This window comes from Erythrobacter sp. 'gip.4 top 5', from assembly GCF_056495765.1.
Genome location: NZ_CP200270.1, coordinates 507,447 through 617,488, shown reverse-complemented (window position 1 = coordinate 617,488; position 110,042 = coordinate 507,447). Strand labels below are relative to the sequence as shown.

The 110,042-nt window shown below is 63.4% G+C and carries 117 protein-coding genes, 1 tRNA gene and 1 pseudogene (2 of these 119 cut by a window edge); 64 read left to right on the top strand and 55 right to left on the bottom strand.

Annotated elements, in window-relative coordinates; genetic code table 11:
• Positions 1–152: the 3' portion of an energy transducer TonB gene (locus ACRANW_RS03035; protein WP_479433088.1), read on the top strand. The gene continues 475 nt to the left of window position 1, outside the view; the window shows 152 of its 627 coding nt (coding positions 476–627); its start codon lies off the left edge, out of view; it ends in the stop codon at positions 150–152.
• A gap of 109 nt (positions 153–261) precedes the next feature.
• Here the strand turns inward: ACRANW_RS03035 and ACRANW_RS03030 are convergent.
• Positions 262–894 (bottom strand): annotated as a pseudogene (locus ACRANW_RS03030) (tyrosine-type recombinase/integrase).
• 510 nt (positions 895–1,404) lie between these two features.
• Here ACRANW_RS03030 and ACRANW_RS03025 point away from each other — a divergent pair.
• From ACRANW_RS03025 to ACRANW_RS03010, 4 genes are read left to right on the top strand one after another with little or no spacing between them, the layout of a single operon-like run.
• Positions 1,405–1,641: a DUF3489 domain-containing protein gene (locus ACRANW_RS03025; RefSeq protein WP_479433087.1), complete on the top strand. Its 237-nt coding sequence runs from the start codon at positions 1,405–1,407 to the stop codon at positions 1,639–1,641.
• A complete protein-coding gene (locus ACRANW_RS03020; RefSeq protein WP_479433086.1) occupies positions 1,638–2,063 on the top strand; it encodes a DUF2924 domain-containing protein in 426 nt (141 codons plus the stop codon). The genes ACRANW_RS03025 and ACRANW_RS03020 overlap by 4 nt, the downstream gene beginning before the upstream one ends.
• Complete coding sequence (locus tag ACRANW_RS03015) at positions 2,056–2,190, top strand: hypothetical protein (protein WP_479433085.1); 135 nt, start codon at positions 2,056–2,058, stop codon at positions 2,188–2,190. The genes ACRANW_RS03020 and ACRANW_RS03015 overlap by 8 nt, the downstream gene beginning before the upstream one ends.
• A 6-nt stretch (positions 2,191–2,196) precedes the next feature.
• Positions 2,197–3,666 carry a recombinase family protein gene (locus ACRANW_RS03010; RefSeq protein ID WP_479433084.1) on the top strand — a complete coding sequence of 490 codons (1,470 nt, stop codon included), beginning with the start codon at positions 2,197–2,199 and terminating at the stop codon, positions 3,664–3,666.
• Positions 3,667–4,273: 607 nt separating this feature from the next.
• Here ACRANW_RS03010 and ACRANW_RS03005 read toward each other — a convergent pair.
• Positions 4,274–4,348, bottom strand: a tRNA-Thr gene (locus ACRANW_RS03005).
• An 87-nt stretch (positions 4,349–4,435) separates the two neighbouring features.
• On the opposite strand from ACRANW_RS03005, the gene ACRANW_RS03000 reads away from it, so the two are divergent.
• The 9 genes from ACRANW_RS03000 (at position 4,436) to ACRANW_RS02960 (ending at position 12,313) form a co-directional block, all read left to right on the top strand.
• Positions 4,436–4,618: a hypothetical protein gene (locus ACRANW_RS03000; RefSeq protein WP_479433083.1), complete on the top strand. Its 183-nt coding sequence runs from the start codon at positions 4,436–4,438 to the stop codon at positions 4,616–4,618.
• Positions 4,619–4,680: 62 nt separating this feature from the next.
• A complete protein-coding gene (gpmA, locus tag ACRANW_RS02995; protein WP_479433082.1) occupies positions 4,681–5,367 on the top strand; it encodes a 2,3-diphosphoglycerate-dependent phosphoglycerate mutase in 687 nt (228 codons plus the stop codon).
• Positions 5,367–5,858 carry a 5-(carboxyamino)imidazole ribonucleotide mutase gene (purE, locus tag ACRANW_RS02990; RefSeq protein WP_479433998.1) on the top strand — a complete coding sequence of 164 codons (492 nt, stop codon included), beginning with the start codon at positions 5,367–5,369 and terminating at the stop codon, positions 5,856–5,858. The genes gpmA and purE overlap by 1 nt, the downstream gene beginning before the upstream one ends.
• Entirely contained in the window at positions 5,858–6,925 is a 1,068-nt protein-coding gene (locus tag ACRANW_RS02985; RefSeq protein ID WP_479433081.1) for a 5-(carboxyamino)imidazole ribonucleotide synthase, read from the top strand. The genes purE and ACRANW_RS02985 overlap by 1 nt, the downstream gene beginning before the upstream one ends.
• A complete protein-coding gene (locus ACRANW_RS02980) occupies positions 6,922–7,422 on the top strand; it encodes a dihydrofolate reductase (RefSeq protein ID WP_479433080.1) in 501 nt (166 codons plus the stop codon). Before ACRANW_RS02985 ends, ACRANW_RS02980 begins: the two co-directional genes overlap by 4 nt.
• Positions 7,422–8,360 carry a bifunctional riboflavin kinase/FAD synthetase gene (locus ACRANW_RS02975; RefSeq protein WP_479433079.1) on the top strand — a complete coding sequence of 313 codons (939 nt, stop codon included), beginning with the start codon at positions 7,422–7,424 and terminating at the stop codon, positions 8,358–8,360. Before ACRANW_RS02980 ends, ACRANW_RS02975 begins: the two co-directional genes overlap by 1 nt.
• Positions 8,357–11,335, top strand: a complete 2,979-nt coding sequence (locus ACRANW_RS02970) for an isoleucine--tRNA ligase (protein WP_479433078.1) — start codon at positions 8,357–8,359, stop codon at positions 11,333–11,335. The genes ACRANW_RS02975 and ACRANW_RS02970 overlap by 4 nt, the downstream gene beginning before the upstream one ends.
• Positions 11,332–11,904, top strand: a complete 573-nt coding sequence (gene lspA / locus ACRANW_RS02965; RefSeq protein WP_479433077.1) for a signal peptidase II — start codon at positions 11,332–11,334, stop codon at positions 11,902–11,904. Before ACRANW_RS02970 ends, lspA begins: the two co-directional genes overlap by 4 nt.
• A complete protein-coding gene (locus tag ACRANW_RS02960; RefSeq protein ID WP_479433076.1) occupies positions 11,897–12,313 on the top strand; it encodes a DUF3035 domain-containing protein in 417 nt (138 codons plus the stop codon). Before lspA ends, ACRANW_RS02960 begins: the two co-directional genes overlap by 8 nt.
• 36 nt (positions 12,314–12,349) lie before the next feature.
• On the opposite strand, the gene ACRANW_RS02955 is transcribed toward ACRANW_RS02960, so the two are convergent.
• Entirely contained in the window at positions 12,350–13,654 is a 1,305-nt protein-coding gene (locus ACRANW_RS02955) for a hemolysin family protein (RefSeq protein WP_479433075.1), read from the bottom strand.
• A 195-nt stretch (positions 13,655–13,849) separates the two neighbouring features.
• On the opposite strand from ACRANW_RS02955, the gene ACRANW_RS02950 reads away from it, so the two are divergent.
• Positions 13,850–14,545 (top strand): YiaD family glycine zipper/OmpA-like lipoprotein, encoded by a 696-nt coding sequence (locus ACRANW_RS02950; RefSeq protein WP_479433074.1) that lies wholly within the window; start codon positions 13,850–13,852, stop codon positions 14,543–14,545.
• A 128-nt stretch (positions 14,546–14,673) separates the two neighbouring features.
• On the opposite strand, the gene ACRANW_RS02945 is transcribed toward ACRANW_RS02950, so the two are convergent.
• A complete protein-coding gene (locus ACRANW_RS02945; RefSeq protein WP_479433073.1) occupies positions 14,674–15,450 on the bottom strand; it encodes a 3'(2'),5'-bisphosphate nucleotidase CysQ in 777 nt (258 codons plus the stop codon).
• Positions 15,451–15,574: 124 nt separating this feature from the next.
• On the opposite strand from ACRANW_RS02945, the gene sucC reads away from it, so the two are divergent.
• The 4 genes from sucC to ACRANW_RS02925 all read left to right on the top strand — a co-directional run bounded on the left by sucC (position 15,575) and on the right by ACRANW_RS02925 (position 19,593).
• On the top strand, positions 15,575–16,774 hold the full coding sequence (gene sucC / locus ACRANW_RS02940) for an ADP-forming succinate--CoA ligase subunit beta (RefSeq protein ID WP_479433072.1): 1,200 nt from the start codon (positions 15,575–15,577) through the stop codon (positions 16,772–16,774).
• 166 nt (positions 16,775–16,940) lie between these two features.
• Entirely contained in the window at positions 16,941–17,687 is a 747-nt protein-coding gene (locus ACRANW_RS02935; RefSeq protein WP_479433071.1) for an electron transfer flavoprotein subunit beta/FixA family protein, read from the top strand.
• A 34-nt stretch (positions 17,688–17,721) separates the two neighbouring features.
• Positions 17,722–18,651 (top strand): electron transfer flavoprotein subunit alpha/FixB family protein, encoded by a 930-nt coding sequence (locus ACRANW_RS02930; RefSeq protein ID WP_479433070.1) that lies wholly within the window; start codon positions 17,722–17,724, stop codon positions 18,649–18,651.
• Between the two features lie 72 nt (positions 18,652–18,723).
• Complete coding sequence (locus ACRANW_RS02925) at positions 18,724–19,593, top strand: energy transducer TonB (RefSeq protein ID WP_479433069.1); 870 nt, start codon at positions 18,724–18,726, stop codon at positions 19,591–19,593.
• 15 nt (positions 19,594–19,608) lie between these two features.
• Here the strand turns inward: ACRANW_RS02925 and ACRANW_RS02920 are convergent, their stop codons facing one another.
• From ACRANW_RS02920 to ACRANW_RS02895, 6 genes are all read right to left on the bottom strand, one after another.
• Positions 19,609–20,916 carry a DUF445 domain-containing protein gene (locus ACRANW_RS02920; protein ID WP_479433068.1) on the bottom strand — a complete coding sequence of 436 codons (1,308 nt, stop codon included), beginning with the start codon at positions 20,914–20,916 and terminating at the stop codon, positions 19,609–19,611.
• 46 nt (positions 20,917–20,962) lie between these two features.
• On the bottom strand, positions 20,963–24,550 hold the full coding sequence (locus ACRANW_RS02915) for an efflux RND transporter permease subunit (protein ID WP_479433067.1): 3,588 nt from the start codon (positions 24,548–24,550) through the stop codon (positions 20,963–20,965).
• A gap of 82 nt (positions 24,551–24,632) precedes the next feature.
• Positions 24,633–25,823 (bottom strand): efflux RND transporter periplasmic adaptor subunit, encoded by a 1,191-nt coding sequence (locus ACRANW_RS02910; protein WP_479433066.1) that lies wholly within the window; start codon positions 25,821–25,823, stop codon positions 24,633–24,635.
• A gap of 205 nt (positions 25,824–26,028) precedes the next feature.
• The gene (locus tag ACRANW_RS02905) at positions 26,029–26,301 is read right to left on the bottom strand and encodes a GlsB/YeaQ/YmgE family stress response membrane protein (RefSeq protein WP_479433065.1); all 273 of its coding nucleotides are present in this window, start codon (positions 26,299–26,301) and stop codon (positions 26,029–26,031) included.
• 154 nt (positions 26,302–26,455) lie between these two features.
• A complete protein-coding gene (sciP, locus tag ACRANW_RS02900) occupies positions 26,456–26,755 on the bottom strand; it encodes a CtrA inhibitor SciP (RefSeq protein ID WP_479433064.1) in 300 nt (99 codons plus the stop codon).
• Positions 26,752–27,246 (bottom strand): hypothetical protein, encoded by a 495-nt coding sequence (locus ACRANW_RS02895; RefSeq protein ID WP_479433063.1) that lies wholly within the window; start codon positions 27,244–27,246, stop codon positions 26,752–26,754. Before ACRANW_RS02895 ends, sciP begins: the two co-directional genes overlap by 4 nt.
• Before the next feature lie 102 nt (positions 27,247–27,348).
• Between ACRANW_RS02895 and mnmA the strand changes: the two genes are divergently transcribed.
• Positions 27,349–28,530 carry a tRNA 2-thiouridine(34) synthase MnmA gene (mnmA, locus tag ACRANW_RS02890; protein WP_479433062.1) on the top strand — a complete coding sequence of 394 codons (1,182 nt, stop codon included), beginning with the start codon at positions 27,349–27,351 and terminating at the stop codon, positions 28,528–28,530.
• Here mnmA and ACRANW_RS02885 read toward each other — a convergent pair.
• Positions 28,527–28,880, bottom strand: a complete 354-nt coding sequence (locus ACRANW_RS02885) for a hypothetical protein (RefSeq protein WP_479433061.1) — start codon at positions 28,878–28,880, stop codon at positions 28,527–28,529. The genes mnmA and ACRANW_RS02885 overlap by 4 nt on opposite strands.
• 48 nt (positions 28,881–28,928) lie before the next feature.
• Here ACRANW_RS02885 and ACRANW_RS02880 point away from each other — a divergent pair, with 48 nt between their 5' ends.
• The gene (locus ACRANW_RS02880; RefSeq protein WP_479433060.1) at positions 28,929–30,086 is read left to right on the top strand and encodes a serine hydrolase domain-containing protein; all 1,158 of its coding nucleotides are present in this window, start codon (positions 28,929–28,931) and stop codon (positions 30,084–30,086) included.
• A gap of 58 nt (positions 30,087–30,144) precedes the next feature.
• Here the strand turns inward: ACRANW_RS02880 and ACRANW_RS02875 are convergent, their stop codons facing one another.
• A complete protein-coding gene (locus ACRANW_RS02875) occupies positions 30,145–30,960 on the bottom strand; it encodes a PhzF family phenazine biosynthesis protein (RefSeq protein ID WP_479433059.1) in 816 nt (271 codons plus the stop codon).
• Between the two features lie 11 nt (positions 30,961–30,971).
• Positions 30,972–31,628: a pyridoxamine 5'-phosphate oxidase gene (gene pdxH / locus ACRANW_RS02870; protein WP_479433058.1), complete on the bottom strand. Its 657-nt coding sequence runs from the start codon at positions 31,626–31,628 to the stop codon at positions 30,972–30,974.
• A gap of 138 nt (positions 31,629–31,766) precedes the next feature.
• Here pdxH and ACRANW_RS02865 point away from each other — a divergent pair, with 138 nt between their 5' ends.
• The 4 genes from ACRANW_RS02865 to ACRANW_RS02850 are packed head-to-tail and all read left to right on the top strand — an operon-like array spanning position 31,767 to position 35,665.
• Complete coding sequence (locus ACRANW_RS02865) at positions 31,767–32,765, top strand: DnaJ C-terminal domain-containing protein (protein WP_479433057.1); 999 nt, start codon at positions 31,767–31,769, stop codon at positions 32,763–32,765.
• A gap of 23 nt (positions 32,766–32,788) precedes the next feature.
• Complete coding sequence (locus tag ACRANW_RS02860; protein ID WP_479433056.1) at positions 32,789–33,784, top strand: YihY/virulence factor BrkB family protein; 996 nt, start codon at positions 32,789–32,791, stop codon at positions 33,782–33,784.
• Positions 33,781–34,602 (top strand): enoyl-ACP reductase FabI, encoded by an 822-nt coding sequence (fabI, locus tag ACRANW_RS02855; protein ID WP_479433055.1) that lies wholly within the window; start codon positions 33,781–33,783, stop codon positions 34,600–34,602. Before ACRANW_RS02860 ends, fabI begins: the two co-directional genes overlap by 4 nt.
• 49 nt (positions 34,603–34,651) lie before the next feature.
• Positions 34,652–35,665 carry an NAD-dependent epimerase/dehydratase family protein gene (locus ACRANW_RS02850; protein WP_479433054.1) on the top strand — a complete coding sequence of 338 codons (1,014 nt, stop codon included), beginning with the start codon at positions 34,652–34,654 and terminating at the stop codon, positions 35,663–35,665.
• 5 nt (positions 35,666–35,670) lie between these two features.
• Here ACRANW_RS02850 and ACRANW_RS02845 read toward each other — a convergent pair whose 3' ends face one another.
• Entirely contained in the window at positions 35,671–36,234 is a 564-nt protein-coding gene (locus ACRANW_RS02845) for a hypothetical protein (RefSeq protein WP_479433053.1), read from the bottom strand.
• 157 nt (positions 36,235–36,391) lie between these two features.
• On the opposite strand from ACRANW_RS02845, the gene ACRANW_RS02840 reads away from it, so the two are divergent.
• Positions 36,392–37,681, top strand: coding sequence for a nucleotide sugar dehydrogenase (locus ACRANW_RS02840; RefSeq protein ID WP_479433052.1), 1,290 nt, complete (start codon positions 36,392–36,394; stop codon positions 37,679–37,681).
• Positions 37,682–37,696: 15 nt separating this feature from the next.
• On the opposite strand, the gene ACRANW_RS02835 is transcribed toward ACRANW_RS02840, so the two are convergent.
• The 8 genes from ACRANW_RS02835 to ACRANW_RS02800 all read right to left on the bottom strand — a co-directional run bounded on the left by ACRANW_RS02835 (position 37,697) and on the right by ACRANW_RS02800 (position 44,603).
• Positions 37,697–38,218, bottom strand: a complete 522-nt coding sequence (locus ACRANW_RS02835) for a demethoxyubiquinone hydroxylase family protein (RefSeq protein ID WP_479433051.1) — start codon at positions 38,216–38,218, stop codon at positions 37,697–37,699.
• 37 nt (positions 38,219–38,255) lie between these two features.
• The gene (locus ACRANW_RS02830) at positions 38,256–38,723 is read right to left on the bottom strand and encodes a disulfide bond formation protein B (protein WP_479433050.1); all 468 of its coding nucleotides are present in this window, start codon (positions 38,721–38,723) and stop codon (positions 38,256–38,258) included.
• An 8-nt stretch (positions 38,724–38,731) separates the two neighbouring features.
• Positions 38,732–40,117, bottom strand: coding sequence for a S41 family peptidase (locus tag ACRANW_RS02825; protein ID WP_479433049.1), 1,386 nt, complete (start codon positions 40,115–40,117; stop codon positions 38,732–38,734).
• A gap of 132 nt (positions 40,118–40,249) precedes the next feature.
• Positions 40,250–41,500: a murein hydrolase activator EnvC family protein gene (locus ACRANW_RS02820; RefSeq protein WP_479433048.1), complete on the bottom strand. Its 1,251-nt coding sequence runs from the start codon at positions 41,498–41,500 to the stop codon at positions 40,250–40,252.
• Positions 41,501–41,507: 7 nt separating this feature from the next.
• Entirely contained in the window at positions 41,508–41,930 is a 423-nt protein-coding gene (locus ACRANW_RS02815; RefSeq protein WP_479433997.1) for a 23S rRNA (pseudouridine(1915)-N(3))-methyltransferase RlmH, read from the bottom strand.
• 139 nt (positions 41,931–42,069) lie between these two features.
• Complete coding sequence (gene rsfS / locus ACRANW_RS02810) at positions 42,070–42,420, bottom strand: ribosome silencing factor (RefSeq protein ID WP_479433996.1); 351 nt, start codon at positions 42,418–42,420, stop codon at positions 42,070–42,072.
• A 171-nt stretch (positions 42,421–42,591) separates the two neighbouring features.
• Positions 42,592–43,272, bottom strand: coding sequence for a nicotinate-nucleotide adenylyltransferase (locus tag ACRANW_RS02805; RefSeq protein WP_479433047.1), 681 nt, complete (start codon positions 43,270–43,272; stop codon positions 42,592–42,594).
• Positions 43,273–43,304: 32 nt separating this feature from the next.
• On the bottom strand, positions 43,305–44,603 hold the full coding sequence (locus ACRANW_RS02800; RefSeq protein ID WP_479433046.1) for a glutamate-5-semialdehyde dehydrogenase: 1,299 nt from the start codon (positions 44,601–44,603) through the stop codon (positions 43,305–43,307).
• Between the two features lie 237 nt (positions 44,604–44,840).
• On the opposite strand from ACRANW_RS02800, the gene ACRANW_RS02795 reads away from it, so the two are divergent.
• Both ACRANW_RS02795 and ACRANW_RS02790 read left to right on the top strand, forming a co-directional pair.
• Positions 44,841–46,025, top strand: coding sequence for a peptidoglycan DD-metalloendopeptidase family protein (locus tag ACRANW_RS02795; protein ID WP_479433045.1), 1,185 nt, complete (start codon positions 44,841–44,843; stop codon positions 46,023–46,025).
• Between the two features lie 13 nt (positions 46,026–46,038).
• On the top strand, positions 46,039–46,404 hold the full coding sequence (locus ACRANW_RS02790) for a bactofilin family protein (RefSeq protein ID WP_479433044.1): 366 nt from the start codon (positions 46,039–46,041) through the stop codon (positions 46,402–46,404).
• Positions 46,405–46,498: 94 nt separating this feature from the next.
• Here the strand turns inward: ACRANW_RS02790 and ACRANW_RS02785 are convergent, their stop codons facing one another.
• The 5 genes from ACRANW_RS02785 to ACRANW_RS02765 all read right to left on the bottom strand — a co-directional run bounded on the left by ACRANW_RS02785 (position 46,499) and on the right by ACRANW_RS02765 (position 52,423).
• Positions 46,499–48,187 carry an AMP-binding protein gene (locus ACRANW_RS02785; RefSeq protein ID WP_479433043.1) on the bottom strand — a complete coding sequence of 563 codons (1,689 nt, stop codon included), beginning with the start codon at positions 48,185–48,187 and terminating at the stop codon, positions 46,499–46,501.
• Between the two features lie 135 nt (positions 48,188–48,322).
• Positions 48,323–49,066 (bottom strand): DUF1013 domain-containing protein, encoded by a 744-nt coding sequence (locus tag ACRANW_RS02780; protein ID WP_479433042.1) that lies wholly within the window; start codon positions 49,064–49,066, stop codon positions 48,323–48,325.
• A gap of 100 nt (positions 49,067–49,166) precedes the next feature.
• Positions 49,167–50,219: a glycosyltransferase family 4 protein gene (locus tag ACRANW_RS02775; RefSeq protein WP_479433995.1), complete on the bottom strand. Its 1,053-nt coding sequence runs from the start codon at positions 50,217–50,219 to the stop codon at positions 49,167–49,169.
• Positions 50,220–50,272: 53 nt separating this feature from the next.
• A complete protein-coding gene (locus ACRANW_RS02770; RefSeq protein ID WP_479433041.1) occupies positions 50,273–51,184 on the bottom strand; it encodes a UDP-2,3-diacylglucosamine diphosphatase in 912 nt (303 codons plus the stop codon).
• 204 nt (positions 51,185–51,388) lie between these two features.
• Positions 51,389–52,423, bottom strand: a complete 1,035-nt coding sequence (locus tag ACRANW_RS02765) for an NAD(P)H-quinone oxidoreductase (protein ID WP_479433040.1) — start codon at positions 52,421–52,423, stop codon at positions 51,389–51,391.
• 117 nt (positions 52,424–52,540) lie between these two features.
• Between ACRANW_RS02765 and ACRANW_RS02760 the strand changes: the two genes are divergently transcribed.
• The 3 genes from ACRANW_RS02760 (at position 52,541) to ACRANW_RS02750 (ending at position 56,317) form a co-directional block, all read left to right on the top strand.
• A complete protein-coding gene (locus ACRANW_RS02760; protein WP_479433039.1) occupies positions 52,541–52,744 on the top strand; it encodes a DUF1192 family protein in 204 nt (67 codons plus the stop codon).
• Between the two features lie 142 nt (positions 52,745–52,886).
• On the top strand, positions 52,887–55,244 hold the full coding sequence (clpA, locus tag ACRANW_RS02755) for an ATP-dependent Clp protease ATP-binding subunit ClpA (protein ID WP_479433038.1): 2,358 nt from the start codon (positions 52,887–52,889) through the stop codon (positions 55,242–55,244).
• A 68-nt stretch (positions 55,245–55,312) separates the two neighbouring features.
• Positions 55,313–56,317, top strand: a complete 1,005-nt coding sequence (locus tag ACRANW_RS02750) for a ligase-associated DNA damage response exonuclease (RefSeq protein ID WP_479433037.1) — start codon at positions 55,313–55,315, stop codon at positions 56,315–56,317.
• Positions 56,318–56,352: 35 nt separating this feature from the next.
• On the opposite strand, the gene ACRANW_RS02745 is transcribed toward ACRANW_RS02750, so the two are convergent.
• Positions 56,353–56,676, bottom strand: a complete 324-nt coding sequence (locus ACRANW_RS02745) for a hypothetical protein (RefSeq protein WP_479433036.1) — start codon at positions 56,674–56,676, stop codon at positions 56,353–56,355.
• A 98-nt stretch (positions 56,677–56,774) separates the two neighbouring features.
• Here ACRANW_RS02745 and ACRANW_RS02740 point away from each other — a divergent pair, with 98 nt between their 5' ends.
• From ACRANW_RS02740 to ACRANW_RS02725, 4 genes are read left to right on the top strand one after another with little or no spacing between them, the layout of a single operon-like run.
• Complete coding sequence (locus tag ACRANW_RS02740; RefSeq protein WP_479433035.1) at positions 56,775–58,388, top strand: cisplatin damage response ATP-dependent DNA ligase; 1,614 nt, start codon at positions 56,775–56,777, stop codon at positions 58,386–58,388.
• 55 nt (positions 58,389–58,443) lie between these two features.
• Positions 58,444–58,959, top strand: coding sequence for a DUF1993 family protein (locus tag ACRANW_RS02735; RefSeq protein ID WP_479433034.1), 516 nt, complete (start codon positions 58,444–58,446; stop codon positions 58,957–58,959).
• A gap of 13 nt (positions 58,960–58,972) precedes the next feature.
• The gene (locus ACRANW_RS02730) at positions 58,973–59,629 is read left to right on the top strand and encodes a YoaK family protein (RefSeq protein WP_479433033.1); all 657 of its coding nucleotides are present in this window, start codon (positions 58,973–58,975) and stop codon (positions 59,627–59,629) included.
• Complete coding sequence (locus ACRANW_RS02725; RefSeq protein ID WP_479433032.1) at positions 59,626–59,925, top strand: (2Fe-2S) ferredoxin domain-containing protein; 300 nt, start codon at positions 59,626–59,628, stop codon at positions 59,923–59,925. The genes ACRANW_RS02730 and ACRANW_RS02725 overlap by 4 nt, the downstream gene beginning before the upstream one ends.
• A 1-nt stretch (position 59,926) precedes the next feature.
• Here the strand turns inward: ACRANW_RS02725 and ACRANW_RS02720 are convergent, their stop codons facing one another.
• From ACRANW_RS02720 to ACRANW_RS02695, 6 genes are read right to left on the bottom strand one after another with little or no spacing between them, the layout of a single operon-like run.
• On the bottom strand, positions 59,927–60,511 hold the full coding sequence (locus tag ACRANW_RS02720; RefSeq protein WP_479433031.1) for a gamma carbonic anhydrase family protein: 585 nt from the start codon (positions 60,509–60,511) through the stop codon (positions 59,927–59,929).
• Positions 60,512–60,525: 14 nt separating this feature from the next.
• Positions 60,526–62,748 carry a spermidine synthase gene (locus ACRANW_RS02715; protein WP_479433030.1) on the bottom strand — a complete coding sequence of 741 codons (2,223 nt, stop codon included), beginning with the start codon at positions 62,746–62,748 and terminating at the stop codon, positions 60,526–60,528.
• Positions 62,745–63,302 carry a GNAT family N-acetyltransferase gene (locus tag ACRANW_RS02710; protein ID WP_479433029.1) on the bottom strand — a complete coding sequence of 186 codons (558 nt, stop codon included), beginning with the start codon at positions 63,300–63,302 and terminating at the stop codon, positions 62,745–62,747. Before ACRANW_RS02710 ends, ACRANW_RS02715 begins: the two co-directional genes overlap by 4 nt.
• Entirely contained in the window at positions 63,299–63,874 is a 576-nt protein-coding gene (locus tag ACRANW_RS02705) for a GNAT family N-acetyltransferase (RefSeq protein ID WP_479433028.1), read from the bottom strand. Before ACRANW_RS02705 ends, ACRANW_RS02710 begins: the two co-directional genes overlap by 4 nt.
• A complete protein-coding gene (gene hemB, locus ACRANW_RS02700) occupies positions 63,867–64,862 on the bottom strand; it encodes a porphobilinogen synthase (RefSeq protein ID WP_479433027.1) in 996 nt (331 codons plus the stop codon). Before hemB ends, ACRANW_RS02705 begins: the two co-directional genes overlap by 8 nt.
• A gap of 57 nt (positions 64,863–64,919) precedes the next feature.
• Complete coding sequence (locus ACRANW_RS02695; RefSeq protein ID WP_479433026.1) at positions 64,920–66,674, bottom strand: peptidoglycan DD-metalloendopeptidase family protein; 1,755 nt, start codon at positions 66,672–66,674, stop codon at positions 64,920–64,922.
• Positions 66,675–67,047: 373 nt separating this feature from the next.
• Here ACRANW_RS02695 and ACRANW_RS02690 point away from each other — a divergent pair, with 373 nt between their 5' ends.
• From ACRANW_RS02690 to ACRANW_RS02660, 7 genes are all read left to right on the top strand, one after another.
• Positions 67,048–69,687 carry a helicase-related protein gene (locus ACRANW_RS02690; protein ID WP_479433994.1) on the top strand — a complete coding sequence of 880 codons (2,640 nt, stop codon included), beginning with the start codon at positions 67,048–67,050 and terminating at the stop codon, positions 69,685–69,687.
• Complete coding sequence (locus ACRANW_RS02685) at positions 69,684–70,049, top strand: S4 domain-containing protein (protein ID WP_479433025.1); 366 nt, start codon at positions 69,684–69,686, stop codon at positions 70,047–70,049. Before ACRANW_RS02690 ends, ACRANW_RS02685 begins: the two co-directional genes overlap by 4 nt.
• A gap of 10 nt (positions 70,050–70,059) precedes the next feature.
• A complete protein-coding gene (gene fdxA, locus ACRANW_RS02680; RefSeq protein WP_479433024.1) occupies positions 70,060–70,398 on the top strand; it encodes a ferredoxin FdxA in 339 nt (112 codons plus the stop codon).
• A gap of 58 nt (positions 70,399–70,456) precedes the next feature.
• Complete coding sequence (locus tag ACRANW_RS02675) at positions 70,457–71,254, top strand: YihY/virulence factor BrkB family protein (protein ID WP_479433023.1); 798 nt, start codon at positions 70,457–70,459, stop codon at positions 71,252–71,254.
• A gap of 222 nt (positions 71,255–71,476) precedes the next feature.
• Positions 71,477–72,010 carry a CarD family transcriptional regulator gene (locus ACRANW_RS02670; RefSeq protein WP_479433022.1) on the top strand — a complete coding sequence of 178 codons (534 nt, stop codon included), beginning with the start codon at positions 71,477–71,479 and terminating at the stop codon, positions 72,008–72,010.
• 123 nt (positions 72,011–72,133) lie between these two features.
• Complete coding sequence (locus ACRANW_RS02665) at positions 72,134–72,937, top strand: head GIN domain-containing protein (RefSeq protein ID WP_479433021.1); 804 nt, start codon at positions 72,134–72,136, stop codon at positions 72,935–72,937.
• Positions 72,938–72,977: 40 nt separating this feature from the next.
• Entirely contained in the window at positions 72,978–73,313 is a 336-nt protein-coding gene (locus ACRANW_RS02660; RefSeq protein ID WP_479433020.1) for a hypothetical protein, read from the top strand.
• Here ACRANW_RS02660 and ACRANW_RS02655 read toward each other — a convergent pair.
• Positions 73,310–74,242 carry an L-threonylcarbamoyladenylate synthase gene (locus ACRANW_RS02655; RefSeq protein WP_479433019.1) on the bottom strand — a complete coding sequence of 311 codons (933 nt, stop codon included), beginning with the start codon at positions 74,240–74,242 and terminating at the stop codon, positions 73,310–73,312. The two genes, ACRANW_RS02660 and ACRANW_RS02655, sit on opposite strands and share 4 nt — an antisense overlap.
• Before the next feature lie 75 nt (positions 74,243–74,317).
• Here ACRANW_RS02655 and ACRANW_RS02650 point away from each other — a divergent pair, with 75 nt between their 5' ends.
• Together ACRANW_RS02650 and ACRANW_RS02645 are read left to right on the top strand one after the other, a co-directional pair.
• A complete protein-coding gene (locus ACRANW_RS02650; protein WP_479433018.1) occupies positions 74,318–76,060 on the top strand; it encodes an acyl-CoA dehydrogenase in 1,743 nt (580 codons plus the stop codon).
• Between the two features lies 1 nt (position 76,061).
• The gene (locus ACRANW_RS02645) at positions 76,062–76,877 is read left to right on the top strand and encodes a DUF815 domain-containing protein (RefSeq protein WP_479433017.1); all 816 of its coding nucleotides are present in this window, start codon (positions 76,062–76,064) and stop codon (positions 76,875–76,877) included.
• Here the strand turns inward: ACRANW_RS02645 and ACRANW_RS02640 are convergent.
• Complete coding sequence (locus ACRANW_RS02640) at positions 76,874–78,352, bottom strand: PQQ-dependent sugar dehydrogenase (protein WP_479433016.1); 1,479 nt, start codon at positions 78,350–78,352, stop codon at positions 76,874–76,876. The two genes, ACRANW_RS02645 and ACRANW_RS02640, sit on opposite strands and share 4 nt — an antisense overlap.
• Positions 78,353–78,456: 104 nt before the next feature.
• Here ACRANW_RS02640 and ACRANW_RS02635 point away from each other — a divergent pair, with 104 nt between their 5' ends.
• Together ACRANW_RS02635 and ACRANW_RS02630 are read left to right on the top strand one after the other, a co-directional pair.
• Positions 78,457–78,957 carry a GAF domain-containing protein gene (locus ACRANW_RS02635; protein WP_479433015.1) on the top strand — a complete coding sequence of 167 codons (501 nt, stop codon included), beginning with the start codon at positions 78,457–78,459 and terminating at the stop codon, positions 78,955–78,957.
• 125 nt (positions 78,958–79,082) lie between these two features.
• A complete protein-coding gene (locus tag ACRANW_RS02630) occupies positions 79,083–79,976 on the top strand; it encodes a hypothetical protein (protein ID WP_479433014.1) in 894 nt (297 codons plus the stop codon).
• A 94-nt stretch (positions 79,977–80,070) separates the two neighbouring features.
• Here the strand turns inward: ACRANW_RS02630 and ACRANW_RS02625 are convergent, their stop codons facing one another.
• The 6 genes from ACRANW_RS02625 to ACRANW_RS02600 form a co-directional block, all read right to left on the bottom strand.
• Positions 80,071–81,036 (bottom strand): ParB/RepB/Spo0J family partition protein, encoded by a 966-nt coding sequence (locus tag ACRANW_RS02625; RefSeq protein WP_479433013.1) that lies wholly within the window; start codon positions 81,034–81,036, stop codon positions 80,071–80,073.
• The gene (locus tag ACRANW_RS02620; protein WP_479433012.1) at positions 81,033–81,809 is read right to left on the bottom strand and encodes a ParA family protein; all 777 of its coding nucleotides are present in this window, start codon (positions 81,807–81,809) and stop codon (positions 81,033–81,035) included. The genes ACRANW_RS02625 and ACRANW_RS02620 overlap by 4 nt, the downstream gene beginning before the upstream one ends.
• Before the next feature lie 81 nt (positions 81,810–81,890).
• A complete protein-coding gene (rsmG, locus tag ACRANW_RS02615) occupies positions 81,891–82,517 on the bottom strand; it encodes a 16S rRNA (guanine(527)-N(7))-methyltransferase RsmG (protein WP_479433011.1) in 627 nt (208 codons plus the stop codon).
• On the bottom strand, positions 82,514–84,376 hold the full coding sequence (gene mnmG / locus ACRANW_RS02610; RefSeq protein WP_479433010.1) for a tRNA uridine-5-carboxymethylaminomethyl(34) synthesis enzyme MnmG: 1,863 nt from the start codon (positions 84,374–84,376) through the stop codon (positions 82,514–82,516). Before mnmG ends, rsmG begins: the two co-directional genes overlap by 4 nt.
• A 98-nt stretch (positions 84,377–84,474) precedes the next feature.
• The gene (gene mnmE / locus ACRANW_RS02605; protein ID WP_479433009.1) at positions 84,475–85,770 is read right to left on the bottom strand and encodes a tRNA uridine-5-carboxymethylaminomethyl(34) synthesis GTPase MnmE; all 1,296 of its coding nucleotides are present in this window, start codon (positions 85,768–85,770) and stop codon (positions 84,475–84,477) included.
• A gap of 6 nt (positions 85,771–85,776) precedes the next feature.
• Positions 85,777–86,043 carry a DUF6489 family protein gene (locus ACRANW_RS02600; protein WP_479433008.1) on the bottom strand — a complete coding sequence of 89 codons (267 nt, stop codon included), beginning with the start codon at positions 86,041–86,043 and terminating at the stop codon, positions 85,777–85,779.
• 104 nt (positions 86,044–86,147) lie between these two features.
• Between ACRANW_RS02600 and ACRANW_RS02595 the strand changes: the two genes are divergently transcribed.
• Both ACRANW_RS02595 and ACRANW_RS02590 read left to right on the top strand, forming a co-directional pair.
• Positions 86,148–86,846, top strand: coding sequence for a dienelactone hydrolase family protein (locus tag ACRANW_RS02595; protein ID WP_479433007.1), 699 nt, complete (start codon positions 86,148–86,150; stop codon positions 86,844–86,846).
• Complete coding sequence (locus tag ACRANW_RS02590) at positions 86,843–87,241, top strand: nuclear transport factor 2 family protein (protein ID WP_479433006.1); 399 nt, start codon at positions 86,843–86,845, stop codon at positions 87,239–87,241. The genes ACRANW_RS02595 and ACRANW_RS02590 overlap by 4 nt, the downstream gene beginning before the upstream one ends.
• Before the next feature lie 28 nt (positions 87,242–87,269).
• Here the strand turns inward: ACRANW_RS02590 and ACRANW_RS02585 are convergent, their stop codons facing one another.
• The 5 genes from ACRANW_RS02585 to hemE all read right to left on the bottom strand — a co-directional run bounded on the left by ACRANW_RS02585 (position 87,270) and on the right by hemE (position 91,217).
• A complete protein-coding gene (locus tag ACRANW_RS02585) occupies positions 87,270–87,695 on the bottom strand; it encodes a BLUF domain-containing protein (RefSeq protein WP_479433005.1) in 426 nt (141 codons plus the stop codon).
• Between the two features lie 87 nt (positions 87,696–87,782).
• Positions 87,783–88,184, bottom strand: coding sequence for a BLUF domain-containing protein (locus tag ACRANW_RS02580; protein WP_479433004.1), 402 nt, complete (start codon positions 88,182–88,184; stop codon positions 87,783–87,785).
• 65 nt (positions 88,185–88,249) lie between these two features.
• The gene (gene rho, locus ACRANW_RS02575) at positions 88,250–89,515 is read right to left on the bottom strand and encodes a transcription termination factor Rho (protein WP_479433003.1); all 1,266 of its coding nucleotides are present in this window, start codon (positions 89,513–89,515) and stop codon (positions 88,250–88,252) included.
• Between the two features lie 225 nt (positions 89,516–89,740).
• Positions 89,741–90,184, bottom strand: a complete 444-nt coding sequence (locus tag ACRANW_RS02570) for a CopD family protein (protein WP_479433002.1) — start codon at positions 90,182–90,184, stop codon at positions 89,741–89,743.
• A 10-nt stretch (positions 90,185–90,194) separates the two neighbouring features.
• Positions 90,195–91,217, bottom strand: coding sequence for a uroporphyrinogen decarboxylase (hemE, locus tag ACRANW_RS02565; protein ID WP_479433001.1), 1,023 nt, complete (start codon positions 91,215–91,217; stop codon positions 90,195–90,197).
• Between the two features lie 332 nt (positions 91,218–91,549).
• Between hemE and ACRANW_RS02560 the strand changes: the two genes are divergently transcribed.
• The 10 genes from ACRANW_RS02560 to ACRANW_RS02515 all read left to right on the top strand — a co-directional run bounded on the left by ACRANW_RS02560 (position 91,550) and on the right by ACRANW_RS02515 (position 98,169).
• Complete coding sequence (locus ACRANW_RS02560) at positions 91,550–92,395, top strand: pyruvate, water dikinase regulatory protein (protein WP_479433993.1); 846 nt, start codon at positions 91,550–91,552, stop codon at positions 92,393–92,395.
• Positions 92,392–92,997 carry a Maf family protein gene (locus tag ACRANW_RS02555; protein ID WP_479433000.1) on the top strand — a complete coding sequence of 202 codons (606 nt, stop codon included), beginning with the start codon at positions 92,392–92,394 and terminating at the stop codon, positions 92,995–92,997. Before ACRANW_RS02560 ends, ACRANW_RS02555 begins: the two co-directional genes overlap by 4 nt.
• Positions 92,994–93,851, top strand: a complete 858-nt coding sequence (locus tag ACRANW_RS02550) for a shikimate dehydrogenase family protein (protein WP_479432999.1) — start codon at positions 92,994–92,996, stop codon at positions 93,849–93,851. Before ACRANW_RS02555 ends, ACRANW_RS02550 begins: the two co-directional genes overlap by 4 nt.
• Positions 93,848–94,432: a dephospho-CoA kinase gene (gene coaE, locus ACRANW_RS02545; protein WP_479432998.1), complete on the top strand. Its 585-nt coding sequence runs from the start codon at positions 93,848–93,850 to the stop codon at positions 94,430–94,432. Before ACRANW_RS02550 ends, coaE begins: the two co-directional genes overlap by 4 nt.
• Before the next feature lie 63 nt (positions 94,433–94,495).
• Positions 94,496–95,212 carry a DNA polymerase III subunit epsilon gene (dnaQ, locus tag ACRANW_RS02540; protein WP_479432997.1) on the top strand — a complete coding sequence of 239 codons (717 nt, stop codon included), beginning with the start codon at positions 94,496–94,498 and terminating at the stop codon, positions 95,210–95,212.
• A gap of 65 nt (positions 95,213–95,277) precedes the next feature.
• Positions 95,278–95,868 carry a ribosome hibernation-promoting factor, HPF/YfiA family gene (gene hpf, locus ACRANW_RS02535; protein WP_479432996.1) on the top strand — a complete coding sequence of 197 codons (591 nt, stop codon included), beginning with the start codon at positions 95,278–95,280 and terminating at the stop codon, positions 95,866–95,868.
• Between the two features lie 139 nt (positions 95,869–96,007).
• Positions 96,008–96,469, top strand: a complete 462-nt coding sequence (locus ACRANW_RS02530) for a PTS sugar transporter subunit IIA (RefSeq protein ID WP_479432995.1) — start codon at positions 96,008–96,010, stop codon at positions 96,467–96,469.
• A gap of 17 nt (positions 96,470–96,486) precedes the next feature.
• The gene (locus ACRANW_RS02525; RefSeq protein WP_479432994.1) at positions 96,487–96,966 is read left to right on the top strand and encodes a PaaI family thioesterase; all 480 of its coding nucleotides are present in this window, start codon (positions 96,487–96,489) and stop codon (positions 96,964–96,966) included.
• A gap of 12 nt (positions 96,967–96,978) precedes the next feature.
• On the top strand, positions 96,979–97,320 hold the full coding sequence (locus ACRANW_RS02520) for a DUF1491 family protein (protein ID WP_479432993.1): 342 nt from the start codon (positions 96,979–96,981) through the stop codon (positions 97,318–97,320).
• Between the two features lie 189 nt (positions 97,321–97,509).
• On the top strand, positions 97,510–98,169 hold the full coding sequence (locus ACRANW_RS02515; RefSeq protein WP_479432992.1) for a cell wall hydrolase: 660 nt from the start codon (positions 97,510–97,512) through the stop codon (positions 98,167–98,169).
• 77 nt (positions 98,170–98,246) lie between these two features.
• Here ACRANW_RS02515 and xth read toward each other — a convergent pair whose 3' ends face one another.
• From xth to ACRANW_RS02500, 3 genes are read right to left on the bottom strand one after another with little or no spacing between them, the layout of a single operon-like run.
• Positions 98,247–99,041: an exodeoxyribonuclease III gene (gene xth, locus ACRANW_RS02510; RefSeq protein WP_479432991.1), complete on the bottom strand. Its 795-nt coding sequence runs from the start codon at positions 99,039–99,041 to the stop codon at positions 98,247–98,249.
• A 38-nt stretch (positions 99,042–99,079) separates the two neighbouring features.
• Positions 99,080–99,412 (bottom strand): HesB/IscA family protein, encoded by a 333-nt coding sequence (locus ACRANW_RS02505; protein ID WP_479432990.1) that lies wholly within the window; start codon positions 99,410–99,412, stop codon positions 99,080–99,082.
• Between the two features lie 53 nt (positions 99,413–99,465).
• Positions 99,466–99,897: a CBS domain-containing protein gene (locus ACRANW_RS02500; RefSeq protein WP_479432989.1), complete on the bottom strand. Its 432-nt coding sequence runs from the start codon at positions 99,895–99,897 to the stop codon at positions 99,466–99,468.
• Positions 99,898–100,053: 156 nt separating this feature from the next.
• On the opposite strand from ACRANW_RS02500, the gene ACRANW_RS02495 reads away from it, so the two are divergent.
• A complete protein-coding gene (locus ACRANW_RS02495) occupies positions 100,054–100,365 on the top strand; it encodes a hypothetical protein (RefSeq protein WP_479432988.1) in 312 nt (103 codons plus the stop codon).
• Here ACRANW_RS02495 and ACRANW_RS02490 read toward each other — a convergent pair.
• From ACRANW_RS02490 to ACRANW_RS02470, 5 genes are read right to left on the bottom strand one after another with little or no spacing between them, the layout of a single operon-like run.
• Positions 100,362–100,775 carry a (2Fe-2S) ferredoxin domain-containing protein gene (locus ACRANW_RS02490; RefSeq protein ID WP_479432987.1) on the bottom strand — a complete coding sequence of 138 codons (414 nt, stop codon included), beginning with the start codon at positions 100,773–100,775 and terminating at the stop codon, positions 100,362–100,364. The genes ACRANW_RS02495 and ACRANW_RS02490 overlap by 4 nt on opposite strands.
• Positions 100,772–102,952 carry a prolyl oligopeptidase family serine peptidase gene (locus ACRANW_RS02485; protein WP_479432986.1) on the bottom strand — a complete coding sequence of 727 codons (2,181 nt, stop codon included), beginning with the start codon at positions 102,950–102,952 and terminating at the stop codon, positions 100,772–100,774. Before ACRANW_RS02485 ends, ACRANW_RS02490 begins: the two co-directional genes overlap by 4 nt.
• A 51-nt stretch (positions 102,953–103,003) precedes the next feature.
• Positions 103,004–103,504: a DUF2497 domain-containing protein gene (locus ACRANW_RS02480; RefSeq protein ID WP_479433992.1), complete on the bottom strand. Its 501-nt coding sequence runs from the start codon at positions 103,502–103,504 to the stop codon at positions 103,004–103,006.
• 48 nt (positions 103,505–103,552) lie between these two features.
• Positions 103,553–105,037 (bottom strand): TolC family outer membrane protein, encoded by a 1,485-nt coding sequence (locus tag ACRANW_RS02475; protein WP_479432985.1) that lies wholly within the window; start codon positions 105,035–105,037, stop codon positions 103,553–103,555.
• The gene (locus ACRANW_RS02470) at positions 105,034–105,627 is read right to left on the bottom strand and encodes a protein-L-isoaspartate O-methyltransferase family protein (protein WP_479432984.1); all 594 of its coding nucleotides are present in this window, start codon (positions 105,625–105,627) and stop codon (positions 105,034–105,036) included. The genes ACRANW_RS02475 and ACRANW_RS02470 overlap by 4 nt, the downstream gene beginning before the upstream one ends.
• 172 nt (positions 105,628–105,799) lie before the next feature.
• Between ACRANW_RS02470 and fumC the strand changes: the two genes are divergently transcribed.
• From fumC to ACRANW_RS02445, 5 genes are all read left to right on the top strand, one after another.
• Positions 105,800–107,239 (top strand): class II fumarate hydratase, encoded by a 1,440-nt coding sequence (fumC, locus tag ACRANW_RS02465; RefSeq protein WP_479432983.1) that lies wholly within the window; start codon positions 105,800–105,802, stop codon positions 107,237–107,239.
• A gap of 63 nt (positions 107,240–107,302) precedes the next feature.
• Positions 107,303–108,634 (top strand): sensor histidine kinase, encoded by a 1,332-nt coding sequence (locus tag ACRANW_RS02460; protein ID WP_479432982.1) that lies wholly within the window; start codon positions 107,303–107,305, stop codon positions 108,632–108,634.
• Positions 108,627–109,385 (top strand): LytR/AlgR family response regulator transcription factor, encoded by a 759-nt coding sequence (locus tag ACRANW_RS02455; protein ID WP_479432981.1) that lies wholly within the window; start codon positions 108,627–108,629, stop codon positions 109,383–109,385. The genes ACRANW_RS02460 and ACRANW_RS02455 overlap by 8 nt, the downstream gene beginning before the upstream one ends.
• Before the next feature lie 162 nt (positions 109,386–109,547).
• Positions 109,548–109,820 (top strand): hypothetical protein, encoded by a 273-nt coding sequence (locus ACRANW_RS02450; RefSeq protein WP_479432980.1) that lies wholly within the window; start codon positions 109,548–109,550, stop codon positions 109,818–109,820.
• A gap of 31 nt (positions 109,821–109,851) precedes the next feature.
• Positions 109,852–110,042, top strand: the start of a protein-coding gene (locus ACRANW_RS02445; RefSeq protein ID WP_479432979.1) for a diacylglycerol kinase family protein. Its footprint extends 664 nt past the window's final position; 191 of the gene's 855 nt are visible here — the first part of the coding sequence; its start codon is at positions 109,852–109,854; its stop codon lies beyond the right edge, outside the window.

Genomic DNA, 110,042 nt, shown 5'->3' with positions numbered 1-110,042 from the left:
ACACAAAGCTTGATGAACTCGCTTGCGACGCTGCCACAAGTTCTCAAGTTGCCCTACCTATCGTCGACGGGACAGGCCAGAAGGTTGCTGGTCTTCGCTCGCTTTTCGTTGCTTTTGAACCCGGCCCTAGCGTGAGCGTGAGGATACTCTGAAACCGGCCAGCGTTTATCGGCAGAAATCCACCCACTTGTTGCCGGTTTGTTGATCCCTGAACTTTGACAAAAGCGGCCATCGGGGCTTGCCCGACGGCCGCCAGCAGTGTCAGATCTCAATGCGCTCCGCTAGGATCAGAGCATCCTCTACGTCGACCCCAAGATACCGGACCGTGTTCTCGATCTTGGAGTGGCCAAGCAAAATTAGGACCGCGCGCAGATTTCCGGTTGTGGGGTAGATCATGGCCGCTTTGGTGCGCCGCATGGAATGAGTGCCGTAGTCTTCACGCCGCAACCCGATCGCGGTGACCCATTCATCGACAAGGCGAGCATACTGCCGCGTGCTCATCGGTTGGCCCGAATGGGTTCTGCTTGGGAACACGAAATCATGGTTGGTGCCGCCCCGTCGCAAAAGCCATGTCGCCAGGCTCGAGCGGGCGTCAGCGGTGATTTCAAATTGCACGGGTCGACCGGTTTTCCGCTGAATGATCATTGCGCGGTCGCGGACTTCAGATCCGGCCACAAAGTCGCCGATTTTGAGCCTCACCAGATCGCAGCCCCGCAGCTTGTTCTCGATCGCCAGGTCGAACAGGGCGCGGTCACGGAGCCGCTCTTCGCGATCAAGGAAGAACCGGATCGCCCAAATTTGCTATTGGGTAAGCGGCCGTTTGATGCCGACGGTTCTGCCAGCATTCCACGATGTCCGATTCTGCATAGCCGGGTCGAGGTGAGAGTAAGTCATTTTCTATCTCCATGGCCTTGATTGGCCATGGAGAAAGAACGCGCGCAGCCCCGGCAACATCGCCATTGCCTTGCATAGGCAGCATGATGCCTGCATCCGCCGCCTCAGGCACCCACAGGCAAAAGGGCAGCTTTCGGCAGAAGCCGACATTTTGCGACGCCGGTGCGGACGACGGTTTTGTCCCAAGGCCGGTCATCAAGCCGGACTTCTAAGCGCATGGGCGCGTCCAACCAAACGGCATTCTGAGCCGTGTCAGAACCCTCCGAATAGGAGGCGCTGATCAGGATGCTGAATGATCGAAACTAGGGCAAAGCCGGGCTCCAAATTGAAGCGGCAATGACTCCACGCGGGTAATTTCAGCCTGCTAAACTTCTCGCTCGACTTGCGGACGTAACGAAGCATTGGTGCTGTCGCGCTTGAGGTTTCACGCGATGCCGCTGGTCGCTGAGACATAGCGGCTCGGGTCAGTGCAAGGGGCGGATTGTCCGCCTCTGTTCGAGGAGACCCGATATGAATGATACCAACGCAACAAAGGGCACGACGAAATCCGCGAACGTACGACGGTTGCTGGTCCGAGATGGCGGGGCAACGCTTGACGAGATGATTGCGGCAACCGGTTGGAAGCCGCACAGCTGCCGGGCGTTCCTTACTGGTGTACGCAAGTCCGGCGATACAGTGATCAAACTCGAACGAACCGATGGCCGCACGGCATGGCGCGTTGCTCAGCAAGCGGAGGCGGAAGCATGAACGCGGAGCAGCTCCAGAAGCTTGGCGCCATGCCCCCTGCCGAGCTGCGTGCGGCATGGCGCGAGCAATATCGTAGCCCCGCGCCCGATCTCGGGCCCGATCTGCTGCGACGCGGAATTGCGTGGCGCATGCAGGAGCGCACCGCAGGCAAGTTGTCGCCTACAACACGGCGCGAGATCGAGCGGATGATTGAACGGCTCAATGCAGGTGAGGAGCCGGCAAAGGCAGGTGCTGCAAAGCTCAAGCCGGGCACGCGCCTCATCCGCAGCTGGGGCGGCACAGTGCATCAGGTGCTGGTGCTGGAGGATGGCTTTGAGCATGAAGGCAGGCATTATCGCAGCCTCAGCCAGATCGCCCGCGCCATTACCGGTTCCCACTGGTCAGGCCCACGCTTCTTCGGGCTGAAGGCATCTCATGGCTGACCGCAAGCGCTGCGCCATCTACACCCGCAAATCAACCGAGGAGGGTCTGGATCAGGACTTCAACAGTCTTGATGCCCAGCGCGAGTCTTGTGCCGCCTATATCCTCAGTCAGGCAGGTGAAGGCTAGGAGGCAGTGGCCGAGCACTATGATGATGGCGGTTGGTCAGGCGGAAATATGGACCGGCCTGCGCTTCGCCAGCTGCTTACCGATGTCGAGGCGGGTAAGGTCGATGTGATTGTAGTCTACAAGGTCGACAGGCTAACCCGCAGCCTCGCCGACTTTGCCAAGATCGTCGAGGTGCTCGACAAGCGCGGGGCCTGCTTCGTGAGCGTGACGCAGGCGTTCAACACCACCACCAGCATGGGGCGGCTCACACTCAATGTGCTACTAAGCTTTGCCCAGTTCGAGCGTGAGGTCACCGGCGAGCGCATTCGCGACAAGATTGCTGCCTCCAAACGCAAGGGGATGTGGATGGGCGGCCCTGTGCCGCTAGGTTACCGTGTCGAACAGCGCAAGCTGGTGGTTGATCAGGCAGAGGCGGTGACGGTCCGACACATATTCCGGCGTTATCTCGAACTGGGATCCATCCCGGCACTGGTCGATGATCTTGCCAGAACCGGTTACCGCACGCGCGAGCGAGTTATGACGAGTGGCCGTATTGTTGGAAAAGTCTGCTTTGGTCGCGGCCCGCTCGGGATCATGCTGCAGAACCCCGCCTACATCGGTAAAGTAAGGCATAAGGGCCTTGTCCATGATGGTGAGCACGATGCAATCATTAATGATGATACATTCGCAGCGGTGCAGGACTCCCTCCAGCGCAACAACCGCGAGAAGGTGGTTGGTACCAGATCCGCAAAACCCAGTCTGCTGACCAGCATGCTCACCGACCCCGATGGCAGGCCCATGTCACCGGGCAGGGGTAAGAAGGGTGCCAAGACCTATTGCTACTACGTCACTCGCACCAAGCCGGGCGAAGACAAAACAAGAATCTGGCGCTTTCCAGCAAGCGAGATCGACAGGGTGGTTCTCGAGGCCATGGCAAGCCAGCTGGAGACACCCGTTATGGGCGGAGCGGACACACCAGAGAAGTGGGAAATCTTTACTGAACGCAAGACAGCGATGGCAGACACTTGTCGCAATGGTTCGACCGTTAACCAGCGCGAGTTGCTGCTGGAGCTGAATGCGACAATTCAACTGCACGAAGATGCGGTCAGGATAAGGTTCTCGCACACCATAGACAACGAGCCGAGCGAGCTGACTCTGCCTGCTCAACTCGTACGCAAGGGGCACCAGCTCAAACTTGTGGTGCCTTCCGATTATCGTGGACCTGCTGCCTCTGCCGATCCAGTCCTTATCAAATTGATCGCGCTCGCCTTTGCTGCGCGCGATCATCTCGTCGAGGGGACACAGCACCTTTGCGTATCGGACTATAGCAGGCGCCACCTCAATCGGCTTGCCCGACTCGCATGGCTTGCGCCTGACATCATCTGTGACATTCTTGACGGACGTCAGCCTGCCCATCTCACAGGTCGCTACCTGCTGCGCTGCGGCGACATGCCGCTAGACTGGTCGAGCCAGCGCGCCTTCCTCGGATTCGCCTGAAACCTTCTAATTCCGACACCCGTTCTGGCACCAAGCAACTGGGGCCAGGCTTTCAGGCCTCCAGAGAAACGCCGCATGAAATGCCGCTAATCGCGAGCCACAAACGTCTCTGATTGCGCGCACCCAAACGGGGCTACGACAAGCGACGGAAAGTGCGGGAGAATATCAGCCCTCTTACACTTGCCGCCGTGCCAGGCGGAAATCAAGGACTGAATGGTGCCACGCAGACGAATTGAACTTTAGACCTCGCCACAGCAACATTATGACTTTGCGCTATTATTTAGGCGGTCGAGGCCGGAGAGACACAAAGGGCAACTCCAAACCCGTATTCTGCACCTGCGCACCAGAACAATGATGGGAAGGAGCGCTGCGGCACCATGCAAAATCAAAGCTGCATCACAAGTTGCCGGCTCCTTCGGTCACTGCAACCGGTGCCAGGGTTTTCCCCCAACTGAGAATCGGGCCGAGAAAACAGGATTTATGCGGCTTCGAAGCCGTCTCTGTGTCTCACAACGCCAAGACGGCGCTTAGTAAGGGACCGAAAACACGGCACTAATGCGTGACACCACGGGATATCTAAGTCCTTGTTTTAGAACGAAAATATCCGTGGTGCTGCTGGGGAGGATTGAACTCCCGACCTCACCCTTACCAAGGGTGCGCTCTACCACTGAGCTACAGCAGCGCCGGTATGGGCGGGCGCTATTGGCGCGCTCACCGGCAATGTCAAGCGGGGCTTGATGACACCCGCCATATCGGCAAGAGGTTTCCCATGACGCAAGAGACCCGCAAGAATGTATCGCGTGAGGAGCGGCTCGCCGCCAAGCTGCGCGAGAATCTGCGGCGGCGTAAGGCGCAGGCCCGGGCAGCCGCGAACGGGGAAAGCGATTCGGATGCACCGGCCGAAACCACCGGCGCAACGGAAACGCTTCCCATTCGCCTGCGCGATAGCTAACTCCCCGCGGATTGCAGCCTGAGAGGACCGCGCCGCCTGCGGCACGGATCGCCGGAGAAACGATGCCCAAACTCATCCTCGTGCGCCACGGCCAGAGCCAGTGGAACCTTGAAAACCGGTTCACGGGCTGGTGGGATGTCGACCTGACCCCGCAGGGTGTTGCCGAGGCGACCGCGGCGGGCGCGCTGCTGAGCGAAAAGGGCGTGTTGCCCACCATCGCCTTCACCTCGCTTCAGACGCGTGCGATTCGCACATTGCATCTCGCGCTGGAAGCAGCCGGGCGCCTGTGGATCCCCGAAATCAAGGACTGGCGGCTGAATGAGCGCCATTATGGCGGACTGACGGGCCTCGACAAGCAGGAGACCCGCGACACGCACGGCGAGGAGCAGGTCCATATCTGGCGCCGCAGTTTCGATATTCCGCCGCCCGTGCTGGAGGCTGGCGGCACCTATGATCTGGCGGCCGACCCGCGTTACGCCGGGATCGCGATCCCGCAGACCGAAAGCCTCAAGCTGACGATTGAGCGCGTGCTGCCCTATTGGCAGAGCGACATTCTGCCGGTGCTGTCCCGCGGCGAGACCGTGATCATCGCTGCCCACGGCAATTCCCTGCGGGCGCTGGTCAAGCACCTGTCAGGCATTTCGGATGCGGACATCACCGACCTCGAGATTCCCACCGGCCAGCCGATCGTCTACGACTTTTCCGCCGATATGGTGCCCGGCACGCGGTACTATCTGAAGGACGCATGATGGAAGCCACAGGGGGCAAGGTTGCAATCGTGATGGGGAGCCAGTCCGACTGGCCCACCATGAAAGCCGCCGCCGATGTGCTGAGCGAGCTGGACGTGCCCTATGAAGCGCGCATCACCTCGGCCCATCGCACCCCTGATCGCATGACCGCCTTTGCCAAGGGCGCGGACAGCGAAGGCTTCAGCGTCATCATCGCCGGCGCCGGCGGCGCGGCGCATCTGCCTGGCATGATTGCCAGCATGACGCATCTGCCAGTGCTGGGCGTGCCGGTACAGTCCAAGGCGCTGTCGGGCATGGATAGCCTGCTCTCGATCGTGCAGATGCCCGGCGGCGTCCCGGTCGGCACGCTGGCGATTGGCGAGCCGGGGGCAAAGAATGCGGGCCTGCTGGCCGCGGCGATCCTCGCCTTGTCGGACGACGATCTGTCCGAACGCCTGCAGGACTGGCGCGCCGCCAACAGCGCTGGCGTGGCAGAGGTGCCGGTAGACTGATGCTGCCCCCCGGTTCCACCATCGGCATTATGGGCGGCGGGCAGCTGGGCCGGATGATGGCCGTCGCCGCCTTGCAGCTCGGTTACAAAGTCATCGGCTTCGCGCCTGAAGGCGACAATGTCGCGGCCGATGCGTGTTCGGATTTCATCACGGCCGGTTGGAATGATACCGCTGCGCTGTCGGGTTTCGCTGCTGCGTGCGATGTCGTGACCTGGGAGTTCGAGAATGTGCCGCTCAGCACGGTGGCCGCCCTGCCCCTGTCCCTGCTTGCCTGCCCTGCGCGAGCGTTGGAGGTGGCGCAGGACCGGCTGAATGAAAAAGCCTTTGCGCGCAGCCTTGGCGGGACACCGGCCCCCTATGCGCGGGTCGAATCCGACGAGGATTTCGCGGCCGCGCTTGTCCGGGTGGGCACACCCGGCATTCTCAAGACCGCGCGCGATGGCTACGACGGCAAGGGCCAGTGGCGCATAGGATCCGCCATGGAGGCCAGCGGCGTGCGCTTTCCGGGCGTTCCCTGCATCTACGAAGGCTTTGTGACCTACGAGACCGAATTTTCGGTGATCCTCGTGCGGGGCCGGGACGGCACAGTAAAATTCTGGGACTCCACGGCAAACCTGCATGATGGCGGGATGCTGACACAATCGCTCCTGCCCGCAGGGGCCATGGTCGAGGCGCAGGTGCCCGAGGCGCGTGACCTTGCCGCCAAGGTCGCCGACGCGCTGGGCTATGTCGGTGTCCTGACGCTGGAGTTCTTCGCCACGCGGGACGGCGCTGTTTTCAACGAAATGGCGCCGCGCGTGCACAATTCGGGCCACTGGACGATCGAGGGCGCGGCCACCAGCCAGTTCGAAAATCACATCCGTGCGATCTGCGGCCTGCCGCTGGGCGGCACCGCGACGCGCTTCGGCAGTATCGAGATGCGCAACATTGTAGGCGATGATGCCTTGAGCGCCCACGCCATCCTCGCGGAGCCGGGTGAGCCGCATCTGCATCTTTATGGCAAAAGCGAGGTGCGCGAGGGGCGCAAGATGGGCCATGTCACCCGCGTCGGGCATGCATTGCCATGAGCGCCGAGATTGTCCTGATCTATGCCCGCGCTGCCAATGGCGCGATCGGCAATGACGGCGATCTGCCGTGGCGGCTGCCCGCCGATCTCAAGCGATTCAAGGCGCTGACGATGGGCAAACCCATGATCATGGGCCGCAAGACGTTCGAAAGCCTGCCCGGCCTGCTCCCCGGTCGTCGCCATATCGTGCTGTCGCGGCGTGATATCTTTGCGCCAGACGGCGTGGAGGTGGCCGGATCGGTCCCGCAGGCGCTGGCATTGGCCGATGAAGGCAACGACGCTCGCGAAATCGCGATCATCGGCGGAGCCGCAATCTATGACGTGTTCATGCCGCTGGCCCATCGGATCGAGCTCACCCAGATTCACACCGATTACGAAGGTGACACCTTCATGGTCGAACCGGGGCGCGATTGGACGCTGACCGCGCGCGAGGATCATCCAGCCCAAGGCGCGCATCCCGCTTTTTCCTTCCTGACCTACACGCGAGGCACCGCCTGATGCGCTGGCTCGATCACCGCGACCCCGTTCCCGATGCCTTGCGCGGTGCCGTGATCGCACTAGGCAATTTCGACGGGTTTCATCTGGGCCATCAGGCGGTAGCGGGCGAAGCGATCCGCTGGGCGCACGCCGAAGGTCGCCCATCGATCATCGCGACCTTCGATCCGCATCCGGTCAGCTACTTCAAGCCCGATGTGCCGCCGTTCCGGCTCACCACGCTGGAGCAGCGGCACGAACTCTACCTCGCTGCCGGCGCCACCGCGATGCTGGTGTTCCACTTCGACGGCGATCTGGCCGGCACGAGTGCGAAGGATTTCGTCCGCGCCATCTTGATCGACCGTTTCGGCGCGTATGGCGTGGTGACGGGCGGTGATTTCACCTTCGGCAAGGGCGCGAAAGGCAATGTCGATCTGCTGCGCACGCTGGGCGGCGAACTGGGTCTGCAATCGCGGGTGGTAGAGCCCGTGGCGTCAGCCGGCGAGATCGTCTCCTCCAGCCGCATTCGCAAAGCCCTGCGCGATGGCGACCCGCAATTGGCCGCAGCCCTGCTCACCCGCCCGTTTGCGATCCGGGGCATTGTGGAACATGGCGACAAGCGCGGACGCACCATTGGCTATCCCACCGCCAACCTCGGCGTCGAGAACTACCTGCGCCCCAAATACGGCATCTATGCCGTGACGGGGCGGATTCTGGCGACCGGACAAGTGCTGCAAGGCGCCGCCAATATCGGCATCCGCCCGCAGTTCGAACCGCCCAAGGAATTGCTCGAGCCATATTTCTTCGACTTCAGCGGCGATCTGTACGGGCAGGAGATCGAAGTCGCCTTCCACCACTTCCTGCGCGGCGAGGCGAAGTTTGACGGGCTCGATGCGCTGATCGAACAGATGGACAAGGATTGCGCCGAGGCCCGCCGCCTTCTAAGCGCGCAGCCGCTATGACCGACGAAAACCAGCAGCGCGACTACCGGGACACCGTCTTCCTGCCGAAGACCGATTTCCCGATGAAGGCCGGCCTTCCGCAGAAGGAGCCGGGCATTGCCGCGCGCTGGGAACAGATCGGCCTCTACAACGCCCTGCGCGATGCGCGGCGCGGGCGGGAGAAATTCATCCTCCACGATGGCCCGCCCTATGCCAATGGCGACATGCATATCGGCCATGCGCTGAACCATATCCTGAAAGACATGGTCTGCCGCACCCAGAACCTGCTGGGTCGCGATGCGCCGTATGTGCCGGGCTGGGACTGCCACGGCCTGCCGATCGAATGGAAGGTCGAAGAGCAGTATCGCAAGAAAAAGCTGAACAAGGACGACGTTCCGGCCCGCGAGTTCCGCGCTGAATGCCGTGCCTATGCGCAAGAATGGGTGAATATCCAGCGCGAACAGCTCAAGCGGCTGGGCATCATGGGCGATTGGGACAATCCCTATCTCACCATGGATTTTCAGGCCGAAGCGACGATCGTTGCCGAACTGCTGAAGTTTGCCGAGGCAGGCAACGTCTATCGCGGCGCGAAGCCGGTGATGTGGTCGCCGGTCGAAAAGACCGCACTGGCCGAGGCTGAGGTCGAATACGAGGACATCACCTCGACCCAGATCGATGTGGCGTTCGAGATTGTTGAGTCGCCCATCCCCGAGCTGGTCGGCGCGCACGCGGTGATCTGGACGACCACGCCGTGGACGATCCCGGTCAATCAGGCTTTGGCTTATGGGCCGGAGGTTGAGTATTCGCTGGTGAGTTGCAGCGCGATCTGTCTTGATGCGAACGGCGGAGCGGTAGCTGAGGCAGATGCTTTTCTTGCGGCGAGCCATCCTTGGTACGGGCGTAGGTTTCTGGTCGCGACCGCGCTTCAGAACGCGTTCAAGGCACGTGCAGAACTGGACATGCTCAGATTGGTCAAGGAGCAGTTTGGCGTCGCCGAAGTCCGCCCGTTTGACGACGAGATTGAGGTCACCGCACAATCTTTGGGATCGGACGGGTTGTCCTTCAAGGGCGCAGACCTCGCCGGCACCCTCGCCCGCCACCCGATGCACCATCTCGGCGGGTTCTACGCGGCCCCGCGCCCGCTGCTCCCCGGCGACTTCGTCACGACCGATAGCGGCACCGGCCTCGTCCACATGGCGCCCGATCATGGCGAGGACGATTTCGACCTGTGCAAATCGGCAGGCATCGCCCCCGTCTTCGCGGTGATGGACGACGGGCGTTACCGCGACGACTGGCAATGGCTCGGTGCCACCGATGAGCGCCGCATGAGCGTCATCAACCCCAAGTTCAACGCGCCCGACGGCCCGATCTGCGCCGACCTGCGCGAAGTGGGCGCGCTGCTCGCCGCGAGCGCGGACTACGCGCACTCCTACCCGCATTCGTGGCGCTCCAAGGCCAAGGTGATCTTCCGCTGCACACCGCAATGGTTCGTGCCGATGGATTCTCTGCAGGGGATTCTTGACGGTGAGACACTCCGCGAGACTGCACTCAAAGAAATCGCCCGCGTCGAATTCATCCCCGAAAAGGGCCGCAACCGCATTGGTGCGATGGTCGAAGGGCGGCCCGACTGGGTGCTCTCCCGCCAGCGCGCCTGGGGCGTGCCGATCACGCTGTTCGTGCGCCCGGACGGCACCTATCTGGCTGACCCGGAGGTCAACGCCCGCATCATCGCCGCCGTACGCGAACAGGGCGTCGATGCGTGGGAAGAGGCGCGCAAGGCCGAATATCTCGGCAGCGCCCATAACCCAGCAGATTACGAGATGGTCACCGACATTCTCGACGTGTGGTTTGATAGCGGCTGCACCCATGCCTTCGTGCTGGAAAGCGGACGCTGGCCGGACCTGACCTGGCCCGCCAACCTCTACCTTGAAGGCTCTGACCAGCATCGTGGCTGGTTCCAGTCCTCGCTGCTGCAGTCCTGCGCCACGCGCGGCCGCGCGCCGTACGATCAGGTGCTGACCCACGGCTTCACGATGGATGCCAAGGGCAAGAAGATGTCCAAGAGTCTGGGCAACACCATCAGCCCGCTGACCGTAATGGAACAGACCGGCGCGGACATCATCCGCCTGTGGGCGCTTTCAGTCGACTTCACCGAGGATCACCGCATCGGCGATGAAATCCTCAAGGGCGTCGGCGACCAGTATCGCAAGCTGCGCAACACCTTCCGCTATCTGCTCGGCGCGCTCGACGGGTTCGTCGGCGACATGAGCGACGGGGCTGCGCTGCCGGAGCTGGAAGTCTATATCCTCGCGCTGCTCTCCGAACTGGATGGCAAGCTGAAGGCCGCCGCGCAAAGCTACGATTTCAACCTCTACACCCGGCTGCTGGTCGATTTCTGCAACGAAGACCTGTCGGCGTTCTACTTCGATATCCGCAAGGACAGCCTCTATTGCGACGGGCCGGACAGCGTGACGCGCAACGCCTATCGCACCGTGCTCGATCTGCTGTTCCACGCGCTGGTGCGCTATGCCGCGCCGGTGTTGGTGTTCACGGCGGAGGAAGTGTGGCTGACGCGGTATCCGCAGGACGGCGAGGCGGATGAGAATGGCCAGCGTGGCAGCGTCCACCTGCTTGAATGGCCCAGCGTGCTGGGCGTGCGCGCCGATGTCGCCAAGTGGGGTGCTCTGCGATCCTTGCGCGATCAGGTCAACGAAGCGATCGAGCCGCTGCGGCGCGACAAGACCATCCGCTCCAGCCTCGAAGCCGAAGTGGTGGTGCCGGCCAGTGCCGCCCCCGAAGGTATGACCGATGCACAGCTCGCCGAACTGTTCATCACCGCGACAGTCACACGCGGGCAGGGCGACGGCGTGACTGTGACCAAGACCGACCATAATAAATGCGGCCGCTGCTGGCGGTTGCTGCCCGACGTGCCGGAAGACGGCGCTCTGTGCGGACGTTGTGAAGGCGTCGTGGCCGTGGTGGACAACGTCGCATGAGCGGCGTGTTCACCCGCAACCGGCTGATCGGCCTCGCGCTGGCGGCGTTTATTGCCATCGTTGACCAGGCGGTGAAGATGTATGTCATCGGCCCGCTGGCCTTGCGCGAGGTGGGCCGGATTGATCTTCTGCCGTTTTTCGATCTCACCTATACCGAGAACAAGGGCATCTCGCTGGGCATGTTTCAGGCCAACGACATGGAAACCCGCTGGCTGCTGGTGTTGCTGACGGGCGCGATTGCGCTGGTGGTGCTGGTGTGGATGATGCGCGAGAAGCTGCTGGGCGAGATTGTCGGGTTGGCGCTGATCCTTGGCGGGGCGATCGGTAATATCCGCGATCGCTATGATCTGGGCTATGTCATCGACTATGCTGATTTCCACATCGGGACATTTCGCCCGTTTCTGATCTTCAACATTGCCGATGCGGCGATTACCATCGGTGTCGTCATTATTCTTGCTCGCAGCCTGCTGGTGCGCGACAAGGACGAGAACCAGACCGGGCTAATCACCGAAACCGGGCCAATTAGCGAAACCGGGGACGTGCCCCGTGGAGAAACCAAAGATGCGTAAGTTTGCACCCGTGATCCTGATGGTCGGCGCTTCGGCGATGCTCGCAGCCTGTGGCGGCGGCGGCGGCGTGTTTAATCGTGACCGGCCGGATGAATTCGCCGTGCAACGGCAGGCGCCGCTGGTGGTGCCGCCCGATTTCACCCTGACCCCGCCCGCCCCAGGCGCCCCGCGCCCGGCCGATGGCACGGCGTCTGAACAGGCGCTCGAAGCTCTGTTCGGCGGACCTGCGGCGCGCAGCCGGGTGGAAACCAGCGTGATCGACCGCGCCGGCGCTGCTGCGCCCGGCATCCGCAGCCAGGTCGGCGATACCGGAACCAACACGGTCGCCAAGGGCCGCGTCACCCGTGACATCATTGCCGCTCCCGAAGGCGATGGGCAGGCGGCCAGCACGGTAATCCCGAGCGCCTGAAATCTTGGCCGCTTTGCCGGTTGAGAGATCAGCGAATTATTCGACCGGGATCTCTCGGCTGACCAGCAGCTTGTCGATCCGGCGGCCGTCCATGTCGACCACTTCAAAGCGCCAGCCCTGATCGTGGAAATGCTCGCCCTCGCCGGGCAGCTTCTTCATCACCGACAGGACATAGCCGGCCGCGGTACCGAATTCTCGGTCTTCGCCATATTCCAGCCCCAACCGGTCGGCCAGCGCATCGGCCGAAAGCGAGCCCGAGACAAGCAGCGAGCCGTCCTCGCGCTCCACCACGGATGGCAGGTCGCCATCGTCGCTGTCACTGGCGAAATTGCCGACGATCGCAGTGAGAAGATCGACAGGGGTCACGATCCCCTCGAAATGCCCATATTCGTCGTGCACCACCGCCATGGCGACGTCAGCCGATTGCAGCACCCGCAGCGCGTCCATGGCGTCGAGCTGATCCAGCACCACTTCGACCTTGCGGATCATCGCGCGGATCGACACCGGCGTGCCCGCTACCAGCGCAGCCAGCACGTCGCGCACCTTGACCACGCCGAGGATCGTATCGGGCGACCCTTCGGCAACGGGCAGCAGTGAGTGAGAGCTTTCCTCGATCGTTTCGCGGATTTCGGCCAGATCGGCGTCCGCCTCGATCCAGTCAACCTCGGTCCGCGGCGTCATCATCTCGCGCACCGGTCGCTCGGCCAGCCGCACCACGCCGGTCAGAATCTGGCGCTGCTCGTCCTCGATCACACCTGACCGGGTCGCTTCGGCAAAAATCATCTGGAGTTCCTCCGCGGTCACGGATGGCTCCCCGGTGCGGCGGATGCCGAACAGGCGGATAATCGCGGCCGAACTTGAATCGAGCAGCCACACTAGCGGCGCGGCGGCGCGCGACAGCATCGCCATTGGCCGCGCCATGATAAGCGCCAGCGGCACAGCATTGCGCAGCGCAAGCTGCTTGGGCACCAGTTCGCCCACCACCACGCTGAGGTAGGTCGTCAGCGCGATCACTACCACAAACCCTGTCTCGCCCGCATATTTGGCTGGCAGGCCCAGCCATTCGAGCCGCTCGCCCACCGGTCCGCCCAGACTTGCGCCCGAATAGGCGCCTGCAATGATCCCGATCAGCGTGATGCCGATCTGCACGGTCGAAAGGAACTTGCCCGGTTCCGCCGCCAGGCTGATGGCGACCCGTGCACTGGCCGATCCGCCTTCGGCGCGCGCTTCAAGCGAGCTGGTCTTGGCGGAAACGATCGCGAGCTCGGACATGGCAAACACGCCGTTGATCACAACAAGCACGAGGATGGTCGCCAGATCTGTCCAGGGAAAGGTGGTCACACCCGGAGCGCTAGCACAAACGGGGCCCGTTGCCAGCTACGGCGTGCTGCCCGATGGAACATCTGGCCAAAGCTGCACTTACCATTCAGCACAGGTGAATGTGGCGCAGCCCACCGCCGGTGCAAGCCGTCCCGTCGCCTTGTCGCTGTTCAGGCGGTACGGTGAGGCCGGTCATTGAAGGTAGGAGACATACCCATGACATTTTCACGCATTTTGCTTTCGGGCACGGCAGCACTGGCCCTTATCGGCACCAGCGCCTGCGTTACTGATCCCAACACCGGCGAAAAGAAGATTTCGCGCACGGCCATCGGCACCGGCCTTGGCGGTACGCTCGGCTATCTGCTGGGCGGCGCCATCGGCGGCGATACTGGCCGCATCATCGGCGCCGGTATCGGCGGCTCAGCCGGCGCCGTGCTTGGCAAGCAGTACGACGACCAGATCAAGGAACTGAAGGAACAGACCGCTGGCACCGGTGTGGACGTTGAAGAAGTCGGCAATCAGGACGCAATTCTGGTGCGCTTGCCCGATGGCGTAACCTTCGCGACCGGTTCGGCCGCGATCAATCCCGGTTTTTACACCACGCTCGACAGCGTGGCCGATACGCTGATCCGTTATCCCAACAGCCTGATTGACGTTTATGGCTTCACTGACACGACCGGCTCGGACGCGCTCAACCAGCGTCTGTCCAAGCAGCGCGCTGATGCTGTTGCCGATTACCTGTCGACCCGCGGCGTGGCCCGTTCACGCATGGCGACCCAGGGCTTTGGCGAGCAGTACGATTATCTGCGCGTCAAGACAGGCGACAATATCTCCGAAGCGCTCAATCGTCGCGTGGAAATCAAGATCATCCCAGTCAGTCAGGATGATGTGAACGCCGCGCGCGCGAAATGAACCGATAGGGCCGAGGGCGCCTAAGCGCCTCCGGATCCTTCACCCATCGATCGCCCTGTGCGGCTGATGGTCCTTGCGGGTCGTCCTTCGGGGCGGCCCGTCTGCGTTGGGGCCTTAGCATTCGCGCATCAACGCAGGGCCTTGGCGCGCTTCGCAAGGCGCTGGACGGCTGCCGCGTGGATCGCGGGCGAGCACACCAGCACGCCGAAATCGCGCGGGTCGTGCTTGTTGTAGGCAAGTGGGCCTCCGAAGGCATCGGTGACTTCCGCCCCGGCTTCGCGCGCAATCAATGTCGCAGCGGCGATATCCCATTCAAAGCCCCACCGCAGGGTGGCCACAAGGTCGGCCTGATTGGCGGCGACCATCGCGATCCGCAAAGCGATCGAATTGGGCTGATCCACTGCGATCAGGTCACTATCATCCTTGGGCAGCAGAACGCTCGGCACCCGCGCACCGGCAAACTGCGTGCGTTGGCTGGCCCGGATCGCTACGCCGTTCAGAGTCGCGCCCTGCCCTGCGACGCCCACCCATTCCTCGCCCCGCGCTGGCGCGGCCAGCATCCCGATCAGCGGACGACCCGAACTTACCAGCGCCACTGACACCGCCCAGCCTGCACGGCCATTCACGAAATCACGGGTGCCGTCGATCGGATCGACCAGCCATATCAGATCACTCGCGGTGCGCGCCTTGTCGTCCACGGCCTCCTCCGACAGCCAGGCCGCAGACGGCAGCAGCCGGCTCAGTTCACGCTTGAGGAAGCGATCGACTTCAAGATCGGCTTCGCTCACCGGGTTTCCCGGAGTCTTGTCCCAGCTGTGCAAGGCATGGCCCGCACCCGGCCAGCGCGAATGCGCGATCCGCCCCGCTTCACGAACGATGTCTTCAAGGTGCGACCGGTCAATCATGCAAGCCTCGCTGTTGCGCCTGCACACAGCACTTTTCAAGAGGGTCGATCCGTGCTTAGGCCCCCCGCAAGACGACCTCTCGTCAGGAACCGCCCGGAATACGCATCAAAGGGATCATCACGCCATGAACGTCCATGAATATCAGGCCAAGGAACTGCTCGCCCAGCATGGGATCGCAGTACCGGCTGGCCACGCCGCGCTGACCGTCGAAGACGCCGTGAAGGTTGCCAAGCAGCTGCCCGGACCACTTTATGTCGTAAAGGCGCAAATTCATGCAGGCGGACGCGGCAAGGGCAAGTTCACTGAGCTTGGCGCCGATGCCAAGGGCGGCGTGCGCCTCGCCAAGAGCCTTGAGGAAGTGGAAGCCCACGCCAAGGAAATGCTCGGCAATACGCTGGTCACGATCCAGACCGGCGATGCAGGCAAGCAGGTCAACCGCCTCTACATCACCGACGGTGTCGACATCGCCAAGGAATTCTACCTCTCGCTGCTGGTTGACCGGGCGACGGGCCGGGTGGCCTTTGTCGTTTCGACCGAGGGCGGGGTAGATATTGAAACCGTGGCGCACGACACGCCCGAATTGATCACCAGCTTCAGCGTCGATCCCGCACAGGGCTTCCAGCCGCACCACGGCCGCGCCGTGGCCTTTGCGCTGAAGCTGACGGGCGATCTCAACAAGCAGGCGCAGAAGCTGTCGAAGCAATTGTATGACGCCTTTCTGGCCACTGATTGCGAGATGCTGGAAATCAATCCGCTGGTCGAGAGCGAAGACGGCAAGCTGCTGGTGCTCGATGCCAAGATGAGCTTCGATGGCAACGCACTGTATCGCCACCCCGATATCGAAGCCCTGCGCGACGTGACCGAGGAAGATCCGGCGGAAGTTGAAGCATCCGAATATGATCTTGCCTACATCAAGCTTGATGGGAACATCGGTTGCATGGTCAACGGCGCAGGGCTGGCGATGGCGACGATGGACATCATCAAGCTGAACGGCGCCTTCCCGGCCAACTTCCTCGACGTCGGCGGCGGCGCCACCACGGAAAAGGTGACGGCAGCCTTCAAGATCATCCTGAAAGACCCGGCGGTGGAAGGTATCCTCGTCAACATCTTTGGCGGGATCATGAAGTGCGACGTGATCGCCAACGGCATCGTGCAGGCCGCCAAGGATGTGAACCTGCAGGTTCCGTTGGTGGTGCGTCTGGAAGGCACCAATGTGGCTGAAGGCAAGGCGATCCTGAACAATTCGGGCCTCGCCATCGTCAGCGCCGACAATCTGGGCGATGCTGCCAAGAAGATCGTTGCCGAGGTGAAGAAGGCCGCCTGATTATAGGGGTCTTTCTTATCCCACACATCCCGGGCGAGGTTGATCGCGTATCATTCTTGCTCGGTCTGACCAGCCGCCGCCTCACTTGACGTTTACGTAAACGCAAGCTAGGCGGGCGGCCAAGGGCTGACATGGCCCATGATTCTTTGAGAGGAAGGAACGCCCCATGAAGATCCTCGTCCCCGTCAAGCGGGTGATCGATTACAACGTCAAGCCGCGCGTCAAGGCCGACGGCACGGGCGTTGACCTTGCCAACGTCAAGATGAGCATGAACCCGTTCGATGAGATCGCGGTCGAAGAAGCCATCCGTCTCAAGGAAAAGGGCGCCGCCACCGAAATCGTCGCTGTCAGTGTCGGGCCGGCCAAGGCCGCCGAAACGCTGCGCACCGCACTCGCCATGGGTGCCGACCGCGCCATCCTGATCGAGACCGATGAAGACGTGGAGCCGCTGGCCGTCGCCAAGATCCTGAAGGCAATTGCCGATGAGGAAGCCCCCGGCCTCGTCATCCTCGGCAAGCAGTCGATCAGCGATGATTCCAACCAGACCGGCCAGATGCTCGCCGCGCTGCTGGGCCGTCCGCAAGGCACCGGCGCCAACACCGTTGAAGTCGATGGCGATCATGTGATTGTGAAGCGCGAAGTCGATGGCGGTTTGCAGACCGTGCGGCTTGCGATGCCCGCCATTGTGACCACCGACCTTCGTCTGAACGAGCCGCGCTACGCTTCGCTGCCGAACATCATGAAGGCCAAGCAAAAGCCGCTCGCCACCAAGACCGCTGCCGATTACGGCGTCGATCTGGCCCCGCGCCTGAAGACCCTCAAGGTCGCTGAACCGCCGGTGCGTCAGGCGGGCGAAAAGGTCGCCGACGTCGCCGCGCTGGTCGAAAAGGTCAAAGCGCTCGGCATCGCGTAAGCACGCCGGCCCTTCAGTTTAAGGACATTTTGAGATGAAGACTCTGGTTCTCGTCGAACATGACAACGCTGCGGTGAAAGCCGCGACACTCGCCGTCATCACCGCTGCCGGCCAGTTGGGCGAAGTGCACCTGCTGGTTGCGGGCCACAATTGCGGCGCGGTTGCCGAGGCGGCAGCGAAGATCGCAGGCGTCGGCAAGGTGCACGTTGCCGATGACGCGGCCTATGCCAACGGCCTTGCAGAAAACGTCGCCCCGCTCGCGGCCGAACTGATGGGCCACCACGACGCGTTTCTGGCTGCTGCCACCACGCAGGGCAAGAACGTGGCCCCGCGCGTGGCAGCGCATCTCGATGTGATGCAGGTGTCCGAAATCCTGTCGGTCGAAGGCCCCAAGACCTTCACTCGCCCGATCTATGCCGGCAACGCCATCGCCACGGTCGAAGCGACCGATGAAAAGCTGGTCATCACCGTGCGTGGCACCGCGTTCGAAAAGGCCGCGATCGAGGGCGGTTCGGGCACGATCGAAGCGGTCGGCGGTGCCGGTGACGCCGGCATCTCCAGCTTCGTCAGCTCCGAAATCGCCAAGAGCGAGCGTCCGGAACTCACCAGCGCCAAGATCATCGTCTCGGGTGGCCGCGCGTTGAAGGACAGCGAAACCTTTGAAAGCACGATCACGCCGCTGGCCGACAAGCTTGGCGCCGCCATCGGCGCAAGCCGTGCTGCAGTGGATGCGGGCTATGTTCCCAATGATTACCAGGTTGGCCAGACCGGCAAGATCGTGGCGCCGGAATTCTACTTTGCCATCGGCATTTCGGGCGCGATCCAGCACCTTGCCGGCATGAAGGACTCCAAGGTTATTATCGCCATCAACAAGGATGAAGACGCGCCGATCTTCCAGGTCGCGGATATTGGCCTTGTGGCGGATCTCTACACCGCCGTGCCGGAGCTGACGGACGCGCTGTAAGCGGTTCATCGCAAGCGACTTTATTTTGACATGAGCCTCCGGCAGTCTTCCCCGACTGTCGGAGGTTTTCTTATGCGTCGTGCGACCCTTGCTCTTGTTCTTGCTTCCACCGTCTGTGCCTTGCCGGCACAGGCCGCCCCCATCGTGCTGCAGCCGACGATGCCATGGAACGCCGATTTTGGTGAGGAGAGATGCCGACTTGCCCGAATGTTCAGTGACGGCACCGACGACCATCTGCTGTTCTTCGAGCAATATTGGCCGGCCAGTGGCGCCGGGCTGACCGTTGCCGGGAAGTCCTTCACCCGCTTCAAGAACGAGGCCGAGACCAGCTTGCAGATCGCCGATGGGCGCGCAGCGCTGGAAACAACGCCCTTCAAGGGATCGGTCGAAGGCATCGGGGACGCGCTCGTCTACTCGCGCGTCAATCTCGGCTATGACAAGGCCGGTTCGCGCGTTCGGCAAACTGGCAGTGTGCTGCCCGCGCTCGATACGACCCACGCTGACGAAGTTGCCTACATGTCCTTCAAACAGGGCAGCCGGGAAGTCCGCTTTGCCACAGGCCCATTGGGCGAGGCTTTCTCGGTGCTCAACCAATGCACATCTGGCCTGCTTACCGAATGGGGCCTCGACGTTGAGCGCCACCAGACCGCCTCGCGGTTACCGCAGTGGACCAACCAGCAGGAGATCACCCGCCGGATCCTGGCACGCTATCCATCCAGCGCGCGCAGTGCCGGAGAGCAGGGTATCACGCGGTTGCGGGTCATCGTCAGCGAAACCGGTACCGTCGAAGATTGCCACATCCTAAAGGCCACGATCACGAAGACCCTAGAAAGCCCGGCCTGCGAGGTCATGCGTGAAGCGCAGTTCGAACCGGCATTGGACGCCAGCGGCCAGGCAATGAAATCCTATTTCGTGACGTCAATCACCTATAGGATGAACTGAGCGGCCGGCACCCTCTCACAGCACCGCTGTTGTCAGGAAATGCAGCGTCATCCCTACCAGACCGCCGACCAGCGTGCCGTTGATGCGGATAAACTGCAGATCGCGGCCCACCGCGCCTTCGACCCGGTCGGTGATTGTGCGCGCGTCCCAGCGGCGCACCGTTTCCGACACCAGCCGAACGATCTGATCGCCATAGCGGGTGGAGACGCCCACTGCGGTGCGGCGCGCAAAGCGGTTGATCTGGAGTTGCAGCCGGATATCGGCTTGCAGCGCCTGACCCAGTTCGGCCAGCATGTGGCGCATATCTTCACCCATCCCGCCCGAAGGATTGCGCGCGCGGGAGATCAGCGAGCGCCGGATGCGTTCCCACACCCCGGTCCACCACACCGCCACGGCGGGATTGGCGATCAGGTCGCGCTTCATCGCTTCCACCTTGGCGCGGGTTTCGGGATCATGCTGCAAATCCTGCCCCAGCTTGGCGAGGCCTTCCTCAATCTTCGAGCGTAACGGGTGATCAGGGTTGACCAACACCTCGGCCAGCAGCTTGTAGAGCCCGTCGAGCACGCTGGAGGAGATTGTCTTGTCGATCCCGGCCCAGCGCAACACGCCGGCCACGCGCTGCTGGATCATGTCGCGCAGCGTGTCTTCGTTGTCCTCGATCGTCAGACCCGCCCAGCGCACCACGCCGTCAATCAACGGCTGGTGGCGCTTGTCGGCCATTGTTGTCTCGATCATCCGTCCGGCGAGCGGTGCAATGTCGAGCTTGGCCAACTGGCCTGCAAGACCGCTGCGCACCTGATTCCCGAGCCTATCTGGGTCGAGCGATTCGAGCACTTCGGCCAGCAATTCTGCCGCGCCTGATGTGATGCGGGACCGTTCATCCACCAATTCGCCCTTGGGCCCACGCTCGGGCGCGGCGGCCAGAAACTCGCCGGCGGCCTTGGCAATGTTCATGCTGGCCATGCGCCGCGCCACCACCGCAGGGGTGAGAAAGTTCTCCCGCAGGAACTGCGCCATAGTATCGGCGATGCGGTCCTTGTTTTCCGGAATGATCGCGGTGTGCGGGATCGGCAGGCCCAACGGGTGGCGGAACAGCGCGGTCACGGCAAACCAGTCCGCCAATCCGCCCACCATGGCCGCTTCGGCAAAGGCGTTGAGGTATCCCCACGCGGGATGTCCGGTTGTGGCGGCACCGTGGGTGGCGATGAAGATTACCGCCATCGCCGCCAGCATCCCCGTCGCGGTCCAGCGCATCCGCCGGGCGCGATCAACCGTGAGAGGCTGACCGTCCAGGGTCAGGGGCCGTGAGAAACGTGTCGCCATGCCGGGGCCTTAGCCCGCTTCAGCCCTGTTCGTCACGCCTTTACCATCATTCAGCCGGCTCGCTGCCCGGTGCCGGCTTGCCCAGGCCGGGGAAGCGGAAGGCGGGCGCAGGCGTTGTTGCCGGGACGGGTGCAGGCGCGACGGCATCGTCCCCATCATCGCCCGGCTTGTAGGTCAGCATCCGCGAACGCAGCCACGGGCCAGCGCGCTTTTCAAAACTGTCGGCCAGGCTGAAGCCTGCGGGCACGATCAGCAGCGTCAGCAGCGTGGAGACAACCAGCCCGCCGATCACCACCCAGCCCATCGGCTCACGCCAGGCGCCGTCACCGCCGCCCAGATACCCGTTGAGCACAACCGGCACCATGCCGGCGGTCATGGCGATGGTGGTCATCACAATTGGCTGAGCGCGCTTGTGTCCGGCATCCATGATCGCATCGCGCTGGCCGACGCCCTTGTTCATTTCCTCGATCGCGAAGTCGATCAGCAGGATCGAGTTCTTCGAGACGATGCCCAGCAACAACAGGATGCCGATATAGACCGGCATGGAATTGGGCATCCCCAGCAGCCAGATCAGCAGAACGCCGCCCAGTGGCGCAAGCGCCAGCGAGGTCATGTTGACCAGCGGGCTCATCAACCGCTTGTACAGCAGAACCAGCACCGCAAACACCAACAGCACGCCCGAGATAATGGCGATGATGAGATTGGTGATCAGTTCGGCCTGCCATTCTTCTTCACCCACCACATCGCGGATCACGCCCACGGGCAAGTCCTGCAACACCGGCAGCGCATCAATCTGCGTCTGCGCGTCGCCTTTCAGCACGCCCGCGGCGAGATCAGCCCCCACCAGCACGCGGCGGTTCTGGTTATAACGCTGGATCGCGGTCGGCCCGGAGCCGAAGCTGATATCGGCCACCCGGCTCAGCGGCACCGATCCGCCATTGGCGAGCGGCACAGGCAGGTTTTCAATCGTGCGATAATCGGCCCGCGCAGCCTCCGACAATCGCACCACGATCGGGATCTGGCGATCAGAAAGCGAGAAACGCGCCGCGTTCTGTTCGATCTCGCCCAGTGTCGCGATCCGGATCGTTTGGGACAGGGCCGCCGTGGTGACGCCCAGTTCGGCCGCGATCTTGTCACGCGGGGTGATTATGATTTCAGGACGGTTGAGATCGGCGCTGACGCGCGGGGCCACCAGCGAGGACAACCCGCGCATTTCTTCGACCAGCTGGGCAGCAGTCTGATCCAGCAGCACCGGATCGGAGCCCGCGAGCATCACGGTCATGTCACGGCCCGAACCGAACCCGCCCGATTGCGACTGGAACCTGACGCGCGCGTCGGGGAACCGCGCAAGGTCGGGCGCAAGCTCCCGCTCAAATTCGATCGAGGTGCGGGCCCGATCATCCTTCAATTTGACAAAAATGGATGAACTGTCACCCAAGCGGATACGTTCGAGCAGGCGTTCGACCTCGGGCTCGGTGCGCAGGCGCGCTGCAACCGAATTGACCACGCGCTTGGTTTCGGCGAGCGTGGTGCCGGGCACCATCTCGATTTCGACCCGGCTGTTTTCATCATCGATGGTGGGTTGGAACTGGCTTGGAATCTGGCCGAACAGCAGGACCGTGACCAAGAACGAAAACCAGCCAATACCCAGCATCCAGACACGGTGATCGTAGAATCGCGCCGTCATCCAGCGGGTGGTGCGGGCAAAGGCGCTGTTCCCGCCTGCGGGAGCCTCGATGGCCTTGAACGCAGCAAAAGCGGCGAAGAAAGAGAGCAAGGAAATCAGCAGGACGATGACCACCTCGAACAGCTTGGACACAGCCTTGTGGGACATGGCGTTCGTATCGGCAGAAACGACAGTCGCGATGTCCTTGTGCACGCCCAAACCAATCAGGCCCTCCCACGGCGGCACGGCGCCCGCGTTGCTTGCAATCATGGCCGAAACCGAGCCACTCGCCAGTTCGAACATCGCAAGCATTGGCACGATCAGCAGCGCCAGCACCGCAAGCAGCAGGCCGAATACATAGCCGGCGCGGTGGCGTGGGCCATCCAGCCCGGCGCGGCGCACTGCCATCTTGCCAGTGTCCAGCGTCCAGGCCAGCACCTGCATATAGCGTTCGATCATCGGGCCTTCGCCATGTTCGGCGTGGCCTTTGGACTTGAGGAAATAGGCCGCCATCAACGGCGTGATCATGCGCGCTACGGCCAGTGACATCAGCACCGCGATCACCACCGTGATCCCGAAGTTCTGGAAGAACTGGCCCGAAACACCCGGCATCAGGCCCACCGGCAGGAACACCGCGACGATGCAGAAACTGGTGGCCACCACAGGCAGGCCAATCTCGTCTGCGGCGTCTATGCTGGCCTGATAGGCCGATTTGCCCATGCGCATGTGGCGCACGATATTCTCGATTTCCACGATCGCATCATCGACCAGCACGCCTGCCACCAGCGCCAGCGCCAGGAGCGACAGGAAATTGAGATTGAAGCCGAGGTAATCCATGAAGAAGAAGGTAGGGATCGCCGAAAGCGGAATGGCGACCGCGCTGATGAAGGTTGCGCGCCAATCACGCAGGAACAGGAATACCACGATCACCGCCAGCACCGCGCCTTCGACCAGCGCCCACATCGATGATTCATACTGGGCGCGGGTGTAGGTCGTGCTGGTCGACAGCTTGATGAACTTGACGCCTTCGTTTTCGGCCTCGATCTTGTCCATCTCGACCAGCGCGGCGTCATAGACCGCCAGATCCGATGCTCCGCGCGCGCGGTTCATCAGGAAATTCACCACCTCTTTGCCGTTCACTTCACTGATCGAGGTGCGTTCCGAATAGCCGTCGCGCACGCGGGCGATATCGGCCAACCGGACTGAACGCCCACCGCCCAGCTGGACCTGGGTCTGCGACAGGGCAAAGGCCGTGTCCGAATTGCCGAGCACACGTAGCGATTGGCGGGTGCCGCCAATCTCGGCAAGGCCACCTGCCGCATCCAGATTGCTTTGGCGTAGCGCGGCGTTGATCTGCGACGCGGTGACGCCAAACGACTGCATCCGCGCCGGATCAAGGATCACTTCGATCTGCCGGTCGACTCCGCCGAACCGCTGCACTTCGGCCATGCCTTCGATCTTCAGCAGCCGCTTGGCGACGGTATCGTCGATGAACCAGCTGAGTTGTTCCAGCGTCATGTCATCGGCTTCAACCGCAGTGTAGCCAATCGGCTCACCCACAACATCGACCTTGGAGACCTGCGGTTCGAGGATGCCATCGGGCAGGGAACCGCGCACCGAATCGATCGCGGTTTCGACCTCGTTGACCGCTTCGATCAGGTTGGTGCCGATCTCGAATTCGACAAAGGTGTTGGAACTGCCTTCGCGCGCGGTCGACTGGATCGAATTGACTCCGCTGATCGATCGCAGCGTGCTTTCAACCCGCTGGGTGATCTGGTTCTCGATCTCGGTCGGGGAGGCACCGGGCTGAACAATATTGACGACCACCGCCGGAAAATCGACATCAGGGTTATTGGTCACGTCCATTCGCAGGAAGCTGACGATCCCGGCAAACAGAAGCCCGGTGAACAGCACAAGGGGGATCACCGGATTGCGGATCGACCAGGCCGATATGTCGCGAAGTGCCATGATATTCCTGCCTGTGTTTCGCTGATCTTATGACCGCTCCCGGTCAGTTACGCGCCATTCGCCTGCGCAGATGGCTGCCGGCCTATGTCTTCGGAGTCTGCGGGTTGACGGTTTCGCCGGCATTGAGGAAGCCACCGGCCCGCAGCACAATGCGCTCCTTGCCGGTGAGGCCTTCCGTAATGGCGAGGCCCTTCGCCGTTACTGCGCCGGTCTTGACCGCGCGACGCGCGACCTTGTTGTCGGCGCCCACAACGAAGACATAGCTGCCTTCGTCATCCGCCTGAACCGCGCTTTCGGGCAGGACTGTGGCGGTGAAGTTTCCGGATTTGATGCGTGCGGTGGCGAAGCCGCCGGGGCGCAATTCGGACGCGAACGGCAAAGCGATGCGCGCCGTGCCCTGCCGGGTGGTGGCATCGATCACCGGAGCGACCTGCCAGATCTGTCCGGCAAAGCTCTTTTCCGATCCGGTCGGTACAATCGTGGCCATCGTGCCGACTGAAAGCTTGGCCAGTTGTTCTTCGGAGAGCTGAGCGAGCATTTCCATCTCGCCGCCGCTGGCGATGGTGAACAACGCCGGACTGCCCGCGCCAACGGTCTGGCCGGGCTCGACATTGCGGGCGAGGACATAGCCGGTAGCAGGCGCGTAGATATTGAGGCGTTCGTTGCGTGCGCGTTGTTCTCCCAGCTGGGCCTGCGCGACCTTGACCCGCGCCACAGCGGAATCACGCACTGCGGTCAGCCGGTCGATATCGGCCTTGGAGATGAACCCGCGCTCCACCAGCTGCGCCGCGCGGTCGAGGTTGGCCTGAGCCAGATTGGCATCGGCCCGCGCCACGTCAATCTGCGCGGACTGGGCTGCGGCTTGTTGCGTCTGAACGCTGCGATCGATCACGGCAAGCACTTGGCCCTGCCGGACCCAATCGCCTGCATCGACATTGACGCGCAGCACCTGCCCGCCTTCGCCCACCACGCCCACTGGCATCGGGCGCCGCGCGGCGAGAGTGCCGGGGGCCTCAATCTCGCCGGAAACCGTCGTGATTCCCGGAATGACAACGGTAACGGTGGGCGCCTGCGCGTTGTCATCCGCTGCGGCGATCGGTTCGCCGCCGGCAAGCGCGAAATAAGCGGCGATGGCCAACAATATCGCAAACAGACCGAGGCCGCCGATGATCAACCAGCGCGGCACAGCGGGCGCATCAAGGCTGCGCGCACCGGAAAAATCGGTGGTCACCCCGTCGGCGGCTTCAGCCCTGATCGTCGTTTCGTAATTCATCGCCGTTCCCTCACCCGGCCAATCGGTTCCTGCCGGAGCCGATTTAACCCTGAGTGTATTACTCGCCTAAGTCACCGTTGGCAATGTCAGATAATCGGTTGCGCGTGTTGCAGCAATGCGCGCATCGACAGGTGACGTTCCCGTCAGACGAAGGGCGGTCAGACGACGGGAGCGGGGCCCCGCAAGGGAACGGCGACGTTCAGGTTCAGCGAAGCTTGCCCCGCTGGATCAGGTTGAGAATGCCAAGCAAGGCCACTGCCCCGATGAATGCGCCCAGTACGCCCGACCAGTTCGGCGGCCAGGCACCAAGATCGCCGCCGCCCAGAATGAAGGCAAAAATGCTGTTGCCGATAAACGAGCCGACAATGCCGACGATGATGTTGAGCACTAATCCCATCGATGCATCGCGCTTCATCACGATGCTGGCCAGCCAGCCGATGATCCCGCCCATGACGATAAACCAAAGAAAACCCATCATCCCATTTCTCCCTCTTGGGGCGAAGCTGTACAAAGGCATTGTCCAGCCCGCTGGACATCACTGGCGCGAAGTGTCGCAGCCACGCAACATCAAGAGGGTGAGCCGGTTTAAAGGCGCGATGAAACGAGTCGCAGGCATCAAGGAAATTAGGCGATCAATACTTAAGCTGGCGCTCGTAAAGGTCGCGGTAGTGCTGGATCTTGGTGACCCGCAGGCCGTGCATCCCTGAACGGTCAACCGCGCGCTGCCACGAGGCAAACTCTTCGAGCGTGAGACCATAGCGCGCCAACGCCTCGTCAAGGGTCAACAGTCCGCCTTTGACGGCAGCCACCACCTCGGCCTTGCGGCGCACCACCCAACGCTTGGTCTGGGGTGACGGCAGGTCGGCAATGGTCAGCGGCTCGCCTAGCGGGCCGATGACTTGTGCGGGGCGAATATCCTGGTTCTCAATCATCGCTTGTCTCTCGCATCGCCGCACGGGGCATCGGCGTGTGATCCTTTCGCATCGCCAAGGCCGCTCGCCTCGCCAGACCCTTCATTGGCACTCAAGGCTTTCAAATGGTCTAAAGCATCAAGGTTAACGCCTGGTTCGTCATCACCGAGAAGCGCAAAGTAACTTGCCGCTGCATCGCCAAAGCTGGCTGCGACCGATTCGACCGGCGCCTGCGATTCGGTCCGCAGCAGCAGCCTGAGATCGCGGGCCGCGTTAAGACGGGCGGTCAGTTCGCTCCATTCGACTGCGCGCAACGCCTCGCCCGTGCGCCGCGAAAGGCGTGTTGCAATGGCCTCGTCACCGCCGGAGGTGGTTGTGGTCCGCAGCCGGGTGTTCTCCGGCGCGGCGCTGGCACCGGACTTCGTAACGCGTTGCACGTTGAAAGAATTGGTTTTCTCGAACATCATCACGCCTTCTAACCCGAGGACGTCAAAATCCGGTAAAACCGCCATTTACCCAAGATTAGGAATAGTGCTGGCGTGGGCGGCAAGTGCCGGGGCACGATTGCCGCCACTGGCGAAGCGGGCGAGCCGTCGCTATGTAATGGTTTGCCCATGACAATTCCTGACCTTCTTGAACCCGGCCTGGTGGCTGCGTCCCCCATCGGACCCGATGCCGCCGCGCTGTTCGATCTGCCGCGCGCCTCCGCCGATTGCCGAATTGTTGTCGCGATGAGCGGCGGAGTCGATAGTTCGGTGGTGGCGGCATTAGCCGCCGCCTCCGGCGCAGAGGTGATCGGCATCACGCTGCAGCTGTATGATTACGGCGCGGCAACGGGCCGCAAGGGCGCGTGCTGCGCGGGCGACGACATTCGCGATGCGCGCGCCGTGGCCGACCGGCTGGGCATTGCGCATTATGTCTTCGATCACGAAAGCGCCTTTCGCGAAGAGGTGGTCGAACAATTCGCCGACGAATACCTCGCCGGGCGCACGCCGGTCCCGTGCATCCGCTGCAACATGGGCCCGAAATTCACTGACCTGTTTCGCATGGCACGCGAATTGGGCGCGGATTGCCTTGCCACCGGGCATTATGTGCGCCGGGTGATGACAGCAGACGGTCCGCAACTCCACCGCGCCTTTGATCCGGCGCGCGACCAGTCCTATTTTCTCTACGGCACCACCGAAGCGCAGCTCGATTACCTGCGCTTCCCGCTGGGCGGAATGCCCAAGCCGCAGGTGCGCGCGCTGGCGGAAGCGGCGGGCCTCAGAAACGCGGCCAAGCCTGACAGCCAGGACATCTGCTTTGTCCCCGACGGCAATTATGCCGCGATCGTCACCAAGGTACGTCCCGAAGGCGCGGCGCCGGGCAATATCGTTCACGCGGCGAGCGGCGCGGTGCTCGGTACCCACAAGGGCATCGTCCATTTCACCGTTGGCCAAAGAAAAGGCCTCGAAATCGGGGGCCAGCCCGAACCGCTCTATGTCATTAGCCTGGATGGTTCGGCGCGCGAAGTGCGGGTCGGGCCCAAGCGGATGCTGGCCGTTCACGCAGCACGCGTAACGGAAACCAACCGGATCGGCCCGCTGCCTGCCGAACCCTTGACCGCGAAAGTGCGCAGCATGGCGCAGCCGGTGCCGGTGACGCTGGAAGGCAACCTGGGGGACGGCGGGGCCGTAACGATCCACTTCGCCGCACCCGAATACGGCGTTGCACCCGGACAGGCGGCGGTGATCTATGCCGGGGACCGTGTGATCGGCGGCGGCTGGATCGATTCGACGCAAAAGGTTGCCGCTTAACTCTCCCACGGCTCCATCACGCAGCCATAGCCTTCGCGGTAGGTCGCGGTCGCCTCGGCCACCAGTGGAAAGCGGGCCGTGACGCTCTTGGCCTCGGAATCGTCACGCAAGGTCACCAATTCCATCCCGGCCAGCTTGTCTTTCGCGCAATCTTTGAGGCTGCGACCGGCGACGAAGCGGCACGAGCATCCCACCCGCGCCGAATAGGCCGATGCGATGCTGCCATAGCCGTTGATCGGTTCGCGGAAGGCCCAGGCCGCGCCGCTCACCAGCACCGCGATGATCGCCAGTAGCCACAGCCCCCAGCGCGTGCGCCCGCGCGAAACGGTGGATGCGGAGGATTTCGTCATTGCCAAGCCCCATTGCCAAACCCGGTTGCATCGGGAATTGGGGTCGCCATGACCCGCAGACCATCCGCCTTTAAGCGCGCAAGCCTGTGTGCGCCAGCCCTGCTGATGCCCCTGTTGATGCTCGCCGCCTGCGAAAGTCCCCCGCAGGGCCAGGCCCCGCTGTCAGACGCGGCACTCGCCGTGGTCAGCGACGATGCCGGCGCGCCCGCAGACCAGCTCGCCCGCGAGATCGACGATCTGTTCACCGCCGAAGGCCTAGGCGAGACCCGCGCGGTGGTGGTGATGGCCAATGGGACGCTGGCCGCAGAACGCTATGGCCCGGGCTACACCCGCGACACCCGCTTCATCAGCTGGTCGATGGCCAAGACGATCACCGGCGTGCTGATCGGGATGCTGGTGGCCGATGGTCTGCTTGCGCTTGACGAGCCTGCGCCGGTGCCGCTGTGGCAGCGCCCCGGCGATCCGCGCAGCGACATCACCTTGCGCCATCTGCTCCAGATGCGCAGCGGGTTGCGCCACACCGAAGCGGGCGATCCGCCTTACGAATCCAGCGAAGTCCGGATGCTGTTCCTCGACGGGCGCGACGACATGGCCAAGTGGGCCGAGGAACAGCCGCTCGAAGCGGAACCCGGCAAGCAGTTCGAATACTCCTCCAACACCAGCGTGATCCTGGCCGACATCGCTGCACAGGCTCTTACCACCAGCGACACGCCCGAAGCGCGGCGCAAGGCCGTGGCCGATTATCTTCAGATCCGGCTGTTCGGGCCGCTGGGAATGACCTCAATGGTGCCGGAGTTTGATGCGAGCGGCACGCTGATCGGCGGCAGTCTGATGCACGCCACGGCCCGCGATTGGGCGACGTTCGGCGAATTCCTGCGGCTCAAGGGCCGGGCGCCGGGCGGCGAGCAATTGGTGCCGCAGCGCTGGGTCGAGGCGATGATCGCGCCTTCGCCCGCCAGCCCGCATTATGGGTTCCAGACCTGGCTCAACCGCCCGATCCCCGGCACCCCGGCCAGCGATCACCCCCTGTTTCCCGACCGCGCTCCGGAATCCATGTTCAGCCTGATCGGGCATATGGGACAATATGTGCTGGTCTCGCCCAGCCAGCGGGTGACACTGGTGCGGCTCGGCCATTCGGACAGTGCCGAGCGTCCCCCGATGTTGCAGCAGGCCGCCGATATTCTCGACCTTTACCCGGCGTCCTGATTTTCCACACGCCATCCGGCGTGCGGTCCCCGCCGCACGCGCAGCAAGCTGCGCCCGATCAGAGGTAAAACAGGCCCTCAACCACCGTAACGCACGGCCCGCCCAGCCATGCGCGGTCGCTATCTAATCGGAGCGCCAGATCACCGCCCCGCGCGCTCGCCTGATGCGCCGTGAAGCTGTCCCGCCCCAGCCGCTTGGCCCAATAGGGTGTCAGAACCGCATGGGCAGAGCCGGTCACGCTATCCTCGTCCACCCCGCCGCCGGGGACGAACACGCGGCTGACGATGTCGGTGGCGTTGCCGGGCGCAGTGACGATGAACTGGTCTGTGCCGAGCGTTTCCAACCCGCGAATGTCCGGCGCAAGGCCCCGCACAGTTGCCTCGTCATCGTACAGGTAGATGTTATAGCCGAGGTCAGACCGCGCAATGTTCGCCGGTTCGGCCCCCAGCAGGCGGATCGCATCGGACTGGTTTTCGGCGGTATCAGGCGTGGTGGCAATCGCCGGCAGCGCGAGTTGATAGCCATCTCCGGAGCGCACGACCTCCAAATTGCCCGACTTGCGCGTCCGGAACGTCACGCGCTCAAGCGCCTGCCCTTCGGCGTCGCGCGTCAACAGCACATGACCGCTCGCCAGCGTGGCATGACCGCACAATGCGATTTCATAGGTGGGCGTGCACCAGCGCAGCTCCCAGTCGGCCTCTCCGGTCGCATCGCGCACCACGAAAGCGGTTTCGGCAAACAGGTTCTCGGCCCCGATCGCGACGAGCACATCATCGGGCAGCCATTCGTCCAGCACCATCACCGCCGCTTGATTGCCGCCAAAGGGCTGCGCGGCGAAGGCATCGACGTGCCAATAGGGGATTTTCTGCGTCATCAGTGCGGATCTCAAGGGTAAAGCAGCGTGTCGAACCACGGCGTGTCAGCAGCCTCGCGGATGAACTCGCGGCGGTCGTGCAGGCGATTGTCGCGGTCGATCCAGAATTCAATCCGGCGCGGGCTGAGAGTGAATCCGGTCCAATGCGCCGGACGCGGAACCTTGCCGTCCGCTTCATGCGCGGCCCACAGATCCTGCACACGGTCCAAATAGGTCTGGCGTTCGGGCAAGGGGCGCGACTGATCGCTCGCCGCGCTGCCGACCTGACTTTTGTAGGGGCGCGAATGAAAATAGGCGTCGGCGGCCTCGGCGCTCACCTCGATCAACGGGCCTTCAATGCGGATCTGGCGGCGCAGGCTCTTCCAGTGGAACAGCAGCGCGGCCTGCATGTTGGCGCGGATGTGCTGGCCTTTGCGGCTCTCGGTATTGGTAAAGAAGGTAAAGCCGCCGCCGGCGATGGCCTCATGCCCGTGCCCCTTCAGCAGCACCATCCGCACTGACGGCGCCGCATCCGCTGTCGCGGTCGCCAGCGCCATCGCGTTGGGATCGTTGATTTCGCCCACCTGGGCCGCAGCAAACCAGTCCTCGAACAGGTCAAAGGGATTGGCGCCCGCAGGCAGAACGCTGTCCGCCAGCTGGGCATCATCGAGGGGAATCGTATCGCTCATGAAAGGTGTCCTTGCTGAACCGCAGCGGGACATAAGCACACCGACCGGGCGAGGAAAGTGCGTCTGTCGCAATTGCGCCTGCCGCTTGCAGCCAGCGCATGCTTGCGCAGCCGCGCTGTCTCACCTAGCTAATACGCCATGCGCGACCCTTACAGCACCCTTGGCATTGCCCGTACCGCCTCGGAATCGGACATCAAAAGCGCCTATCGCAAGCTCGCCAAAGAACTGCATCCCGATCGTAACAAGGATAATCCCAACGCGTCGGAGAAGTTTTCCGATGCGACTCGCGCCTATGATCTGCTTTCGGACAAAGCCAAGCGCGCGCAGTTTGATCGCGGTGAGATTGATGCCGAAGGCAATCCGGCCAATCCCTTTGCAGGGATGGGCGCGCGGCCAGGCTATGGCCGCGGCGGCAGCTATGGCGCGGGCGCAGGCGCTGGGGCGGGCGGACCGGGTGGAGGCGATTTTGGTGGCTTCGGGGCAGACGAGGTCGATCTGGGTGATTTGTTCGAAGGCCTGTTCGGCGGGCGGGCGCGGCCGCAACAACCCCCGCCACGGCGCGGGTTTGGCCGCCAACCCCCGCCACCTCCGCCCAAGCGCGGCGCCGATATCCAGTACCGGCTGGCGGTGCCTTTTGTTGAGGCTGCGGCAGGCCGCGATCAGCGCATCACGCTGGCCGATGGCAAGGCGATCAACCTAAAGCTGCCCGCCGGGGTCGAAGATGGCACCATGATGCGCCTCAAGGACAAGGGCCACAGCGGCACCGGCGGCAATGGTGACGGGATTGTGATGGTCGAGGTGGGCACCCACCCCTTCTTCCGGCGCGAAGGCGACAATATCCGCATGGACCTGCCCATCACGCTCGATGAAGCGGTGCGCGGCGCCAAAGTGAAATGCCCCACAGTCGATGGCGCCGTGATGCTGACGATCACGCCGGGCAGTTCCAGCGGCACCGTGCTGCGGTTGGCCGGCAAGGGCTGGACTCGCAAGAACGGCAAGGGGGAAAGCGGCAAGCCTGATCGCGGTGACCAACTGGTTTCCATCGAAATCCAGCTTCCGGCGGATCTTGCGCCGCTCGAAGATCGACTCGATGGCTGGATCGACATCGCCCGGCCGCGCGAGAAATTCGGCCTTTAGGCCGGGCGCGCAAGGAGCGTGACATGAGCACAGACGACCGCGTAGAGCCCGTCGAACTCGAAGTCCGCTCGCTCTCCCCCGAGGCACGCAAGCAGCGCGCCCGCCACGGCGAGCGCGAGGCGCGCAGCGGAATCACGACGCGGCTCAAACGGCTGCTCGGGCCGGGCACCCGTGTGTTCGAAGTAACCGGACGGGTGCTCGCAGGCACTTACAACGAAGGCTTCATTCACGCCGGGAACCTCGCCTATCTGTCGATGGTGGCGATCTTCCCCTTCTTCGTACTCGGCGCGGCGCTGTTTGCTCTGATTGGCGGGGGCGAATCGGCTGACGGCATGATCGAGGCGATCGGCCTCGCCCTGCCCGGAAATGTCGCTGACGTCATTGCGCCGGTTGCGCAAACGGTGATGGATTCGCGGTCTGGCTGGCTGCTGGGTCTTGGCGCACTGGTGGCTCTGTGGACGGTCTCCAGCCTGATCGAAACCATCCGGGACATCCTGCGCCGGGCCTATGGCACCAAGGCGCGGTTGGCGTTCTGGCGTTATCGGCTGCTGTCGGCAGGGCTGATCCTGGGCGCGGTCGTGGTGCTGATGATCTCGCTGTTCTCGCAAGTGGTGATCGGCGCAGTCCAACAGGTTGTGGAAACCAGCCTGCCGCAATTGGGCGAGCTGATCGCGTGGCTGCGATATTCGCGCATTGTGCCCGCACTTGGCCTGGGAGGATCGCTTTGGGTGCTGTTCGTCACGCTCTCCCCGCATTCCTATCGCGGCAAAGCCTTTCCCAAATGGCCGGGCGCGCTGTTCACGACGGCGTGGTGGCTTTTGGTGACCACGGCGCTTCCCATCGTGCTGCGCAGCGTTTTCAGTTACGACCTCACCTATGGAAGCCTGGCGGGCACGATGGTGACGCTGTTCTTTTTCTGGCTCGTTGGCCTTGGCCTCGTTATCGGCGCACAATTGAATGCAGCGCTGGCCGATCCGGAAAAACGATCCGGTGAGCCGCGCGAGGAGATAACGGAATGAATGCAACGACCAGCGCCGGACTGATGCACGGCAAACGCGGCCTCATCATGGGGCTGGCCAATGACAAATCGCTCGCCTGGGGGATCGCCAAGCAACTGGCCGCGCACGGCGCGGAGCTGGCTTTCTCCTATCAGGGCGATGCGCTGGCCAAGCGGGTGAAGCCGCTGGCCGAGCAACTGGGCAGCGATTTCACGTTTGAGTGCGATGTTTCCAGCATGGATTCGCTCGATTCGGCCTTCGCGGCGCTCAAGGCGCGGTGGGACACGCTTGACTTCGTGGTCCACGCGATCGGCTATTCGGACAAAAACGAATTGCGCGGGCTCTATGTCGATACCAGTCTCGACAACTTCCTGATGACCATGAATATCTCGGCCTATTCACTGGTTGCGATTACCCAGCGCGCCGCCGCGATGATGCCCGAGACCGGGGGCGCGATCCTGACGCTGAGCTATTACGGCGCAGAAAAGGTGATCCCGCATTACAACGTGATGGGTGTGGCCAAGGCCGCGCTGGAAGCCAGCGTCAAATATCTTGCCAATGATCTGGGGCCCCGCAACATCCGCGTCAACGCGATCAGTGCCGGACCGATCAAGACATTGGCCGCCAGCGGGATCGGCGATTTCCGCTACATCCTCAAATGGAACGAGCTGAACGCGCCGCTGCGCCGCAACGTCACCATCGACGATGTCGGCGGCGCCGGGCTGTATCTGCTGTCCGACCTGTCTTCAGGCGTTACCGGCGAGACCCATCATGTCGATGGCGGCTACCACGTCGTCGGCATGAAGCAGGAAGACGCGCCCGATATTGCGCTGTCTTAGGGCGTCGTCTTAGGGCGCTTTCTTAATGCAGACACTGTAGGTCGCTCCCATGCGCACCGTTCTTGTCACCGGCTCGGCCGGGTTCATCGGCTTTCACCTTTCGCAATTGCTGCTGGAGGAAGGCTTTCGCGTCGTCGGCTTCGACGGGATGACCGACTATTATGACGTGCGGATCAAGCAGCGGCGGCACCAGATGCTGCTGCAACATCCGCATTTCTCCTGCCTTGAGGGGATGCTGGAGGATTTCGCTACGCTGCACGCGCTGGCGCTGGCGGAAAAGCCCGATGTGATCGTGCATTTGGCGGCGCAGGCCGGGGTGCGATACTCGCTGGAGAACCCGCGGGCCTATATTGATGCGAATGTGATCGGCACCTTCAACGTGATGGAATGCGCACGCGAACTGGGCGTCGATCATCTGCTGATGGCGTCGACCTCATCAGTGTACGGCGCCAACACCGAAATGCCGTTCGGCGAAGATCAGAAGGTCGACACCCCCCTCACCCTCTATGCCGCGACCAAGAAGGCGAACGAGGCGATGGCGCATTCCTATGCGCACCTGTGGAACCTGCCGACCACGATGTTCCGGTTCTTCACCGTCTATGGTCCGTGGGGCCGGCCGGACATGGCGCTGTTCAAGTTCACGCGCGGGATCCTCGAAGGCACGCCGATCGACATCTACAATGATGGCGAAATGTACCGCGATTTCACCTACGTCGCCGATCTGGTGCGCGGCATCCGCTTACTGATCGACGCCGCCCCGGTACGGCCAGAAACACCCGAGGATATCGCAGAAGGTGACAGCCTGTCACCAGCGGCACCCTTCCGCGTGGTCAATATCGGCAATGGCGACAAGGTGCGCCTGATGGACTTCATCACCGCGATCGAGGCCGAATGTAAGCGCGAGGCAGTGAAGAATTTCATGCCGATGCAGCAGGGTGATGTGCCAGCCACCTGGGCCGATGCAACCTTGCTTAAAACGCTTACCGGGTATGCCCCGCAAACCCCGTTCCGCGACGGTGTGGCGCGCTTCGTGGCGTGGTACCGGGATTACTACCGGGTCTGACGCACTTATTGCGGTGGCGTCGGCGTTGCGGGTTGGGGCAGCGCGCCTTCGCTTGGCAATTCGCCCGCCCGCTCACGCTCAAGCCGCTCCATGTATTCGCGCTCAATCATCTCTACCCGGCCTTGCTCAGCAGCGGCATCTTCATCGATGGTCGAAAGACGCTCGGCCCGCGCTTCTTCGATCAAGCGGCCGAAGCGTATACCGTCATCCTCGGCACGATCCTTGTAGGCCGCTTCGATGAACTTCTGGGTGCAGCCAGTGAAGCCCCCCGCGCCAGCGGGCGAGCAGCTCATTGCGCCAAAATCGCCGACATATTTGATCTGGTCGACCTGCCGCGCCAGCGACTGATTGGCCGGATTGTCGGAATACCGCAGGTTCGACGGGATGCGATAGCGGTCTTCCTCGACCAGAATTTCGCACACCACCACTTCGCCCGGCTGAGCGACGGGGCATTCGGCTTCGTTGTACGCAATCACCATGTTGATCTTTTCGTCCGCGCTCTGCGCCGCAGCAGGGCTTGCAGCGGCGGCAAGAGCGAAGAGAACAGCGGGGGCGAAAAGATGCTTCATGGCGCAGGGATCCTTTGTGACCGCGCGGGGGGGTGTCCGGCTGTGCCATGCCCGCAACGAAGTTCGTTTGTCTAGTGCTTTGGGGCTGAACCGTCCGTGAAGCCGCAAGGTCAGCGTGGTTAGCGAAATATTGAGTCGCGTTAGACTATCGGGTTGCATGGATCAAAAAATCGCAGTTGTCGGCCTGGGCTATGTCGGCCTGCCTGTTGCCGTGGCGCTGGCCGAGCGACTGAGCGGGCACAGCGTCGCGGTGGTGGGGTTCGATATTGCCGCGGCCCGCGTTGCGGAGCTTCTTGCCGGACACGATGCGACCCGCGAAATTGACGATGCGCGGCTGGCGTCATGTGATCTTGCCGTCTCGGATGATCCTGCGGTGCTGGAAGGCGCCAGCATGATTATCGTCACCGCGCCGACCCCGATCACTGCGGACCACCGCCCTGACCTGACTCCGCTGGAGCGGGCCTGCGAAACCATCGGCCCGCGCCTTACCAAAGGCTCGCTGGTGGTGTTCGAATCGACCGTGTTTCCGGGCGTGACCGAGGATATCTGCGGGCCGTGGTTGGCAGCGCAGTCGGGCCTCGTGCAAGGGCGCGACTTTGCGCTGGGTTACAGCCCGGAACGGATCAATCCGGGCGATCAGGCCCACCGGCTCGAAAGCATAACCAAGATCATCGCTGCCGACAGCACAGCGGCGCTTGCTCGGATGCGCAGTGTTTACGGCGCGATCGTTGATGCGGGCTTGCACGAAGCGCCCTCGATCAAGGTGGCCGAGGCGGCAAAGGTGATCGAGAACACCCAGCGCGATCTCAATATCGCCTTGATGAACGAAATCGCGCTGATCTTTGACCGCATGGGCCTTGCCACGCGCGATGTGCTGGCGGCGGCGGGGACGAAGTGGAACTTCCTGCCCTTCACCCCCGGCCTCGTCGGCGGGCATTGCATCGGTGTCGATCCCTTCTACCTGACCGCGGCGGCGGAAAAGCTGGGCTACCGGCCCGAGGTGATTCTGGCCGGACGGCGGATCAATGATGCGATGGGGCAGGCCATTGCGCAAAAGGCGGTCAAGCTGCTGATCGCAAATGGGGTTGCGCCCTGCACAGCGCGGGTGGGCATCATGGGGCTGACCTTCAAGCAGGACGTGCCCGACATCCGCAACTCCAAGGTGCCCGATATTCTCGCCGAACTGCGCGAATACGGGATCGACGCAATGGTGAGCGATCCGCTCGCTGATCCGGCGTCCGCGGCGCACGAATATGGCATTACGCTGCGCGCCGTAGATGAGATGGTGGATCTTGATGCGCTGGTGCTGGCGGTCAACCACGCAGACACGATCGCCAACCCGGCGGACCTGGTTGCCCGCGTACGCAAAGGCGGCGTGCTGATCGACGTGAAAAGCGCGCTCGACCGCGAGGGATTGCCCGAAGATCTGGTTTACTGGAGCCTGTAGCGGTAATCTTCCCGCTTAGATCCGCTCGCTGACCTTGATGGCAATGCGGCACCCCAGCCGAATCACGCCCGCCAGTAGCGGATAGGCAGGCGCGCGTTCAGCGCCATTGGCAAAAGCCGCATCACGGTGTTCACGCTCATCCTCGCGGAAGGCGGCGATCATCTCGGCCAATTCAGGATCGGCCCCGGTGGCTTCAAGCTGATCGAGCTGATCGCTGTAATGCTTGTCGATCTCGGTTTCGACCGCGGCGGTGCACGCCATCGCCGCTTCCGGCCCGAGCAGCGCCGTACCTGCGCCCAGTGCATAGCCCGCTGCTGACCAGATCGGATGCAGCGCCGTGGGCCGCACGCCGCGCCGGTGCAGCAGCGCATCGAATTTGGCGCGGTGTTCGGCTTCCTGCGCGGCCATGTGGCGGATTTCCGCTGAATGCGGCCCACGGTCACCCATGACGGCAAGCTGGCCTTCATAAATCCGGGTGGCGCCGAATTCGCCGGCCTGATCGACCCGGATCATCCGGTGGAGTTCATCGCGGTCCATATCTGCGTTCCCTTCGTAGGTCCCCGTCACCGAGGTCTTACTTCTTATACGCGGCCAGCGCCACAATGGCCGCACCGCTGATGCCCGAGATCAGGAAGTTGAACCCGGCCAGCGAAATGCCCCCCAAGGTCCACGGCGCCACATCGCAGCGGATCAGCGGCGCGGCGTTGAAGTCCAGCACATCGACCCCGGCCATGGGCGCCGTGCACGCAGTGATGCCGTCCCACCAGCCATATTCGACGCCGGCGTGAAACCCGCCGATCAATCCGGAGGTCAGAATCGCCAGGCCCGCTAGCGCGGTCCAGACCTGCGCCGGCTTCAGCACATAGGCGGCCAGCCCCGCCCCGACGGCGGCGAAATGCGGATATCGCTGCCACCAGCACATTTCGCACGGATACAGGCCGAAGCCGTATTGCGAAATATAGGCCCCGCCCAGCAAAGCGGCCGGAACCAGCACGGCGAGCGCACGTGCCATTCGCGCGTTGGCCCCCGAAATGTTCATCATGCGCGCCTTTATGGCTTAGCCGAAGGCTTGGCGGCAGGTTTGCCTGCGCGGGGCGCCGGCCGCAGCGCCACGGTGCTCTTCGTGGTGCGGCGCAGGGTTTCGGTTGCGTAGTTCAGCTGGAAATCCTTGATGCCCTGCTCCTCAAGCTGCGCAGATGTCAGCTGGAAGCGCGGATCGGCGATCTTGTCGGCCTCCATCTCTTCATCCTTGACCGCCAGTTCGTTGATCAGGTGGCCGCGCAGATCGCTTTCGCGGGTCTGGTATTTCTGGCGCAGTGTGTAATCGGGGTCGGAGATTTGCGGCACAGTGATGTCCGGGCGAATACCGCCTTCCTGCACCGATTTGCCCGCAGGCGTGAAGTACCGCGCCGTGGTCAGCTTCAGCGCAGCATCTTTGCCAAGCGGCAGCAGCGACTGGACCGAACCCTTGCCAAAGCTGCGTTCGCCCATAATCAGAGCGCGGCGGTGATCCTGAAGCGCGCCTGCGACAATCTCGGAGGCTGAGGCGGAGCCTGCATTGATCAGCACGATCATCGGCACGCCTTCGGCCATATCGCCGCGATAGACCGTCTCGGCATCGTAGAGCATCGTTTCGCCGCGCGCGCGGCCGCGCTGGCTGACGATGCGCCCGTCGGTCAGGAACAGATCAGACAGCGCCACCGATTCATCGAGACTGCCGCCGGGATTGTTGCGCAGGTCGAGCACCAATCCGTTGACCCTGCCCCCCGGCGCGGTCTTCTTGATATCCTGCCACGCGGCAAACACATCCGCGCCGACATTGGCGGAAAATTCGTTGACCGTGATGATCCCGATATTGCCCGCAGACACCTCATGCGTCACCGGCTCCAGCTCGATCACGCCGCGCGTTACGCTCACTTCGAGCGGTTCGGTGCGGCCCGGACGGAAGATCGTCAGCTGGATCGAGGTGCCCTTGGGCCCGCGCATCTGCGCGACCGCGTCATCCAGTTTCTGATCGACAATCAGCTTGCCGTTCAGGTGCGTGATGAAATCGCCGGCCTTGATGCCCGCGGTTTCAGCCGGGCTTCCACGGAATGGCGAGACCACCTTGACCGCGCCATCCTCCATCACAACCGACAGGCCAAGACCTGAATATTGCCCATCGATCATGGTTTCGAGCCGCTGGAGATCGCCGCCATCGAGATAGGCCGAATGCGGATCAAGTGCCGCCAACATCCCGTCAATCGCGCCGCGGATCAGCACGTCATCCTCGACCGGCTCGACATAGCTTTTCTTCACCAGCTGGAGCACCGCGAACAGCTTGGCGAATTCCGGGCCAGCGCGGCCATCGACCTGCGCCATGGTCACCGTGGTGGCGGGGATCAGTGCGACGGCGGTGACCAGCGCGGCGCTGCGCAGGAGAGCGGCGATTTTCATAAGCGGTGCAAGGCTCCTTTGTTCAACACGGATATAGGATTGCCGGTCTTAACGCCAGATGAGAGCATTGCCGCCAAGGCCGATCTGCCCGTGCCGAAGAGCTCTTACATTAGCAGCCCTCGCGCCTTGTCCTTAACGCAAATATTGCAACGGATTGACCGGCTGTCCATCGCGCCGCAATTCGATCGTCACCGGCTGCGTGCCACCGCTGGCGCGGCCCATCGGACTGCCGCCAATGACCGCGTCGCCCACCGCCACCTCAACGCGGCCCAGCCCGGTGACAAGGCTGGTCCAGCCGCCCTCATGTTCGATGATGACGATCCGCCCGAACCCGCGATAGGCGCCCGCGAACGCGACCCGCCCACGCGCCGGGGCCACCACCTGCGCATCCTTGGCAGGCGCGAGGCTAAGCCCTGTGCTGGCAAGGCCGCTATCGCGCCGGGCACCAAAGCCGATCAGCGTGCGGCCCTGCACCGGCAGTTGGAAATCTCCCGGCGGCGCAGCGGTTTGAACAGCCGATGCGCTGGCCGTTAGCGCAGGCGCGACCGGCAACGCCGCAGACAGATCGTCCGGACGCAGCACCGGACCCGGCAGGGCAGCAAGCTCCTGGCGCAAGGCTGCCACTTCGCCCAGCTTGTCTAACAGGCCATCCAGATCACGCGCTTCCTCGGCCAGCGCAAGCGCGCGCTCCCCTTCGCGCAGCGCCGCACCGCGGGCATCACGCGACGCAAGGCGCTGCTGGGTTTCCAGTGCGGCAAGTTCAATACGGCGCTGGCGCAAGGCGCTTTCGCCATCGCGCATCTGCGCAAGCGCGCGGGCCGCGGCCGCTTCGAGCGCCCGTCCCCGGTCCAGTTCGCTGCGCAAGGCGGCGGTGCGGGCGCGGATCTGCGGGATGGCGCTGCCTAGAACGGCGCGGACATGAACCACATCGGTGAGCGATCCGGGCTGCAACGCGGCGAGCGCGAGCGGTCGGCGCGCAGCGGTCTGCAAGGCGGCGGCAAGGCGGGCGGTCGGCTCCTGCTTGATGGCCAGTCTTGCCGTCAGGCCAGACCGGGCCTGCCGCGTAATCGTCAACCTGGCACGGGCAATTTCAATATCGGCTTCGGCCTGCTGAATCCGGGCGGCGAGCGCGGCAGCTTCGCTGGCCGTACGGGTGGCGGCTTGCGTCGCGGCTTCGGCGGCGCGGGTCAGGCGCGTCGCACGGGCTTGCGCGATCCGGCTTTCGCGGGTGGCACGGGTGAGCGCGGCTTCAGCCTCGTCAGGCGCCAGCAAAGTAATGGCGGGCGCGGCCTGTGTCTCAGGCATCACCAGCGCGAGCGCGGCGCCGACGGCAAGCATCGCGGACAGCGTCAGGGCAACAGGGCGGCTTGGGGCGCGGGGCATGAACCGCTCATGCCCGATGATAGGGATGCCCGGCAAGGATCGTGGTGGCGCGGTAGAGCTGTTCGCTCAGCATCGCTCGGGCCAGCATGTGCGGCCAGGTCGCCGGGCCAAAGGCGAGCAGCAAATCAGCGCCGGCCCGCTCGGCATCGGAATGGCCATCGGCTGCGCCCAGCATGAAGCGCGCCTCGCGCACGCCTTCGTCCCGCCAGCGGCCCAGAAGGTGGGCGAAATCCTCCGACGTCATGGCCTTACCGCGCTCGTCCAGCAGGACGGTGCGAACCGGCGTCAGCGCGTCAGCCACCTTGCCCGAGCCGGTATCGGGCCATTCGGTCAGCTTGAACGGCCAGGTCATCCGCTTGGCATAGCGATCCACCAGGTCGCCCTCAGGCGACCGGCCAATTTTGCCCCGCGCGATGATGTGGAGAAGAATGAGAAATACCCCGACAACGAAGCGCGAAACGGACCGCACAGCGGTTCGCTAGGCCGACCGGCCGCCCGCAGGTGCTCCGTCGCGCAAGCGACGGAAACGCACCGAGGACGCTCGCCCGGAGGGGCGAGCGAAAAACAGATTAAGCTCTTCCCTGCTGCGGCTCGCCACCCTCGAACGACCACATGCGTTCGAGGTTATAGAAGGTGCGCACTTCGGGGCGGAACAGGTGGATGACCACATCGCCCGCGTCGATCAGCACCCAGTCAGCCGCGGGGAGGCCTTCGACCCGGGCATGACCGAAGCCGGCCTTCTTGATCTGTTCCGCCAGTTTCTGCGCCATCGACGCGACCTGACGGGTCGAACGGCCGCTGGCGATCACCATGTGATCGGCGATCGAGCTTTTTCCCTCAAGCGGGATCGAGACGATCTCTTGCGCCTGATCATCGTCAAGCTGAGCAAGCACCAGTTGGTGCAGGGCATCGGTGCCCATCTCAGGCTTGCCGAGCGATTGGGCGGTATTGGCAGCAGCTTGCACGGCGCCAAGCGGAAGGGAAGCGACAAAGGCCTCGGACATCGACAATCGGGTATCTCCAGAGTTTGAAAGCAATGCGGCGCACATAACGCAAACGGGCAGAGCACCGGGCCGAAACGCCTGCGCGTTTCATGCCTTGACCTCGTGCCGGAGCTTGCGGAATGTCAGCCGGTCACGCACCTCTGCCCTTCGTTCCTGACGATCCGCACCTTGGCCCTGCCCGTTATGGGCAAGCACGGTATCAGCCCACCCGGCATGGGTACGGCGAATAGCCGTGGCCGAGCGGTCGTCCGGATCGAAACGCATGAACACCAGGGCCGGTGCGCTCCACTGCCCCCGTTTCCGAATGCTGGCGGCAGACACACGATAGCGCCTGAACCAGGCCATGGCGGGGCTCGTCATAGCGCCGCTATCATAGCCCGGACGGGCGATCACCGCAATCGGCATTGTCCGCGCCAGCCTCCGCCAGTCTTTCCAGCGGTGCAACTGGGCGAGATTGTCGGCGCCCATCAACCAGATGAACCGCCGCTTGGGATAGCGCCGGACGAGCCGCACGAGCGTATCGACGGTGTAGCGCGTGCCCAAGTGCTGCTCGATCGCGGTCGGCACGATTCGCGCCCGCCGCGCCTGTTGGCGGGCAGACAGCAGGCGCGCGGCCAGCGGCGCCATGCCGGCCTGCTCTTTCAACGGATTGCCCGGGGATACCAGCCACCACGTTTCGTCCAGCCCCAGCGCCTCGCCAGCAAACAGCGTGATCCGCCGGTGCCCGCCATGCGCAGGATTGAAGCTGCCGCCCAGCAGTCCGGTCAATTGAGGAGGCGGTGGCAACGACGTATGGAGGGTTAAGGGCGCGCCTGTCCGCTTCCGCGGACCTGCCACTTGTAGGTCGTCAGCCCTTCGAGCGCGACCGGACCGCGTGCGTGCAACCGCCCGGTGGCAATCCCGATTTCCGCGCCCAGCCCGAACTCGCCCCCGTCGGCAAATTGCGATGAGGCATTGTGCATCACGATCGCGCTATCGACCTCTGTCAGGAAGCGTTCGGCGGCGGCATCGTCATCGGTGACAATCGCGTCGGTATGGGCCGAGGAATGGCGCGCGATGTGGGCGAGGGCTTCGTCCAGCCCGTCGACGATGGCGACCGAAAGGATCGCATCGAGATATTCGGTGTCCCAATCATTCGCGCTGGCGGGAACCACACGCCGGTCAAGCGCACGGGCGCGTCCGTCGCCGCGCACTTCGCAGCCCTTGTCGATCAGTGCGGCGATCAGGGCGGCAGCCTTGGGATAGGCCGAATCGATCAGCAGCGTTTCCATCGCGCCGCAGATGCCGGTGCGGCGCAGCTTGGCGTTCAAGGCGATCCGCTCCGCCATGTCCGGATCGGCGGCGGCGTGGATGAAGGTATGACAGATGCCATCGAGATGCGCGAGCACGGGCACCCGCGCATCGGCCTGCACCCGTGCAACCAGGCTTTTGCCCCCGCGCGGCACGATCATATCGATCAGGCCCGCCGCTGCCAGCATCGCGCCGACGCAGGCGCGGTCTTGCGACGGCATCAGTTGCACCGCTTCTGCCGGCACCCCGCCCTGAACCAGTCCGGCCACTAGCGCGGCATGGATTGCGCGGTTGGAATGCACCGCCTCGCTCCCGCCGCGCAGCAACGCCGCATTGCCCGCCCGCACGCACAGCGCGGCGGCATCGGCGGTGACGTTGGGGCGGCTTTCGTAGATGATCCCGATCACGCCAATCGGCACGCGGATACGCTGCAATTTCAAGCCATTGGGCCGCGCCGCAGAATCGATGACATCGCCCACCGGATCGGGCAGATCCGCGACAGCGTCGACCGCGTCGGCAATCGCGCCCAGGCGCGCATCATCAAGCGCCAACCGGTCGAGCATGGCCTTGGCAAGCCCATTGGCTTCGCCTGCGGCAATGTCTTGTGCGTTGGCAGTGAGAATCTGCGGCGCGGCAGCGCGCACGGCCTGCGCGGCCAGATGCAGCGCGGCCGCACGGGCTTCGCTGGGCATGGCGGCGAGCGCGCGCTGCGCGGCGCGTGCGGCGCGGGCCATGTCGGGAACCAATGCGGCAGGATCGGCGTCAGCGGGCTTGGCGGCGGGTTTGGTCTGTTCAGCTTGATAGGTCATGGCACGCAGCCTTAGCATTTGTGGGTCGCGCTGTCAGGTCGTGCGAGTCGCAGAGTGCAAAAAGGGGACCGCAAACCGGCTATCCGGTTTTGTTCCAACTGACTTTAACAAAGGATAATCATTTCACCGCGATTCCCTGTCCGCTCGTCTGCAAAGGCAACGAGAGATTCGACCCATCGCCCCACCGCTGTTAGCGCGCCTCCTTGTGGGACATAGATAAAAAAATCGGGGCCGCAATTGTCAGACAAGATTATCACCCAATCGTGGGGCGAGCGGCTGCGTCAGTGGTTCCCCGACCGCGAGTTTTTCATGCGCGCCGATGGGCAGGTGCGCTTCATCAAACTTTCTTCAAAACTCCAGATGCGCGTTGCCGGAGGGGTGGCGGCATTTGTGGCAGTCTGGCTGATCGCTCTGGCCGTAATGGCGTGGGGCCAATACCGCGCCGAAACGGATCTGGCTGCCTTTGCCGCGCAAAAGGCTCGCGTTGCCAAGTCCGAGGAGCGGCTCAAGGCCTATGGCGGCAATCTCGACAAAGTGGTCGATGATTTGCAGCAACGCCAAGCCTTCCTTGATGAAATGGCGCGGATGCTGCCTGAGGATATCGTTGCGGAAGGCGCGGCCAGCGGCACGGTCAGCGATTCGTCCAGCGAAGCGGCCGAAACCGTCGAAAAGATCGGCGCCATGATCCCGCAGGCCCGCGGCCTCGCCGCCATCGAAGCGCGCCAGCTCGCCTTTGCCGAGCGCCTCACCCGCTTTGCCGATGCCCGCGCCCGCCGCGCTGAAACCGCGATGCGCAAGCTCAATCTCGACCCTGCCTCCATGACCCGCCAGGCCCGGCAGGCCATGGGCGGTCCCTTCGAGGCCTTGACTGGCGCCGACGACATCGACCCGCGCTTTGAACGGCTTGGCCTCAGCCTGGCGCGCATGGCGGTCCTCGAACGCGTGCTTGACGGCATCCCGCAGGTGGTGCCCGCCAGCGTCGAGAACATCACGTCAGGCTTTGGCTATCGCCGCGATCCCTTCAACGGGCGCGGGGCGATGCACGCCGGGATCGATTTTCGCGGTGCGACCGGTTCCCCGATCTTCGCCGCCGCCGAGGGACGGATCACCTTTGCCGGCGCAAAATCAGGCTATGGCAAGGCGATCGAGATCACGCATGGTAACGGGATGTTGACCCGCTATGCCCACTTGTCGCGTATTGATGTGAGGGTTGGCCAAATGGTTGACGCTGGCACCACCATAGGCGGGCTCGGCAGCACCGGGCGTTCGACGGGGCCGCACCTGCATTTCGAAGTTCGTATCAATGGCCGCGCGGTCAATCCGCGTCCGTTTCTGGAGGCTGCCCCCGATGTTCTCAAAGAAGTCCGCAGCGGCCGATCTGACCGCCCCGCCGCCGCCGCCGCCGCCGCCGCGGCCCGGTAACAGGAACAGCAGCATGGCATCGGGATCGACCTTTTCCGTGATCGGCGCGGACGTGACCATCACCGGCAATGTCAGCGCATCGGCCGATCTGCACATCGACGGCACGGTGGAAGGCGACATCACCTGCGCGTCACTGGTGCAGGGCGAAAAAAGCACGATCAGCGGCGCGGTTGTGGCGGAAAGCGCGCGGCTCGCCGGCAAGGTATCGGGATCGATCACCGCGCGTGAACTGGTCATTCTCAAGTCGGCGCGGATCGATGGGGACGTGCATTATGACGCTTTGACGATCGAACAGGGCGCCGAAGTGGATGGTCGCTTTGCTCCCAATGCTCGCCAGTCGGTCAAGGCCGTTCCCAGCAGCGTTGAGGCAGCGGCATAATCGCCGCGGTCACCACCAATGTTTCACGTGAAACATTGGTGGTGACCGCAGCAAGGGCGCGCCTGGACGGGGTCTGGGCGGGCTTAAAGGTGGCCTAGAGCACTTCAGCCCGCAGCGTCTTGCGGTCCAGCTTGCCGATGATCGTCTTGGGCAAGCTGTCGCGGACCACCACCTGGTCCACCCGCTCGTGCTTGCCGATCTTGGCATTGAGCCACGCGGCGAGGTCCGCGCCTGTGGCTGACACGTCATCGTTCAACGTCACATAGGCGCGCGGCACTTCGCCGCGCTGCGCGTCAGGCACGCCGATCACCAGCGCCTCCTTTACCGCGGCATGTTCAAGGATCACATCCTCGACCACGCTGGGGAACACCTTGAAGCCGTTCACCGCGATCATATCCTTGATCCGGTCGACGATTTCTAGAAACCCGTCCGCGTCCACCCGTGCGACATCGCCGGTGCGCAGGTAACGCTTGCCGTCGCGTTCCACGAAGCACTCGCCTTCGCTTTCGGGCCGGTTCCAGTAGCCGCGCATCACCTGCGGGCCACAGACGGCAAGTTCACCCGGTTCGCCTTCGGGGGCGAGCTTTTCGGGGTGTTCCTTGTCGAGCAGGATCACTTCGGTACCCGCCACCAGCTGGCCAATCGTGCCGCGTTTGCGAAAGCCATCATAGGGGTTGGCCGACACGACGCCCGCGCTTTCTGTCAGGCCATAGCCTTCGACCAGCCGTACGCCGGTGGCCTCTTCAAAGCGGACATGGACCGGGCCGGGCATCGGCGCGCCGCCGGAAATGCAGACCTTGAGGCTGGAAAGATCGGTCTTGGCCAGATCGGGGTGATCGAGCATCGCCTGAAACATTGTCGGCACGCCGGGAAAGCCGGTGCAGCGGTATTTCTGGATCGTTTCGAGCACCTGCTTCGTCTCGAACCGCGGCACCATGGCGATGGAGGCTCCGGTAACGCAGGCGTGGTTGAGCAGCGCGGTGTTGGCGAACACATGGAAGAATGGCAGCGCCCCCATGAACACCTCGTCCTGCGCATTACCGAAGGGGTGCAGCCCGGCGACCTGCTGGGCATTCACCGACAGTTGGTCATGCCCCAACATCGCGCCCTTGGGCCGTCCGGTGGTGCCGCCGGTATATTGCAGCAGGGCAAGGTCAGCTGCGGTGACTTCGGGAAGCGGATAAGTCCGGCCTTCCAACCACTGGGTCCATGCCCAATCTGCCTGCAGATCGGCCCAGCGGCGGACCGAAGGGCCGTGGGCAACATTGGCAATCTGACTGCGCTTCAGCAGCTTGAGCGCGGCGCCCTTGTACCACGGCAGCATATCGGCAAGGCTGCCGACGACCAGCGTTTCCAGCGCCGAGGCTTCGAGCACCTTGTGCGCGGTTTTGTAGAGTTCGGGCACATCCAGCGTCACCAGCGCCCGCGTGCCGCTGTCACCGACCTGCCAGCTCAATTCCTCGACCGAATAGAGCGGTGAGAAGTTCACCACCACCGCGCCCGCCATCATCGCGCCGTAATAGGCAGCGGCATAAATCGGCACATTGGGGAGAAACAGACCGACCCGGTCGCCTTTGGCAATTCCCGCTTCGGCCAAGCCCAGAGCAAAGGCCTGCGCCTGCGCAAAGATCTGCTTGTAGCTGTAGGTGCGCCCCAGAAAATGCAGGAACGGTGCATCCGGCGCCGCGCGCACGCTGCGTTCCAGCATCGTTGGCAGGCTCATGGGCTCGAACCGGGTATTGAGGGGCGTGGGGTGGTGATAGGCGGCGTTACTGACAGTCATGTCAATAATATTGGCCGACAATCCCATGTTGCACAAGCGAAAGTCGCGGGCGCGAGGCCGCTTTTTGATACGCGGCCAGCAGCGGTGGCCGGGGCGGCCGGAACACGCTCCGGCCCTGGCCCCGGCACCGTCATATCAGTTGGAGATGAACCCGCTTTCGGGGTCGATCTTTTCTTCGGCGGCTTCGGCGGCACGGCGCGCGGCGAGCCAGGCTTCGGCCTCGGCTTCCTGCGCGGCCTTGCCCGCAGCCTGCACGTTGGCGTCACGCTCGGCGCGCAATTCCGCGATCAGGTTCTCGCGATCATTACGCTCGGGCTTGGCGGGCGCATCGACATCTTCGACGATCCCGGCACGCTTGGCCGCCTTGGCGACCATCGCGTCAAGCTCGCGCTGCGAGCACAGGCCCAGAGTCACCGGATCCTTGGGGGTGATGTTCTGGATGTTCCAGTGGCTGCGATCCCGGATCGCACCGATGGTGTTGCGGGTGGTGCCGATCAGCTTGCCGATCTGCGCATCCGACACGGCCGGATAGCTGCGCAAAATCCACGCGATGCCATCGGGCTTGTCCTGCCGCTTGGACACCGGGGTGTAGCGCGGGCCTTTGGTGCGGGTCACTTCGACCGGGGCCTTATGCATCCGCAGCGAATAGGTCGCGTCTTCCTGCCCCTTGTCGATTTCGCCTTGCGTCAATTCGCCCGCGTGCACCGGATCGCGCCCGGTGTACTTGCTGCTGGCCAGATCATCGGCCATCGCCTGCACTTCGAGGATGTGGAGGCCGCAGAACTCCGCAATCTGCTCAAACGAGAGCGCGGTGTTGTCCACCAGCCACGTCGCAGTGGCATGCGGCATCAGCGGCTTGGGCTGATCCTTGGTCGCCATGGGGAAATCTCCGTTGAAAATGAAAGGGCCGCCCCTTTCGGAGCGGCCACAGCAAAACACAGATAGGCCAAGCGCGGCGAAACGGCAAGCAAACCTTGAATCAAAACAAATGCGCTGCCTGAAGCGCGGTGGCCTTGTCCGATGGCAGGGGCACCAGACCGGCCAGGAACTGCTGCGTGGCGGCCTCCCACGAAAACCCCGCGCCATAGGCGGCGCAGGCCGAACGGTCGCAATAGCGGGCGGCGTCGATGGCGCGGTTAAGGTCCTCCGACAGTGCGCCGACGGCAACGGTGACGATGTCGAGCGGCCCGGGCACCGGGAAAGCGGCCACGGGTGTCCCGCAGGCCAGCGCCTCGATCATCACAAGGCCGAAGGTGTCGGTGCGGCTGGGAAAGACGAACACATCGGCGCCGGCATAACAGCCCGCCAGCTCCGTCCCGCTGCGTTTGCCCAGGAACAGCGCATCGGGGAACTTCGCCTGCAACCCTGCCCGCGCCGGGCCATCGCCCACCACCACCTTGGTGCCGGGATAGGGGCAGGCCAGAAACGCCGCGATATTCTTCTCGACCGCGATCCGCCCGACATAGAGCAGGATTGGCCCCTGCAATTGCGCATATTCGGGCGGCGGCGGGGCGGCGGGCGAGAAACACGCCAGATCCACGCCGCGGCTCCAGGGGGTAAGCCGGGTGAGCCCCTGTTCGCGCAGCTGGGCGCGGATCGTCTCGGTGGCGACCATGATGCTTTGCGCCGGGCGGTGAAACCAGCGGATATAGGGCCAAAAGACGCTTGCGGGCAGGCGGGTGCGGCGCGCGAGGTAATCGGGAAACTGGGTATGATAGGCGGTCGTGAACGGCACCTTGCGCCGCAGACAATAGCGCCGCGCCGCCAGCCCCAGCGGGCCTTCGGTGGCGATATGCACCGCCTGCGGTGCAATACGCGCCAATTGCCGGCCAACGGCTCCCGGCGCGGTCAGGGCGAGGCGAATTTCGGGATAGGTGGGCGCCGGGATCGAAGGATAGCCTTCGGGCGAAATCACCGTGACGTCATGGCCCCAGCCGCGCAGCACGTCGCAGGTGGTCGACAGCGTGCGCACCACCCCGTTGGCCTGCGGATGCCAGGCGTCCGTAACGATGGCGATACAAGCTGGCGCGATCGAAGCAGAGCTTGTAGAAGTGCCGTGTTCGGGCTGGATCGTGGTGTACCGGTTCACGCCGCCTCGCGGGCAGGATCGGCCGGACTGGTGGCTTGCGAAGCCTCGGCCGCTGCGATGCGGCGCTTCATTTCTTCGGGCCAGTAGAGGATTTCCATCCGCCCGTCGTGATGTTCGACCAGCGCATTGCAACCTTCGACCCAGTCGCCATCGTTCCAGTATTCGATCGGGCGGCCATTATGCTCGAAGGTGCGGAATTCGGCGGTGTGGATGTGACCGCACACCACCCCGTCCACCCCGCGCTCCCCAGCGGCGCGGGCGACGACTTCTTCGTATTTGCCGATGAATTCGACCGCGTTCTTGACCTTGTGCTTGGCTGCCTTGCTGAGCGACCAGTAAGGCTTGCCCAACGCGCGGCGAACCGCGTTCACGGTGGCGTTGAGCTTCATCATCAAATGATAGGCATGATCGCCCACGAAGGCGAGCCAGCGGTGCGACAGCATCACCGCGTCAAATTCATCCCCGTGCAGCACCATCAGGCGCCGCCCGTCGGCGGTATCGTGGAACGCGGCGCGGCGGATCTCGATCCCGCCGAAATTCAGGCCGGTGAACTGGCGGAACATCTCGTCATGATTGCCGGGAATATAGACCACCCGCGTGCCGCGCCGGGCGCGCTTCATGATCCGCCAGACAATGTCATTATGCGCGGCCGGCCAGTAAAACTTCTTCTTCAGCCGCCAGCCATCGATAATGTCGCCGACAAGGTAGATCGTCTCGCTGTCGGTGTGGTCGAGGAAATCGATCAGCAGGGCGGCGTTGCAGCCTTTGGTGCCCAGATGCACGTCGCTGATCCAGATTGTGCGGAAGCTGCGCCGGTCGACCCCTTCGGGCTCGGGCGTTCTGGGTGCACTCAGCGGAAGGCTGGCGACATTGTTGCCGATCAGATCGGACAGGTCGGAACCGGTCATGCGCAATCCCCGAATAACGCGTCTGGCTGTGCTGCTGCCATGACAGGCTATTGTTACAGGGATTGCGCAACCAAATGACGGTTCCGAGTCAGATCGGGCTTTTATGCCGGGCCGATGGCAAAAACGGGCGTTTTTGGGCGGAAAACCGGGTTGGTTGTCGCCTCACGTCCGCGGCGCGTGAACCTTCCGGGCAGCGTGAAGGCGTCAGCCAGCGTCTTCGGGCCTCGAAACCTCCAGCACGATCTTGCCGATATGTTCGCCCGCTTCCATGCGCGCATGGGCGGCGGCGGCCTCGGCCAGCGGAAAGGTCCTGTCCATCACCGGGGACAGTTCGCCGTCGGCAAACAACGGCCAGGCATTGTCGGCGATTTCGTCCGCGAGCGCGGCCTTGAACCCATCGGTGCGCGGGCGCAGCGTCGATCCGGTCAGGGTCAGGCGCTTCATCATGACCAGCGCCATGTTCAGATCGGCCTTGGCCCCGCCCAGCACTGCGATGGTGACGTGACGGCCATCTTCGGCCAGACATTTGAGATTGCGGCCTACGTAATCGCCCGAAACCATGTCGAGCACCACGTGCACGCCCTTGCCCCCGGTATGGGCCACCACCGCCTCGACATAGTCGGTCTCGCGGTAATTGATCGCAAGGTCTGCGCCGATCCGCGTGGCGGCGGCGCATTTGGCGGTGTCGCCGCAGGTGACGATCACGTGCAGACCAAAGGCTTTGCCCAGCATAATCGCCATGGTGCCGATGCCGGACGTGCCACCGTGGATCAGTACAGTCTCGCCGTCGCGTGCCAGGCCACGCTCGAACAGATTATGCCAGACGGTGAACAGCGTTTCGGGCACAGCGGCCGCTTCGGACAGCATCATGCCGTCAGGCACAGGTAGGCAGTGCTGCCAATGCGCCGCGCAGTATTCAGCATAACCGCCGCCCGGCGTCAGTGCGGCCACCATCTGCCCGATCATCTCGCGCGGAACTTCGGTGCCAACCGCGACCACTTCGCCCGATACCTCCAGCCCCAGCAGCGGCGAGGCACCCTTGGGCGCAGGGTACATTCCGGCGCGTTGCAGGCAATCGGGGCGGTTGACCCCGGCAAAGGCCACCTTGATCAGCACGTCATCGGGGCGCAGGCGCGGCAGCGGCACGGTTTCGGGCCGCAGCACGTCCGGGCCGCCGGGCGCATCGAAGCCGATCGCCTGCATTGTCTCGGGCAAATGTGCCCCATGGCCTGCGATCATCTGTAGTGTCCCCTTACGCACGGCCCCGATAACCACGACCCCGATAACCAACGTGCCAGCGCGAATAACCGTCTCGCCGATTGACAGCAAGCCGCTTCCCCCTGATGCTGCGTCTCAATGGAAGAACCGGATCGTCCCAGGCCAAGCGGAGACGCGGCGAGTCGCCTCGCAGCCGAAGATCTCGGCCCCTATTCGCAGGCCGAATTGAATGACCGGATCGCCCTGCTCCACGCCGAAATTGCACGGGTAACAGCCCACCGGGACACAGCCGCCGCCCACCGCGCCGCCGCAGATGCGCTGTTTGCGAAAGGCAATGGATGATCCAACCCGTATCTTTCCCCGTAACTCTCAGCGTATCACCTTTAGGGGATTCGCAATTTGCGCAGTCCATCCCATATTATTGGAAACCGGCTCACTCCGCTCTTTCGCCACGAGCACCCTCCCGCAGATAGAGGCCTCACCCATGCCCAGCTTCGCCCAAAATCTCGAACGCACGCTGCACAACGCCCTTGGTAACGCCTCCGAACGGCGGCACGAATATGCCACGCTTGAACACCTGTTGCTGGCATTGATCGATGATGAGGACGGCGCCGCCGTGATGGCGGCCTGCGGCGTCGATCTGGCCGAACTGAGCGAAGTGGTGAAGCAATACCTCGATCAGGAATACCAGTCGCTGAAAACCGAAGAAGGCGCCGATCCGCAGCCCACGGCGGGCTTCCAGCGGGTGATCCAGCGCGCCATTCTGCACGTGCAGTCGAGCGGCAAGGACACCGTGACCGGTGCCAACGTGCTGGTCGCGCTGTTTTCCGAACGCGATAGCTACGCCGTCTATTTCCTGCAGCAGCAGGACATGAGCCGTCTGGATGCCGTCAGCTTCATCAGCCACGGCATCGGCAAGGGCGGCCGCCAGATCGAACCGAAAGGCTCCAGCGGCACTGACAAGGCCGACGAACCGGCGCAGTCCAAAGAGTCAGGCGGCAGCAAGAAGGAAACCGCGCTCGACCAGTTCACCGTCAACCTCAACGCCAAGGCGGCCAATGGCAAGATCGATCCGCTGATCGGTCGCGGGCCGGAGGTTGACCGGACGATCCAGATCCTGTGCCGCCGTTCGAAGAACAATCCGCTGTATGTGGGCGATCCGGGCGTAGGCAAGACCGCGATTGCCGAAGGGCTGGCGCGCAAGATCATCGAAGGCGAAGTGCCCGAGGTGCTGGCGCCCGCAGTGATCTATTCGCTCGACATGGGCGCGCTGCTGGCGGGCACACGCTATCGCGGCGATTTCGAGGAACGCCTGAAGCAGGTCGTCACCGAGTTGGAAGCGATGCCGCACGCGGTGCTGTTCATTGACGAAATCCACACCGTGATCGGTGCCGGCGCCACCAGCGGCGGGGCGATGGATGCCTCGAACCTGCTCAAGCCTGCGCTGTCGAGCGGCGCGATCCGTTGCATCGGTAGCACGACCTACAAGGAGTTTCGCAACCACTTCGAAAAGGACCGCGCCTTGCTGCGCCGGTTCCAGAAGATCGACGTGAACGAACCCACCATCGAAGACACGATCAAGATCCTCAAAGGTCTGCGTTCGGCCTTCGAAGATCACCACAAGGTCAAGTACACGCCCGATGCGATCAAAACCGCGGTGGAATTGTCGGCGCGTTACATCAATGATCGCAAGCTGCCCGACAAGGCGATCGACGTGATCGACGAAGTCGGCGCAATGCAGATGCTGGTGCCGCCCAGCCGCCGCAAGAAGACGATCACCGCCCGCGAGATCGAAATGGTCATCGCGACCATGGCGCGCATCCCGCCCAAGTCGGTAAGCAAGGATGACAAGCGCGCGCTCGAGAACCTCGAACGCGATCTCAAGCACGTCGTTTTCGGTCAGGACGAGGCGATCCAGCGGCTTTCGACCGCGATGAAGCTGAGCCGTGCCGGTCTGCGCGATCCGGACAAACCGATCGGCAGCTTTCTGTTCTCCGGCCCCACCGGCGTCGGGAAAACCGAAGTCGCGCGTCAACTTGCCACGATCATGGGGATCGAACTCAAGCGGTTCGACATGTCCGAATATATGGAGCGTCACAGCGTCTCCCGCCTGATCGGCGCGCCTCCGGGCTATGTCGGTTATGATCAGGGCGGCTTGCTGACCGATGCGATCGACCAGAACCCGCATTGTGTGTTGTTGCTCGACGAGATCGAGAAGGCCCACCCCGACCTGTTCAACATCCTGTTGCAGGTGATGGATAATGGCCGCCTGACCGATCACCACGGCAAGACCGTCGATTTCCGCAACGTGGTGCTGATCATGACCACCAATGCCGGCGCATCGGACATGGCGCGCAGCGGAATCGGGTTTGGCGATGTCAGCAAGGCCGATGCCGGGACCGAGGCAGTGAACAAGATGTTCACGCCGGAATTCCGCAACCGCCTGGATGCGATCGTGCCCTTCGCCTATCTGGGCAAGAGCATCGTGGCCCGTGTGGTCGACAAGTTCATCCTTCAGCTGGAATTGCAGCTCGCCGAACAGAACGTCCACATCCAGTTCGACAGCGATGCGCGGACATGGCTGGGCGACAAGGGCTATGACAAGCTCTACGGCGCCCGCCCGATGTCTCGCCTGATCCAGGACAAGATCAAGCAACCGCTCGCCGAAGAACTGCTGTTCGGCAAGCTGGCCGAAGGCGGCGAGGTCCATGTCACGGTGAAGGATGGCAAGCCGAGCTTTGAAATGACTCCGGCCCCGCCCAAGGTGAAGCCGGCCAAGAAAAAGCCTGCGGCCAAGAAAGCCACGGTCAAGAAGCCCGCGCCGGAAACCGACGAAGGCTAAGGCGAATCACACCACAAAACGGGGCGCGGGAGAGGAACCTCTCTCGCGCCCTTGTTGTTTAGGACACCATGACCGCCCCCTTTTCCTGGATCCGGCCCGAACCGTGGGGCATTCATGTCGTGCCGGCCGATGCCTGGGTCGATCCTTCGCGTGCCGTCCCGCGGGCGCTGGTCACCCATGGCCACGCCGATCACGCTCGCGGCGGGCATGGGATCACGATTGCGACACCGGAAACGCTCGCGATAATGAAGCTGCGCTACGCCACGGCGGAAGGCGCGCAGCCCGTAGCCTATGGCGAAACGGTCAGCATCGGCGGCGGCGTGACCGCGACCTATATGCCGGCCGGTCATGTGCTGGGATCATCGCAAATCCTGTTCGAGCACGCGGGCGAGCGAGTCGTGATCACCGGCGATTACAAGCGCGTGCCCGATCCGACCTGTGCGCTGTTTGAAGTCACCCCCTGCGATGTCTTCATCACCGAGGCGACCTTCGGCCTGCCCGTCTTCACCCATCCCCCCATCGGCGAGGAAATCGCCAAGCTGCTCGATGCTCGCACGGGAAACCCCGATGCCTGCGTGCTTGTGGGCGCCTATGCACTGGGCAAGGCGCAGCGCGTGATCGCGGAATTGCGCGCCGCAGGGCACACGGACACGATCTGGCTCCACGGGGCGATGGAGGCGATGTGCCGGCTGTATGAGGAACACGGCGTCGCGCTGGGCGATCTCAGGCTGGTGAGCGATGCGACCAAGGAGCAGATGCGCGGCCACATCGTCATCGCGCCGCCCTCCGCCTTGAATGACCGTTGGAGCCGCCGTCTGCCCGATCCCATCACCGCCATGGCAAGCGGCTGGATGCGGGTGCGCGCCCGCGCCCGCCAGCGCGGAGTCGAGCTACCGCTGGTCATCTCCGATCATGCCGACTGGAACGAATTGACCCGCACCATTCGCGAAGTGAACCCGCAGGAAACCTGGATAACCCATGGCCGCGAAGAAGCGCTGTTGCGCTGGTGCGAACTCAGCCAGCGCCGTGCACGGGCGCTCGCACTGGTTGGCCGAGAAGACGAAGACGAGTGAGGACAAGGATGACTATCACCCTCGTCCCCGAACCATCAGGCGTCCTGAATCGTGGCCAGATCGGCAGCGATCTTTTCGAGCATCTCGTCGGTTATCAGGCCTTGCGAGAACGGCGCGACCGCCTTGAGGCTGAGCGTCTTGAACTGTTCATAGGCCGGATGCTGCGCCAGATCCTGCCCACCGAAATGCTTGGCGACCACGGCGTTGGCGCGTTCGTCCGCCATCAACACTTCGATCGGGGTGTCGATCGTGAAGGCGGCAGCCGTGGCGGTCGTGGCAGCGGCGCTATCGTCAGCGAAAGCCGGGGCGGTCAGAGCGGCGGCGGCAAGGCCGAGGGCGGCAAGCGGAATGAACTTCATAGAGGCGAATCCTTGGTGAAGACGTCGGGATGCGAGGCGTCGGACTCATGCTTTAGCCGATTCGCATGGCGGTACAATGAACACGAGGCGGCGGGCTGATGGAGGAGTTTGCCGCCCTGCTCGACGCGCTGGTCTATACCACCAGCCGCAACCGCAAATTGGCGCTGATTGCCACCTATCTGCGCGCGGCCCCTGATCCCGATCGCGGCTGGGCGATGGCGGGTTTGACCGAAGCGCTCGATTTCCCCGCCGTCAAATCCGCGACCATCCGCAATCTGATGCTGGAACGGGTCGATCCCGCCTTGTGGGCAATGAGCCGCGATTTTGTGGGTGACACGGCGGAGACGGCGAGCCTGCTCTGGCCCGAGCCGGAGGATGCCGCGCCGCAGCCACCGCTGACGCTGGCCGAAGTAGTCGATCGCCTCGCCGCCCTCACCCGCGCCACCGCGCCCAGGGAGTTGCCCGGCCTGTTCGATCGGATGGACGCCAAGGGCCGCTATGCCCTGATCAAGCTGGCCACGGGCGGAATGCGGGTCGGCATTTCGGCGCGGCTTGCGAAAACCGCGTTTGCACAGGCCTTTGCTGTCGCGGTGGAGGAGGTCGAGGAATATTGGCACGCCCTCACCCCGCCCTACACCGATCTGTTCGCCTGGGCGGCCGGTGGCGCGCCTCCGCCTGATCTGGCCGGTGTGCCGCGGTTCAGGCCGTTCATGCTCGCCCACCCGCTGGACGATGGTGAGGTCGACCTCAAGGATTACGCCGCTGAGTGGAAGTGGGACGGCATCCGGGTGCAGCTGGTGCGAACGGCCGGCGAAACGCGGGTCTATTCGCGCTCGGGCGACGATATTTCCGCCACCTTCCCCGAATTGCTGGACGTGCTGCCGATGGACGCGGTGCTCGATGGCGAATTGCTGGTGCGCGGCTCCGCCCAGGGGGGTGAGGCCAATGATACTACGCAGGGTGGCGCGGCGAGTTTCAATGCGCTTCAGCAGCGGCTCGGTCGCAAGACCGTACCTGCCAAGATGCTGAAGGAGTACCCCGCCTTCATCCGGCTTTACGATGTGCTGCTGCTGGACGGCACCGACTGGCGCGAACAGCCGTGGAAGTCGCGCCGCGCAACTTTGGAGGCCCTGATGGCGCGCCTGTCCGCCAGCCATTTCGATCTGTCCGCCCTGGTCGAGGCCGAGGATTTTGCCGCACTCGCCGCCATCCGCGACACTGCGCGTGATGAGGCGATCGAGGGGCTGATGCTCAAGCATCGCGAGAGCCCCTATGTAGCGGGGCGCAAGGTCGCGCTATGGTACAAGTGGAAGCGCGATCCGCTGCTGATTGATTGCGTGGTGATGTATGCCCAGCGCGGGTCAGGCAAGCGATCGAGCTTCCATTCGGACTTCACCTTCGGCTGCTGGGATGGCGACGCGGATTCGGGCGCGGAGTTGTTGCCGGTGGGCAAGGCCTATACCGGCTTCACCGATGCCGAATTGAAACAGCTCGACAAGTTTGTGCGGCAGAACACCCTCAACCGCTTTGGCCCGGTGCGCGAAGTGAAGCGTGAATTGGTGTTCGAAGTGGCGTTCGACAGCGTCCACGCCTCCAAACGCCACAAGAGCGGCCTTGCCATGCGGTTCCCCCGCATCCACCGCATCCGGTGGGACAAACCCGCGCACGAGGCAGACCGGCTGGAGACCTTGCGGGCGTTGATCAAGGACTGATTGATAAAGCGATGGGCGCGGCTTACGTCCCCTCCCACATCAACGGGAGAGAACCATGTCCTACGCCACGGCCGCGCTTGCGACCTATACAAATATGCTCGCCACGCTGAACACGCTTGTCACCAAGGCGAGCGCGCACGAGCGAGGCGATGCGCTGCTGAGCGCGCGGCTGGCCGAAGACATGTTCCCGCTTTCCACGCAGCTGCGGTTCGTCTGCAACATGCCGGGCGAAGTGCTGGGCCGGCTGACGGGAGCGGCTTTCACGGCAAGCGACGACGACCCGGCAACACTGGCCGATGCGCGCGCGCGCATCGCTGCCGCGCGCGAACTGGCGGCGGCGGCCGATCCTGCCGCCTGGCCTGCGGCCGAGGATACGGTGGAATTCACGCTGCCCAACGGCATGACCTTTGTGATGCAGGCGCACGAATATTGCCGCGATTGGGCCATGCCGCAGGTCTATTTTCATGTGATGAGCGTCTATGCAATTCTGCGGGCCGAGGGTCTCGCCATCGGCAAGATCGATTATGTCGGCCACATGATGAAATATCTGCGCAAACCGCCTGCCGCCTGACCGCAAGCGCACAATGCACCGTTACGACCCCGCGCGCCAACGCCTCGCCCTGGGCCTCGCCGCGTTGGCGGGGCTGGTCGATGCGACCGGATTCGTGGTCGCGGGCGGGTATTTCACCAGCTTCATGTCCGGCAACACCACCCGGATGGGTGTCGATCTGGTGGAGCGGCCTGCGCTGGCGCTGGCGCCCTTGGGGCTGATCGGTTGCTTTCTGGCCGGCGTGATTGTCGGCGCGCTGATCGGACGGTGGCAGGCTGAACGCCGCAAGCCGGTTCTGCTCGGATTGGTTGCCGGGCTGCTGGTCAGCGCCGCTGGCTTGCTCGTCGTGGGCTGGGCCATCCCCTTCCTCAGCGCATCAGCGGTGGCGATGGGTTTGGCCAACAACGTCTTTGCCCGCGATGGCGAGGTGACTGTGGGCGTGACCTATATGACCGGCGCACTGGTGCGCTTCGGACAGGGCGTGGCTGCGAGGCTGGCCGGCGCGCCGCTGCCGTCCACGCGGGGATATGGCCTGTTGTGGAGCGCGCTTGCCATCGGGGCCGCCACGGGCGGCGCGTTGTCCGCCCACGCGCCGGTCTGGGCCGCCGCGGCGGCGGCGGGTCTTGCGGTGACGCTGTGGGCGGCCGCGCTACGGATCAAAATGCCGCCGCACCGGTTGGAGTCTGAATGAAGACGAAAATCCGTTCCAACTGGTCGCACGCCGTGCTGGTGTGCAAGAAATGCGCGAAGAAGGTGGAAAAGAAGGGCCACGGCTTCGGGCCTGACAACAAGCGCCTGGCCGCTGCGCTGAAGCGCGAATTGAGCGCAGGCAAGGGCCGCAAGGCGAAGGTCGGAGTGATCGAAGTGCCCTGCCTCGATATCTGCCCCAAGGGCGCGGTGGTCGTCATCGACAGCCGCAGACCGGAGGAATGGCGGATTATTGATCCCGCCGCGCCCTTCGCCGCTGAAGTGGACCTGCTACGCTAGATCATATCGCGGCAGCAATCGCGGCGGCGTGGGCCTTGGCATTTTCGGCGTAGTGCATCACGCCCATGCGCATCCCGGCCACAGCCGCATCGTCCAGATCCTTCATCTTCGTGGCGGGCCGCCCAGCCCATAATTCGCGCGGCCCCATCACCTTGCGCTCGGTCAGCATGGCGCCGGCCGCCAGCATGGCGTCGGACGCGACCACCGCCTTGTTCATCACAATCGCGCCCAGGCCGACAAAGCCACGGTCGTGGATCGTGCAACCATGCACCATCGCCATGTGACCGATCAGCACATCATCGCCGATAATGAGCGGACAGCCATCGGGATCACCCGGGCGCGGCGGGTCACAATGCAGGATGCTGCCGTCCTGCACATTGCTGCGTTCCCCGATGCGGATCGAAAACACGTCGGCGCGCAGCACGCAATTGTACCAGACGGAACTGCCCGCCCCGATTGCGACATCGCCGATGATCGTGCAGCCGGGCGCGATGAACGCGGTTTCATGGATTCGGGGGGTTTTCCCGTGAATCGGGACAATCGTGACGCCCGGCCGGATGGGCAGGTGTTCGGGGCTCGGCAGCATATCGGGCACTCGTGTCAGGGTTTTTGTCCGATCAACGTGTTCCAGCGGAAATGCGGCAGTGTCGAGGCATATTCGTCGCTCCACACCGATCCTGCGGGCCTATCCAGCGCGGTCCACTTGTCGGCGCCGCTCGCCTGCTGGATCGCTGCCAGCGATTGCGCCGAAGGTGACAAGACCACCCATTTCGACGCTGTGAGATCGGCTGATGTGTCCGGTACATCAAACCGCACGGCGGAAGACATCCCGGCATCCTGCGCCAGCGCCGCCACGACCGGTTCAAGCTCGATGAAGCGGTTGGAGATGTGGATCAGCACCGCGCCGTTGGGCGTGAGCGTGCGGCGATAGGCCGCCAGCGCCTCGCGGGTGAGCAGATGCAGCGGGATGGCGTCAGACGAGAACGCGTCCACCACCAGCACGTCATATTGCGCCGCAGGTCCGCGTTCGAGTTCAATCCGGGCGTCACCAATGATCGTTTCGCTGTTCGGTGCACAATCAGAGAGATACGTGAACTGCCCGCGGGTCGAAAAATCGAGGATCGCCGGATCGATCTCGTAAAAGCGGTAGGTCTGGTCCGGCGCGCGATAGCAGGCCAGCGTACCGGCCCCCAGGCCCACGATCCCGACATTGGCGCCCGGACCATAAACCGCCGCGGCATTGGCCAGCACCAGCCCGACACCGGCACTGCGACCATAATAGGTGGTCGGTTCCCGGCGTCGCTGCGCGCTCAGATACTGGCGGCCGTGCAAGGTGGTGCCGTGGGTGATCTGGCGAAAGCCGTAGGTCGGCAGATCGGTGACGGTGTAGACCCCGAAATAGCTGCGCAACCGCTCCCCCTTGGCATAGGCGCTGCCGTGCCCCGGGGCGCCAACGCTCACCATCATCACGCCAAACACCGCCACAAAGGCAAGCCGATTGAACTTGAGCAGCAAGGCCACGAGCGCGAGGGCGAAATAGGCCGGCCCCGCCCCCATGTTCGCTACACCGGCGGTGGAAGTGAACTGGTACCAGCCCAGCACAAAGGACAGTGCAAGCCCCGCCGCGATCAGCACCAGGCGCCGCTTCTGATACGCCGCCAGCCGATTGTGCCAAGCCATCAGTCCGCCCAGCGGGATCAGCGCCGCTGCAGCGAACACCAGCAGGGGATGTTCCCACACCCAGTCGAACACCAGCGGTGCAATCAGGGCGGTGAACAATCCGCCCAGCGCGCCGCCCGCCGACATCACCAGATAAAACAGGGTCAATCGCGACGCATCGGGGCGCAGGTCATACATCCTGGCGTGCAGCGCAACGGCGATGACAAACAGCAAGATCACCGCAGCCACCATCAGTCCGATCCCGCCACCAGATTGCGACACCATTGCCATCCCGCCTGACAGCAGCACAACAAACGGCGTGGTGCGCGTGATGACGCGGGCCAGCAGGCGGTTTTCGGCAAAGGCCACGCTGAAGCTGAGCAGGTAGACTCCCAGCGGGATGACCCACAACAACGGCATGGCAAAAATGTCGGTGGTCAGATGCGTGGTGGTCGACAGCATCAGGCCCGAAGGCACTGCTGCCAGCGCCAGCCACAACGCGATCCGTTGCCAACCGATCGGAGCGGCATCGACGGCATCATCGCCCACGGCCGCGGCTGATTGATCGGGTGCGCTGCTTTTCCATCGGGCCCCCACGACAAACAGCAGCAGCACCAGCATGGCGCCGTAACCCAGGCTCCAGATCAGGCTTTGCTGGCCCAGCGGCAAAAACGGCTCGATCAGAATCGGATAGCATAGCAACCCGCCAAAACTGCCAAGGTTCGATGCGGCATACAGCGGGTAGGGATCACCCGCCTGGGGATCGGCGGCATACCAGCGCTGAATCAGCGGCGCCTGCGCCGAAATCAGGAAGAACACCGGCCCCACTGATGCAAACAGCAACGCCGGCACCCACAACGCTTCCATTCCCGGTCCGAAATCGGACAGATCTGCCAAGCCCAGCGGCAAGGTCAGCGCCGCAAGAGCAAGCAACCCGGTGTGCAGCAGCAACTGGCGTCGCAGCGGCAATCTGCCGATTGCGTGGGCATAGGCATATCCGCCCAACAGCAGCGCCTGATAAACCAGCATCGCGCTGTTCCAGACATTGGGTGTGCCCCCCAGCCGCGGCAAAGCCAGACGCGCCATCAGCGGCTGGACCAGGAACAACAGAAAACTGCCAGCAAGAATGGCCGCAACAAACAGCGCGCGGCGGGGAGATGTCATGTGCGATCAATCCATTGCTGATGGGTGATCCCGTATACGATGTTATGGTTAAGATCGGGTGTCCGATCGTTTTCAGGGAAATCGAGGTCGGCCCGGCGCTGCATTCCCAGCTTTTTCATCAGCCCCCAGCTGCCGACATTCTTGTTGACCGTGATCGCCACCAGTTGCGGCGCGGCGTGGACGGCAAAGGCCCAGTCGACCACAGCGCGCATCGCTTCATAGGCATAGCCCATCCGCCAGCGATCCTCGCGCACCAGCCAGCCGATCTCGTGATCCTCGGGGTTGGGCGCCATGGGGTGGGCCACCCGGCGCAACCCGCAATGGGCGACGATGTCACCGCTCTCGCGTTCTTCGGCCATCATGAACCCGAACCCTTCTGCGGCAAAGCTGGCGCGCGAGGCGGCGTGCTTTTCCGCGATCACGTCGCGCGGCCACACCCCGCCCAGGTGGCGCATGACGGCAGGGGTGTTGAATAGCGCCATGTGGGCATCAAGGTCACCTGCGCCCAGCTGGCGTAGCACCAGCCGCTCAGTCATCAGAACGGATGCCGTCATGCCGCCAGCCAGCACTCTTGTGTGATGGCATGGGCGATGATGCGCGGGTTTTCGGGATCGAAATCGGGGCTGTCGAAGTCGAGATCCGCGCGCCGCGCCATCCCCAGCCGCCGCATCAGGCCCCAGCTTGCGGTGTTGCGCTCCACCGTCAGCGCAATCACTTCGTCGGCGCCGAACCGGCCGAATGCGAGGTCGAGTGCGGCAGTGGCCGCCTCCTTCGCATAGCCCTGCCCCCAGGCATCCTCACGCAAGCGCCAGCCGACCTCCATCATGCCTTGCGGCCCGCCCGCCTGGTTGGAGCGTTTCAAGCCGCAAAAGCCCAGCACCGCGCGATCCGCCTTGCGCTCCACGACCCAGAAGGTGTGGCCGTGGTCGCGCTGATAGCCCTCCAGCCGTTCGCGTGCCGCCGCGCGGGTTTGGGCGTCAGCAACGCCGCCCAGCCAGCGCATCACCGCAGGGGTGTTGGTCGCCTGCCAGAACGCCTCCCAATCCGCTGCGCGCCAATCGCGCAGCACCAGACGGGCGGTTTCCTGGTGAAACGCCGCCCGGCATTCCGGCACGCTGTCAGCCATTGAGAAGGCGGGCGATGTGCGCGGCGTGATAGGTCAGGATACCGCTGCACCCGGCACGTTTGAACGCGATCAGCTTTTCCAGCGCCAGCGCATCACGATCCCCGATCCCGGCTGCGTGCGCGGCCTCGATCATCGCGTATTCGCCGCTCACCTGATAGGCGAACACCGGCACATCGAAACGCTGGCGGACGCGGTAAATGATGTCGAGATAGGCAAGGCCGGGCTTCACCATCACGCTGTCTGCGCCCTCGGCAATGTCGAGCGCCACTTCGCGCATCGCCTCTTCGCCATTGGCCGGGTCCATCTGGTAGGCTTTCTTGTCCCCTTTCAGCAGGCCGCTGCTGCCCACCGCGTCGCGGAACGGGCCATAGAACGCGCTCGCATATTTGGCGGCGTAGGACATGATCTGGACGTTGTGGTGCCCGTTCATCTCCAGCGCCATGCGGATCGCGCCGATGCGGCCATCCATCATGTCAGACGGCGCGATGATATCCGCGCCGGCATTGGCCTGATTGACCGCCTGATCGACCAGCGTGGCCACAGTCGCGTCATTCACGACATAGCCGGCATCATTCACCAGCCCGTCCTGCCCGTGGCTGGTGTAAGGGTCCAGCGCCACATCGGTCAGCACGCCGATGGAGTCTCCACAAGCGTCCTTGATGGCGCGGATCGCCTGGCACATCAGATTGTCGGGATTGTGCGCTTCGGCCCCGTCATCGCTGCGCAGATCATGGGGCGTGTTGGGGAACAACGCCACCACCGGTATACCAAGCGCGGCCGCTTCCTTGGCCCGCGCCACGATCCCATCGACCGACCAGCGCGAGACGCCGGGCAGCGTGGCAATCGGTTCCTCCACCGCGGTTCCCGCTGTCACGAACAGCGGCCAGATGAGATCGGCGGGGGTCAGCAGCGTTTCGCGGTGGAGCGCACGGCTCCAGCCGGTGGAACGGGTGCGGCGCAGGCGGGTGTTGGGAAAATGTCCGGTCATACCAAGGGGCTTATGCGCAATTTCTGCCAAGCCACAAGTCCCCGTTACCAATCTGCGTTAAAGGTCCGCAGCGCGTGTCCCGCCGCCGGTCTGCAATCGTGCGGTATCGATTTTCTCGATCTCGCGCACCGGCTCCTTCACCTCGGTTGGCAAGGGTTCAAGATCCGAAAGCGCGGCGCCGACTTCGATTTCCTTCAGCCGGATCAGCTGGCGGCGGAAATCGAGCAGTTCGGTGCCATCCAACTCCGCGCGGGTGACGAAGGCAACGGTGGCCGGATTGATCACACGACCGCCGCGGTACATTTCGTAATGGAGATGCGGGCCGGTCGACAGGCCGGTCGAACCGACATAGCCGATCACCTGACCGCGCCGCACCTGCTGGCCGCTGCGCACCGCCATCTGGCTCATGTGGCAATAGCGGGTGGACAGCGCGCCGCCATGCTCCAGCCGCACCGCGATGCCGCAGCCGCCGGCGCGCCCGGCGCTGCTGACCCGGCCATCGCTGACCGCGACGATTGGCGTGCCGTACCGCGCCTTGAAATCCATTCCGGCGTGCATCCGGCGATAGCCCAGGATCGGGTGGCGGCGCATTCCGAAACTCGACGAAATGGGCCCTGGCACCGGCGCCAACAGGCCGCGCCGCTGCTCGCCCACACCCGATGCTTCGTAGAACCGCCCTTCGCTGCCCCAGCGCATCAACTGCGTGCGCGGACGCCCGCCGCGGTCGATCCCGGCGTAGAGCAATTGCCCCGCTTGGCGCTCGCCCGTGGCGGCGCGGCGATAGGCGATGATGATGTCGAATTCGTCCGCAGAACCGACTTCGCGGTCCATATCCACCTGCGCGTCGAGCGCTTTGAGATAGTCCTGCACAGCGCTGGCCGGGACACCGGCCTGCCGCATCGAACGGTAAAGGCTCGATCCCACGATCCCGCGCACCCGCAGCGGCGTTTCATCGACGCGGATGATATTGCGTTTCAACGCCAGCGGGCCGGAGGGCGCCACAGGCGTGCCATCCTCGGCAAAGGTGCCGACTCCCGGACGGGTCAGTTCCAATTGCAAGTCAAACCGCGCGCGAAACGCGAGGTTATCGAGCGGGCGCGGCTGGCCCGGCGCAGGACGGCGGCCCAGCAGCAGGTCCATCTGTGTACCCGGTGCAAGATCGCCCACGGCCACCGCCTGGCTCACAAGGGCCGAAGCGCGATCAATATCCCCGCTTGCAACACCCGCACGGCGTAGCATGGAGACAAAATTGTCACCCGACGCCAGCGTCAGCACCATCTGAATCTGCGGCCGTTCCGGCGCGCTTTTAAGCGGGATCACCGCCGCAGTCGGCCCCATGCGCCGGCCACTATCGGCGCCCAGGGCCAGCGGCAGGATCATCTGGCTGCGCAGCTCGCTTGCCACTTTAGGGGTCTGCGGCATGGCGGCACGCGCTTCGAGCGGGGTGAGATCGGGCCAGAACGCCAGCGCCGCCACGCCCAACCCCACCATGGTTCCCAGCCCGCGCAGCCAGCGGCGGCTGCCGATATCCTCGGCCAGATCGGGCGCGAGATCGAGCCGGTCGAACCACTGCGATGCGTCATGACGCCACGCATCGTAACGCGCCACAGACCTGTCCAGCTTCGCTGCCGCCTTACGCTGCGCGATCTGTTTGGCGGTTGGCGCGGCAAGCTTTCTGGCGCTGCGAAAATAGGGCAGCAAATCGCGCGCGGTATCCGGGCTGACCGGCTGGTGTGCGACAGGACCAATCGGGCGCGGATCTCCCGGCGCCGCCGGGTCAGCCGCATCATCGGGTGGGTGCCCATCTGTCAATTTATGCGCATGATCCAACATTGATGCCCCAAGAGCCCCAGCTGATCCGAACGCGCTCCGTCCGACATCCGCCGTGGCCATGTCGCATATCTTTGCCCGATCATAGTAAATCCGGGGTTAACCAGCGACCAACGGCCTCTGCGACGGGATAAGGCGTTTCCCTTATGCGCCGTGCGAACCAATCACCGCCCTTGCCCGAAAGGTGCAAGCCTGACAGAACCCCAACATCGTGCCAGCCCCCCCGCCCGCTCGTCCCGCCCGCCCGCGCGACACCACGTCCCGCGACGCCGCCGGTGATGCCGCCCGTAACGCAGGTGTGCGCGCCGTGCTCGGCCCGACCAACACCGGCAAAACACACCTGGCGATTGAACGGATGTGTGGCCATTCCAGCGGCATGATGGGATTCCCGCTGCGCCTTCTGGCGCGCGAAGTGTATGACCGGGTGCGCGCGCTAAAAGGTGACAAGCAGGTCGCACTGATCACTGGCGAAGAACGGATCGAACCTCCGCAAGCGCGCTATTTCCTGTGCACCGCCGAGGCCATGCCACGGGTCAGCGGCCAGCACGCCTTTGTCGCGATTGACGAGGCACAGCTGGGCGCCGATCCGGAACGCGGGCACATCTTTACCGACCGGCTGATGAACGTGCGCGGACGTGAAGAAACGATGATCCTGGGTTCCGCCACGCTCGAACCGATGGTCAGGGCGCTGATTCCGGGCGCGGACATCACCAGCCGCCCGCGCTTTTCGACCTTGTCCCATGCCGGGGTGTGCAAGCTTTCGCGCCTGCCCAAACGCTCCGCCGTGGTCGCCTTCTCGGTTGAGCAGGTCTACGCCATGGCTGAAGCCTTGCGGCGCTTTCGCGGCGGCGCGGCGGTGGTGATGGGCGCGCTCTCGCCCGAAACCCGCAACAAACAGGTCGCGATGTTCCAGTCAGGCGAGGTGGATTACATCGTCGCCACCGATGCGATCGGCATGGGGCTGAACCTCGATCTGGATCATGTCGCCTTTGCGGCGCTCAGCAAGTTCGACGGGCGCCGCAAGCGCCGGCTGACCCCGTCGGAAATGGCGCAGATCGCTGGCCGCGCCGGGCGGCATCAGCGCGATGGCACTTTCGGCACGTTGTCGGGCACCGGCAAGGGCGAGACGGGCGAACCGCTCGCCTTCACCGATGAAGAAGTCTACGCGATCGAGGAACACAAGTTCGCGCCGCTCACGCATCTGTACTGGCGCGACGCCACCCCGCGGTTTGATTCGCTGCCTGCACTTATCGCGGATCTGGAAGCGCGGCCCAATCACGCGGTGCTGCGCGGTGCGCCCGAAGCCATCGACATGGCGGTGCTGCGGCGGCTGGCCGAGGACGATACCGGACGCAGCGTGCGCGGGGCGGGAAGCGTGCGGCGGTTCTGGGAGGCGTGTTCGCTTCCCGATTTCCGCAATCTTGGCGTCGAACAGCACGCGCGGTTCGTGGCGCGGTTGTGGGATGATCTGGCTCAGGGCTATCTGGGCGCCGATTTTGTGGCGGCGCGCATCGCCGAGCTTGACCGGATGCAGGGCGACATCGACACGCTGCAAGGCCGGATTGCGGCGATTCGCAGCTGGGCCTATATTTGCCAGCGGCCCGATTGGGTTCTGGCACGCGACGAAATGGCTGCGCGAGCACGCGCGGTCGAGGCGAAGCTTTCGGATGCGCTGCACGCGCGGCTGACCGAGCGCTTCGTGAACCGAAGGACGACACTTTTGATGAAATCGCTGGGGCAGGACGCAAGCGCGCTGCCCGTTACACTCGAACCCGATGGCCAGTTGACCGTGGAAGGTGAAAGCATCGGCCGCCTTGAAGGCTTCCGCTTTCATGTCGATCCCGATGCGGGCGTGGCGGATCGCCGGATGTTGCTGGCGGCAGGCGAAAAGGCGCTGCCCGCGCTGCTGGCCGAACGGGCGGACTGGCTGCTTTCGCAAGGCATCGCGGAACTGGCAATCAGCGGTGGTGCGGTCCGCTGGCAAGGCCGTTCTCTGGCCGAGATAACCTTTCCCGGCCATCCCGGCGCAGGCAATTTCGGCACGCCGCGCCTCGCCCTGACCCGCGATCTTGTGCTGTTGCCCGAAACAGCCAAGGCGAAGCTGGAAGCGGGTCTGGCCGCATGGCTCGACACGCAGCTTGAGCCACTGGAACCGTTGCGCAAGCTGGCCGAGGCTGCCCGCGATCCCGAGGCCGGATCGCAGGCCCGCGCGCTGGTCATCACCCTGATCGAAGCGCGCGGCGTCATCAGCCGTGAGGATGCCGGGCTGGAGCATCTGCCCAAGGAAATGCGCCCCTACTTGCGCAAGCTGGGCATCACCTTTGGCGCGCTCGACATCTTTGCCGCGGGCCTGCTGAAGCCTGCCCCGCGCCGCTTGCTGCACGCGCTGGGTCTGGACCTGCGCCCGTTGCAGGAAGCTATGCTGCCGGTTCTGGCCGAGGGTGGCTGGGCCAAGGGGCGTTTGCCTGCGGGATACCGCTATGCCGGATCGCAGGCGATCCGGGTCGATCTGGCCGAAAAAATCCTGCGTGCCGCGTTTGATGGCCGCGCCGTGGCCACGGCCGCACATCCCAAGGAACGCAACCGCGCCTTCCGACTGGATCTGGCACTGGCGGTCTCGATCGGGCTTGAGGCAGAGAATGCCCGCCGCCTGCTCGGCAGCGCCGGGTTCCGGTGTGACAAGGCACGGACCTTGGCCGAAGGCGCATTCGGGCCGCCCGCACCCGATCGCTGGCACTGGCGCCCGCGCCGCCCGGGTGAGGGCAACGATCAGCGCTCGGAACGCAGGCCTGATCGCAAAGACCAGCGCCAGCAGCACGGCAAGGACAAGAGCGTCGGCAAGACCGGAAAAGGAAGGCCCCCGCGTGACAGCGGCCAGCGGGCCCCTCGGCCTGGCCCAGACAGGGTTCAGACCCCTGCCAGACCCCCCGTCGACACCGGCCCGGCCCGCGCCGGGGGTGCCTTCGACAAGCTGGCGGACCTGCTCAAGGGATGACGCAAGCGACGCGGGGAGACACGATTCGGATCGACCGTTTGCTGGTCTATCTCCGCCTCGCCCGCACCCGCTCTGCCGCGCAGGCACTGATCGATACCCACGCTTTGCGGCGCAACAGAAAGCATGTGCTGCGCGGCGCCGAGCCGGTGCGTAGCGGAGATGTGCTGACGCTGGCCCTCGGCGGCACCGTACGGGTGATCGAGGTCGTCACCCTGCCTGATCGGCGCGGGTCCCCGGCCGAAGCACGTTCGCATTATCGGGAGGTTGACGGTGGCGGTCTTGACCCTAAATGGCAAAACGCCATAGCAGCAACGCCTCCCAACGCAGGCTCTCCGCCCGCCACGTCCCAAGACCGCTTTTGAAAGAGCCGCAATGACTTACGTCGTCACCGAAGACTGCATCAAGTGCAAGTACACCGACTGTGTGGAGGTGTGCCCGGTCGATTGCTTCTACGAAGGCGAGAACATGCTGGTGATCAATCCCAGCGAATGCATCGATTGCGGCGTGTGCGAGCCTGAATGCCCGGCCGAGGCGATTTTGCCCGATACCGAAAATGGGCTCGAAAAGTGGCTTGAGCTGAACACGCAGTATTCGGCCGTGTGGCCCAACATCACCAGCCAGAAGGCACCGCCCGAAGACGCCGACGCGCACAAGGGCGAAAAGGGCAAGTTCGAGCTGTATTTCAGCGCTGATCCGGGCGAAGGCGACTAATTCCTCCCGGAACACGCACAAGCCGGGAACACGATCCCTGCGCACCGGTAGAGTGTGTATGCGTTCCCTTGTTGCTACTCTCAAAGCCGGTTGGTCACGCTCGAGCGAGAGCAATACCGGGCTGATCGCCGCGGGCATCGCCTATTACGGTTTTCTGGCACTTGTGCCGATGTTGGCGGCGGCCTTCCTGACCTATGGTCTGGTTGTCGAGCCCGCGACCATTGCAGAACATGGCAGCAGCCTGACGCGCACGCTTCCCGGCGCAGCGGGGGAATTGGTTGCGAGCCAACTCGAAAACATCGCCGCGCGCAACACCGGGGACTCGCGTTTCGGCCTGCTGATCGCCATCGCCTTGGCGCTGTTTGGCGCGCGCGTGGCCGCCGGGGCGCTGATCACTGCGATCAACATAGCGTTCGATGTTGGTGATACGCGCGGCTTTATTGGGTCCAATCTGCTCGCGCTGGTGATCACTGTGGGCGCGGTGCTGGCGCTGGGGCTGATGGCAGGCATCACCACGCTTGTGGCAACCGTGCTGGCAGGCAACGGCGGCGCACTTGCCAGCTATGTGCTGATTGGCCTCGCAGGGTTTGGCGGCGCATTTATCGCTTATCGGGTTGTTCCCAAACACAAGATTGTCGGGCGCAGTGCGGCGCTGCGGGGTAGCGGACTGTTCGCATTGGGATGGCTTGCTGCAAGCGCAGGTTTCGGTTTCTACGCCAGCAATTTCGGCAATTACAACGCCACTTACGGATCGCTGGGCGCGGTCATCGTGTTTCTGACCTGGCTGTGGCTCAGCGCCTTTCTGCTGCTGCTGGGCGCGCATGTTGCCGCCGCCAGCACGCAGGAGCAGGCGTGAAACGCGGGACTCGCAATTTTATTACCGTCATGCTATACGCTTCGCCAACCGCGTAATGCTTTTGGCCTGCGCAGTGACGATAACCAGGAAGGCCGCACACCCCGCAACCCCACTCTCGGACGATTGACAACCCGGTGCATGCATCTCCCGCAAAGGAGATGATCGTCGCCGGGATGATTGTCCCTCTCCCGTTGCTGGGTCGGCTTAAAGAAAGGATCTTGCATGGCAAGCACCGCAAACGCATTTGTCGTCGGCGACTACGTCGTTTATCCCAAGCACGGCGTTGGCCGCGTGATCGAACTGCAGAAGGAAGAAATCGCCGGAATGCAGCTCGAACTTTACGTGCTGCGTTTTGAGAAAGAGCGGATGACGCTCCGTGTGCCAGTCGGCAAGGTCGAAGCGATCGGGATGCGCAAGCTTTCGTCCGACAAGACACTGAAGCAGGCCATGGAAACCCTCAAGGGCAAGCCCAAGGTCAAGCGCACCATGTGGTCGCGCCGCGCGCAGGAATATGAAGCCAAGATCAATTCGGGCGACCTTGTGTCGATTGCCGAAGTGACCCGCGATCTGTTCCGCCCCGAAGACCAGCCGGAACAGTCCTATTCGGAACGCCAGATCTTCGAAGCCGCCTCCAGCCGCCTCGCCCGCGAATTGGCGGCGATGGAAGAGACCGACGAGCCGACCGCGCTGAACAAGATCCTCGACGTGCTGCGCGAACACGCGCCGCAATATTACGATAACGCCGAGGAAGGCTAACGCCTTTGGGGCCATAGAGATCATCAAGGGCTGCCCTGCGGGGCGGCCCTTTTTGTTTGCATGACGCTTGCAGGCCGGCGCGCGGTGTATTATGTGTGCAACACGGTTACAGGGGAGGGTTTCATGATGTCACACACACTTCGCAACGCGCACATCTCTGCGGCGCTGCTGGTCTTTGGTGCAACACTGGCCGGGTGTGAGCCGAATGTGGACATCAACGGGCAGGAAGGCGTGCCCCTCGCCGATATCGAGATAGCAGGCCCGCCGCCGACGGACGTCGTGCTGTCATCGGGCGATACAGTCATCCTGACCACCGGCGATACCTTCACCATCACCGTCGAAGGGGCGAACACCGATAGCCTGCGCTTTGTGCGCGATGCCGAGGTGATCGGCGTGACCCGCGAAAATGGCTGGAGCGGCACAAATGACGCCACAATCCGCATCACCATGCCCCCACCCAAGGACGTTGTGATCGCTGGCAGCGGTACAGTCAGGGCGCAAAGCCTGGCCAGCACGTCGGACATCACGATCGGCGGATCGGGCCTCATCGAATTCGGTACGATTGCCGCGGAAACGCTCGGCATTAATATCGGCGGCAGTGGTACAGTGAGAGGCGCCGGCACAGTCAAGCGTCTGACCGTCAATATCGGCGGCGCGGGCGATATTGAAATGCCATCGCTCAAGGCCGACAGCGCCGAGGTCAACATCGGCGGCACGGGCGATGTCGCCTTTGCTTCGGATGGCGATGTCAACGCGACCATTGCAGGCGCGGGCGATGTCAGGGTTTCGGGCGCTGCGAAATGCACGGTCGAAACCTTTGGCTCGGGCTCGCTCACCTGCTCGCCGGGTAGCGTCAGTGCAACCGCAGCAATACCGGCAGCAGCGCCGGATCCAGACACACTGGTTGCGGGCAAATCCGCAGAATAATATTTGCCTTATCGCAAGAGTCGGGCGACATTATCCCGCCATGCACGCACGTTCTCTTGTGGCTCTCAGCCTCGCTTCGCTCGCTCTGCAGGGCTGTCTTGCCCGTGCGGCGGTGGATGTCGTCACACTACCGGTGAAGGCGGTGAGCCGCGGGGTGGATCTTGCGACCGAGAGCCAGTCCGAAGCCGACGAAAAGCGTGGCCGCGACATCCGCAGGCGTGAAGAACGCCTCGGCAAGCTTGAGCGCGAATACGACCGGCAGGCAGAACGCTGTGCCGATGGCAACGAAAACGCGTGCGATCAGGCGCGAGCGATTCGCGCGGAGATGAAAGCGCTGCTCCCCGGCGTGCCGGTCGAGCCGCAGCGCCGCGATTAAGCCGCCGCCCGCCGCAACCGGTCATTGATGGCGCGGCCGATGCCCTCCATCGGCACCGGAACGACCGCGATGCGCGGGTGCGGGGCAAGCGCAGCTTCGTGCAAGGCGGCGTAGAGGTTCGTGGCGGCCTCGTTGACGTCACCAGTCGCCGAAAGCGTGAAATCGCCCGCAACCGGGCCGAACCCGATCAGAAATTCGTCCCGCTCAGCCATTTGGGCATTGAGGCGCACAGGCTTTCCGGGTGCGTAATGGCTCGCGAGTTGGCCGGGGGCTTCGATACTCGGCGCAGTGCGAGCGGTGCGTGCCAATCGCGGGCCAATCTGGAGCGGGCCGGGACGAAGCTCCTCGACACTGCCGTCGTCACGAACTGCGACGATGGTGGACTCCACCCCCGCCGTGGTGGCGCCGCCGTCAAGCACCATGTCGATCCGCCCGTCGAGTGACGCGAGGACGTGCGTTGCACTTGTCGGGCTGATGAAGCCGCTGCGGTTCGCTGAAGGCGCTGCCAGCGGAAGGTCGACCATTGCCAGCAGCGCGCGCATCACCGGGTGCGCAGGGGCGCGCAAGGCAATAGTCGGCAAGCCCGCTGTCACCGCTGCCGCCAGCCCGGCGTCGGCGCAGACTGGCACCACCAGCGTCAACGGACCGGGCCAATGCGCATCAGCCAGTGCAAGGGCCTCCGGTGCGAAAACGCCGTAGCGCAAAGCCTGCGCCACATCGCGAACATGCACGATCAGCGGATTGAAATCCGGGCGGCCCTTGGCTGCATAAATGCGCGCCACCGCCTTCGCGCTGTCGGCCCGCGCGGCGAGGCCATAGACCGTCTCGGTCGGCACTGCGACCAGCCCGCCCGATTCGAGGATTCGCGCCGCTTTCGCGATCCCCGCGGCGTTGGCCAGCACCACTTCCGTAACGTCCTTGCCGCTCATGGCCCCGGCGCTATATTCAAACCTCAGCCCTGCCAAGAGCGCGAGGGCATTTTGCAACGCAAGGACGCCCCCGACGTGACCCCCTATACCCCGCCCACCGCTGACCAGCTGCTCGCCATCCGCATCAATGCCGGGATTGACGAGTTGGCGCAAAGCGAACGCTTTGCCCATGCCGAGCCCGATCTGGTCGAAGCGATCGTCGAAGGTGTCGGGCAATTCGCCGCCGGGGAATTCGCGCCGCTCAACCGCATCGGGGACAAGCAAGGCGCCAAGCTGGAAAACGGCGTGGTGCGCCTGCCCGAAGGCTTCGACGCGGCCTACAAGGCCTATGTGGCGCAAGGCTGGAATGCCATCGCTTCGCCCGTAGAGCATGGCGGTCAGGGCCTGCCCTTCACGCTGTCATGCAATGTGCTGGAAAACCTTGGCGCGGCCAACATGGCCTTTACTCTGCTGCCGATGCTGAGCGTTGGCGCGATCGAGGCGCTGGAGCATCATGGTTCCAACGACCAGAAGGCCAAGTATCTCCCCAATCTGGTCAGCGGCGCATGGTCGGGCACGATGAACCTGACCGAACCTGCCGCAGGAAGCGATGTCGGCGCGCTGCGTTCAACCGCGGAGCCCATTACCGAAGGACCGCACGCCGGCAAGTACCGGATCACCGGGCAGAAAATCTACATCACCTGGGGCGAGCATGATCTGGCGGATAACATCATCCACCTCGTCCTCGCCCGCCTGCCCGGAGCGCCGGAGGGGACACGCGGCATCAGCCTGTTCCTGGTGCCAAAATATCACGTGAATGATGACGGCAGCCTCGGCCCGCACAATGATCTTCGCTGCGTCAGCCTGGAACACAAGCTGGGCATCAATGCCTCGCCCACCTGCGTGATGAGCTATGGTGACAATGAAGCCTGCGTCGGCGAGTTGGTGGGGCATGAGAACAGAGGCCTCGCCGCGATGTTCACGATGATGAACAATGCCCGCATCAATGTCGGCAATCAGGGCGTGCAGATCGGGGAACGCGCGACGCAGCAGGCGCTCGCCTATGCGCAGGGCCGGGTACAGTCCGCCCGCGCCGGCTCGCCCGACAAAAACCCGGTGGCCATCATCGAACACCCCGATGTGCGCCGCATGATCCTGCGCATGAAGGCGTTGACCGAAGGTGCCCGCGCGCTGTTGTATTACTGCGCCGGACAAGTCGATCGCGGCAATCTGGGCGATGAGGCCGCGAAGGCCCGCGCGGAAATCGTGGTGCCACTGATCAAGGCATGGGGCACCGATATCGGCGTCGAAGTCGCCGGGCTTGGCATCCAGATTCACGGCGGCATGGGCTTTGTTGAAGAAACCGGCGCAGCGCAGCATTGGCGCGATTCGCGCATCGCTCCGATCTATGAAGGCACCAACGGCATTCAGGCGGCGGATCTGGTCACCCGCAAGCTCGGCCTCGATGGCGGCGAAGCGATGGTTTCCCTGTTTGAAACCATCGCACGCGAAGCGGCTGGCGAAACAACACTCGCCGCTCTCGCGCAAGACTGCGCCCATGTTGCGCGCTGGATGCGCGACGAGGCCAGCCTTGATGACCGCTTGGCGGGCAGCGTGCCGTTCTGCACGATGGCCGCGGTCACGGTCGCCGGGTGGCAGCTGATGAAGCAGGCCGAAGCGGTGGCAGCAGGCGCAGCGCCGGAACTCGCCGCAACCAAGCCCGTAACCGTGCGCTTCTTCCTTGATCGGATCGTGCCAGAGGCCGCAGGCCTCAAGGCCGGGGCGGTCGCCGGGGCCGACCTGCTCTACACGCTGCCCGCTGCTGCCCTTGCGGGCTGACATGACACACGCGGCGCTGGAGCGGATCGCCACCGCGCTGGAGCGGCTGGCACCCCCGCCGCCGCCGCCCACCAATTGGCTCAGCGCTCCCGCCTATGTCTGGGAGGGCACGATGGTGCGTGCCGTGCCGGAACTCGATGCCGTGCCGCTTGATCGGCTGCACGGGATCGCGGGCCAGAAAGTCGCGCTGCGCGACTTGTGCGGACGGCTCGCGGCGGGCGCGGCGGCGCATGATGTGTTGCTGTGGGGCGCGCGCGGGATGGGCAAATCGGCGCTGGTGCGCGCCTGCGTGGCCGATGTGCAGCGCGATTCGCCCGAGGCCATTGCGCTTGTGCAGTTAGCGCCCGGCGCGCTGCCGAATGTGTCTGCACTCTTGGCCGAACTGGCGCAGCAACCGCGCGCCTTCCTGCTGTTTATCGACGATCTCGGCTTCGGCGCGGATGGGCGGGAGCAGATGCTCGCCCTGCGTAGCCTGCTCGATGGCGGCGTGGCCCCGCGCCCGCCCCACATCCGCCTTGCCGTGACGGCGAATCGCCGCGCCATTGTGGAGCGCGAGGACACCAGCGCCGCCTTGCATGAACGTGACGAACGCGACGATGCGCTCGCGCTGGCCGACAGGTTCGGCCTGACGCTGGGGTTCCACCCTGCGGACAAGGACACCTATCTGGCGATCTGCGAGGGCTACACCGCGCCGCTCGGCCTGACGGTCGACGCGCAAGAGGCCATGGCCTTTGCGATTGCGCGTGGGAACCGGTCCGGCCGCACCGCGCTGCAATTTGCGACCGAACTGGCGGGCCGTGCGGGGCTGAGGCTCTAATTTGTCTTTTGCCCCGCCTGCTGACGCAGGTAATCCGCCTCGAAATCGGCGCGTGGATCCCGCAGTGCCCGCGGAGGAAGCGGGTCGCCTTGCAGGCGCGCAATCGCCGGGGCCGGTGTGGCCGCAGGCGCACGCACCCGCCAGATGATCCCGGCGGTGTCGTCCGACACCAGCAACGAACCATCGCCTGCCCATTCGACCCAGGTGGGCCGGCCCCGGGTGGTGCCCTCGCCCGTCAGAAACCCGGTCAGCACCGGAACCGGCTTGCCCACCGGATTGCCGAGATCGTCGAAATCCACAAACACGACGTCATAGCCTGACGCCGGCTTGCGGTTCCATGATCCGTGCCGGGCGATGAAGGCGCCGCCGGTAAAGGCGTCCCCCATGAGGTTACCTTCGCTGGAAAACACCATGCCCAACGCAGCAACGTGCGGGCCGAGCGCGAATTCGGGTTTACGGACATATTCCATCAGGAAGCGCGGCATCGGCGTTTCGACGCGGCGGTCGATGTTGGAGCGGTAATAGACCCACGGCCAGCCATATTGCGCGCCGACCGGCACATTGGTGAGGTAGTCCGGCACAAGGTCCGAACCCAGCATGTCGCGTTCGTTCACCGTGGTCCAAAGCTCGCCGGTCCAGGGGCTGAAATCCAGTCCATTGGGATTGCGCAGGCCCGCCGCAAACTGGCGGGCGCGGCCCTGGGCCAGATCATACTCCCAGATCATGGCGCGGCCTTCCTCAACCGCCATCCCCTGATCGCCGATATTGCTAACCGATCCGACCGCGACATAGAGCATATCGCCTGCGGGCGAGAGTTCGACATTGCGCATCCAGTGACCGCCGCCGCCGGGCAGATCCATCAGCTTGCGCGGCGCGCCCCTGACAGCGTCACTGCCCAGTTCATAAGGGAAGGCCAGCAGCGCGTTGTGGTTGGCGACGTAGAGCGTGCCATCCTGCCACGCCATGCCCGATGGCGAATCGAGGCCCTCTTCCAACAGCACTTGCTGCGTCTCGGCGCTGCCATTGCCGTCAGCATCGCGCAACAGCACGATCTGGTTGGCGGATTCGCCCGCAGACCCGGCCTTGGCAAACAGGAACCCTTCAATCCATCCGCGAATCGTGCCCATGATCCCGCTGCTGCCACCAGTTGCAGCAGGCGCGCGGGTCAGCGTCACCAGCATATCGCCATTGGGCAACGCATAGAGCGTGCGTGGGTGATCGAGGCCCTCGGCAAAGCGGACCACTTCCAGCCCATCGGCCGCCGTCGGTACCTCGCCAGCCTTCCAACCCACCGGCTCGGCAATCTGGACGGTCGGGACAGTTTGCGCGTCGCCTTCCTGCAAGACAGGGTCGGTGCCGGCAACCTCATCAACCGTAAGATCAGCGGTATCCCCGCGGGTCAGAGCGAACAGCGCGATCCCCGCCACCACGATGATGAGGACAAGAGCGATTGCGATTTTGCGAAAAAGAGCCATGTGACGCGAGATAAAGCCCGGCCGCCGATGCGGCAACTGATTAAGCGAGGGATCTAGCGCCCGATCGAGCAGTGGGGCGATCCGACGAAAGGCCTGTGTCAAAGATGTATGATTTCAAACCCGGCGCCGCGACGTCTTCGGAAGGCCTTTATCGCGATCTGGTGAGCGCCGCTGATGCGCTGACAGCGGGGGAGCCGGACGCGGTGGCCAATATGGCGAACGTCGCTGCGCTGTTGTGGGAGTTCCTGCCCGATCTGAACTGGGCGGGTTTTTACCGGGTTGGCCCATCAAAATCAGGTGGCGCGGAAGAACTGGTACTCGGGCCGTTTGTGGGCCGCCCCGCCTGTATCCGCATCCCCTTTGGCACAGGCGTGTGCGGCACGGCGGCGCAAAGCGGCGCGGCGCAATGCGTGGCCGATGTGCACGCCTTCCCCGGCCACATCGCCTGCGACGCCGCGAGCCAGTCGGAATTGGTGGTTCCCGTTCTGCGCAACGGCATCGTGATTGCCGTAATTGACCTCGACAGCCCCTCCCCCGCCCGCTTCACGGCTGAGGACGTGGCCGGTGTCGCGGCGCTGGCCGCGCTATTGGCTGACCGAATCTGACACAACCCAAGGGAGAGCTTCCCGAAACGGGACAGCGCCGACAGCGCCGCTTTGGCGCGCGGGCGAGTCAGTGGTAAGCTTTTGCTAACCATCAGCCCTCTGGCTGACTCAGGGGGACATTGCCCATGTTGACGCTTTCACCAACTCTCACCCTCGCCGCCTTGGCTCTTGCGCTTCCGGCAGCGGTGCAGGCGCAGAATTACGCGGATCTCCCGCCGCTGACACCGATGACGCAAGACGAGATGCGCAGCCTTCCGGCCGAATATCGCACAGCGCCCACGGCCATTCAGGCCGAGGAAGTGGTGACGGATGTCAACGGGGTCGAAACCATCACCCGCACCCGGCGGATTGATGTGCCCCGCCCGCTTCCGGCAGCACCCGCCGGGCCGCAACAAGGCTATGCCCAGCCAATGGGCTATGCGCCCGGCTACGCCGCTGCCTATGGTCCCGCCTATGCCCCCGCTTATGGCGGCTCGCCCGCCGTGTTTGAGCGTGACCAGTGGATCGACGAATGCCGCCGCCGTACCCGGGGCCAGAACAGGGATGACACCGGGCTTATCATCGGCGGCTTATTGGGCGCAATCGCGGGCGGTTTTGCGGGTTATGAAATCGCCGGCGTTGGTGACCGCGTGCTGGGAACGGTGCTCGGCGTGGGCGGTGGTGGCCTGATTGGCGGGCTGATCGGCAGCCTGTTCGGCGGAGACAAGGACAAGAACCGTTACGATTGCGAAGCCGCGCTCGATAGCTACTTGTCCACCTACGGCGCGCCCGGCCCCCGCATTGCGAGCCGCGAGATCGGCTATGCCCCGCCGGCCTATGGTTATGGCTATCCCGCCGGTTACAGCTATGGTTACAGCTACGCGCCGCCCGCGCAGACAGTGCTGGTGCCTGTGCGCAGCGAAGTCCAACAGCAGGTGGTGGTGCGCGAAACCGAGCGTTACGAAACCTATGCGGTCCCTGGTGCCACACGCTCAATCCCGGCCCAACGCCCTTCGCCAAAGATGATCAAGAACCGCTGAGACTTCGCGCCCTTACCGGGTGAAATACAAAAGCCCCGCGAGATCCAGCGATCTTGCGGGGCTTTTTGTGCGCTAGCATTGCAGCAGCCTGCGGTCAGAACTCGCCGCCCGTCAGCCGCTGACACACCAGATCCAGTTGATCGAGCGTGGTGTAGCGAATCGTGATCGTCCCCTTGCGTGGATCGCCTTCGGGCTTGATCTTCACAGTGAGCCCGAGGAACTCCTCAAGATGCTGCTGGACCGCAAGAATATCCGCATTTTCCGGCGTTTGATGCGGAGCAGAGGTCGGACTGGCAGCGCGCTTGGCCGACTTTCGCGTCAGCACTTCCATGTCACGCACCGACAAACCCTCGTCCACTGCGACCTGCGCCAATTGCACCGCATCGTCGCGGCCAATCAGCGCGCGCGCATGGCCGGGCGTCAGTTTGCCCTGTTCGATCAGGTCCAGCACTGGCTCCGGCAACACCATCAGCCGCATCATGTTGGCGACATGGCTGCGGGATTTCTCGACCATCTTGGCAATGTCGGCCTGGATCATGCCTTCATCTTCGGACAGGCGGTTATAGGCCCGCGCCTCTTCGACCGGGTTCAGATCTTCGCGCTGCAGATTCTCAATCAGCGCCAGCGCCATGACCTCACGGTCGGAAAGCGTGCGGACCAGCGCCGGGATTTCATGCAACCGCGCCTTTTGCGCCGCCCGCCAGCGTCGCTCACCCGCGACCAGCTGATAGCCATCGCCATGGGGGTGCGGACGGACGATGATCGGCTGAATCACCCCGCGCGAGGCGATCGACGCGGCTAGTTCGTCAAGCGCATCTTCATCGAAATACTTGCGCGGGTTGCCCGGTAGCGGCTTGATCGTGGCGAGCGCCAGCATCCGCAGGGCTGTACCTCCCGAGGATGCAGTTTCACCGGCGGGTGTATCATCGCGCCGAACCAGCGGCTCCTCCCGCCGGGTTTCGCCCAGCAAGGCGCCCAGTCCGCGCCCCAAGCGCCGCGGCTTGTCATCGCTGCGAGCATTCATCGCGATTTCAGCGGGTTGAGTGACATTATCGGTCATGCGGCCTGTCTTTCTGCGGGAAATCGCCCGATCAATTCGCGGGCCAGCGCCATATAGGCGCGGCTGCCGGTGCAATGCTGGTCATAGATCAGCGCGGGAAGTCCGTGGCTCGGCGCTTCGGACAAGCGGACATTGCGGGGGATCACGGTCTCGAACACAAGATTCCCGAGGCAATCACGCACATCGTCCGACACCTGATCGGTCAGGCGATTGCGCCGGTCATACATGGTCAGCGCAATGCCAATGATCCCGAGATCAGCATTGAAACGCTGCTGAACCTGATCAACTGTCTGCAACAACTGGCTTAGCCCCTCCAGCGCAAAAAATTCGCATTGCAGCGGCACCAAAAGGGTATCAGCCGCGCACAATGCGTTCAACGTCAACAGGCCGAGCGACGGCGGACAATCGATAAAGCAGATGTCGTGGCCCGTGTAATGCGCGAGCGCCTTGTCCAGACGATGCGTGCGCCCCTCCACCGCGACAAGCTCGATCTCCGCGCCTGACAGGTCAACGGTGGCGGGCACCAGATCGAGCCGCGGAATGCTGGTCGGCACAATCGCTGATGCGAGCGCGACCTGGTCCACCAACAGATCATAACTGGACACTTCGCGCGCGGCCGCGTGGACGCCGAGCCCAGTCGAGGCGTTACCTTGGGGATCAAGATCGATCAGCAGCGTGCGCCACCCGGTGGCCGCCATCGCGGTCGCGATGTTGATCGCGGTCGTGGTTTTTCCCACCCCGCCCTTCTGATTGGCGATCGCGATTATGAACATGGTGAGGTCAGCATGGTGTTCTGCGTCCTTCCCGTGCGCGGATTGCCGGAGATCCCGGCGCATCTTCGCATGTTTCGCGTCTCAGGCCTTCACGATGATCCCGGCCTCGGGATCGGTCAAGGAATGTTTCACGTGAAACATTGCCCGAACCGACGGTTTGAGCGTTGCCAACTCTTGCACTGCCGAGCGCCCCTTGGGCAAGACATAGGCGGTGCGCCTTGTGGAGAACGGTTCGGACAGGCTCAGCAATTTGACCAGAGGCGCAAAGGCACGGGCGGAAATCGCCCGCGCTTCAAAGGGCGCAACCCGCTCGAGACGCTGACCTTCCACCCGGCACTTGCGCAGATCGAGCGCCACGATCACGCTTTCAAGAAATTCGACCCGTCGTGCACGCGATTCCACCAGCACCACCGGCATATTGGGGCAGATCGCGGCGATCACGATGCCGGGAAAGCCGGGCCCGCTCCCCAGATCAAGCCACGGCCCACCGGCATTCGCGCCCAATGTTTCACGTGAAACATTTTCCAGCAGTTGCGCCGAGTCAGCAATATGCCGCTGCCAGAGCATCGGTTCGGAAGCCTTGGCAATCAGGTTTTGCTTCTGGTTCTCTTCAAGGACCAGCGCGGCAAACGCATCAAGCCGCGCCATGCCCTCGGCATCGGTCAGTGCGGCAACATAGGCGCGTGCTTCGGTCTCGTTGGTGATCATGCCGCGCGCTGTCCATTGGACACGCGGCGCGCATGGACGAGCAATGCCGAAAGCGCCGCCGGCGTCACTCCTGGCACCCGGCCCGCTGCCGCCAAGGTGCCAGGGGCCGCCTTGCTCAATCGCTCGATCATCTCGTTGGAGAGACCAGGCACGTCGGCGTAAGGAAAATCGGGTGTCAGCGCGACGGCCTCACTGGCGCGCAAATCACGAAGCTCGGAATCCTGCCGTGCCAAATAAGGCGCATAAGCCGCATCCTCTGCCATTTCCTCCGCCAACAAGGGATCGAGCGCCGTTACATCGCCCAACCACGGCGCGAGCGCATCTGGTGTAACCCCGTCATAGCGCAGCCATTCGCTGATCGGTTTTTCCCCATGATCGCGCCTCACCGGCAGGCCGAGATCGGCCAAATCGCGCGCGTGGAGCATGTGCGAATGTTTCACGTGAAACATTTTGCGCACCGCCTCGCGTGTCTCCCACCACACACGGCGCTCGATGCCGACACATCCCGCCGCGATACCCAACGCGGTCAGACGTGTTGCGGCATTGTTGGCGCGCAGACGCAGGCGGTATTCAGCGCGGGCAGTCAGCATCCGGTAGGGTTCGGACACACCTTGCAATGTCAAATCGTCGACCATCACTGCTATGTAGGAATTGGCGCGATCCAGCGGTGGTGCCTGCTTACCCAGCGCCGCAGCGGCAGCTTCAAGTCCCGCAACCAAGCCCTGCGCTGCGGCTTCCTCGTAACCGGTGGTGCCATTGATTTGCCCTGCGCAATACAATCCGGGAATGGCGCGCAGCTGCAGATCCGGCGTCAGGGCGCGCGGATCGACATGGTCATATTCCACGGCATAGCCCGGCTGAACGATTTCGGCCCGCTCGCACCCGGGCATGGTGCGAACAACCAGTGCCTGCACGTCCACCGGAAGGGAGGTGCTGATGCCGTTGGGATAGACCATGTGCGTATCCAGACCCTCGGGCTCGAGGAACACCTGATGGCCTTCCCGGTCGCCAAAGCGGTGAATCTTGTCCTCGATCGAGGGACAATAACGCGGCCCCGCCGCTCCAATCGCGCCGGAAAACAGCGGCGACCGGTGAAGATTGGCGCGGATCGCGTCATGCCCCGCCTGCGTCGTGCGGGTCATCGCACAGAACACCTGGGGATTGACCCGGCGCTGAGACAGCGCCGACATGGTCCATGTCTCGTCGTCCGAGCGTTGTTCGTCCAGCACCGCCCAATTGATCGTGCGCCCGTCAAGTCGCGGCGGCGTGCCGGTCTTGAGCCGCGCCATGGGCAGATCAGCGCCGCGCAGTTGCTGGGCCAATCGCTTGGCTGTGTCCTCACCGACCCTGCCGCCTTCAAACCGCTCCTCACCGCGAAACAGGACACCGCCAAGGAAAGTGCCGGTGCAAAGGATCACCCGGTCGGCGTGAAGTATCGTGCCATCCGCCAGTTCCAACCCGGCGACACTGGCACCTTGAAGCACCAGAGCGGCGGCCTCACCCTGCACCAGCGTCAGGTTCGCCTGCCCGCGCACAATGCGCTGAACTGCAGCCTTGAAGCGGGTCCGGTCCGCCTGCACCCGCGGGCCCCAGACAGCGCTCCCCTTGGACCGGTTGAGCATCCGGTAATGGATTGCACCAGCATCCGCCGCGCGGCCGATAACCCCATCAAGCGCATCAACCTCGCGCACGAGATGCCCCTTGCCCAGACCCCCAATCGCCGGATTACAGCTCATCGCACCGATCATATCGAGGTCAAAGCTCACCAGCGCCGTGCGCGCACCCATCCGGGCCGAAGCACAGGCCGCTTCAACCCCGGCATGGCCACCGCCGATAACAATGACATCGAAGGACTGCATGACCGCGCAGATAGGCGGCGCGTGAGGGATCGTCAAAGCGGATTTGGTGGAGGCTCACCGGCCGAATGTTTCACGTGAAACATTTTACGGTGCCGCGCTCACTTGCCGATACAGAACCGGCCGAACAGCGTGTCGAGCATGTCTTCCGTGGTTGCGCGCCCGATTAGGCGATCGAACGCCAAACGCGCCAGGCGAAGCTCCTCTGCCACTAGCAAGGGATCGTGTCGTGACCCTGCTGTCTCCAGCGCCGCACGTGCCTCTGCAAGGCGTTCATGCTGGCGGGCGTTCAACGCCGCTTCGCCGGGCTTCGGCATCGCGTTGCGCGCAAAATCAACAAGGGCGGATTTGAGCGCAGCGACCCCCTCCCCCGTGGCCGCCGACAGCGTGAATTGTGGTGCGGTCTTGGCGATAAAACCTGCATGATCGCACTGCGCCGCGATCTCCCAGGCGCCCTCTGGCCCATGGCCTTCAGGTCCCAACCACAGAACAAGATCGGCCTGGCCCAGTGCGTTTCGGGCCCGATCAATCCCGATAGCCTCGATTTGGTCCAGTCCCGCTGCATCCTTAGCTGCTCGCAGACCGGCCGTATCCACAAAGGTGAACGGCGCACCGCCAATGGCCACAGCGCGCTCAATCACATCCCGGGTTGTCCCCGCAATCGGTGAGGTTATCGCCGCCTCGCTTTCCACCAGCGCATTGAACAGGGTCGATTTGCCGGCATTGGGCGGCCCGGCCAGCACCACACGGAACCCGTCTTTCAGCCGGTCCGAGCGTGGGCGGGCGAGCCACGCCGCGATCTCCTCAGCAAGCGTGGCAATGTTCCCCATGAAACCTACGGGCAGGCCGGCCGAATCTTCCTCGTCCGAAAAATCAAGCACGCCCTCGATTTCCGCCGACAGACCCAGTGCGCGCTCCCGCCAGGCTTCCACCTGCCGCGACAACGCCCCGCCCAGATTGGCGAGCGCCGCTGCGCGCTGCAATTCGGTCTCGGCGGTCAGAAGATCGCCCAGGCCCTCCGCTTCAGCCAGATCGATCCGGCCATTGGCAAAGGCGCGGCGCGTGAATTCGCCCGGTTCCGCACGGCGCAGAGCGGGCAGCGCCGCCAGCGCGGTTTCCACCGCCGCGATCACCGCACGGCCCCCGTGGCAGTGAAACTCGGCCAGATCCTCGCCTGTTGCCGTGTTCGGACCGGGAAACCACAGCACCAGTGCCTCGTCGAGCAGCGCGCCCTCGCCGTCCCGCAGCTTCGCCAGCGATGCACGACGGGGTGGTGGGATCCACCCGGCCAAGGCCATCAAGGCGCTGCCTGCGTTCGACCCGGACACGCGGATCACCGCAACACCGGCCGGCGGTGCGCCGCTCGATAGCGCAAAAATCGTGGGCGATGCGGTCATCAAAAGTTATTCGGAAGAGCCCTTCGGACCCTCAGCCCCGCGCTGTGCAGCCTTCATTCCACCTTCAACGAAGCTTTGAAACAGTTTCAGCCCCACCTGCCCCATCGGCGCCAGGGCCGACGCATATTCCTGCAATTGCTCCGGGTTTGAGACTCCGCGCATCGCCTTGGTGATGTTGTCGATATAAACCGAATTGGCGGCGCTCACATCGGGCAGGCCCATGGAGCTACGGGCCTCTTCGGGCGTGCATTCGATTTCGATATTGATCTTCATGGGATCCCTCTCCTGTGCCGGTGCGCCTGCCTCATTTGGGCTTGGCAGGCGTGCAAGGCAAGCGATAGGACAAGGCCAACCCTGCGAACACCCGGAGAGAGACCATGAGCCTCAACGAAACCATTGCCACGCTCGACGCCGATTCCCGCTTCGGCGCCTATGTCGCCCGCCCCAACGGTACGCCGCGCGCCGCGATCATCGTCATTCAGGAAATCTTCGGGGTGAATCCGGGCATTCGGAGCAAGTGCGACAAGATCGCCGCTGAAGGATACCTCGCGGTCGCGCCCGATCTGTTCTGGCGACTTCAGCCCGAAGTTACGCTCGATCCCGATGTCGAAAGCGAATTCGAAACCGCGCTCGATCTGATGGGTAAATTTAACCAGGATGCCGGGATCCGCGATATCGAGGCGACCATCCACCACGTCCGTCACTCGCTGGACGTCGCGAAGGTCGGCTGTGTCGGATATTGCCTCGGTGGACGGCTTGCGTACATGACGGCGGCGCGCACCGATATCGACGCTTCGGTGGGCTATTACGGCGTGGGGATCGACGGGCTGCTCCATGAAAAGCACGCGATCGCCAACCCCTTGATGCTGCATATTCCCACCGCCGACGGATTTGTTTCACGTGAAACACAGGCGGCCATGCATGAAGGCCTGGACGATCATCCCAAGGTGACGCTGCACGATTACGAGGGGCTAGACCACGGTTTTGCCACCGAAACCGGCAAGCGTCGCAGCGAAGAAGCTGCGACATTAGCCGACAGCCGCACTGCGGCGTTTTTCCGCGCAAACCTTGGATGAGCACGCACACAGGCCTTAGCCGCTGGCATGATTACATGCGGCGGGGGAACGATCCGGCGGTGCTGGCCGATTTGTTGGCCGAAGATGCCGTTTTCCACTCCCCGGTGGTCCATACCCCCCAAGCCGGAAAGGCAGTGGTAATGGCCTACCTCGTCGCAGCAGCGAAAGTGTTGGGGAATGATTCGTTCCGCTATGTTGGCGAACTGGTGGACGGCGACGACGCGATGCTCGAATTCACCACCGAGATTGACGGGATCGCCATCAACGGCGTCGACATCATCCGCTTCGATACACAAGACCGGATCGTGGAATTCAAGGTAATGGTGCGTCCCCTGAAAGCGGTCAACAAAGTCTGGGAGGTCATGGCCGGGCAACTGGCAGCGACGGCCGACTAGGCATAGCATTAGGCACGGCGGTACGGTTTCAGACCCGGATCATACGCCGCCGGGTGAGCCGTTCCTGCTCCGCTTGAAAAAAAGTGCGCATGGCGGCTTCGACATAGGCTGGAACCGGCCCACAGGCCTCTCGCGCGATCGCTTCGAGCGCATCGGCGAAACAGGCGTCCTCTAAACAGCGCATCCGCCAGGCACCGAAGATCGGTGCGGGAATGGATCTTTCATCAATGATCTGCACCCCGCCATGCCGTACATCACGGCGGATCTTTTCAAAGGTAGCCGATAACGAGAAGGCCTCGCCTTCCAGCACCTGCAGGAAGCGATCCTCCACGAACAACAGAAATCCACTCAGCCCCTGCCGTTCGTTCGCAACGCGGGCATGATAGACAAGCCGGAACAGCTCCGCCCGGTCCATGTCTGGCGCTGCTTTGCTGTGATAGATGATCCTGCGCATTGCCCATTCCTCCATGCTGCAGCGTGAGGAATAGAGCGTCGCATCATATCAGATCGTATCACCGGCCTGCGGGATTGTACGGAGAGACTAGTTCAGCACCGCGAAATTGACGATCATCTTGCGCAGTTCAGGGTCCAGAGCCTCTGGCAAATCGCGCTCCAGCATGTCCCGCCGGCTTTCGATGCTCTCAGCGATAATCACCCGCTTCATCGCCCAGTCAGGACAGGTGCGTGTTGCAATGCCCCGCCGATCAAGCACGGAAACGCCGCTGTGGCGCGGATCAGCGGTGATCGTTGCCATCAACCCGGCCACCGCCGCTTCTTCGCCTTCGAGCAGCTGGAGGAAGTTGCGGCCGTTGAACAGCAGCAGACCCGTGATGCCGCGCGCGGGATTGTTGCGGGCGCTGGCAGAGAGGATTGCGTCCACTTCCTCACGCGGCAAGGTCGGCGCGGTGCTGATATAGAGATATTGGCTAAGCACGTTTCCCATCCCTTTTGGTCAGTTTTCCTGACCACTTTTCCGGGCTGACCCCAAAGCCCGCATTGCTTTCTATCTTATTGATTCATCGTCGCAAAGAAGTCCTCGTTGGTCTTGGAATCCTTCATCTTGTCGAGCAGGAATTCCATCGAATCTACGGTGCCCATCTGCATCAGGATGCGGCGCAGCACCCACATCTTGGACATCTTGTCCTTGTCCACCAGCAGCTCTTCCTTGCGGGTACCGGACTTGCCCACGTCCAGTGCCGGGAAGATGCGCTTGTCCGAAACCTTGCGATCGAGCACAATTTCCGAGTTGCCGGTGCCTTTGAACTCTTCAAAGATCACTTCGTCCATCCGACTGCCGGTGTCGATCAATGCCGTGGCAATGATCGAGAGCGATCCGCCCTCCTCAATGTTGCGCGCTGCACCAAAGAACCGCTTGGGGCGCTGCAAAGCATTGGCATCGACACCGCCGGTCAACACCTTGCCCGATGACGGGACCACAGTGTTGTAAGCGCGGCCCAGACGCGTGATCGAATCGAGCAGGATCACCACGTCACGCTTGTGCTCGACCAGACGCTTGGCCTTTTCGATGACCATTTCAGCGACTTGCACGTGGCGATTGGCAGGCTCGTCAAAGGTCGAGGAGATCACCTCGCCCTTCACGCTGCGCTGCATGTCGGTGACTTCCTCGGGTCGTTCGTCGACCAGCAGGACGATCAGGAACACCTCAGGGTGGTTGTCAGTGATTGCCTTGGCGATGTTCTGCAGAAGCACGGTCTTACCCGTGCGCGGCGGAGCAACGATCAAGGCGCGCTGGCCCTTGCCCTGCGGCGCGATGATATCAATCACGCGGGCGCTTTTGTCCTTTACTGTCGGATCGAGCGTATCGAGCGTCAGCTTCTGTTCGGGATAAAGCGGCGTCAGGTTATCGAAGTTGGTGCGCAGGCGGACCGCGTCGGGATCGTCGAAATTGACCTTGGCCAGCGTGGTCAGCGCAAAATAGCGTTCGCCTTCGCGCGGCGCGCGGATTTCGCCTTCGACTGTATCGCCCGTGCGCAGGCCCCAGCGACGGACCTGATTGGGCGAGATGTAAATATCATCGGGGCCAGCAAGGTAGTTCGCCTCGGGCGAGCGCAGGAAGCCGAAGCCGTCCTGCAGCACCTCGATGGTGCCGATGCCCATGATCTTTTCTTCGTATTCTTCGTCCTCGGCCAGTTCGCGCAGAATGCTGAACAGCAGATCCTGGCGGCGCATGGTCGAAGCGCCTTCGACGCCCAGTTCTTCCGCCATCGCGACCAATTCGGCCGGGGTCTTTCGCTTGAGGTCTTTGAGATGCATGTGTCGTGTTTTCCGAAAGTCTTAGAGTGGCCGGATGGTCAGTACCGCCGTGTCGGGCAGCGCCCCTGTAGCAGGGCTGGGCTTGGAGAAAGCAGACCGTGTGCGGAGCCTCGAGTGGGCTCTGCTATCCGGGTGGATGATCAGGACGTAGTGCCGTGCGCGCAGTTGGTCAATCTGCGAATGCGCGGCACGAATATGGGCGCAAACAGCGCCGCAAAAACGGGTTCAGAACGGTTTGAGATAGACCAGCACCACGATCAGTACGAGCAGGATCCCGGGCACCTCCCCAATCATCCGCAGCGTCTTTTCCGAAAGCGGACGCTCCCCGCGGGCCATTTTCTTGGTCTTCCCCACCAGCCAGCCATGATAGCCTGTCAGCACCAGAACCAGCGCCAGCTTGGCGTGGAGCCAGCCAAAGGCGAAATGACCGCCAGCATAAGCGAGGCTGAGCCCCAGCACCCAGACAATGATCATGCTGGGCGTCAGGATGATGCTGCGCAGCTTGCCCATCCGGGTGGCCCACTTTTCCTCCCCCGGCGAACCGGGCAGATGATCGAGCATGTAGATGCACTGCCGCGGCAGCATGAACAGCCCCGCCAGCCAGAACACCATGAAGATCACATGGCCTGCTTTCAGGAACTGATAGATCGAGAGCAGGAGTTCTTGCATCAGATCAACCTCAACCGGGATTTCTCAGGGCAGCCAACAATTCTTCGACATGCGCAATCGGGGTGAATTGTCCGATCCCGTGGCCAAGGTTGAAGACATGCGGACGATCTTCAAACGCCGCCGTAATCGTCTTGACCCGCGCCGCGACCGCCGGACCACCGGCTTCGAGCAGCAGGGGATCGAAATTGCCCTGCACCGGCATACCGGCCGGCAGATGGGCGTGCGCCCAAGCGGGATCGAGCGTCTCATCCAAGCCCACGGCATCCACGCCCGTTTCACGGGCATAAGCGGGGAGCTTCGCACCCGAACCCTTGGGGAAGCCGATCACGGGCGTATCGGGGTGGCTTTCCTTGAGCTTGGCCGTGATCGCCGCATTGGGCGCGACCACCCACTTTTCGAACTGGTCAGGCGCGAGGCTTCCGGCCCAGCTATCGAACAACTGCACGGCTTCGGCGCCGGCATCGATCTGGCCGCGCAGGTAAGTAACCGAAACCTCGATAATCGCGTCGATGATCGCCTGCATGTGCGCCGGATCCCGGTAGGCGAGCAGCCGCGCCGGGCCTTGATCCTTCGAACCTTCGCCGGCGACCATGTAAGTCGCGACCGTCCAGGGGCTTCCCGCAAAGCCCAGCATCGTCACATCCGGCCCGATCAGCGCGCGGGTGCGGCGCACGGTTTCATAGACCGGATCGAAGCGATCGAATGCCGGGGTGAACGAATCGAGCGAGACTTCCAGTAGCGTCGGCGCCAGATGCGGGCCTTCGCCGGCGGCAAAGGTCAGCCCCTGCCCCATCGCGTGCGGCACGATCAGGATATCGGAAAACAGGATCGCACCATCAAAACCAAACCGACGGATCGGCTGGACGGTGATTTCAGCAGCGGCTTCGCTGTCGTAAACCAGCGCGAGGAAGCCGCCCTTTTCGGCGCGAAGTTCCCTGTATTCAGGCAGATAGCGCCCCGCTTGGCGCATCAGCCACACGGGAGCAACGTCCTGACGGACACCTTTGAGCGTATCGAGAAGTGGACCGGGCATAGGGTTCCTTAGAACAAAACAAATCAAATTATAAAGGATTGATGGAGTCTGTTGGGCCTGTGGATAGTGGGAATTACCGGCCCTTGCCCGATTACCCCCAGCCTTCCCGGCCGCGCCAGTCCCCTTCGAATCCGCAACGATTGGACGTCAAGCGCGCTTTATCCCCACTCTTCCCAGCCTGTCGACAAAACTTGTTCCCTGTGCGCAAATACCCCGGTCAAAAGGCCGATAGCGGGCATGAAAACTCATCCTCAGCTTGTGAGTCCTCTTCTCCCGTGGTTTATGCGCGGCTCTGTCCACAGGCCCCTGTGGCGAAACTGCGACCAGGGATGATGAACTCGCTCAACCTTCACCTTGTATCGGATTCGACCGGCGAGACGTTGGAAATGATCGCCAAGGCGGCGCTGGCGCAATTTGATAATCCGGCGGTGAACCGCCATTTTTGGCCGATGGTGCGCTCGTTGCAGCATCTTGACCGGATCGTGCCCGATCTGGCGGCGCATCCCGGCTTGGTATTGTATACGCTGGTGAATCCCGAAACCCGCAAGCGGCTGGAGGAGCATTGTCGCCATTTGGGGCTACCCGCAGTGCCGGTGCTCGATCAGGTGACCGCATCGCTCGAAGCACAGCTGGGACAGGAGGCGCATGGTCGCCCCGGCCGTCAACACACGATGGACGAAGACTATTTCAAGCGGGTGGATGCGATTCAGTACACCATCGCGCATGATGACGGGCTTGCTCACGAGGATTGGGAGGAGGCCGATATCATGCTGGTGGGCGTGTCGCGATCATCCAAAACCCCGACCAGCATCTATCTGGCCAATCGCGGCTACAAAGTCGCCAATATCCCGCTGGTGGTGGAAAGTCCGCCGCCATCGGCGCTTTACAGGTTGCGGCACCCGCTGGTGGTAGGGCTGACGACGTCTCCAGAACGATTGGTGCAGATCCGCCGCAACCGTTTGTTATCGTTGAATGAGGCGACCGAAACCGCCTATGTCAACAATGACTTCGTCAAGGCCGAGCTGCAGTTTGCGCGCCGGATGTTTGCCGATAATGGCTGGCCGGTGATCGACGTCACCCGTCGCTCGATTGAGGAAACGGCCGCCGCGATCATCCGGCTCGCGCAAGAGCGTGAGCGCAAGCCTGCGAGCGAAGGCGGAGTGGGTAAGCCGATATGACCAAAACGCTGATCCTCGCCAGCAAATCTGCCTCGCGCCGGGCCATGCTCGATGCCGCCGGGGTGGCCTATCAAAGCATTCCCGCCGATATTGACGAGCGCGCGATCGAAGCCGGGCTTGCGGGCGCAGGGCCCTTCGAGGTGGCTGAAGCGCTGGCTGTTGCCAAGGCAGCGGCGGTCGCGCTGTTGTACCCGCAAACGCTTGTTCTGGGATCGGATTCGCTGGTGGTGTGTGCAGGGCGCCGGTTTGACAAGCCGCGCACGGAGGAAGACGCGGCCGAGCATCTGCGTTTTTTCTCCGGCAAGGTGATGGAGCTGCACAGCGCCGCCGCCCTGGTCCGGGCAGACGGTTTGGAGGCCGGGTGCCCGTGGAGCCACGCCAGCATTGCGCACCTTCATGTGCGTGTTCTGTCGGAAGACTTTATCGCGCATTATCTGACGCTTGAGTGGCCCGCGATCAGCCATACCGTCGGCGCGTTCCGGATCGAAGGGCCAGGGGTGCAGTTGTTCGACCGGATTGAGGGTGACCAATTCACCGTGCTCGGGATGCCGCTGATCCCTCTGCTTGACGCTTTGCGTGAGGAAGGGATGTTGCTGGCATGACCCGGCCCTATGCCGAAGTGATTGGCGACCCGATTGCGCAATCCAAGTCCCCGGCGATCCATGGCTTCTGGCTGGAGAAACTGGGAATCGCTGCGGATTATCGCGCCTGTCATGTGCCGCCCGGCGCGCTGGCCGATTACCTTGCGGTGCGGCGTGCCGATCCCCTGTGGCGCGGGTGCAACGTCACCATGCCGCACAAACAGGCGATCATGCCGTTGCTCGATCAAGTCGACCCGACTGCGAAGGGAATCGGCGCGGTCAACACGGTGCTGCCGGAGGCCAAAGGCGATCAGGCAGGCTTCAACACCGATGCAAGCGGGTTTTTGGAGCCGCTTGCGCCCACTCTGGCAGAGACGCACTATTACCGCATGGCCCGTATCATGGGCACCGGCGGCGCAGCGCGTGCAATCATCACCGCGTTGGCCGACAAGGGCTTCACACTGGTGGTGGCGGGCCGCGATCCGGGCAAGGCACGCGCCTTGCTCGAAGAACTGGCGCCCAAGGGTGAGCATCACGCGATTGATCTTGCCCACTTTGCCGATCCCACCGACTTTGCTTTCGATGATCGCGAAGGGTGCTGCGATCTTGTGATCAACGCTTCGTCGCTGGGAATGCAGGGGCAGCCTCCGCTCGCCTTCGATTGGAGCCACGCCCCGCCCGGCAGCATCGCCTATGACATCATCACTGCTCCGCTCGATACGCCCTTCCTGCAAGGCGCGCAGGCGAAGGGCTTTCGCACCATCGATGGGCTGTCCATGCTGATCGGGCAGGCAGCGGTCGCCTTCGCACGGTTCTTCGGTGAGCCCGCTCCGCGCGAACACGATGCCGAATTGCGCGCGATCCTCACAGCATGACCAAACCCAAGATCATCGGCCTCACCGGCTCGATCGGCATGGGCAAATCCACGGTCGCCGCCATGTTCACTGACGCCGGGATCCCGGTCTTCGATGCCGATGCCGAGGTCCGCCGGCTTCAGGGGCCGGGCGGTGACCTTGTGCCCGCCATCGAAGCGGCCTTCCCCGGATCGACCGGGCCGGACGGGGTCGACCGCGAGCGGCTGGGCCAGCAGGTCTTTGCCGACAAGGCGGCGCTGGCGCGGCTTGAAGCCATCGTCCACCCTGCCGTGGCCGCACGGCGCACCGCCTTCCTTGAAGCCCATCATGACAAGCGCGCCGTGGTGTTCGACATTCCGCTGCTGTTCGAACGCGGCGGGCACGAGGCGGTTGATCTGATCCTTGTCGTCTCCGCGCCCGAACCCGTCCAGCGCGCCCGCGTGCTCGCCCGCCCCGGTATGACGCCCGAAAAGTTCGCGCATATCTTCGACCTGCAACTCCATGACTCACACAAACGCACGCGCGCGCATCACGTGATCGACACCGGCACCAGCCTCGAAGACACCCGCGCTCAAGTGGCCGGATTGATTGCGTCCCTATGATTGCGCCATTTTGATGGAATGCGCCCCTTGCAAGTGCCGGGACTTGGGCAGATAGTCGATCAAATGGCGGCCCCAACACGCGAAGTGATATTCGATACCGAAACCACCGGGCTTGATCCCAAGACCGGGGACCGGATGGTGGAAATCGGCTGCATCGAAATGATCGGCCGGGTCGAAACGGGCCGCAGCTTTCACGCCTATTTTAATCCCGATCGCGATATGCCGCCCGAGGCCGAGCGCGTCCACGGCCTTAGCGCCGCGTTCCTGTATACCAAGCCGCGTTTTGCCGACACGGCGATCGAATTGCTGGCCTTCCTTGGCGATTCGCCCTTGGTCGCGCACAATGCCGGGTTCGATTTCGGCTTTCTCAACAATGAGCTGGAACGGGCCGGTCACGATCCGATCAGCCTTGACCGGATGGTTGATACAGTCGCCTTGGCCCGCAAGCGCCATCCCGGTGCCAAACTCAGCCTTGATGCGCTGTGCACCCGTTACGGGATCGACCGGAGCCACCGGGTGAAGCATGGCGCATTGCTTGATGCCGAATTGCTGGCGCAGGTCTATGTCGAACTGACCGGCGGGCGCCAGATCGGACTGGGGCTGACCGCGCTCGATCCGGCAGCGGATCTGACCGCCCCACCCTCTGCCAACGCACCCTGGCACCGGCCCGTGGCCGACAAGCCACGGCGCGAACCCCGGCCTCATGTTGCCAGCCCGGAGGAGCTGGACCGTCACCGCGCCTTCATCGGCGGAATTACCGACGCGATCTGGACCCGCTGAAATCCTTGGCGCAAGGCTCACATCATCACCTTCGATCCTCAGTTCGAACAGGAGGACTACACCACATGGATATTCGGATTTCGGGCCACCAGATGGACACCGGGGCAGCGCTTCAGGCGCACGCTTCCGACCGGCTCACCACGGTCGTCGAAAAGTATTTCGACCGGGCACTGTCCAGCCACGTCACCTTCGGCAAAGCCCCGGCCAGCGCGTTTAGCTGCGATATTGTCACCCATGTGATGCAGGGCCTGATCCTGAAGGCGCAAGGCTCCGCGCAGGACGCGCATGTTGCTTTTGATGATGCGCTGGCCAAGATCGAAAAGCAGTTGCGCCGTTACAAACGCCGCCTGACTGACCGCCATCAACAGGCCGATCACGCGCGCGGCGAGGAAGAAGCCGCCTACACCATCTTCGCGGTCGAGGAGGATGAAGAAGACGAAGTGATCGCCGATGCGCCGCTGGTCATCGCGGAAACTCGCGTCGATATCCCCACCGCCAGCGTCGCCGATGCGGTGATGATGATGGACCTGCGCAACACCACCGCGCTGTTCTTCAAAAATGCTGGCACCGGGCGGCATAATATGGTTTATCGCAGGGCCGATGGGTCGATCGGTTGGGTCGAGCCGAAATATGGCTTCGAACCGCGCTTGCCGTAACGGCCTACAGCGAATTTCGAAAGCTTAAGCGGCGGATGCAGGAGGGGCTCCGCCTCGTTCCTGGCCATGTTCTAATAGACATGGTCTGAGCGAATTTTCGCCAGGACACGGCGCACGCGCAATCAGGATTTGCACAGACATGGACGTCAATCTGGATCTTTCACCGCAAGCGATTGCGTTTGCCCGGATCGATACCAAGCCCAAGGTCCTTGCACGAACGGCCCAGCTTTTGAGCGAAGCCTATGGGCTGAACGAAGGGGACGTGCTGAAATCGCTTGAAGCACGCGAAGTCTTGGGCAGCACCGGTTTCGGACGCGGGGTGGCGATTCCGCATTGTCGCTCAAAGACCGTGCGGCGCCCCTCGCTTGCGCTGATTCGCCTCGAAGCGCCGATTGAATTTGCATCGGCAGACGCACGCCCTGTATCGTTGGTGTGCGGACTGGTTTCGCCTGAAAATGCCGGGGCAACGCATCTTCACGCGCTCGCGGCGATCTCACGTCTGACGCGCGATGACACGCTGCTCCAGATGTTGGCCGATGCGCCCGATACCGACGCCGCCTATGCGTTGCTGACCACTCAGTTCCTGCGCGACGCGGCCTGATTGTCGCGGAACCCTTCATGGCGGGCAGTGACGAATTTCCTTCGGCAAGCGGGGCGCAGCAGCATTACCGCGCGCTCGAGCGGCTCTATGCCTCGGCTCCGGTCAACACCAAGTTTGCCAGCGCGCTCGCGATCGCAGGCGAAGGGCAGTCACGGCTGCGGTTCACGATAACGCCTGAAGATTATCACGCAGCGGGCGCGGCGCATGGTACGATCTATTTCAAGATGCTCGACGACGCGGCATTCTATGCCGCCAATTCGCTGGTGACTGACCGGTTTTTGCTGACGACCAGCTTCAACCTGTTCTTCAGCAAGCCCGTGCGGGCCGGAACGGTGATCGCGGAAGGACGCTGGGTCAGCGGCCGGCGCCGGGTGTTCGTCGCCGAAGCGCGGCTGGTGGATGAGCAAGGGGACGAGATCGGGCGCGGCACCGGCACCTTCATGCGCTCGCGCATCCCGCTCTCCAGCCTGCCGGGTTACGCCGCGGACGGCCTGTGAAATGCTTGTGATATGACAGGCCGCCTGCCTGCGCATCTCGAAGCCAGCGCCTTTCTGCGCCTTGCCGAGTCGCAAGGGGGATACGGCATGGTGCTGGCCAAAGGTGAGCGTGATGCCGGGACGATCCTTCTGGTAATGCTGTGTCGCGGCGCAGGGTCTGCGCTTTACGAAAGAATGCCGCAGCGCGATGGATCCCGCCTTTTTGTTGCCACAAAAAAAGAAATACCTGAAAAACAACAAGAATTTTCCGAGTATTTGACCCGCAGGCAGCAGCAGGACCCCGATTTGTGGCTGATTGAGGTAGACATCGCGGATCCTGAACGGTTCGTCGCGGCCATCAACGATTTGCGTTGACGTAAAGGTCAGCCAAGCTAACGGCCCCGCTCAATTCCTCGCGCAGGCTGACAGGGCGGCAATACGGCCGCATCCTTCAGCACGCAGACGGGGAGCGGCCGGCAGGCTTCTTGAACCCCCTAACCGTATTGGTCTGGAAAAGGTTCCATCCTGCGTCTGTGCTCGCTCACCGCTCAATTGGTTGAGTACATGAGTCGCAAGACTGCCACGATTTTTGCGATTGCGGGCCTCGCCATCGCCACCACGATGTTTCCCAGCGGCCGCAACGCCGCCGCCCTGGCACAAGCCGCCACTGAACAGCTGACCCTTCCCGTTCCGGTTGAACAGGTCGAGCTGGTTCCCGAGTCCGTGACCTTCGTGTCCGAGCCGGTCGTGCAACCCCTTCCTTTGGCGCTTCCCGAAGCGCCGCCCGAATCCATCCTGACCGAAGCCGGATCGCTGTCCGCACTGGTCGGCATGGTCGATACCGACGCGCCGATGGACGAACAGATGCGCTGCCTGGCCGGCGCGGTCTATTTCGAAGCGCGCGGTGAACCGTTGGCGGGCCAGTTGGCCGTGGCACAGGTCATCATCAACCGGTCCGAAGATCGCCGCTTCCCCCGCTCCTATTGCGGCGTTGTGGCGCAGCCCGGACAGTTTTCCTTCATGCGCGGCAGCAGGATGCCCGCGCCCCGTATTGGCACGGCCGCGTGGGATCGCGCTGTCGCAGTCGCTCAGATCGCGCATCAGGGCCTGTGGGAATCGGAAGCCGGCAACGCGGTGTTCTTCCACGCCCGCTATGTCCGCCCCAGCTGGAGCCGGACCAAGACGCGCCTCGCGCAGATCGACACGCATATTTTTTACAGGTGATCCGCTCCGCGCTTCGCCCCTGCGGGCGAACCGCCCTCGAGTAGCGCAGCGGTAGGGCAACAAAGGCGCGGCGAGGATTACGGCGAAAGTCTTACCCACACAGGCGCGTGATCGCTGGCCTTTTCCCGCCCGCGATGCGCCTTGTCGACACCGCAGGCTTCGAGCCGGTCGGCGCATTCGGGCGATAGCAATATATGATCGATCCGGAAGCCGTGATCGCGCTGCCAGGCGCCGGCTTGATAATCCCAATAGGTCCACACGCCGCCGCGCGGGTTGTGGGTGCGAAGCGCATCGGTCCATCCGTCCGCCATCATCTGCGCATAGGCGGCGCGTGACCCCGGCTGCATCAGCGCATCATCCTGCATCGCCTTGACCGACCAGGTGTCGTCATCTTCCGGGATCACGTTGAAATCACCCAGCACCACCGCGGGGACTTCCTCGGCCCAGATCTGCGCCATGCGGGCGCGCAAGGTTTCCATCCAGGCAAGCTTGTAGGTGAACTTGGGCCCCGGATGCGGATTGCCGTTGGGCAGGTACAGACACGCAATCCGCACGCCCGAAACATCCGCCTCAAGATAACGCGCCTGTTCGCCCTCGCCTTCGTTCGGCCCGTCGATCCCCAGCCCGCGCTGCACTTCGGTAAGCGTGTAGCCCGCGCGCGTATCCACAAGGATCGCGACTCCATTGAAGCTTTTCTGCCCGTGCCAGATCGCGGCATAGCCCAGCGCCTCGAAATCGGCGGCGGGGAAACCATCGTCCTGTGACTTGATCTCCTGCAGGCAGGCAACCGCAGGGCGGGTTTCATCCAGCCATTCGAGCAGACGCGGAAGCCGCGCCTTGATACCGTTGATGTTGAAGGTGGCGATTTTCATGATCGCCCTGATGCCGCAAAGCGCGGGCCGGGTCTAACCTAAATCCCGAAGCTGGCACCGCAGCCGCAACCGGCGGCGGCCTGCGGATTTTCAACCTTGAAGGCCGCGCCGCCCAGCGATTCGACGAAATCCACGGTGCTGCCCGCGATCAGATCCAGACTCATCGGATCCACCACCAGCTTCACGCCATCGGTTTCCGAAATGCTGTCTTCTGTATCCGGCCCATCGGCCAGATCGAACTTGTACTGGAAACCCGAACACCCTCCGCCTTCCACGGCCAGACGCAAGATCGCCGGACGCGACTGCTTGGCCGCAATGAAAGCCACGCGTTTGGCGGCGGACGGGGTGAGGATCAGGGGCGCTGCGCTCATAACTCTAACCTAAGCCCTCCCGGGGCGTTCCTCAAGCGGCCAGTGTGCAGGCATTATACCGCCTGAATGTAGTTACGCAGCGCCTCGGACTCGTGTCGCACTTCATCCATCTTGTGCTTCACCAGATCGCCGATCGAGATAAAGGCGATAAGCGTCCCGTCCTCGACCACCGGAAAGTGGCGAAACCGGCGGCGGGTCATCAGCGCGAGCGCCTCGTCGATGGTGGTCGAAGGCTCGACCGTTACGGCGGGCGAGGTCATGATCTGTTCGACCGGCAGATCAAGGCAGGGGCCGCCGTGATCCGCCAGCCGGTAAATCACGTCACGTTCCGAAATAATGCCGACCACCTTGCCATCGCGCAGCACAGGCAGCGCGCCGATGCGTTGGCTCGCCAGCACGCTGACAGCCTGCGCCACCGGGGTCGCAACGTCGCAGGCGATAATGTCGGATGGGCCGCGTTGGGCGATGATACGGGCAATGGTCATGACGATTCCCTCTCTCTCAGGACAGGAAAGTGCCATGATCGCAGCGAAAAAGCGAATCTGCCCGCAAGCGCACATAATGCTGGCTTGCATCGCATGTATCGCCCCTTGCACCTTTCGCGCGTTGCCAAGCGGGCGAGCGCACGCCATGTCGGTCGCATGACACGCAAATCCCCGCTCGATGATCCTGAAAATGCCGCCCACGCCTGGGGGCGGTATCGCCAGATCATGAAATTGCTGCTGGCCGCGACGATCCTGACGGTGGCCATCGCGATGGGCCTGCTGTTTGCCTATAACGGTATGATCTCCGTGCACTTCTACATCGCCGTGGCGCTGGGAATCAGCCTCACGATGTTGCTCGGCGGTGGGTTGATGGGCCTGGTGTTTCTCAGCAACGGAACAGGCCACGACGAATCGGTTGATAATGACCTGCCGGGCAAAGACGAATTCTGGTCGCCCAAGAAGGATTAGATCGCGGGCCTCAAGCGATAATCTTCCACCGGTACGCCGCCGATCAGATGCTCCTGAATGATCCGTTCGAGCGCCTCCGGGCTGCACGAATGATACCAGACCCCGTCCGGCCACACGACCGCGACCGGCCCTGCGGCGCAGATTTGCAGGCAATCGGCCTTGCTGCGCTGCACGCCCCCGCCCGCGCCGCGGACGCTGTCCGCGCTGCGTTGCGGACCGACCAGCCCCAATTCCTTCAAGCGGGTTTTGAGGAAGCCCCACGCCTCCTCACCCGCTTCGCGTGAACAGCACTTCTGCTTGTCCGAAATGGCACACAGCATGATGTGCCGTTCGATCACGTTGCCCTTGGCCGGGTCGCCGTAATGCTTGGCAAGCGCGGTTTGCGCTGACAGCAGTTCCTGCCGGCTCATTCAGGCGCGTCCTGCTTCAGCCAGCGGTTCAGCCACGCGAACACGGTGTCGTGCCATTGCAGCGAATTTTTCGCGCCGATCACCCAGTGGTTCTCGGTCGGGAAGACCAGCAATTGCGCGGGGATGCCGCGTTCCTGCAAGGCGGTGAAGCTTTGCAACCCTTGGGTGTAGGGGACGCGGAAGTCCTGTTCGCCGGTGACGACCAGCATCGGGGTCTTCCACTTGTCGACGTGGTTCACCGGGTTCCACTTTTCATAGGTTTCGCGCGCTTCGCTGTAGGATCCGCCGAAATCCCAGCGCGGGAACCACAATTCCTCGGTCGCATAATAGAAGCTGCGCATATCGAACAAGCCGTCATGCTGGACGATGCAATTGAAGCGATCGGGCCAGTTTCCGGCGATCCAGTTGACCATGTAGCCGCCATAGCTTGCGCCCATGGCGCAGGCACGGGTGCCGTCGATCTGGGTATCAAGCCTCAACGCAGCGTCGAGGCCTTTCTGCAAGTCTTCCAGCGGCTTGCCACCCCAATCGCGATTGATTGCATCGGTGAAGGCCTGTCCGTATCCGGTGCTGCCGTGGAAATCGACCGAGATCACGGCGTAGCCCTGGCTGGCGAGGACACGCGGATTCCAGCGGGTTGACCAGCTGTCGTTGAAGCTGCCTTGCGGCCCGCCGTGGATGTAGAGGATGGCCGGGATCGGCCCCTCCTGATCGGCAAGCCGGGTGATCTGGCCCCACACGGTGTCGCCGCCAGCGCCGGAAAAGCTGAAGCGGCGGGTGATGATGCTGGCAAGCCCGCCCATGCGGGTGGTGGCGACATCGGTGATCGGGCGGGCCTGCCCCATCCCGTCGGACAGGAATAGCTCGGCCGGATTTCCCAGCGAATCGCGGGTAAACAGCGCCCGCCCACCCGGCAGCGGCACGAGATTGCCGATATGGGCTTCGTTGCCTGCCATCAGGTTGAGTTCGGTGACCTTGCCGGTCTTCGTGTCGATCTGGAAGGCGGGCGTATCCAGCACCTTTTGCGCGGTGGCGATCAGTGATTGGCCGTCCGCGGTCCACGCCAGCGATCCAAAGCTCAGATCGGTGGTTTGCGTCAGGTTGCGCACCGTGCCGGCGGCCAGATCCATCAGGCGGACCGATAGCCGGTCGGCTTCGTAGGTTGGCCGGTCCATCGCCAGCCACGCCAGATAGCGGCCATCGGGCGAGGGCACTGGTGTGGTGTCGGTCGCCTGATTATCCGCCGTCAACAGGCTCGGAGCGGCGCCGGTGAGGTCGGCCACGTAAATGTCGAGATTGGTCGAGGTCGGCTCCGACATGTTTGACAGGCGCGCCGTGAAATACAGCGCGGTGCCATCGGGCGCGAAGGCGAGTTCCTCCCCGCCGCCGAACGGCATGGTCGGCGTGTCGGCGGTGATTCCGGTGGCCGGATCGATGCCATCGACCGGTACGCCCGGCCCTTGCGCCACTCCGTCCTTGAGCGGGAAGGTGAAGATGCGATTGTGCGTGCCGGGCGTCGCCCAGCGGTCCCAATGGCGCACGAAGCCGTCTTCTGCGTCATACAGCCGCCCGTTGCCGGGGCTTGGGCCAGGGCCAGGAAGGTGCGGCGGGGTGCGATCCGCGCAGCCGAAGGTGGGGCAATTGCGGGCCACTTCACCCCAAAGCGCGACAGCGCTGCCATTGGGCGCGAGTTTGAAACCGGCAATGACTGCATCGGGCGCGTCCGCGACCACCTGCGGCGCGCCCATGCTGCCATCTTTCGCCAGCGTAACGCGCCACAGCCGGGTGCGCTGCGCCGCGCTCGCATCGGAATGTTCGCTGCTGAGGAAATAGAGGTGTCCTTCAGGTCCGAACGCAACGCCGCTGGGCCTGATGGCAAAGCGCAATGCAGTTGCCGCCGCACGCGGCATCGTCAGGTCGATCAGGTAATGCGCAGGGGTGCGCGTCAGGCTGTCAGGATCCGTGGTGGTCACGCTGTATACCGCCACCGTGCCATCTGCGTTCACGGCCGGCGCGCCAAGCCTCGGCAGGGTGACGAGGTCTGTGGCGGTCATCGGCGGGGCGGAGAGGCCCGCAATGGCGGTCGCGTTATCTTGTGCAGAAATATCCTGCGCGGCAAGCGGGACGGTGAAGGCGGCAGCGGCAATGACGGCGCCGAAAGCAAGGATATTACGCATGACGGCGGGGTTAGCTCGCCTTGCCGCCGTGCGCCAGTCCCGCGGGTGGACTTACCGCCGCTTGCCGACGATCCGGGCGATTTCCGCCTGCACCAGGTTTTCGACCATCGCAGGCAAATTGGCTTCGAGCCATTCGGCCAGCATCGGGCGGAGCATTTCCCGGGCTAGCCCTTCAAGCGAAGTTTCGCCCGAGCGTACGATCTGCGGACGTGCAGGCGGTTCAGCCAGCATGGCCAGCGCGGCTAGGTTTTCCTGCATCGCATCGCGCATGGTGTCGGCGATCAGCGGGCTTTCATCCCCTTCGCCCAGCGGCAGCGCCGAAGGCTCAGGATCGCATTCCATTTCCGACAGATCGAGCACTTCGTCCTGGCCGAATTCCTCGTTTCGCACCACATGGGTCCGGGCAAGCGGCGCGGGTTCGGCCTCGGGATCGTCGGTCACCAGCATCCGCCGGCGCCGTGCTTCCATGGCGCCCACGCGATTGTCGCGCGCGATCACTTTCTTGATCGATTCAAGGATTTCCTCGACCGATGCTTCGTTGTCCTGCGCCATCATCAGCCCCGTTTCCGCTGGCCCGTTGCGTCCCGAATCGGGATCAGATCACTCACCGGGCAGCAATTGCGGTCCGATTTTTGCGTCGGCGGGCGGAATGTCAACGGTTCTGGTCGATTCCGGTGCAGCTTGCGCGTCGCGGTCCCAGTCCCATAGCTTGCTGCTGACCCGTTTGGCGTTGATGTCCGGATCGTAGAGTACACCTGCATCAAGGTTCAGATCACGCGCTTCGGCCCGCCCCATCAGCGCGAGCAGATTGAAACCGGCAACATAGGCGTTGCGCCGCGCGGTTACCAATTGAGCGCGGGCATTAACCAATTCCTGTTCGGCGTTGAGCACATCAAGGATCTGGCGATTGCCGATCGAATTTTCGGCGCGCACGCCTTCAAGGCTGAGTTCTGCGGCTTCGACGGCGGATTGCGAGCTTTTGATGACGCCGTTGGCGGCCAGCCAGTTGGAATAGGTCGCACGGGTTTCAGCGACGACGCTGCGCTCGGCAGCGATGACATCCTCCAGCGCGGCGGATTCGCGCGCGCCGGCCTGGCGCTGACGGGCGGCAGGAAGGCCGCCTTGAAACAGAGGAATGGTGACGCGAACGCCGGCATTGGCGGTTTTTTCGCTCTGGGCGAAGTCGGCTGCAATCGGACCGCCCAGTGTGCCAAAGAAGTCGCTGTAATCGCCGTTCACGAACACGCCGACAGTGGGGAGCCGACCAGAGCCTGCAACCTTGGTATCGTACCCGGCGGCCTGAGCGCGCTGTTTGGCGGCATCGAGGTTGGGGTTGTTCTCCAGCGCGGTCACGATGGCATCATTGACGCTATCGGGCAGGCCGGGCAGCGGCGGCGGGGCTTCGAGCTCCCCCGGTGCGTTGCCGACCATCCGAATGTAGGTTTCCCGTGCAGCGATCAAGTTCGCCTCGGCACCCTGCAGATCGCCCTCGGCCACGGCGAGGCGTGCGCGCGATTGGGCGACATCGGTAATCGTCAGGTCACCGATCTGAAAGCGATCGCTGGTCGCTTCCAGATTGGTCCGCAGCACCGCGACGTTGTTGGTTGCCAGCGCCACCAGCGATTCTGTCCGCAGCACGTCCATGTAAGCGGCAACAACCTGAGCAAACAGCGTGCTTTCCGAGTTGCGCAGGTCCGCTTGGCCCGCCTCGATCCGTTCCTTGGCAGCGGCGATCCCGTTGCGCACCGCACCGCCTGAATAGACCGGCACCAGCAATTGCGCATTCACGCCCAAATTACGCTCGGGCGCGGTGAAGGAGTTTGCCGATTGCTGGATGAATTCGATATGGGTCGCGGTGATCGCCGCCGATGGCAGGCCCTGCGCGCGCTGGATCGGCACGTTTTCATCATTGGCCCGCTGGTTGGCACGGGCGCCCTCCAGCGTCGGGTTGGTGGTGTAAGCCGCGGCCAACGCATCGCGCAGGTTATCGGCCCGCGCAGGAGCGGCAAGCCCCAGGCTGAACACACCGATCGCCAGCAGGCTCGCCGATCCGGCCCAACCCGGCAAGGCGCGCGTGCGCGTCACGCGAAGGTCCAGCTTTTGGGGACATCAAAGGCGTGCAGCACGGGAATGCCGAGATCTTCGACCGGTTGCAGATTGACTTTGCCTGCAACCTTGCGGCCGGTGGCAAGACGCGTGACCTGTCGCAGCACAAGGCCGGTGACGATCCGGCCGTCATCGGCCAGGTGCATCGCAAGGGCATCGGGCAGGTGTTCAATCGCGCCGTCGATCAGGATCAGTGAATAGCGGGCCTTGCCCGCTGCGCTGACCGCCGCGTTTGCATCGATTTCATCCAGATGGGCGACCAGCGGACGCAGCAACTGCGCCAGATATTCCGTGCCGCCGCCCACCACCAGCACGCGGTCCGTGGGCATCGGCGCGGCTTCCAGCAGCAGCTTACCATAGAACAGCGGCGCGGCGAGATGTCCCGCTGCTCCCAGCATCACGGCCCGGTCCGTATAGGCGTAAGCGGCTTTTTCCGCCGGGAGAAAATCCTCCCGCGGGACGGCCAGCATCCGGGCCAGCACATATTCCTCGTTCACCCCGCTGGTACGCAGCTGGCTATCGATCATGGCGCGGCGCGCGGTGGTGGTGTCGGGCATGTTTGTGGTCATGGTGCTCATCGTCTCTGTGCCTGACTGTATTAGGAAAGCAATACAGCCCGTCAAGCCCCTCCTTAAACGTGGCGCGCAACGGTTCCAAGGCCTTTGACCTCGCCGCGCGCCGGTGCTTAGGGAAGCGCCGGATCCTGCGGGATTGTATTCGACTTAATGAAGGATGGCTTCGATGAGTGACATGACGACAGCTGGGCAGCCCAATGGCGGCACCAAGGACGAAGACGTGCGGATCGAAACCGATTCGCTGGGCGAAGTGGCGGTTCCGGCCCACGTCCACTGGGGCGCGCAGACGCAGCGCAGCATCGTCAACTTCCCCATCGGCGGCGAAAAGATGCCGCCTGCACTGGTGCGCGCGCTGGGAATCCAGAAGCTGGCAGCGGCCCGCGCCAACATGGCGCTGGGCGTGCTCGACGCGAAACTGGGTGAGGCGATTGTCGCCGCTGCGCGCGAAGTGATCGACGGGACTCTGGCGGACCAGTTCCCATTGGTGGTGTGGCAGACCGGCAGCGGCACGCAATCGAACATGAACGCCAACGAAGTGATCGCCAGCCGCGCCAACGAGATGCTGACCGGCACCAAGGGCGGCAAGACCCCGGTGCACCCCAACGACCATTGCAACATGTGCCAGTCATCAAACGACACCTTCCCCACCGCCATGCACATCGCCGCGGCGACCGAGGCGCTGGATCATTTGATCCCGGCCCTGACCAAGCTACACGGCGCGCTCGACGACAAGGCCCGTGCCTTTGCCGACATCGTCAAGATCGGCCGCACCCACTTGCAGGATGCGACCCCGATGACGCTGGGGCAGGAGTTCTCGGGCTACGCCAAGCAGATCGAATACGGCATCGCCCGAATTAAAGCGGCGCTGCCGCGCGTGCTGGAACTGGCGCAGGGCGGCACGGCGGTTGGCACCGGGATCAACGCCAAGGTCGGGTTCGCGGAAGAATTTGCATCGCAGGCCGCTGCCGAAACCGGCCATGCCTTTGTCACCGCGCCCAACAAGTTTGAAGCCCTGGCCGCGCATGATGCGATGGTGGAGATTTCGGGCGCGTTGAATGTGCTCGCGGTCAGCCTGATGAAGATCGCCAACGACATCCGCCTGCTCGGCTCCGGCCCGCGTTCGGGCCTTGGCGAACTCAGCCTACCCGCCAATGAACCGGGCTCCTCGATCATGCCGGGCAAGGTCAACCCGACCCAGTGCGAGGCGATGACGATGGTCGCCGCGCAGGTGATGGGCAACCACATGACCGTGACGGTCGCGGGATCGCACGGGCATCTCGAACTCAACGTGTTCAAGCCGGTGATGATCTACAATGTGCTGCAATCGATGAAGCTGCTGGGCGATGCCTCCCACGCCTTCACCGACAATTGCGTGGTCGGCATCGAGCCGAACAGGGAGCGGATTACGCAGTTGCTCAACGAAAGCCTGATGCTGGTGACCGCGCTCAATCCGCATATCGGGTATGACAACGCCGCCAAGATCGCCAAGAAAGCCCACGCCGAAGGCACAACCCTGAAGGCAGCGGCGCTGGAACTGGGCCTGCTGACCGAGGCGCAGTTTGCGCAGTGGGTCGTGCCATCGGAGATGATCAAGCCGACGGCGTAGTCGGCCCGACCGTCTGTCTGAACAGCGGTTCATCAATCGACCAAAGCCTGACCCTGCCCGACGATGAACGCCCGTGGCGATGGCGTATTACAGGCAGGGGGAGTATCGCTGGCCGCCGTAATGGCAACCCGATCGATGAACGACGCCGCCTGTGATGCGCCTGTGGGTACCGTGTCTTTCCGCACGGTGCTGTTTTCCATGGTGGTTCTGTGGGCGACCTATTTCGTGCTCACTACACTGCGCAGCAGCCTGGTGCTCGATTTCGATATCCAGTTCGCGCTCGGCTGGCGGCGGGCTGCGGTCATGGTGGCTGGCATCCTGCTGACCCTTGTTCTGTGGCTGTTGTTGCGCCTGTTCGACAACAGCGCGCTGTGGCTCAAGATCTCGGCTGCGATTGCGCTGGCGCTACCGGTTGCCCTGGCAATCGGACAGGTGAATTACTGGGTGTTCAAGGATATGTCTGCGGCGCTGGATCAGGCCTATGCGCAGAAGATGAACCTCAATCTGCGCCGCGATGAAAGCGGCAACCTTTTGGTGGAGGTGCCGGTGCGCCGCGATAGCGCCTCGGCGCTGGCGGGGGACGCGGATACCCAGTCGGTGATTATCGAGCCGGCCGAATCCAGTTTTGATTTCTGGCGCAAGCTGCTCGACGTGGCGCTGGGGCGCTACTTCTTGCTGCTGGCCTGGGCCTCGACCTATTTTGCTTTGCTGGCGGGCGTGCAGGCGCGCGCGGCGCAAGCACGCGAAGAACAGTTCCGGTCCGCCGCCAAGGCCGCCGAATTGCTGTCCCTGCGTTACCAGGTGAACCCGCATTTCCTGTTCAACACGCTCAATTCGCTGTCGGCGCTGGTGATGACCGGCAAGGCCGACCGGGCAGAGATGATGATCCAGACGATCAGCCGTTTCTACCGCCACTCGCTCGCCAATGAACCCACCTCCGATGTGGCGTTGCGGGACGAGTTTGACCTGCAAAAGTTGTATCTCGATATCGAAGCGGTGCGATTCCCGACCCGGCTGGTGTGTGTATTCGACCTGCCCGAGGACCTGGAGGAGGCGCGGGTGCCGGGCATGATCCTGCAGCCTTTGGTGGAGAACTCGGTCAAATACGCGGTCTCGCCGGTGTCTCGCAAGATCACCATCACTCTTGCCGCGCGTGAAGAGCTTGACCGGCTGGTGATCACTGTCAGCGATAATGGCCCCGGTGTTCCGCAGGGTGCAGCGCATGGTTTTGGCATCGGCCTTGCCAATGTGCGGGACCGGCTCGAAGCGCGCTTTGGCCCCGATATCGGCTTTGTTTCCGCCGCCGTGCCGGGCGGCTATCGCAGCGAGATCCGCATCCCGCTTTCGCGCCCCGTAAGCCAACAGATAACCCGCCCAAAGAGCCACCATGCCTGAGACTCACACCGAAACTGGTCCTTTGCGCACCCTGATCGTCGATGACGAACCGCTTGCAGTGGAACGCGTGCAGGTTATCTGCGCCGAAATCCCGGCCGTGCGTGTGGTTGGCACCGCGAGCGATGGTGCGGCGGCGCTGAGGCTGGCGGAAAAGCTTGAACCCGATCTGGTGCTGCTCGACATGACTATGCCGGAACTCGACGGTCTGGGGGTGGCGCGCCATTTCGCCGCGCAGCCAAAAGCGCCGGTGGTGATCTTCGTTACCGCGCATGATCACTTCGCAGTCGAGGCGTTCGATCTGGAAGCGGTCGATTACGTCCTGAAACCTGTTTCGGCTGACCGGCTGGAACGCGCCATCGAACGTGCGGTCGCGCGGCGTGGTCAGCGTCGTCAAAAGGCGAGCCGGTATCTCGATGAATTGTGGGTGCCGCACCGGTCCGAATTGCTCCGCATTGCGGTGAGCGAGGTGCACCAGATCGACGCGGAGCGCGATTATGTACGCCTGCATGTCGGCGGCGGCGCCGATAGCGGGCGGTCCTACCTGCTGCTTCAGACCATCGCAGGGCTGGAAGATCGGCTTGATCCCGAACAGTTTATCCGCATCCACCGCTCCACGATTCTGCGCCGCGATCACATCCGCGGGCTTCGCCATGACGGGCTGGGCGTGTGGTCGGCGGAACTGGTCAATGGCGAGGCGCTGCGGATCGGCCGTACTTATCTCGCGCGCGTGAAGGCGATGGCCGGCCGCTGATAGTCCATCGCGCTGCGGGGTGAATCGGATATCTGCCTGCGCATTCCGGCTTCGATCGGCCCGCGACCCGCTTTCGCCCGGTAAGGGTTGTCATGACCAAGGGTGCGAAACACGGGACAGATGCCGGTTTCCATTCGCGCAGCGCACCGCCATAGTATGCCCATGGGCTTGGCCACCATCATCATCTTTTTCTTGGGAATCGGTAATTTCGCCGTCAACCGCGCTGTGTTCGATAGTGGACACCCGCTGCTGATCCGCCTGCCACAGGTCAGCCAGACGCTGGGCCGCCGTGCCGCGCTGGTCAGCGAATTCGCGGTGCTGTTCTTTGCGCTGCTGCTTTCGGTTGAAGGTTGGCCCGGCTTCGTCTGGGCCTATGCCGCCTACACCGGGTTCAATGGCGGCGCAGCGTGGCTTATCCTAACCCGCCGGGTGTAATCGGTTGGCTTTTTCAGGAGCGTGAGACGTAATGGATGGCAACACTGCCTGCTGGCTGATGGTCAATCCTTCGAGTGGGAGCAATGACGACAGCTCCACCGAAATGGTCGGCGCCGCGCTGACATCGCGCGGCTGGACGGTGGACCGGGTGATTGCCTTTCCCGATGACCCTTTGCCCACAGGTGACGCGCTGGATGCGGCCGGTGTTGCCATGCTGGCCAT

Excerpts from the sequence above, each read along its gene's own strand:
- ACRANW_RS03025 (WP_479433087.1), top strand. The coding sequence starts at position 1,405 with ATGAATGATACCAACGCAACAAAGGGCACGACGAAATCCGCGAACGTA.
- ACRANW_RS03020 (WP_479433086.1), top strand. The coding sequence starts at position 1,638 with ATGAACGCGGAGCAGCTCCAGAAGCTTGGCGCCATGCCCCCTGCCGAG.
- ACRANW_RS03015 (WP_479433085.1), top strand. The coding sequence starts at position 2,056 with ATGGCTGACCGCAAGCGCTGCGCCATCTACACCCGCAAATCAACCGAG.
- ACRANW_RS03000 (WP_479433083.1), top strand. The coding sequence starts at position 4,436 with ATGACGCAAGAGACCCGCAAGAATGTATCGCGTGAGGAGCGGCTCGCC.
- gpmA (WP_479433082.1), top strand. The coding sequence starts at position 4,681 with ATGCCCAAACTCATCCTCGTGCGCCACGGCCAGAGCCAGTGGAACCTT.
- purE (WP_479433998.1), top strand. The coding sequence starts at position 5,367 with ATGGAAGCCACAGGGGGCAAGGTTGCAATCGTGATGGGGAGCCAGTCC.
- ACRANW_RS02985 (WP_479433081.1), top strand. The coding sequence starts at position 5,858 with ATGCTGCCCCCCGGTTCCACCATCGGCATTATGGGCGGCGGGCAGCTG.
- ACRANW_RS02980 (WP_479433080.1), top strand. The coding sequence starts at position 6,922 with ATGAGCGCCGAGATTGTCCTGATCTATGCCCGCGCTGCCAATGGCGCG.
- ACRANW_RS02975 (WP_479433079.1), top strand. The coding sequence starts at position 7,422 with ATGCGCTGGCTCGATCACCGCGACCCCGTTCCCGATGCCTTGCGCGGT.
- ACRANW_RS02970 (WP_479433078.1), top strand. The coding sequence starts at position 8,357 with ATGACCGACGAAAACCAGCAGCGCGACTACCGGGACACCGTCTTCCTG.
- lspA (WP_479433077.1), top strand. The coding sequence starts at position 11,332 with ATGAGCGGCGTGTTCACCCGCAACCGGCTGATCGGCCTCGCGCTGGCG.
- ACRANW_RS02960 (WP_479433076.1), top strand. The coding sequence starts at position 11,897 with ATGCGTAAGTTTGCACCCGTGATCCTGATGGTCGGCGCTTCGGCGATG.
- ACRANW_RS02950 (WP_479433074.1), top strand. The coding sequence starts at position 13,850 with ATGACATTTTCACGCATTTTGCTTTCGGGCACGGCAGCACTGGCCCTT.
- ACRANW_RS02945 (WP_479433073.1), bottom strand. The coding sequence starts at position 15,450 with ATGATTGACCGGTCGCACCTTGAAGACATCGTTCGTGAAGCGGGGCGG.
- sucC (WP_479433072.1), top strand. The coding sequence starts at position 15,575 with ATGAACGTCCATGAATATCAGGCCAAGGAACTGCTCGCCCAGCATGGG.
- ACRANW_RS02935 (WP_479433071.1), top strand. The coding sequence starts at position 16,941 with ATGAAGATCCTCGTCCCCGTCAAGCGGGTGATCGATTACAACGTCAAG.
- ACRANW_RS02930 (WP_479433070.1), top strand. The coding sequence starts at position 17,722 with ATGAAGACTCTGGTTCTCGTCGAACATGACAACGCTGCGGTGAAAGCC.
- ACRANW_RS02925 (WP_479433069.1), top strand. The coding sequence starts at position 18,724 with ATGCGTCGTGCGACCCTTGCTCTTGTTCTTGCTTCCACCGTCTGTGCC.
- ACRANW_RS02920 (WP_479433068.1), bottom strand. The coding sequence starts at position 20,916 with ATGGCGACACGTTTCTCACGGCCCCTGACCCTGGACGGTCAGCCTCTC.
- ACRANW_RS02915 (WP_479433067.1), bottom strand. The coding sequence starts at position 24,550 with ATGGCACTTCGCGACATATCGGCCTGGTCGATCCGCAATCCGGTGATC.
- ACRANW_RS02910 (WP_479433066.1), bottom strand. The coding sequence starts at position 25,823 with ATGAATTACGAAACGACGATCAGGGCTGAAGCCGCCGACGGGGTGACC.
- ACRANW_RS02905 (WP_479433065.1), bottom strand. The coding sequence starts at position 26,301 with ATGATGGGTTTTCTTTGGTTTATCGTCATGGGCGGGATCATCGGCTGG.
- sciP (WP_479433064.1), bottom strand. The coding sequence starts at position 26,755 with ATGATTGAGAACCAGGATATTCGCCCCGCACAAGTCATCGGCCCGCTA.
- ACRANW_RS02895 (WP_479433063.1), bottom strand. The coding sequence starts at position 27,246 with ATGGCGGTTTTACCGGATTTTGACGTCCTCGGGTTAGAAGGCGTGATG.
- mnmA (WP_479433062.1), top strand. The coding sequence starts at position 27,349 with ATGACAATTCCTGACCTTCTTGAACCCGGCCTGGTGGCTGCGTCCCCC.
- ACRANW_RS02885 (WP_479433061.1), bottom strand. The coding sequence starts at position 28,880 with ATGACGAAATCCTCCGCATCCACCGTTTCGCGCGGGCGCACGCGCTGG.
- ACRANW_RS02880 (WP_479433060.1), top strand. The coding sequence starts at position 28,929 with ATGACCCGCAGACCATCCGCCTTTAAGCGCGCAAGCCTGTGTGCGCCA.
- ACRANW_RS02875 (WP_479433059.1), bottom strand. The coding sequence starts at position 30,960 with ATGACGCAGAAAATCCCCTATTGGCACGTCGATGCCTTCGCCGCGCAG.
- pdxH (WP_479433058.1), bottom strand. The coding sequence starts at position 31,628 with ATGAGCGATACGATTCCCCTCGATGATGCCCAGCTGGCGGACAGCGTT.
- ACRANW_RS02865 (WP_479433057.1), top strand. The coding sequence starts at position 31,767 with ATGCGCGACCCTTACAGCACCCTTGGCATTGCCCGTACCGCCTCGGAA.
- ACRANW_RS02860 (WP_479433056.1), top strand. The coding sequence starts at position 32,789 with ATGAGCACAGACGACCGCGTAGAGCCCGTCGAACTCGAAGTCCGCTCG.
- fabI (WP_479433055.1), top strand. The coding sequence starts at position 33,781 with ATGAATGCAACGACCAGCGCCGGACTGATGCACGGCAAACGCGGCCTC.
- ACRANW_RS02850 (WP_479433054.1), top strand. The coding sequence starts at position 34,652 with ATGCGCACCGTTCTTGTCACCGGCTCGGCCGGGTTCATCGGCTTTCAC.
- ACRANW_RS02845 (WP_479433053.1), bottom strand. The coding sequence starts at position 36,234 with ATGAAGCATCTTTTCGCCCCCGCTGTTCTCTTCGCTCTTGCCGCCGCT.
- ACRANW_RS02840 (WP_479433052.1), top strand. The coding sequence starts at position 36,392 with ATGGATCAAAAAATCGCAGTTGTCGGCCTGGGCTATGTCGGCCTGCCT.
- ACRANW_RS02835 (WP_479433051.1), bottom strand. The coding sequence starts at position 38,218 with ATGGACCGCGATGAACTCCACCGGATGATCCGGGTCGATCAGGCCGGC.
- ACRANW_RS02830 (WP_479433050.1), bottom strand. The coding sequence starts at position 38,723 with ATGATGAACATTTCGGGGGCCAACGCGCGAATGGCACGTGCGCTCGCC.
- ACRANW_RS02825 (WP_479433049.1), bottom strand. The coding sequence starts at position 40,117 with ATGAAAATCGCCGCTCTCCTGCGCAGCGCCGCGCTGGTCACCGCCGTC.
- ACRANW_RS02820 (WP_479433048.1), bottom strand. The coding sequence starts at position 41,500 with ATGCCCCGCGCCCCAAGCCGCCCTGTTGCCCTGACGCTGTCCGCGATG.
- rsfS (WP_479433996.1), bottom strand. The coding sequence starts at position 42,420 with ATGGGCACCGATGCCCTGCACCAACTGGTGCTTGCTCAGCTTGACGAT.
- ACRANW_RS02800 (WP_479433046.1), bottom strand. The coding sequence starts at position 44,603 with ATGACCTATCAAGCTGAACAGACCAAACCCGCCGCCAAGCCCGCTGAC.
- ACRANW_RS02790 (WP_479433044.1), top strand. The coding sequence starts at position 46,039 with ATGGCATCGGGATCGACCTTTTCCGTGATCGGCGCGGACGTGACCATC.
- ACRANW_RS02785 (WP_479433043.1), bottom strand. The coding sequence starts at position 48,187 with ATGACTGTCAGTAACGCCGCCTATCACCACCCCACGCCCCTCAATACC.
- ACRANW_RS02780 (WP_479433042.1), bottom strand. The coding sequence starts at position 49,066 with ATGGCGACCAAGGATCAGCCCAAGCCGCTGATGCCGCATGCCACTGCG.
- ACRANW_RS02770 (WP_479433041.1), bottom strand. The coding sequence starts at position 51,184 with ATGACCGGTTCCGACCTGTCCGATCTGATCGGCAACAATGTCGCCAGC.
- ACRANW_RS02765 (WP_479433040.1), bottom strand. The coding sequence starts at position 52,423 with ATGATCGCAGGCCATGGGGCACATTTGCCCGAGACAATGCAGGCGATC.
- ACRANW_RS02760 (WP_479433039.1), top strand. The coding sequence starts at position 52,541 with ATGGAAGAACCGGATCGTCCCAGGCCAAGCGGAGACGCGGCGAGTCGC.
- clpA (WP_479433038.1), top strand. The coding sequence starts at position 52,887 with ATGCCCAGCTTCGCCCAAAATCTCGAACGCACGCTGCACAACGCCCTT.
- ACRANW_RS02750 (WP_479433037.1), top strand. The coding sequence starts at position 55,313 with ATGACCGCCCCCTTTTCCTGGATCCGGCCCGAACCGTGGGGCATTCAT.
- ACRANW_RS02745 (WP_479433036.1), bottom strand. The coding sequence starts at position 56,676 with ATGAAGTTCATTCCGCTTGCCGCCCTCGGCCTTGCCGCCGCCGCTCTG.
- ACRANW_RS02740 (WP_479433035.1), top strand. The coding sequence starts at position 56,775 with ATGGAGGAGTTTGCCGCCCTGCTCGACGCGCTGGTCTATACCACCAGC.
- ACRANW_RS02735 (WP_479433034.1), top strand. The coding sequence starts at position 58,444 with ATGTCCTACGCCACGGCCGCGCTTGCGACCTATACAAATATGCTCGCC.
- ACRANW_RS02730 (WP_479433033.1), top strand. The coding sequence starts at position 58,973 with ATGCACCGTTACGACCCCGCGCGCCAACGCCTCGCCCTGGGCCTCGCC.
- ACRANW_RS02725 (WP_479433032.1), top strand. The coding sequence starts at position 59,626 with ATGAAGACGAAAATCCGTTCCAACTGGTCGCACGCCGTGCTGGTGTGC.
- ACRANW_RS02720 (WP_479433031.1), bottom strand. The coding sequence starts at position 60,511 with ATGCTGCCGAGCCCCGAACACCTGCCCATCCGGCCGGGCGTCACGATT.
- ACRANW_RS02715 (WP_479433030.1), bottom strand. The coding sequence starts at position 62,748 with ATGACATCTCCCCGCCGCGCGCTGTTTGTTGCGGCCATTCTTGCTGGC.
- ACRANW_RS02710 (WP_479433029.1), bottom strand. The coding sequence starts at position 63,302 with ATGACGGCATCCGTTCTGATGACTGAGCGGCTGGTGCTACGCCAGCTG.
- ACRANW_RS02705 (WP_479433028.1), bottom strand. The coding sequence starts at position 63,874 with ATGGCTGACAGCGTGCCGGAATGCCGGGCGGCGTTTCACCAGGAAACC.
- hemB (WP_479433027.1), bottom strand. The coding sequence starts at position 64,862 with ATGACCGGACATTTTCCCAACACCCGCCTGCGCCGCACCCGTTCCACC.
- ACRANW_RS02690 (WP_479433994.1), top strand. The coding sequence starts at position 67,048 with ATGTGTGGCCATTCCAGCGGCATGATGGGATTCCCGCTGCGCCTTCTG.
- ACRANW_RS02685 (WP_479433025.1), top strand. The coding sequence starts at position 69,684 with ATGACGCAAGCGACGCGGGGAGACACGATTCGGATCGACCGTTTGCTG.
- fdxA (WP_479433024.1), top strand. The coding sequence starts at position 70,060 with ATGACTTACGTCGTCACCGAAGACTGCATCAAGTGCAAGTACACCGAC.
- ACRANW_RS02675 (WP_479433023.1), top strand. The coding sequence starts at position 70,457 with ATGCGTTCCCTTGTTGCTACTCTCAAAGCCGGTTGGTCACGCTCGAGC.
- ACRANW_RS02670 (WP_479433022.1), top strand. The coding sequence starts at position 71,477 with ATGGCAAGCACCGCAAACGCATTTGTCGTCGGCGACTACGTCGTTTAT.
- ACRANW_RS02665 (WP_479433021.1), top strand. The coding sequence starts at position 72,134 with ATGATGTCACACACACTTCGCAACGCGCACATCTCTGCGGCGCTGCTG.
- ACRANW_RS02660 (WP_479433020.1), top strand. The coding sequence starts at position 72,978 with ATGCACGCACGTTCTCTTGTGGCTCTCAGCCTCGCTTCGCTCGCTCTG.
- ACRANW_RS02655 (WP_479433019.1), bottom strand. The coding sequence starts at position 74,242 with ATGAGCGGCAAGGACGTTACGGAAGTGGTGCTGGCCAACGCCGCGGGG.
- ACRANW_RS02645 (WP_479433017.1), top strand. The coding sequence starts at position 76,062 with ATGACACACGCGGCGCTGGAGCGGATCGCCACCGCGCTGGAGCGGCTG.
- ACRANW_RS02640 (WP_479433016.1), bottom strand. The coding sequence starts at position 78,352 with ATGGCTCTTTTTCGCAAAATCGCAATCGCTCTTGTCCTCATCATCGTG.
- ACRANW_RS02635 (WP_479433015.1), top strand. The coding sequence starts at position 78,457 with ATGTATGATTTCAAACCCGGCGCCGCGACGTCTTCGGAAGGCCTTTAT.
- ACRANW_RS02630 (WP_479433014.1), top strand. The coding sequence starts at position 79,083 with ATGTTGACGCTTTCACCAACTCTCACCCTCGCCGCCTTGGCTCTTGCG.
- ACRANW_RS02625 (WP_479433013.1), bottom strand. The coding sequence starts at position 81,036 with ATGACCGATAATGTCACTCAACCCGCTGAAATCGCGATGAATGCTCGC.
- ACRANW_RS02620 (WP_479433012.1), bottom strand. The coding sequence starts at position 81,809 with ATGTTCATAATCGCGATCGCCAATCAGAAGGGCGGGGTGGGAAAAACC.
- rsmG (WP_479433011.1), bottom strand. The coding sequence starts at position 82,517 with ATGATCACCAACGAGACCGAAGCACGCGCCTATGTTGCCGCACTGACC.
- mnmG (WP_479433010.1), bottom strand. The coding sequence starts at position 84,376 with ATGCAGTCCTTCGATGTCATTGTTATCGGCGGTGGCCATGCCGGGGTT.
- mnmE (WP_479433009.1), bottom strand. The coding sequence starts at position 85,770 with ATGACCGCATCGCCCACGATTTTTGCGCTATCGAGCGGCGCACCGCCG.
- ACRANW_RS02600 (WP_479433008.1), bottom strand. The coding sequence starts at position 86,043 with ATGAAGATCAATATCGAAATCGAATGCACGCCCGAAGAGGCCCGTAGC.
- ACRANW_RS02595 (WP_479433007.1), top strand. The coding sequence starts at position 86,148 with ATGAGCCTCAACGAAACCATTGCCACGCTCGACGCCGATTCCCGCTTC.
- ACRANW_RS02590 (WP_479433006.1), top strand. The coding sequence starts at position 86,843 with ATGAGCACGCACACAGGCCTTAGCCGCTGGCATGATTACATGCGGCGG.
- ACRANW_RS02585 (WP_479433005.1), bottom strand. The coding sequence starts at position 87,695 with ATGCGCAGGATCATCTATCACAGCAAAGCAGCGCCAGACATGGACCGG.
- ACRANW_RS02580 (WP_479433004.1), bottom strand. The coding sequence starts at position 88,184 with ATGGGAAACGTGCTTAGCCAATATCTCTATATCAGCACCGCGCCGACC.
- rho (WP_479433003.1), bottom strand. The coding sequence starts at position 89,515 with ATGCATCTCAAAGACCTCAAGCGAAAGACCCCGGCCGAATTGGTCGCG.
- ACRANW_RS02570 (WP_479433002.1), bottom strand. The coding sequence starts at position 90,184 with ATGCAAGAACTCCTGCTCTCGATCTATCAGTTCCTGAAAGCAGGCCAT.
- hemE (WP_479433001.1), bottom strand. The coding sequence starts at position 91,217 with ATGCCCGGTCCACTTCTCGATACGCTCAAAGGTGTCCGTCAGGACGTT.
- ACRANW_RS02560 (WP_479433993.1), top strand. The coding sequence starts at position 91,550 with ATGAACTCGCTCAACCTTCACCTTGTATCGGATTCGACCGGCGAGACG.
- ACRANW_RS02555 (WP_479433000.1), top strand. The coding sequence starts at position 92,392 with ATGACCAAAACGCTGATCCTCGCCAGCAAATCTGCCTCGCGCCGGGCC.
- ACRANW_RS02550 (WP_479432999.1), top strand. The coding sequence starts at position 92,994 with ATGACCCGGCCCTATGCCGAAGTGATTGGCGACCCGATTGCGCAATCC.
- coaE (WP_479432998.1), top strand. The coding sequence starts at position 93,848 with ATGACCAAACCCAAGATCATCGGCCTCACCGGCTCGATCGGCATGGGC.
- dnaQ (WP_479432997.1), top strand. The coding sequence starts at position 94,496 with ATGGCGGCCCCAACACGCGAAGTGATATTCGATACCGAAACCACCGGG.
- hpf (WP_479432996.1), top strand. The coding sequence starts at position 95,278 with ATGGATATTCGGATTTCGGGCCACCAGATGGACACCGGGGCAGCGCTT.
- ACRANW_RS02530 (WP_479432995.1), top strand. The coding sequence starts at position 96,008 with ATGGACGTCAATCTGGATCTTTCACCGCAAGCGATTGCGTTTGCCCGG.
- ACRANW_RS02525 (WP_479432994.1), top strand. The coding sequence starts at position 96,487 with ATGGCGGGCAGTGACGAATTTCCTTCGGCAAGCGGGGCGCAGCAGCAT.
- ACRANW_RS02520 (WP_479432993.1), top strand. The coding sequence starts at position 96,979 with ATGACAGGCCGCCTGCCTGCGCATCTCGAAGCCAGCGCCTTTCTGCGC.
- ACRANW_RS02515 (WP_479432992.1), top strand. The coding sequence starts at position 97,510 with ATGAGTCGCAAGACTGCCACGATTTTTGCGATTGCGGGCCTCGCCATC.
- xth (WP_479432991.1), bottom strand. The coding sequence starts at position 99,041 with ATGAAAATCGCCACCTTCAACATCAACGGTATCAAGGCGCGGCTTCCG.
- ACRANW_RS02505 (WP_479432990.1), bottom strand. The coding sequence starts at position 99,412 with ATGAGCGCAGCGCCCCTGATCCTCACCCCGTCCGCCGCCAAACGCGTG.
- ACRANW_RS02500 (WP_479432989.1), bottom strand. The coding sequence starts at position 99,897 with ATGACCATTGCCCGTATCATCGCCCAACGCGGCCCATCCGACATTATC.
- ACRANW_RS02495 (WP_479432988.1), top strand. The coding sequence starts at position 100,054 with ATGACACGCAAATCCCCGCTCGATGATCCTGAAAATGCCGCCCACGCC.
- ACRANW_RS02490 (WP_479432987.1), bottom strand. The coding sequence starts at position 100,775 with ATGAGCCGGCAGGAACTGCTGTCAGCGCAAACCGCGCTTGCCAAGCAT.
- ACRANW_RS02485 (WP_479432986.1), bottom strand. The coding sequence starts at position 102,952 with ATGCGTAATATCCTTGCTTTCGGCGCCGTCATTGCCGCTGCCGCCTTC.
- ACRANW_RS02480 (WP_479433992.1), bottom strand. The coding sequence starts at position 103,504 with ATGGCGCAGGACAACGAAGCATCGGTCGAGGAAATCCTTGAATCGATC.
- ACRANW_RS02470 (WP_479432984.1), bottom strand. The coding sequence starts at position 105,627 with ATGACCACAAACATGCCCGACACCACCACCGCGCGCCGCGCCATGATC.
- fumC (WP_479432983.1), top strand. The coding sequence starts at position 105,800 with ATGAGTGACATGACGACAGCTGGGCAGCCCAATGGCGGCACCAAGGAC.
- ACRANW_RS02460 (WP_479432982.1), top strand. The coding sequence starts at position 107,303 with ATGAACGCCCGTGGCGATGGCGTATTACAGGCAGGGGGAGTATCGCTG.
- ACRANW_RS02455 (WP_479432981.1), top strand. The coding sequence starts at position 108,627 with ATGCCTGAGACTCACACCGAAACTGGTCCTTTGCGCACCCTGATCGTC.
- ACRANW_RS02450 (WP_479432980.1), top strand. The coding sequence starts at position 109,548 with ATGGGCTTGGCCACCATCATCATCTTTTTCTTGGGAATCGGTAATTTC.